Origin of the sequence: Burkholderia sp. WSM2230 (assembly GCF_000472445.1) — a bacterium.
Lineage (GTDB): Bacteria > Pseudomonadota > Gammaproteobacteria > Burkholderiales > Burkholderiaceae > Paraburkholderia.
Genome location: NZ_AXAJ01000001.1, coordinates 57,672 through 173,014 on the forward strand (window position 1 = coordinate 57,672; position 115,343 = coordinate 173,014).

Genomic DNA, 115,343 nt, shown 5'->3' on the forward strand with positions numbered 1-115,343 from the left:
CAAGATCAATACGTTGGTCGTCACACGCGCCTCATTGAACTGCATGCCGGACTCAGCAGCATGGCGATTTGACCGGACCACCGATAAAAGCGCTTCATGACTGCTTCTCTGTGGAGGAAGAACAGGCCTGGGCCGCCGAACACGGGTTGCCGCCACAGCAGTTCTCGGTGAGATAAGCCAGCAGGCCGTTCATCGTTGAAAAATTCGCGCAGTAGAAGACAAACCGGCCTTCCTGACGGCTCGTGACGAGTTGCGCGTGCGACAGTTCCTTCAAATGGAATGAAAGGGACGACGGCGCGACGTCCAGCCGCGTGGCGATCTGGCCGGCGGGCATGCCTTCGGGGCCTGCCTCTACCAGCGCGCGAAACACTGCGAGCCGCGACTCATGTGCGAGTGCCGCCAAAGCGGCGACGGTGTGGTTCGTTTCCATTGTTCGATAATAGTCGAAATGTCGAGCGAATGGCAAGGGCTACTCCCGCGAAGCGCTTTCGCGCCTGGTGTCTAAATGGGAAATTCCAGCTGGCTTCCGCGGGCTATTCAGATCGTCCGTGGCGCGCCGTAAACCTTGAGGGTAAACGCTAAACACTAAACGGCAGACCGCGATGGTGTTTAACAACCTGCCACGGCACCGTATCCACCCCTTTTTTTCAGCCTTGAATGAAACTCGCATTGAAGCTTCCCCTCGGCTTTGCCGCGGCACTCTTCCTCATGTTTGCCGGCGCCATGTACGGCCTGTATTCGATGCAGCGCTCGCTTGGGGAGTACGACGAACTTGTGCGGGTCCACGTCGCCAATGAGCGGATGGCCGCGAACATTCTCGTCAACTTCAAACTGCAGGTTCAGGAATGGAAAGACGTGCTGTTGCGCGGCAAGGACCCGGTGAAACTCGAGAAGGGCTGGGCCGCCTTCGAGAAACAGGAGCGTCTCGTCGACGAGCAGACGAAAGCGTTGCTCTCCACGCTCGACGACGCCCGCACACGTGCGCTCGTCGAGCAGTTCGCCAACGCACACGCGAGTATGGGCAACGGCTATCGCAAGGGTCTGGAAGCATTCAAGGCCACGGATTTCGAGCCGACAGCGGGCGACCGGGCCGTGGCCGGCGTCGACCGTCAACCGGCGCGCTTGCTGGGTGACGTGGTCGAACAGATCGCGACGAAAACCGCGGCGATGTCCGCGCAAGCCGATAGCGACGCGCGTCGCGCGGGGGCAATCAGTCTGGCGCTGATGATGGGTGCTTTCGCAGCCGGACTGGGCGGCGCAATCCTGTTTAGCCGCTCCATCACCCGACCGCTCACAACTGCAGTAGACATAGCGCGCAGCGTTGCGCAGGGCGACCTGACCTCCGAGATACATGCGGATCGCGCGGACGAGCTCGGCTCTTTGCTGAGAGCTCTTGCCGACATGCAGTCCAGTCTGTTGCGCGTCGTGAGCACCGTGCGCCGCAACGCGGATGGCGTGGCAATGGCGAGCTCGGAAATTGCGGCAGGCAATCTGAGCCTGTCCGCGCGCACGGAGGAGCAGGCCGCCTCTCTGGAGCAAACCGCCGCCAGCATGGAAGAATTGACGGGTACCGTACGTCAGAATGCCGGTAACGCGGGGCTTGCATCGTCGCTTGCTGAAAAGGCGTCCGACACTGCGACCTCTGGCGGCGCCGTGATGCAGAGCGTCGTCCAGACCATGGAAGGTATCAGCGAGAGTTCGTCCGAGGTTGGCGAGATCATCGCCGTGATCGAGGGCATCGCTTTTCAAACCAACATCCTGGCATTGAACGCTGCGGTCGAGGCTGCGCGCGCCGGCGAGCAGGGGCGAGGATTTGCGGTCGTCGCCGGCGAAGTGCGTGCGCTCGCGCAGCGAAGCGCGACGGCCGCGAAGGAAGTAAAAGCGCTGATCAGCCAGTCATCGGAGCGCGTGGCGGCGGGCTCTGATCTCGTGCGAAATGCTGGTGGAATCATCGACGACATCGTCAGGTCGGTGCATCAGGTGAAGACTGTCATTGCTGATATCTCGGCGGCATCCAACGAGCAGAGTACGGGCATCGAGCAGGTCAATCACGCCGTAGTGCAGATGGACCATGTGACGCAGCAAAACGCTGCACTGGTCGAACAGGCCTCGGCGGCGGCCCAGGCGATGGCGGAACAGGCAAGGTCTTTGCGCGACGCCGTCGCTGTATTCCGCACCGATCACGCGACGCAGCGGGTCGCGCTCAGATAGCTCGGGAGGAAGCCACCTCGGTGTCAAGCCATCGCTGCTATCGGGAATGAGTATTGCAACCACGTGATGGGCGTCGCGCTAGCCTTTTCGCGCATTCGCAATTGTCACAATGGTCTTCTACCGCGGAGGGCAATCATGGCCGGTCCAGACGACTTCTTCAAAGGCAGCGTGCTTGCGGGCCTCGCTGTCGGCGTCGGCGCGATTTTGCTGGCGCCGGTGGTGTTACCCGTAGTTGCAGCGCTGTCCCGACCTATCGCGAAGTCAGCGATGAAGACGGGGGTGATTCTCTTCGACAGAGGACGCGAGGCGGCGGCCGAGATGACGGAGGTCTTCGAAGATCTTGTCGCGGAGGCGCGAGCCGAGCTCGATCAGTCTCGCCCCGCGGCATCGTCAGCTGACAGCGCGGTTCCCGCCGCCGCGGTAATGGCCCAAACCGTGCAAAGCGAGAGCGAAGGGTCGCCTCCATGAACACCACAGAAGCGTACATATCGCATGTTCTGCCGGGCCGCGTACGTTTGAAAATACCTTCGCGGCGCGGCGACGCTGCGTTCTTCGCGGACGTTGCACAGCGGCTGGAGCAATGCGAGGGCGTGAACCGCGTGCGTGCAACTCCGATAACCGCGAGCCTTCTCATCATTCATACGACGAGTCTCGATGCGATTGGGGCTTGGGCCTCGCAACAGCAACTATTTTCGTTGCCCGCCGACGCTGCCGAATCTTTGCCGCGTCCGCGCAATCTCCAGATCCCGCGTAATCGGCCCCGGGCGGCGCTTCCTCCTGCGCGTGACCCGGACGAGCGCCGCGCGCGGCTCATCAGCACGTCCCTGGCCGGCTTGGGTGCATTGCAGACCATACGAGGGCAGATCTTCGGGCCGGCGATCACGTTGTTCTGGTACGCATATGACGCCCGTCGCGGCCGGCAGTCGCCAGCAGCCGGGACGACATCCTCAAACGACAAACCTTCATAACACCGACACATCACGGCAGTCTAATTACGCACGGAGCCGGAATTCCGGCGTAAACGCGCTAATAGCGCCCGTGAAATGCCTGCAAATGTCCCGCAGCAATACCACTTGGTACCCGGTCGTCTTCGACTGAAAATCGCACGCCTCAAAGGTGACGAGGCGCGTGCGCGACTTGCTGAAACGCAACTGTGTCAGGTTGACGGCGTGCGCAATGCAAGCGCCAACAGACTCACGGGCAGCCTGATCGTGCGGTTCGATCCGGCTATCGTGACGGTCGCGCAGTTATTCGATGTGCTATCTACCCACGGGCTGCTCGACGCACGCGTAGTCCCCACGAAGGTAGCGCCTGCGCAGCCCGCCGTCGCCAGCGGATCATTCGCCGATGCGCTCGCCAGCAAGGCAGTCGAGGCGATTCTGGAGCGTTGCGCAGTGGCCCTGATTGCGGCGGTCCTCTAGGGGGCGGTCGCCTGTACTACATTGGGGCCGCGCACGCTGTCGTCGCCCGACAGCGGAGGTGGTTTCATTGCCTCATTAAAAACGAACGGCGCGCTTGCGCCGATCGCGACCGTTACCGCGTCGAGCAAATCGATGCGCGCGATGCTCAGCAAGTTAACAAGGCCTGGCACGGCTCCCGCCACCACCTGCAAGGCCATTGACCCGCCAATCGCAAGATCGAGATAACGATTGCGCGGCTGCCTTAGAACGCTAAACGGCCCGCGCGTGTCCGAGCGACATCCGTAGGCGTGCAGCAGTTGACCCAACGTCAGCGTCATGAAAGAGACTGTTGCGGCGCCCGGGCCTGCGCCGTGGCGGGCCGCAGCGAACGCATGGCTGGCGAGCGCTCCGGCGCTGATTGCGAGCGCTTCGCGACCATACCTGAACATATCGGCGCGGCCGATGATAGGTTGCCCGGTCGGTCTGGGCGGCGTGCGCAGCACGTCGGGTTCCTGCGGTTCGACCGCGAGCGCGAGCGCTGGAAACACGTCGCTCAGCAAGTTGATCCACAGCAGTTGCATCGGCGTCAACGGTTGTCCGATTCCGGCGCCCACGGCGGCGAGGGTGACAATGATTTCGCTGACGTTCGTCGATACGAGGAAATGGACCGACTTGCGAATATTGTTGTATATCGTGCGTCCCTGGCTGATGGCGACCGTGAGCGTTTGAATGTTGTCGTCCTCGAGTACGACGTCGGCGATCTCGCGTGCGAGATCTGTCGTATGGCGGCCCATCGCGACGCTGATGTTCGCCGCCTTCAGGGCAGGGCCGTCGTTGATGCCGTCGCCCACCATAGCCACCACTTCGCCGTTGCGTTGCAGGCCGCGTACGATCCTCAGTTTGTCAGGGGCGCTGACACGCGCGAATATATCGGTCTCTCCCGCCAGCGGAGCGAATGCCGGCGACCCGGTCATGCTCGCCGCCGTCAGCTCGACCACCCGCGGAGCGGCTGCGGCGCCAATATCGAGCGACCTGCCGATCGCGCTCGCCGTTTCTCTCTGGTCGCCGGTGATCATCACCGTCTTTATTCCGGCGGCGCGCAGTAGTGCGATTAACTCTCGTGCCCCCTCTCGCACAGGGTCCGCGAGTCCGAGCATGCCGAGCCAGCAAAGATTGCGCGCTTCCAGATCCAGCGATTGGTCACCGTTAGCATAAGCAAAACCGAGCACGCGCAGCGCGTCGCGGCCCATTGCGGCGTTGCGCTCGACTATGGCTTGTCGCTCGGCTTCTGACATCGGAACAGGGCCGCCACCCGACCAGCGTTCGCTGCAAAGCGTCATGACTTCGACAGGATTGCCCTTCACGGCAATCAGGCGGCCGTCCGCTTGCGCGTCGCGGTGCAACGTGCACATATAGTTGCGGGCGTCCGCGCGGTGCGCGATGCCGATCAACGGATGACGCGCGCGAAGCGCCCCGGCATCGACACCCGAGGACAGCACGAACTCCATGAGCGCGGTCTCTGTCGACGAGCCATCGAGTTGATACTGCTGTCCATGGCCATTGATTTCCACCTCATTGCAAAGCGCGGCGACGTGCAGCAGGCGCAGCAATCCGTCGTGCCCGAACGGGTTGACGCGTTGCTTGCTCGAATAGACAAGTCCATCAGTGACCGACCAGCGTTCGTCGTCGAGATGGGCGCCGAGGACCCGCATGCGGTTGAAAGTGAGCGTGCCCGTCTTGTCGAAACAGACTGTGTGAACCGCGCCGAGCGTCTCTACGGCATCCAGGCGCCGAACCAGCACCTTATGACTGCGCATGCGACGGATGCCGAGCGCGAGCGTGGTCATGGCGACGGTCGGCAATCCCTCGGGGACGGCTGCGACGGCGAGTGACACCGACGCCCGGAACATCGCCATCAAGCCCAGTCCGCGCAAGAGGCCCAGCACGAAGACCAGCGCGCAGACTGCGCCGCCCAGCCGCACGGTCTGGTTTCCAAGGCGTTCGAGTTGCTGTTGCATTGGCGTGGCCGGTGGTCTCGTGGACCCGACCAGCGACTGGATCAGGCCGAATTCAGTTGCCGCGCCAATGGACACGACCACGGCGAGACCGCTGCCGCCGACCACCGTGGTGCCCATATGAACCATGCACGCACGGTCGGCGAGCGCGACATCGGGAGAGTGCATGCGCTCGGCAGACTTCGACACGGGCATGCTTTCGCCCGTCAAGGCGGATTCGTCGGTGCGCAGGTCGCGAGCATGGATCACGCGGGCATCGGCACCGACATACGCGCCGTTCGACAACACGAGAATATCGCCTATCACCAGCTCTGCCGCGTAGATTCGCCGCAATGCACCGCTTCGCAAGACGAGTGCCATGCGGGGCACCGAGTCGTTGAGCGCCTGGATAGCACGCTCCGTCCGCGACTCGGTCACATACCCGATCACACCGTTGATCAGCACGACGCCCAGAATCACGACCGCATCGGCGAGGCCGCCGCTCACAATCGAAGTGACGGCAGAACCGGCCAGCAGCAGCACCGGAAGGCTCCTGAACTGACTCGCGAACATGGCAAGTGCGGAACGACGCTGCGGCGGTTCCAACCGGTTAGGCCCATGGATAAGGCTTCTACGTTTCGCTGCCTGCTCCGACAGGCCGCGTTGCCTGGATGATCCCACGGCGAGCAGCACCTGTTGCGAACTTAGCGCATGCCACGCTCGAGCGGTGGTGAAGAACGTGTGGGCCGTTTCCGGCGATTCCGGACGAAGCGCGCGTGTCCTCACACTGCGTCCATGTTTTGAATAGTCTGGATGAAGCACAGGCGCTTTGGCTCGCGGCGCAGCGGCTCTGCTGAACGCATTGTCCCCGGCGCCGCTTGCGTCGATGCACGAGATGATTTGCTCGAGCGAGAAATCTTCGCTGAAGACAACTACAACGTTGCCGGTCCATGGACTCGCGTCGACGTTCAACATGCCGTCCTCTGCGCCGAGTCGCTTCACGAACGCGGCGCAAGCTTCTGGCTCGCGATAGATCCACGGCACATGCACTCGCACGCGGCCAGGAACCAGAGCATGTAACACAGTCACGGACCATTGCGCCGAGGGAGCGGCTGTCGCCGCATCCGTCGATGGGAGACTGAGCGCAAGAGCCGTCTGCAAGCGTTTATTCATGTCGCTGCTCCGCGATGAAGCGCTATCGATAGACATGAAGCCATCGGAAAACCGGGTCTGCCGGACAGTAGACCATCGCTCGTACCACTACAATGAAGCAGATCATGCATGGCGGCGCGGATGTCAACAATGGAAATGGATGGAAGGAGGCGCGAACTCCGGCACATGCAAATGGCCGCAACCGGGCTCCTCGTTGCGATGGTGGCGCTCTTCGGCGGCATGTCCATGCTGGCGCATCTGCATCCGGCATTCGGCTACGCGCGGGCTTTTGCCGAGGCGGGCATGGCCGGCGGCGTGGCCGACTGGTTCGCTGTCACGGCGCTTTTCCGCCGTCCGCTCGGATTGCCGTTGCCACATACGGCGATCATTCCGCGCAAGAAACATCGGATTGCAGAGAATCTCGGGCGCTTCTTCGAATTGAATTTCCTCTCGGACGACGTCGTCGCGGCAAAGCTTGCCGGCATAGACCTCGCGGGTCCGCTGTCGAGATGGGTCAGTGAGCCGCAACAGATCGAGCAGATCGCGGACTACCTCACGGCTCTTGTGCCGGGCAAAGTAGATGCGCTGGATGCGCAAGCGCTGGATCGGCTGGTTCGCGATGCGATTTCTGCACGCGTGCGAGAAATCGACGTGGCTTCCATAGCGGCGGACGTGCTTCCGCAACTGACGCAAAGCATCGATTACGACACCATCATCGTCGCGGCGCTCGACGAACTCAACCTGCTTATCGAGGACAACAAGGATGTCATCCGGGGGCGCGTGCGCAGCGAAACCGGGTGGATACTGCAGCGCATGTCGGTAGACGCAAAGGTCGCCGACGCGATCGTCAAGGTGCTTGGCGACGCGTTGGATGAAATACGGGCCACGCCGGATCATCCGTGGCGCCGCCGTCTGAGTATGCTGGCACACGAGCAACTCCTTGCCCTGAGCGAATCGCCCACGTACCTTGCAAAGTGGGTTGCGTTGCGCGACGGGATGCTTCAGTCGGATGCGTTCAGCGAGCGCATCGGCGGCATGCGGCGCGATCTCGTCGAAAGCCTCCGTGCGGACGCGCGCTCGCCCGACTCGCTCGTCAGAACCACGCTGCGCGCCACGATCGAGCAACTGGCCGGCGACGCGTCGAAAGATGAACTCTTGCGCGCGCGCCTGAATGCGTGCGCGCGGGAGGCGATTCTCGACATGATGCCCGCACTGCGGCACGAACTGGGCGAACTCATCGCGGACACGGTGTCTCGCTGGGATGCCGCGACGGCTACGGCCAAGATCGAACTGGAAATCGGCCGCGATCTCCAGTTTGTGCGCATCAACGGTACGCTGATTGGCGGGCTCGTCGGGCTGCTATTGCATGCCGTCGGTGCGCTGCGCTGAGTGGTGCGCGTCTGATGGTTCGTCCTTATGGGTTCGTCCTTATGGGTTCGTCATATTCCGCGCATGGAGCGGTTCGCGCTCCATGGATGCCGCCCGGTTGGGCGCGGCGGACCCCAGCACCTGTCTGATGCCGCCCACGCCCCCCATGAGTATGTCTCGCGCGGTGGCGACAATGCCGGTGCCCAGCGTGCCGACGAGGCCCAGCGTTTCAGTGCCTACTTCCTCTGTTGCGTGAACTGCGCCTGTCAGTACGTCGCGCACAGTTTCAACGGCGTCCGTGGCGACCGCGCCCGTTGCGACGAGCGTGCCACTGACCGTATCACGGACGAATCCGATCACGGGACCGGTGTATTGCTCCGATGCCACTCGCGCCGGCTCACGCAATCCGTTGCGGCCCCCGGTAGTGCCCGCGTCCATGCCCGTGTCAGGCTGAGCCATGCCTTCAGTCGTCGCCTGTTCCGCGTTGGCCTCGGCTGATTTTTCCTCTTCGGTATCTCGGCGTGCCATTTTTACCTCCATCACTGAGTAACGCGTCTCGTGATTTGACGAGGCGTGTGCACGACGCCTACTGCGAACAACCGCAAGTATCCCGCGTCGCGCTGTCATTAAAAGGTAGCAGATAGAGAGTATGTGCAACAACCATTCCGTGCAGTTCTCGAAGATGGACTGCCATTTGCTCGCGACGTGGACAGAACGTCGAATCGCGGAAAACGTATCGTCATGAAAGCGGCCGCCCCGTTAAGAATGCTAGGGATATGGGGCACCGGCATGCTGGTCATGCTCGCGGACACGGATGCCGGCAACGTGGTGGCCGCAGCGCAGGCAGGCACGGCATGGGGATACCGGTTGTTGCCGCTTCTGCTCATCCTTATTCCTCCACTGTACGCCGTGCAGGAATTGACTGTAAGGCTTGGAATTTTTTCCCGTCGTGGTTATGGCGAACTGGTGCGCGAACGACTGGGAATAACCTGGGCCTGCGTATCGGCCACCGCGCTCGTGATTGCAACCATTAGTTCCCTCGTCACGCAGTTCACGGCAATTGCGGGCATTGGAGAGCTGTACGGAATGCCCCGCTCAGTGAGTCTGCTTCTTGCTGCCAGCGCGCTGGTTGCGATAGCGCGGACAGGCTCGTACCGGCGCACGCAAAATGCCGCGTTGATCGTCTGTGCGTTGGAGCTGGCCTTTTTCGTTCTGGCCTGGGCGGCGCGTCCGGATCCGGCGACCATGTGGCGGCATGCGCTCGATATGCCTTTGCGCAGCACGTCTTTTATGTATCTGGCTGCGGCGATGGCAGGTGCGGTGTTCAGTCCGTGGATGATTTTTTACCAGCAATCCGCCGTCGTCGAAAAGGGTCTGTCCGCGATGGATTATGTCGCAGAGCGAAGGGATACCGCAGTCGGTGCAGTATTGACACAGTTGACCACGGCGGCCGTGCTGATAACGATGGCCGCTATCGTTGCGGAGGGCGGCAGTTCCGCGCCGTTGAACAGCGTGAGCCAGATCGCAGAGGCAGTGAGCCCTTTGCTTGGAGGCGTGTTCGGACGTCTGGTCTTCAGCGTTGGAGTACTCGGCGGCGCAATGGTCGCCGCGATCGTTTCGTCGCTCGCGCTCGCCTGGGGAGTAGGAGAAGTTGCGGGCTTGCGCCGCTCCCTGGAATGCCGTCCGATGCAGGCGCCTGGTTTCTACGCTCTCTATGTTTGTGCCGTGGTCGGCTGTGCACTGCTGGTGTGGTACGTGCCGGATCTGATTGCGCTGAATCTTGCTGCCCAGGTAGTCAGCGCGTTGTTGTCCTCGCTCGTGGTCGGCTTGTTGATCGTGCTTGCCGGGAGAGTCCTTCCACAGGAGTATCGTCCGCAGGGGTGGTATTGGCTGATGCTGCTGTGTGGCGCCTGCGGGTTGGCTGCGATGGGACTCGTTGGCGTGTTTGGATCTCTTCTCTAGTCAAACGTCGTATTTCACGCCAGGCGTCCACGGATCGGCGCGCCGCTGCCTTGATTGATACGCATAGGTCGTTCAATCGAACGCCGAAGCCGGTGTGCTCAGGCAACCAGGCTGCGCAAATAGGCGGATCCGCGTTCGGCACACGCAACTAGCGCAAAGGTGACGATGAGCAGAAACGCGACCGTCTGATACTGGAACAGGTTCATCGCGGTCAACAACTGGAAACCGATTCCGCCTGCGCCGACAAAGCCCAGCACAAGCGACGAGCGCAGGTTTTCGTCGAAGCGGAACAGGCCAATGCCCAGCAGCGAAGGCAGGACGCCCGGCACCACGGCATGCGTGAACACTTGCAATCGGCTCGCGCCGGTCAGCGTGAGTGCCTGCACTGGTCCCATGTCCATATCTTCCATGACTTCGGCGAAAAGGCGCCCTAGCATGCCGACCGAATGGACCGCCAGAGCCAACGCACCGGGAAACGGTCCCAGTCCGACCGCCGTAACGAAAAGCAGTGCCCAGACGAGGTCGGGAACCGCGCGCGTAATGCCGATGATCGCGCGGGCCGCGTAATAGAGCGGCTTTGAAGGCGTCAGGTTGCGTGCGGCGAGGAGGGCGAGCGGAAAAGCGAGCAGCACCCCGAATACCGTGCCGAAAATCGCCAGGTCGATGGTCTCGAGCACGGGCTTGAGGCTTGGCTCGAACTGAGAGAAATCCGGAGGCAGCGCGCGCGAGATGATATCCGCCATGCCATGCGCACCGGTCAACAGATCCTGCGGCCGGGCTTGCACGACAATCCAGGCCTGCACGAAGAGCGCAATGGCAACGATCACAATGCCCGCGCTCATGATGCGACGGTGGATCGGCGTGCTGCCCGTCAAACTCGCTTTATGGATAGTGCTCATCATGCGTCCGTGACATAGAGATCGGCGATTTCACGACTCGAGACGGCCGACGCGGGACGGTCAAAGACCACCCGTCCGCGGCGCAGGCCGACGAGGCGGTCCGCGTAGCGCGTCGCCAGCTCGGGCTGATGCAGCACGACGACGACGGCGAGCTGCTCGTGCGTAGCGAGGCGCCGCAAGAGACGCATCACTTCGTGGGCGGCCTCGGGGTCGAGACTGGCAACTGGCTCGTCGGCAAGCAGCACTTGCGGAATCTGTGCAAGCGCCCGTGCGACAGCCACGCGTTGCGCTTGCCCGCCCGAAAGCGTCCCGGCGCGCTGCAAGGCCAGGTCGGCGAGACCGACTTCGTCGAGGTATTTCAATGCCGGCTCGATTTCCTCACGCGGCATGCGCCCGAGCGCGGCCGCCAGCGTGCGATGCCGAGCCAGCGCACCGCAGCAGACATTGGCCAGCACGCTGCGACGCCGCACCAGATTGGCGTGCTGCGAGATCAGCGCAAGCGGCAGCCGCGCCTCACGCAGCGCCTTGCCGGAGAGCGCCGTCAGATCGCGGCCGGCCACTTCCACGGTGCCGGTGGTCGGCCGGTTCAGTCCGACCACCGACTTCATGAAAGTCGACTTGCCGCTGCCGTTGCTGCCCAGCACCACGACCATTTCGCCGGCCGCGACCGACAGGTTCATGCCGTGCAGCGCGGTATGGCCGTTCGGGTAACGCATCGTCAGATTGCGCACTGTGAGCTTCACGCCGGACGTGTGTGTGGCGCGGTGGGCAGCCGTCGCTGTCGCTGTCGCCGTCTGCGTCTCCGCGTGAATGGTCCGCGCTTCGTGCGAGTCCAGCGCGTGGACGCCCGAGGTTCCGAAATCCATCTTCACAGTTTCGCCAGATCGATGTGCAGGGTCGAGACCAGATCGCGAATCTGGTTGTATGCCGAATCGCTCTGCGGCACCGTCTTCAGCGCGGGAGTCTGTACGGCCGCGAGGAACTTCTGATCGGCTTCCGGCAGCTCGCGGAAGTCAAGCGAGCCCAGGATCTGCGCGAGGCGTGCCTTGAAGGCAGCCGGTAGGTTGCCGCGCACGGCGATCGGGTCGAGCGGAATTGGTTCGGACTGCCAAAGCGTGACGTAGGCATTCTGATCGTAGAGGTTGTGCTGTTTCGCGCTGGCGATTTCCTCGCTATTGAGTTCGCCCGCCTCGACCTTGTGATTACGCAACGCCTCGAACGACGCCGTATGGCTACCCGCATAGATCGCCTTTACGCCGTTGTCCGGATCAATGTTGTTCTTGCGCAGGCCGAAGGCGGGGAAGAGGTGGCCGGAGGTCGAGCTCGGGTCCGAGTACGCGAACGAGTGGCCTTTGATGTCGGCGATCGACTTGATGCCCGAGCCAGGCCACGTGACGATGGACGCATAGTAGGTGGCCGATTTCCCGTTTTCGCCGGCGAACGTCGCCACGGCTTCCGCATGCGCCACCTGATGCGCGAGCACGTAACCGAGCGGGCCGAACTGGCCGAACTCGAGCTTGTCGTTGCGCATCGCCTCGATCTCGGCGTTGTAGCTCGTTGCCACATAAAGCTCCACTTTGCAGCCGAGCTTGTCGCCGATCAGCTTCGCGAGGTCGGTATACACCGGCATGAGACGTTGCGACGACTCGTAGGGCTCGACACCGAAACGGACAGGACCGTCGATCTCGCAAGTTCCGGCAGCATGGGCCGCGCTGGCGCCGAAGCCGGCGACGAGCACTGCGGCGGCAAAAAACTTTGACACGTTCATATCTGTCCCCAAGTGGTGGCGCATCGGTCGATGCGTGGAGCCGGCGGGAATGCCGAATCAAGCTTGAGGCATTGTGAAGCGCGTAGATGATGAATTTGTGAAAAGCGCGACCGGTTTATCTATACGTATAGACGTCTCGACGTCGAGGCATGTGAGTGGCGAAAAAACTGCAGGCCGACGACAGCCCGCTTCAGGCTGTGGTGAGCACGTCGAGCAGTGCGTTGCGGGCCACTTCCAGCGCGCCGGAATTGTCGATGGTCACGAGCGCCACGTGCGGTGCGACCGCGAACGGCACGCGGCGCGCGAGTCTCGCGCGCACTTCGTCGAGCGACTCGCGTCCGCGCGCTGCGAGCCGGGCGGCAAGAACCTCCGGCCGCGCGTCGATATGAACAGCCGTGACGGACGGATAACGTGAAATGGCGTGCGGCAGATATTCGCGCGAGCCGTTGACCACGACAGTAGCGCCGCGCGCGAGCCACGCTTCCATCTCTATGCCGATGCCGTAGCGCAACCCATGGCTCGACCATTGCATCGCGAAGAATCCCAGTTCCGCGCGGGCCTGGAACTCTTCATCGCTTAGAAAGATGTGATTTTCGCCACTGGCCTCGGCTGGCCGCGTGATATAGCGGTGCGCGAACAGCACGCGCGAGCCGCTCACCCGAGGTCGCACGGAACCGAGCAAGGTGTCCTTGCCGGCGCCGGACGGTCCCATTACGTAGAAGAGGCGGCCGCTCATCGCGTGTCTCCAAACGGCAGGCGGGCGACGAGCGTGAACGGCTTGCCCGGCATGGGTTCAACAAAGAGCGCTGCGCCGTCGATGCGGAGCGGACCCAGCGTGGGGATTTGCGTGCGCCACCATTCGGTCAACGCCTGCCGGTCGTCCGCTTCCTCGAGCGAATCGGAGAGCGTCATGTGAAAGCGGAATTCGTCCAGCACATACGGATAGCCCCAACGGTCGAGCAATTCCCGTTGCCGTGCGCTCAGATCGGCAGCGAGCCGGCGGCGGCGATCCTCTTCGCCTGGCATGGCGCGCAAGGGCGCGAATTCGTGAAGCGCATCCGCGGCGAGCCCGCGCATTGCGGCGGCTGCCTCGGCGGTGGCGGGCCGCAGTGCCACGAACCGATGCAGAGTCACCACCTCGATTGGCAGATCGAACGAACGCTGCCGCGCTGCCCACGCGAGCGCGCGACGCAGGACATCGTCCGGCGTAATTTGCTCGGCGCAATGCGCGGGCGCCACCAGCGTTCCGTGCCATCCGTAGCGCCGCGGGGAACGCGTGAGGTCGGATACGTCACGTGGACGCGCGGCGAGCGCAGGGACCACCGGCGCCGCGAGCGTTTCCCCGGATTCGGGGTCGCGCCCGAGCCAACGGCAACCAGCGCTCCACCAGGGCGACATGCGCGACGGTGCGTAATAAATGGCGAACCGGCTCGCGGCCGTCCATGCGGTGCCCGCACCGTGCAGGCTGTTCAACTGCGTATCGTTGGTCTCATTCATCAGGTCTGTTCCACATAAAGCTGGACGCGGTCGGCGGCGAAATGGGTGACGCCGTACTTGATGGGTACGCCTTGCGCGTCGACATCCACGTTCTCGACCCACAGCACCGGTTGCTGCCGGTTGATGTTGAGCTGGCGCGCGATTTCGGCCTCCGGCAACATGCTTCCGATGCGGCTCCAGCGGCGCGAATAATCGGCGACGCCATATTCGGCGAGTGCCGCGGAAAAGCCGCCGCCGCTTCGTTCGAGAGCCTGCGGCAAGCCCGCAAAGCGCGCGGCGGGGTACCAGGCGCGCGCGTAGGTGAGCGGCACGTCGTCCGCCGTGTGCAGCGACTCTATGCGGTAGACGAGCGTGCCCGAGCGCAGGCCCAGTGCCTTGGCGACGACGGGTTCCGCTTTCACCGACGCTGCGGACAACACCGAACCGTGCCCCGAATGCCCTTGCTCACGCAGGTTTTCAGTGAAGCGCGTACGGCGCCCGATTGTGTAGTCGATTGCGCCCGGCTGCACGAACGTGCCGCGTCCCTGTTCGACGCTCACGAGGCCCTGTGCCGCCAGTCCGAGCATGGCCCGGCGAACCGTGTGCCGGTTCACGCCGAAGCGCTTGGCCAATTCGCTTTCGCTCGGCAGACGGCCGCTCTCGCCAAACCCGCTGCCGGCGATTTCTGAGGCGAGCACCTGTTCGATCTGCCGCCATACGGCGATGCCCGCACCGCGTTCGAGCGCGCGCGCGGTAAGCGGCGGCGTTTCGAGCGCGCCGCTCGAACGGGTGTTGTTGCGTTTCATCATGTTGTCATTCCAATCCATTTGAATGTTTGGTTCCTGCGCAGATTGTAGTGGCGCGGCGGCGGCCAGAATGTGAGGCGTCGCTGAAAAACATCGCGACCGGTCGTTGGTAAAGATGATAACATGCGAAGCAATTGGTCTAGACGACTAGATGTCCAGAGTGCCATGGAATATCAGCACTTGCACAGGCGCGGGATAACTTTTCAGCCCGCATAACGAAACGTGGTTGAGGTTCATGGAAGGAAGGGGCACATGAAGGAGTCATCCTCCGACATCATGCTGGAGCGGCAAGGCTGGCTGGCGCAACTGGCACGGGCGCCGCGCGCGCTGCTCGAAGCGGGGCTGGAGGCCGCCTGTGAAGGCGCGCCGCTGCCGGCGTTCGACTGGCTGCGCGCGCCGCAAACCGGTCTTGCGACGGTGCGCGGGCGTATCGGCGGAACGGGCGATCCGTTCAATGTGGGCGAGGCGACGGTGACGCGCGCCGTGCTGCGCCTGAAGTCGAGCGATGGCGTGGGCGCCGTCGGCATCGCCTACCAGTTGGGGCGCGACAGGCGGCGCGCGGAATTGGCCGCGCTTGCTGATGCGATGCTGCAATCGCCGCAGTGGCGCGATGCGGTGCGCGAGCGGCTGGTCGCCCCTCTTGCGAAGACCCTGGACGAAGAGAGGTGCGAGCGCGTAACTGAAACAGCGTCGTCGCGGGTCGACTTTTACACGATGGGTCGGGGCGAATCATGACCGACAAGTTTTCTTCTCTCGATACGCTCGTGCGCGGCTTTGCCGATCCGGTGCATGACGCGCAGGCCTGCTTTCGCGTGCTGCTCGATGCGCTTGCGCGGCCCGGCACGGTACGTTCAGTGGATGTCGCACTCGCTGAGCACCTGCCGGACCATTGGTCGGCGGCGGCCTTTGCCGCGATGCTCACGCTCGCCGACTTCTCCACACCGGTCTGGCTGCAGCACGACGACGATGCGCTCGCGCAGGCGATCCGTTTTCACACTGGGGCGCCGATCGTGCAGGAAGCGGGGGTGGCTGCGTTTGCATACATTGCACACGCTCCGGAACTGCCTGCACCCGACGAATTCGCGCTCGGAACGCCGGAAGAGCCGCAAGGGGCGACCACGCTATTCATCCGCGTCGATGCGTTGGAGGGTGGGCGGCCACTGACGTTGTCCGGGCCCGGAATCGAATCCAGCATCTCTGCCGCGCCGCTCGGCATCGACGATACGTTCTGGCGCGCACGTGCAGCGCTTGCTGCAATCGCGCCTTGCGGCATCGACTGTTATCTCGTGTGCGGGCGGTCCGTGATCGGCATCCCGCGCACGACTCATGTGGAGCTCAACTGATGTACGTCGCAGTCAAAGGAGGGGAGCGCGCGATCGAAGCCTCGTGGCGCTTGCTCGAAGCGGCTCGGCGAGGCGACACTGCCGAGCCGGCCCTGACCATCGCACAGATTCGCGAGCAGATGCGCCTCGCCGTTGCGCGCGTGATGACCGAGGGCTCCGTGTATGACGAGGAGCTTGCTGCGCTCGCCATCAAGCAGGCCGCGGGCGATCTGGTCGAAGCGATCTTTCTGTTGCGGGCCTACCGGACCACGTTGCCGCGTTTCGGCTATACGTTGCCGGTCGACACCGAGCGCATGGAGATTCACCGCCGCATCTCCGCCACGTTCAAGGACGTGCCGGGTGGCCAGCTGCTCGGACCGACGTACGACTACACCCAGCGGCTGCTCGACTTTTCGCTTCTCGCTGAAGGCACCGAGTCCATGAACGATGCCGGTTCCTCTCAACCTGTATCCAGTTCCACCAGCGCAGCGCGGACCGGCGAGCAGACGCTTGCAGATGCCACACCGCCTGCTCCGATGCCACGCGTCGTGACCCTGCTCGACGCCGAAGGGCTGATCGAACAGGAGCGCGTGTCGGAAAGCGCTCCTGAACCCGTGGACCTGGCGCTCGAGCCGCTGCTGATGCCCGCCGACCGCGCGGTGCGCCTGCAAAATCTCGCACGTGCCGACGAAGGTTTCTTGCTGTCGATGGGTTACTCGACCCAACGCGGATACGCGCGCAATCATCCGTTTGCCGGCGAAATCCGTTTCGGCCTCGTCGCCGTCGAGATGGAAGTTCCGGAACTCGACTTTCCGATCGAGCTGGGCGAAATCGAAGTGACCGAATGTCAGATGATCAACCAGTTCTCCGGCAGCCGGAAGGCGCCGCCGAGTTTCACGCAAGGCTACGGGCTCGCGTTCGGGCACTCCGAACGCAAGGCGATGGCCATGTCGCTCGTGGATCGCGCGCTGCGTGCAGAAGAACTCGGCGAAGCAGTCAGCGCGCCTGCGCAAGACGCGGAATTCGTCCTTTATCACAGCGATAACGTCGAGGCCTCCGGGTTCGTCCAGCACCTGAAACTGCCTCATTACGTGGACTTTCAGTCCGAGCTGGAACTGGTCCGCCGCCTGCGTGCCGAGCACGCGGCATTGCGCACCGCACAGCACGAGGAGGACGCGGCATGAATGCACGCGACATGCACGAAGCGTCCGCATCCGACGCAAGCACCGAAGGCTACAACTTCGCCTATCTCGACGAGCAGACCAAGCGCATGATCCGCCGCGCGCTGCTGAAGGCCGTCGCCATACCGGGCCATCAGATTCCGTTCGGCTCGCGCGAGATGCCGCTGCCTTACGGTTGGGGCACGGGCGGCATTCAGGTGAGCGCGGCGATCATCGGACGCGACGACACCTTGAAAGTGATCGACCAGGGTTCGGACGAAACCACCAATGCCGTCAACATCCGGCGTTTCTTTGCACGCACCGCGGGCGTGCGGACCACGACGCGCACGGTCGAGGCAAGCATCGTGCAGACGCGGCACCGCATTCCGGAAACGCCGCTGACGGACAAGCAGATTCTTGTCTATCAGGTGCCCATGCCCGAGCCGCTTTACCGCCTCGAGCCGAGACTTGCCGAGTGCCGCAAGCTGCACGCGCTGTCCGAATACGGGCTCGTCAACGTGAAGCTGTACGAGGACATCGTTCGGCACGGCAGCATCGCCACGACCTATGACTACCCGGTGATCGTCAACGACCGCTATTTGACCTCGCCTTCGCCGATCCCCAAGTTCGACAACCCGAAAATGCACATGAACCCGGCACTGCAATTGTTCGGTGCGGGGCGCGAAAGACGCCTCTATGCGATACCGCCCTACACGAGCGTGCGCAGCCTCGACTTCGAGGACCATCCGTTCGAGGTTCAGCAGTGGGAACATGCGTGCGCGATATGCGGTTCGCGCGAGAGTTTCCTCGACGAAATGATCGTCGACGATAAGGGCACGCGTACCTTTGTCTGTTCGGATAGCGACTATTGCCAGGAACAGGTTGCGAAGCGCGAGGGCGACGACATTCAGCCGACGGATGCAGGCACGTCGCCTGCCGCGTCGGGGATTCAGGGAGCGCGCGCATGATGCCCTTGTTGAGTGCACGCGCACTGACCACGCGCTACGGCGAGCGGATCGGCTGCGAAGACGTGAGCTTCGATCTTTATCCCGGAGAGGTGCTTGCCGTCGTGGGCGAATCAGGCTCGGGCAAGTCGACCTTGCTGAACACCGTCGCGTTGCGTGTACGCGCCGCAGCGGGCGCTCTGACCTACTCGACGTCTGACGGCGAAGTGCTGGACCTGCTGACCTTGTCCGAACCGCGCCGCCGTTTGTTGATGCGCACCGAGTGGGGCTTTGTCGAACAGAATCCGCGCGACGGGCTGCGCATGGGCGTATCGGCGGGCGCGAATATCGGCGAGCCGCTGATGGCTGTGGGCGCCCGTCATTACGGCAAGATCCGCGAGACCGCGGCGAGCTGGATGCAGCGCGTAGAACTCGACGCACAGCGCATGGATGATATGCCCCGGTCGTTTTCGGGCGGCATGCAGCAGCGACTGCAGATAGCGCGCAATCTCGTCACGGGTCCGCGGCTCGTGTTGATGGATGAGCCGACTGCCGGGCTCGACGTCTCGGTGCAGGCGCGCCTGCTCGATCTGCTGCGAACACTCTGCGCGCAGTTGCACCTTGCATGCGTGATCGTCACGCATGACATCGGCGTGGCACGTCTGCTTGCGCATCGTCTGATGGTGATGCAAGGCGGGCGCGTCGTGGAGTCCGGCCTGACCGATCAGGTGCTCGACGATCCGCAGCATCCTTACACACAACTGCTCGTGTCGTCCGTGCTGCCGGCATGACGGCTGGCATCCGTAAAAAGGAATCCGAATGATTGATGAATCGATCGACACGAGCTTTCTGCACAACGAGCAGTTGATGCTGCGGGCACGCGGCGTCGAAAAGACCTTCGTGCTTCACACACAAGGCGGCGAGCCGATTCCGGCCCTGTATGGTGTAGATCTCGATGTGTCGCGCGGCGAATGCGTGGCGCTCGTCGGGCCGTCCGGAGCCGGCAAGAGTACGCTCTTGCGTTGCCTGTACGGGAACTACCGGGTAAGCGCCGGTTCAATCCGCTTGCGCGACGAGGCGAGCGAGCACGGTTATCTGCTACTGAGCGGTGCGAGCCCGCATGACGTGATGCGCGTGCGTCGCGATGTGGTCGGCTACGTCAGCCAGTTTCTGCGCGTGATTCCGCGCGTGCCCACGCTCGATCTCGTGGCCGAGCCGCTTCTCGCACGCGGCGTTCATGCCGACGAAGCACGCCGGCGCGCGAGTGACATGCTTGCCCGCCTGAACATTCCGTCGCGGCTTTGGCAACTGGCGCCGGCGACTTTTTCGGGCGGTGAGCAGCAGCGCGTGAATATCGCGCGGGGGCTCATTGCAGAGCATCCGGTATTGCTGCTCGACGAGCCGACTGCGTCGCTCGACGCGCCGAACCGCCGGATCGTGGCCGAGGTCATCGGGCAAGCGCGAGAGCGCGGCGCAACGATCGTTGGCATTTTTCATGATGAAGCGACTCGGGAGTCGGTCGCCACGCGCCGGCTCGAACTGGAGCCGGTGACAAGCCTCTGCGCTGCATGAGCAGGCGGCAGCGCTCACGGACACACACCATTCACAGTGAACACGGAGTAGCACGATGTTGATCAAGAATGCGCGTATCGTCACGCGCGACGAGGAATTTCTCGGCGCGGTGCGCATCGAGGACGGCCTGATCGCCGACGTGCAGCGCGGCGCGACCAGCGCGCCCGATGCCGAGGACTGGCAAGGTGACTACCTGCTTCCCGGTTTCGTCGAAGTGCACACGGACAACCTCGAAAAGCATCTGGCGCCGCGTCCTGGCGTGATGTGGAACGTTGACGCAGCGTTCGTGATCCACGACGCCCAGGTGGCCGCGGCCGGCATTACCACGGTGTTCGATTCGCTCGCGATCGGCACGCGCGCGGACGCTGGCTTGCGCGGCAGCGAGATTCATCGCAACGCGGTGTCGGCCCTCGACCGCTTGTCCGCACATGAATTTTTGCGAGCGGATCACTATCTTCATCTGCGCTGCGAAGTGGGAACCGAGGACGTCGTCGATCTGTTCGACGAGTTGAGCAGTCACCATTTGCTGCGTCTCGCGTCGGTGATGGACCACACTCCGGGGCAGCGTCAATGGCACGATCCCGCGAAGTGGCGTCAATACCAGGAGCGCAACGGCAAGTGGAGCGACGAGAAGTTGGAGGCGGCATTGGTCGAGCTCTCCGACCTGCAGGCGCGCTACGCTGCGGTGCATCGGCGCAGTATCGTCGAACGCTGCAAGGCACTGGGTGTAGCGGTCGCGAGCCATGACGACACGCTCGTCGAGCATGTCAAGGAAGCAGCGCAGGACGGCATGGCGATCTGCGAGTTTCCGACCACGACGGCAGCGGCGAGCGCGGCGCGCGAGCACGGTCTCGCAACCGTGATGGGCGCGCCTAACATCGTGCGCGGTGGCTCGCATTCGGGCAACGTGTCCGCGCTGGCGTTGGCGAAAGAGGGCCTGCTCGACATCCTCTCATCGGACTATGTGCCTTCCAGTCTGATGATGGGTGCGTTTCAGCTTGTGCGGGACGCGCAGTGGACGTTACCGCAGGCCGTTTCGACGGTTTCGGCGGCGCCCGCGCAATCGGTCGGGCTCGACGATCGGGGCGCGATCGAAGTAGGCTTGCGGGGCGATATGGTGCGTGTCGGGCTCGCAGGCGGAATGCCGGTACCGCGCGCGACTTATGTGCAAGGAAAGCGCGTGGCGTGACGCGCTAATCACGCTGGGGGACGCGTCTGGCTGCCGCGTTCGGGCATCACAGTGAGCGCCCCCCGCACCCAGCCTTGAAACGCCGCTCGCCTCTCGCGAGCTTCGGCGCGCCGCTGCCTCAGCAACGTGGCGGCGCCAGGGTGCCCTGAACTACAGGGCTCACTCCATCCTCAGATACGTTTAGCTCCTCCACCTGGTCGGACGCGCTGCCGCCCACGTTTAACCATTCCCTCAAGCGCGACGCTTTTTTTCTCAATAGACCTGCCGCGGCGTACAGGCAAAATTTCACTGCGTTACAAACAAACGAAAAGACAAGGTCCACACCGGAACGGCGGCAGTTAGAGTCCGCTATCCCGCACATTCGTCGTGGATCACACCCAGGAGACGGTGACGATCATGAAATTCAGGACCGCAAAAGTCGCTTGCGCGGCGTTGGTGTGCCTTGTGCCGATATTGGCGCAGGCTGGAGACGAAACCGCAGCAGAGAGTAAACCCGCAGGTGGCAGCATGGTCACCATGTATGGCCTGATCGATCAGGGCGTGGAGTACGTCAACAACGTGGCGAAGGGCAAAAACACCACCAACGCTTATCGCATGGGGGACGGGACCGCCACTTCCTATTTTGGCATTCGCGGCAGCGAGGATATCGGCGGAGGCACGAAGGCCATTTTTGATCTGCAAGGCGGCTTTATGCCGGGCAACGGCACTTCAAGACAAGGCGGGCGTCTCTTCGGGCGGCAATCCTACGTCGGTCTCGACGGAAAATTCGGGCGTCTGACATTTGGCCGCCAATACACGATGCGGTTTTTCGCTATTTCGTTTATCAATCCGTTCGGAACGGGCGCGCAAGGTCTCACCACACTCGACAACGGCATCGCCAACGCGCGAGCGGACAACTCGGTCAGCTACCGCTATTTCCTCGGTTCGTTCGAAGGAGGCGTGAACTACAGCTTCGGTCGCGATGCCGTCGCCGGTAACAGCGCCGCCGCTTCGAATTGTCCGGGCCAGACGACGCCCTCGAACCAATGCCGGGAATATTCGGCAATGCTCAAGTACGACCGGCAGACGTGGGGCGTGGCCACCTCCTACGAGCGCAATTACGGCGGCACCTCCGCGACATTTGGCGGCCTCACGTCGCCGAAGCTGACGGACAGCAGGTTCACGCTGGGCGGCTACGTCAAGATCAGCAAGGCGAAGTTCGGCGTGGGCTGGATCAGGCGCGACGACGAAGGCCTCTCGACGCCAAAGAGCAATCTGTTCTGGGTGACTGGCGTCGTGCCCGTGACGCCTTTCATCTATGTCGACGGCATGGTGGCGCATCTCAAGTACGATCACTCGCACAACAAGGCGCTGGTGCTCGTGTTGCGCGGCGAGTACATCCTCTCAAAGCGTACGTTTCTTTACCTGACGGGTGAACATATCCACAACTACGGCAATCTCGCGCTTGCAGCGACTACGATCACGCCCGTTCCCACGCCTCCGGCTGGCGGCTCGCAGATTTCCATCATCGCGGGTATCCGGCATACGTTTTGACCTTGGCGGGAGAGGCTGAGAGCGGCAAGGGGAAACGCACCCCGAAGGTTGGACATCGATCCGCCTTCGGGGTGTTCTGTTATGGCAGGAGCACCCAAGCGCGACACGCTTCGCCGGGATTGCGGGTTTCCCCTGCTCGGACCGATTCAGCCCACCGATTCAGCCCACAAGCTTCGCCGCAGCTTTCGCTGCCGACATGTCGGCGACTTCCTCGAAGGCCTGCTTGCGCTTCAGACTTCCGACGCTTATGTACATGTCCTGCAGATAACCGATATCGTCGCTCGTCAGCGACAGGTCTTTCGAGTAGGGCCTTTGCGTCTCGTTGAAATCCCAGATAGCCTGCGCTGATGCGTTGTCGAAATTCTTCTGCGCGTGCCTGCGTGCTTCGAAGAAGGCATCGTGCGATGCCGGCGACATCAGAAACTCATAGAGCGCGCCATAGGCGGCCATGACCGCGACTATTCCGTCGTGCTTGTCACGCAGCGCGGTATCGGCGGCATAGGCGGTCTGGAAAGTGCATCGGGGCAGCGCTTGCCACAGGTTGGCGCCGTTGATCGGCACGAGCCCGTCGTGATCGCGCAGATGCGAGATGCTCGAACAGCAGGCGTGCGCCTCGCCCCTTACGACCGCCTCATAGCATTGGTCGTTGCTGCCCTTGTCGACGAAATTGACTTGCGAGGCGTCGAGTCCTTTTTCTTTCATCAACTGGAGCATGAGCGTATGAAGCAGGCCGAGGGACGGACCCACCGCAACCGTCTTGCCCTCCAGGTCGGCAAGCGTTTTCACCACATCGGGTTTGGCAAAGACCGTCAGCGCGCATTTTTTCATCCCCGCGCCGACGATCTTCACTTTCGCGCCTTGCGCAATCCGCGCTAACACCATGTTGTAGCCCGACACCATGCAAAGGTCCGCGGCGCCCGTGGCGATTGCATCGAATGGGCCGGTTGCGCCAGGAATCTGCGCGATGGACGCGTTGACGCCGTACTGCCTGAAATAGCCCATCTCGTCCATCAGGGCATTGAGCGTCGCATTTTCGAGCCCCGGGTTGCTGACAATGCGAATCGGGCTGGACGCGCCGCGCGCGACATAAGGCGCGGCAAGCGCACCCGCGGCGACGCTCAGGCCGAAAAGGCCGGCGCTGCGCAGGAAGCGGCGACGGGTGAGGGTCTGGGTCATCAACTGTCTCCGTACGCCGGTTCGACCGGCATGTTGTAATCAAACGATGCGGCTGCGGCGTTTCTGACGTGCGGCCAGGCGCGGCCAGGCGCATCGCGATCGTGCCAGCGAACAGCGTCGCCGGGCAATTGAGTAAAATGGCCTCAGGCTTAACGAGTTGGTAAAAGGGAGCGCGCGACGTGTCAGAGCTTGACTGGTACCTTCAGATCAACCTGAAGGCGCGGCACATGCATCTCGTCGTGGCGATCGACACATACCGCAATCTGACCCAGGTGGCGGACGTTACGCATGTGACCGTGCCTGCGGTTTCCAAGTCGCTTGCCGAGCTCGAACGGGGCCTAGGACTCACGCTTTTCTCGCGCACGGCACAAGGCCTCGTCCCCACACAGTACGGCGAGTGTCTGATCCGCCACGCGCGGGCCATGCTCGCCATCCTCCATCAGGCACGCGACGAGCTGAAGGCGCTCAGTTCGGGGACCGAGGGCAAGGTTCACATCGGCATGTTGCCCGCTTCGGCTTCCGTGCTGGTGCCACGGGCCCTGAGCCTTCTGAAGCAGCGCTCGCCCGGCACCAACGTAGTCGTGGTCGAAGGGACGACGGCCTCGTTATTGCCGGAACTCTGGCAAGGCCGCCTCGACCTGGTCGTGGGCCGCCTGCCGCCGCCGGACACGCTCGGCAGTTTCGAAGAAAGAGAGCTTATCGAGGACCCGGTGACGCTCGTCGTGGGCCGTCATCATCCGCTGGCGCGCAGGAAAACCCTTAAATGGTCGGACCTGCATCCTTACCCATGGATACTGCCGCCGCCCGGCTCGATACTGCGCGATCCGCTTGAGCGCGCACTCGAAGCGCACGACGTGCCCCTGACCAACAACTACATCGAAACGCTCTCCATTCACGTGGTGCGGGCCCATCTGCAGGTTTCGGATTCCATCGCCGTGATGGCCGACACGCCGGCCAACGACCCCGCGCAGCCGCTTCATACGCTTCCTCTAGGCCTTCCCCGGTTGCTGCGCCCCGCGGGCGTGCTATGGAACCGCAACCGCGGCCTTACGCCCAGCGCGCAGCTGATGGTGGTGTGCCTGGAAGAAGCGGCTCAAGACCTCGCGGGAAAGAGCCAGGCTGCGCGCAAGACACTCGCACCGTGAAGCGCCTGACTTATCCCGCCGGCTCAAAGTAGTCCGCGTCCGTTCACCGGGGCGGGTTTAACCGTTTACTCAAACCCGAAGCCGTTTTTCTCAATTGACCCCTGCTCGCGCGCTGGCAGAATCTGGGTGCGTTCACTCAATAAACGAACGGAGACAACGCGATTCGCGCGAATGATTCGAACCGTCCTTCCTGGCGGGCGAAGGCGAATCGCGGACTATTATCGGAGACAGGACGACCATGAAGTACAGGACCGCAATTCGCGCTTGCGCGGCGCTCTTGAGTATTGCCGCGATGGCGATTACGGGACCGGCCCATGGTCAGTCGGTCGAGCAGTTCTATCACGGCAAGACAGTCACGCTTGTCGTCAGTGCAGACGCAGGCACACCGACCGACATCATCGCGCGCCAGTTCGCACGCTTTTTCGTCAATTACATTCCTGGAAAACCGCATGCGGTGGTGATGAACGTGGTCGGGGCAGGAGGCATGGTCGCCGCCGCCTCGCTGCAGTCCAGACAATCCAGCGACGGGACCGTTATCGGTTTCCTGCAGCGAAACAACCTCTACATTCCGTTGCTCGATCCACGGCAAAGCAGATTCGATCCGCGCAAGGTGCGGTGGCTCGGCAGTCTCAACAAGGTCGAGTATTGCCTCGTTTCAATGACGCGTTCCGGCGTGACCACCGCTGACGATCTCACGAAGAAAAAGATGTACATCGGCGCCACGGGCTTCGCCAACGAGGACCGCACGCTGCCGGCGCTGCTCGACGAGTACCTGGGCGCGAAGATGAGCATCGTGCCTGGCTATACGGGCCGCGGAGAAGTCTATCTCGCGATGCAGCGCGGCGAAGTGGACGGTTGGGCCTCCACCATCGACGGATTGCAGCAAGGCGAACCTGTGCGCATGCTCGCCAACGGCAAGATGAAAGTGTTGCTGCACCTGGGCTGGAACAGTCCGGCTCCGTTCGCCGATATCCCGAATCTGAGCGCGTATATCACCGATCCCGACGTCAAGGCGCTTTTCAATCTGTTCCTGCTGCCGTTCCAGGCAGGACGACCAATCGCCGTACCGAAGGACGTGCCCGCGGATCGTCTTGATGCGCTGCGTGAGGCGTTCGCGAAGACGATCGCGGACCCGGAGTTCATCGCAGCGATGAAAAGTTCAGGCTACCCGATCGATCCAATCGACGGAAACGCGGTGGAACAGATAGTCGGCAAGCTGTACGCGACGCCCGAGCCGCAGCTCGAGAGCGCACGCAAGCTCATCTTCAGTTCTCACTGAACGCAAAATCACCACGAGGTCTGTTCACATGACACCCGAAATAATCGACATTCACCCGCATATCATCTCCGCGGACACCGAGCGTTACCCGATCGCTCCGCAACATGGACACCGCTCCAAGTGGTCGGCCACGCGCCCGGTCACGTTCGAGCAGATGATCGCCGAGATGGACGAAGCGGGCGTAGCGAAGGCTGCAATCGTGCATTCGTCGACCACCTACGGTCACAACAACTCGTACGTGGCCGACAGCGTGGCGCGCTATCCGAAGCGCTTTACAGGCGTCTATTCGTTCGATCTGCTCGCACCCGACGCGTTGCAGACTTTCGACTACTGGCTCGCTCGCGGCATGGGCGGCATTCGCCTCTTCACGGGCGGCGCGACACATCAGAGCGATGCAAGCTGGCTCATCGATCCCGCCACTTTCCCGATCTGGCAGCGCTGCGCCGAAATCGGCATGACGATGGCGGTGCAGACGACGCCGGACGGCTTGTCCATGGTCGCCGAGCTTGCGCAACGTTTTCCCACCGTGAAGATTGCGCTGGATCACTGCGCGCGGCCCGATCTCGAAGACGGCCCGCCGTACGCGCGTTGCGCGGCGCTCTTCGAACTGGCGAAGTACGAGAACGTGTATATGAAGATCACGCCGCGCACCTTCGATCTCGCGCAGGCGGCGCCAGGCGGGGCAGAGGCGTTCTTTGCACAGCTCGTCAAAGTGTTCGGCGCGGATCACCTCGCGTTCGGCTCGAACTATCCGGCTTCCGCGGGACCGCTGAAAAAGCTGATCGATCAGGGTCACGCGTGTTTCGCGAGTCTTACCGAGGAAGAGCGCGCGTGGGTCTGGGGCCGCACCGCCAAGGCGCTTTACCCGTCGCTGGCCGATTAACCCGCAACGTCGGGCAACGAGTCCAGCCAATCGGGCGATACCACTCGGTGAGCCAACTGAGCGACTTGCACTGCGTGAGCCAACCGAGTGAGCCTGGCAGGCTTGCCATTTCATCAGGATGACGTATGGAATTTTTCAACGACGCAACGCTATTGGCAGCAGGCCATGCGTTGTCGACGCTCCTGCAATTCAACCGTCTGATCTTCCTCGTCTTCGGCGTGGTGGTCGGGCTGTCGATCGGGCTGCTGCCAGGCATTGGAGGCTTGACGGGTTTTGCGTTACTGGTGCCGTTCACCTACACGATGGACCCATATGCGGCTTTTGCGATGCTGCTCGGCATGGCGTCCGTCATTACGACGTCCGACGTGATTCCGGCCGTGCTGTTCGGCGTGCCCGGCCACGCGGCTTCACAGGCGACCGTGCTCGACGGCCTGCCCATGACGAAGCGCGGTGAGGCGTCGCGTGCGTTGAGCGCGTGCTACATGTCGTCGTTGTTCGGCGGTCTCATTGGCGCGATCGTTCTTGCGTTTTCGCTGCCGTTGGTGCGGCCTTTCGTGCTCTCCATCGGCACGCCCGAAATGCTCGCGCTCACTATATTCGGCGTTTCGATGGTCTCGGCGCTATCGGGCAACGCGCCGCTGCGCGGCGTGGTCGCGGCCTGTTTCGGCATCCTGGTGGGCATGATCGGTACCAACGTAGCAACCGGCCAGATGCGCTGGACCGGCGACATCCTTTATCTGCAGGACGGCATTCCGCTCGTGCCGATCATCCTTGGGATTTTTGCGCTGCCGGAGTTGTGCGAGCTGGCGATCCGGCGCACGGCGATCGCCGAGAACGTGCAGTTCAGTTCGCGCGAGGGGATGCAACAGGGCGTCGTCGACAGTTTTCGCAACTGGTTTCTGATTCTTCGCTGCGGCGGCCTGGGCGCGATACTCGGTGCGGTGCCGGGCATCACCGGCGCGGTGACGGACTGGATCGCATACGGTCATGCGCTGCAGACCGCGAAGGGCGCGAAGCAATCTTTCACCACCGGCGATGTGCGCGGCGTGATTGCGCCCGAAGCGGCCAATAACGCGCGCGAAGGCGGCAGCCTCGTGCCGATGCTGTCGTTCGGCGTGCCGGGCGGCGCGGCGCAGGCCATCCTGCTCGGCGCGATGATGGTGCACGGCTTCATCCCCGGCCCGGACATGCTGACCAAACATCTGGACTTCACGTATTCGATGGTCTGGTCAATCGCGCTCGCCAATATCTTCGGCGCGGGCCTGTGTTTTTTGCTGAGCGGACAGTTCGCGAGGATTTCGACGCTGCGCTATACGCTCATCCTGCCGGTCATCATGCCGATCATCTATGTCGGCGCTTTCCAGGGCTCGCGCAGCTGGGGCGACCTGTTCGTACTGCTCATCGCCGCCGTGATCGGCTGGACCATGAAGCGCCTCAGATGGGCGCGCCCGCCGCTGATTCTCGGCCTCGTGCTCGGCGTGCTGATGGAGCGCTACATGTCGATTTCCTTCGTGCGCTACGGCACGGAGTGGGTCACGCGCCCGGTCGTCATGGTTCTTCTCACGCTTGCGGCGCTGGTCTTTTTCAAGCCGCTGTTCACAGCGTTGCGCAGCGGCGGCCTCGCGCGGATGCGGCCGAGCGGCAAGATCGTCGTCAAGCCGGAAGATCTCGTTTATGTGTTCTTCATCGGCGTCGGCGTCTATATGCTGGTGACCGCGCAGAGCTGGCTGCTCATGGCGCGAATCGGGCCGACCGTGATTGCGAGCATTCTCGTGATCGCCGGAACCTGCAGCCTGCTCTACAAGGTCTTCGTGATTCCTGCCCATGCGGCAGCGGCGCCTGCGGGCGGCGGCATCCACATGGACGTATCGAGCGACCATGGCGAAAAGCTGCCGAACCGCGTGACTCTGATGCGCGCCGCGAAGTTCTTCGGCTGGTTCATCGCGTTTCTCGTGTGCATGTCGCTGATCGGCATGATCCCGACCGTGCCGCTCATTATCGTTGCGTACATGCGCATCGAGGGGCGCGAGTCGTGGCGGCTCAGCCTGATTCTCGCGGCCTGCGTGACCGCGCTGATCTATGGCGTCTTCGATCAGATCATCCATATACCGTGGCCGAGCAGCCTCATCTAAACAAACATCGTCACAGGAAGGAAACAGGCATGACGGACAACCGGCTCCAACGTATCGACCCGGACCAGGCCACCGGCGAGCAGAAGAAAGTCATTGCGCGGCTGGGCGAAGGGCGCGGGCGAATTCCCACGCCGTTCAACATCTGGCTGCATAACCCGAACCTCGCTGACGGAATGGAAATTATCGGCACACACGTCGATCACTCGCCCGTGCTCAGTGAGGCGGAGAGCGAAGTTGCCATTCTTTCGACGGCGGTCTTCTGGAATGCGCCCTACGTGATCGCCAACCACCGCCGGCATGCATTGAAGGCGGGGGTGCCGCAGGCGGTGGTCGAGGCAATTCTGGAAAAGCGCCGGCCTGAAGCGGGCGATGACCGCCTGGGCCTTGTCTGCGAGGCGGTCTGCGACATTCTCGCGGGCGGCGTAGTCGACGACGCGCGCTTTGCGCGTTACGACGCCGAGCTCGGCCGCGCGGTGATTGCCGAGTTGCTGATCACGGTGGGCTACTTCACGTCGATTTCGCTGGGCATGACCTTGCACGCGCTGCAACCCAAGGACTGATATCCGCTCATGTTCGTTGACGAGATGGTGAAACCGCGGAGGCACACGACGTGTCAGCTCTCGACTGGTATCTGCAGATCAACCTGAAGGCGCGGCACCTGCGCCTGCTCGTCACGATCGACACATATCGCAATCTGACCCAGGTCGCCGACGTCACGCACGTGACGGTGCCTGCCGTCTCCAAGTCGCTGGCCGAACTGGAGCGGGGGCTCGGGCTCACGCTGTTTTCACGCACCGCGCAGGGCCTTGTGCCGACGCCGTATGGCGACTGCCTGATCCGCCATGCGCGCGACATGCTGACCATCCTGCATCAGGCGCGCGACGAACTGAAGGCATTGAGTTCGGGGACCGAGGGCAAGGTTCACATCGGCATGTTGCCCGCGTCGGCTTCAGTGCTGCTGCCGCAGGCGCTGAGCCTGCTGAAGCAGCGCTCGCCCGGCACCAACGTGATGGTCACGGAAGGCACAACGGCGTTGCTGCTGCCCGAACTGTGGCAAGGCCGTCTCGACCTTGTGGTGGGCCGCTTGCCGGCGCCTGACACGCTCGGCAGCTTCGAGGAGCGGGAGCTTCTCGAAGAGCCGGTCACGCTGATGACGGGCCGCCACCATCCCCTGGCCCGCAGGAAGTCGGTGACATGGTCGGACTTGCGGCCTTATCCGTGGATACTGCCGCCGCCGGGCTCGATACTGCGCGACCCGCTGGAGCGGGCGCTCGAAGCACACGACCTGCCGCTGACCAGCAACTACATCGAAACGCTTTCGATTCACGTCGCGCGCGCGCATCTGCAGATCTCGGATTTCATCGCCGTCATGGCCGGCACGCCCGGCGGCGACACCGCGCAGCCGCTGCATACGCTTCCGTTAAGCCTGCCGCGATTGCTGCGGCCGGCGGGCGTGCTGTGGAACCGGAACCGCGGCCTCACGCCGAGTGCGCAGCTGATGGTGCAGTGTCTCGAAGAAGCCGCCGGACGCCTGCAGACGGACGCCGACGCTGCGGCACGCGCGGCGGCGTCGGCCAGGGCAAACCGGCTGCGCGCGCCCACGGAGGCGCGTTGACGGCGATTGCCGTTTGTCAGGCCGCGAGGCGCCCGCCGGCGTAGGTGGCGCAATTGTCAGCGCGCCGCCAGCTATTCGACAGTTGCGTCACGCTACACTTTCATCATGGTGTTCCAGGTTTTCCCGAAAGCGGAGACCATGATGAAGATCACTCTTGCGTGCCTGACGCTTCCTGTGTTGCTGATGGCTTGCACCGCTCCTTCCGCCGACCATCTGTCGAGCGCCGCTAACCCGTCCCGTCACATCACGCCGCATGAGTGCCATGATCTTGCCGCGCTCAGACAGGGCGCCGAGCCGACGCACGAACGTTTGACGTCCGAGGCGGCGGCGCTGTTCACGGCCGGATACAACCCGGCGACCGACGCCGACATCTATCCTGGTGCGCTGCATCATGCGCAGCGGCGCGTCGACCACTGGTACGCGAAAGACTGCAGGATGTGAGACTGAGCGACTTGCCGAAGTCCGCGCTGCATCTATACCCTCCCAATCTTCAGCCGAACTGCGCCGGGCAAGGCCTCGCGCTCGCCCTGCGCATGCTCGCGTGGTTGCATATCGCCCGCGCCTTTACCAAACGGTTAACGCTCGCGCTGCTTAATTCAATAGACGGAAAACCGGCGCGCAAACATCATTCAGTCAACGAGATCGCCTGGTGAGCCGCGCAACGCGCCCACGGCCGGCAGCAGCTGGGAGGCAGGCCGATCCGATTATTCAGGTCAAAGGAGACTACGTTGAGCAAGAAAGTACACCTCACGCTCGCAATCGCCGAGCATCCGCATACCGCTGCCATCCGCGACGGCTCCATCCCCATCGAAGGCGTCGATGCAGAATTCATCACCGTCCAGCCGCAGATCGGCGCGTTTCGGCGGATGGTCCGCGACGTCGAATTCGACGTCTGCGAACTTGCGCCGACGACCTACATCATCGCCCGCGCTTACGGCGCGCCGTTCGTCGCGCTGCCGATTTTCGTCGTGCGGCGCTTCCACCATTCGGGGCTGCTCGTGCGCCCGGACGCAGGCATCAAAACGCCCAAGGACCTGGAGGGCAAGAAGGTCGGCGTGCGCGCCTATTCGGTGACGACGGGTGCATGGACGCGTCAGGTGCTGATGGACGAATTCGGACTGGACGCGTCGAAAGTGACATGGGTCGTAGACGATGAAGAGCACGTCACGCAACTCAAGCTGCCGCCGAATGTGATTCACGCGCCGGCCGGCAGCTCGCTCGCGGAAATGATGGAGAAGGGCGAGCTCGTCGCCGGTTTTCACGGCAACGCCGGCATTGGCCGCACGGGCGCACCGACGGGCGGCTGGAAGGAAGTCGAGGCGGACTATCCGGATCTCTTCCCGAATGCTGAAGAACTCGAGGCCGAGTACTACGCGCGCACTGGCGTCTATCCGATGCATGGCACGATCGTCGTGAAGGACTCCGTGCTCGCCGAGCATCCATGGGTCGCGAAGTCGATCTACGACGCTTTCGACAAAGCGAAAAAGGACTGGCTCGCAAAGCTCGATGCGGGCGAGCTCACCGACAAGAAGAACAAGAAGTACCTGGAGTTGCGCAAGATCGTGGGGCACGACCCGCTGCCATACGGTATCGAGGAAAACCGCAAGACCATCGAGGCGCTCGAAGCCACCGCGTTCAAGCAGGGCCTGACGCCGCGGCGCATGTCGATGAGCGAGCTGTTCGTCGATCCTCGCGCCTGAGCCGCGCGCACATGTTGAACCTCGTGCATTGATCTACGCATCCAACTCCAGACGGAAGAAAAAATGATCATCGATTGCCACGGCCACTTCACGACCGTCCCCGCATCTTTCCGCGACTGGCGCGCGAGGCAGATCGACTCCGCCAATGACCCGGCCAATGCGCCGCCGCTCTCTGGCGCCCACGTATCCGACGACGAAATCCGCCAAGGCGTCGGCAACGGCCAGTTGCGTCTGCAACAGGAGCGCGGCGGCGACCTCACGCTGTTCTCGCCGATCGCAGGCCTGATGAGCCACCATCTCGGCAACGAGCGTACGAGCCTCGAATGGGCCGAGGTGTCGAACAATCTCGTGCGCCGCGTCTGCGACCTGTATCCGGACAACTTCGTGCCGGTCTGCCAGTTGCCGCAGTCGCCGCTCGCGCCGCCGAAGAACTCGATTGCCGAACTGCGCCGCTGCGTCGAGGAAATGGGTTTTGTCGGCTGCAATCTGAATCCCGACCCGAGCGGCGGCTACTGGACCGGCAAGCCGATGACGGACCGTGAGTGGTATCCGCTCTACGAGGCGCTGTGCGACCTCGACGTGCCCGCCATGATCCACGTCGCAGCTTCCTGCAACCCGTGCCACCACGGCACGGGCGCGCACTATCTGAACGCGGACACGTCCGTCTTCATGCAGTTGCTGCAGGGCGATCTGTTCAAGGACTTCCCGACGCTGCGTCTCGTGATTCCGCACGGCGGCGGCGCGGTGCCTTACCACTGGGGCCGCTATCGCGGCATGTCGCTGGAAATGGCGAAGCGTCCCTTGGAAGGGCTGCTCAGCAATGTCTTCTTCGACACCTGCGTCTATCACCACCCGGGCGTGGAGTTGCTGACCAAGGTCGTGCCGACGACCAACGTGCTGTTCGGATCGGAAATGATCGGCGCCGTGCGCGGCCGCGATCCGAACACCGGCGAGTATTTCGACGACACGAAGCGCTACATCGACGCTTGCGCGGCTTTGAGCGACGCCGACCGCCACGCGATTTTCGAAGGCAATGCACGCCGCGTCTATCCGCGTCTGGACGCGCAGCTCAAATCCAGGGGACTGTAACGCAGCGATTGCTGGACGGACATCATGAACATCATCGACATTCATCCTCATATCATCTCGGACGACGAGAAGCGCTACCCGCCCGCGCCGCTCTTCGGCAAGCGCTCGGACTGGTCGCAGGAGCGGCCCAACACCGTCGAAGCGCTGATCAAGGCCATGGACGAGGCCGGCGTTGCGAAGGCGGCCGTCGTGCATTCGTCGACCACTTACGGCTTTGACAACAGCTATGTCGTGGACGGCTGCAACCAGTACAAGGACCGGCTCGCGGCCGTGGGCTCCGTGGATATGCTGGCCGACGACGTGCAGGCGGTGATCAGAAGCTGGGCGGACAAAGGACTCGCCGGGCTGCGCATCTTCACCGGCGGTTCCACCAAAGACTTCGATCCGAGCGAGCTCGACAACCCGAAGTCCTTCAAGGCGTGGGAGATGCTCGCAGAACTGAAGCTGCCGATGTGCATTCAGACCGGGCCGATCGGCTTGCCTCAGGTGCGCATGCTGGCCGAAAAATTCGCAGACGTGAACATCATCCTCGATCATCTGGGCCGCCCCGACGTGCTCGACGGTCCGCCGTATGCGAAAGCTGCCAGTCTGTTCGCGCTTGCGGATCTGCCGAACATTTATCTGAAGCTCACGCCGCGCATTTTCGGCGACGTGAAGAAGGAGAAGGCGAGTGCGGAGACTTTCTTTCCGCGCGTCGTCGAAGTGTTCGGCGCAGAGCGGCTGGCCTGGGGCTCGAACTTCCCGACCTCGCCCGGCACGCTCAAGGAAATTCTCGCGACGGCCCAGCATGGACTCGCTTGCCTCAGCGACGAAGACCGCGAGTGGATTTTCAGCAAAACCGCGCAGAAGCTGTATCCGGCCCTGAGCTAAGCCGACTGTCGCCAAGCGCACCGAACATCGCCAACGCGCATGCAGCCGCCTCATGCGGCGCCGCGCAGCGAAAAGAGAGATCAACATGTCCAACATTCGCCTGAACAGCATCATTCGCGCGTTCGAGTCGGGCAAGGCCGCGCATGCGGCCTTCTCCAAGCTCGACAAGCAGACCGCCATTGAAATGAGCGATTCGCCGTATGACGGCATCGTCTTCGAGATGGAACACAACCCCTATGACGTGAGCGCGCTCGGCGACGCATTGCAGTACATGCTGAGCCGCAAGCAGATCGCCGAGTCCGCATCGGTGGCGACGAAAGTGACGCCGATTGCGCGTATTCCGGCCAACGGCGTCGAGATGAACCAGAGCTTCGCAAAGCAGGTGCTCGATCGCGGCGCATACGGCGTGATCTGGCCGCACGTGGCAACCGTGGAGCAGGCCTATAACGCCGTCGCGTCGTGTCGTTATGCGCGCCCGAAAAGCGCGCCGCTCTACGAACCGAAAGGTGTGCGCGGCGACGGCCCGGCCAATGCGGCACGTTACTGGGGCCTCTCGATGCAGGAGTACTACGAGAAGGCTGACGTGTGGCCGCTCGCGCCGCAAGGCGAGATCCTCGTCGGCCTGATGTGCGAGAGCACGCAGGCAATCGGGAACCTCAACGACATTCTCGCGAACGTGCCGGGCATCGGCTTCATTCTGATCGGCGAGGGCGACCTGAGCCAGGAGCTGGGATTCCCCCGCCAATATGAGCATCCCGAGGTGATCGATGCGATGCGCCAGATCGTCGACACCTGCAAGAAGCACAACGTCGTGGTGGGCCATCCGCACGTGACGGCCAAAAATCACCGCCGTCTGAGCGAAGAGGGCTACCGCTTCCTGATGTCGGCACCGCAGCGGACCTACGGCGTAGTCGGTCTGGCACGCGACATGGCGGGCTACTGATGAACGGCGCCGAAAGTCTCGTCGCGACTCTGGTCGAGCAGGACGTCGATATCTGCTTTGCCAACCCGGGCACCTCGGAGATGCATTTCCTCGCTGCGCTCGGCAACAACCCGAAGATGCGCAGCGTGTTGTGCCTGTTCGAGGGCGTGGCCACCGGTGCAGCAGACGGCTGGTACCGGATGAAGGACAAGCCGGCCTCGACGCTACTGCATCTCGGGCCAGGGCTCGCGAACGGCCTCGCGAACATCCATAACGCGAAGCGTGCGTCGTCGGGTATGGTGAACGTGGTCGGCGAACATTCGGTGTCGCATCTCAAGTACGATCCGCCGCTCACCTCGGACATCGAGGGCCTTGCGCGACCGCTGAGCCACTGGGTTCGCCGCGCCGAATCGGCGGACAGCATCGCCTGGGATACGGCTCAGGCCGTGGCGAAAGCGAGCGCGCATCCTGGGCAGATCGCCACGTTGATCCTGCCCGGCGATACATCGTGGCAACAGACGGGCGCGGCGCCCGTGCTGCCGCCGCCTGTGGATGTCCGCCGCAGGACGCCCAGCACCGCGCGCATCGAACACGTCGCGCGGGTGCTGCGCTCCGGTGAGCCGACGCTGATCATTCTGGCCAATAAGGCGACGCGCGGCGCGGCGCTCGAAAAGGCAGGCCGCGTATCTGCCGCAACCGGCGCGCGGCTCGGCTCACAGTTCTTCACTGCACGCATGGAGCGCGGCGCGGGACGCGTGCCGATCGCTCGTATTCCCTACGCTGTGGCGCAGGCCAATGCGTTTCTGAAGGACTACAGGCACATCGTCACCGTGGAAACCACGGAGCCCGTAGCCTTTTTCGCGTACCCGGACAAGCCCAGTCTGCTGAAGGCCGAAGGCACACTGGTTCATGCGCTCGTCGAGGCTGACGAGGACAGCGAACTTGCCTTCGACATGCTGCTGCAGGCGCTCGGCGCGGCCAACACCGCGGCGCTCGTGCAGGAGCGCATCGAAACGCCGGTGCCGAGCGGCGCGCTGAATCCAACGAGCGTCGCGCACGCGCTGGCAGCGGCGTTGCCGGAGAACTGCATCGTCGTCGACGAATCGCTGACCACGGGCCGCGAGTCCATGGGCCTGACCATGGGCGCGCTGCCGCACGATCTCATCAACAACATGGGCGGCTCGATCGGCTATGCGACGCCGGTCGCGACCGGTGCCGCGTTGGCGTGTCCGGACCGGCGCGTCATCTGCATGGTCGGCGACGGCAGCGCCATGTACACGATCCAGTCGCTATGGACTCAGGCGCGCGAGAACCTGAACGTCACGACGATCATCTTCGCCAACAACAGCTACGCGATCCTCAAGGCGGAGTACGCCAACATGGGCGCGGGCACGCCGGGCGAACGCGCGCTTTCGATGATCGACATAGACAGGCCGCGCATCGACTGGCTCGCGATGGCGAAGAGCATGGGCGTACCCGGCGTGGCCGTCGAAACGGCGGAGAGCTTCCATAAAGCAATGGTCGATTCGATTCGCGAGCCGGGCCCGTGCCTCATCGAGGTCCGGCTCTAATCGATAGGAACAATAAGGCAAAGGAGAGACATTCATGACAACCACGCTGACAGGTGTGCCGACGCTGCGCACCAATCTGGCCGAATACGCGGTGACAAAGGCGATGCGCGACGGGCGAGTGAGCTCCGATCTCGTGACGCTGGACTTCTGCGGCCCGACTCCCGCGCACAACGGCTTCAAGGCGATGGTCCGCGAGAATAAATTCGATGCGGGCGAACTCGCGATCGTCACGTTCTTGCAGGCCAAAGCCTACGGCAAGCCCTATGTGCTGCTGCCGACACCAATCTCCGGGCGCTTCCAGCACCACTGCGCCGGTTACAACATCGACTTTGGGCACCTCGATCCGAAGGACATCGAAGGCAAGAAAGTCGGCGTGCGCACCTACACGCAAACCACCGCGCTGTGGATTCGCGGCATCCTGCGCCACGAATATGGCGTCGACCTCGACAAGGTCACGTGGATGACGCTCGGCGACGGACACCTGGCCGAGTACAGCGATCCGCAGAACTGCGAGCGTCTGCCGGCAGGTTCGTCGATTCCGGAGATGATGCTCAAAGGTGAGCTGGCCGCTGCATTGCTCGGCGAAGACATGCCGAAGGACGAGCGCGTACGCACGCTGGTTCCAGATGCGCATGCCGCTGCGAAAGACTGGTTCGCGCGCACCGGAGTGGTTCCGATCAATCACATGTTCGTCGTGCATCAGAACGTTTCGAAGGAGCGGCCCGACGTAGTGCGCGAGCTGTACCGTATGATCGTGGAAAGCCGCTCGCTCGCCGAGGGCGTGCCAGCCATCTTTCCGCCAATCGGATTGGAGGCCAACCGCAAGGGGCTGCAACTGGCGGTCGACTGGGCGCTCGATCAGAAGATCATTCCGCGCCGGCTTTCCGTAGATGAGTTGTTCGACGATGTGACGGGAAGCCTTGGCTGAGCGATGAAAGTCCGCGTTGTATAAAACGAGTAGAAGATCGGAGACGAACAGGTGGAGACCACTCGGCAGAAAGCGCTGCGGCCCGAAAATCGCTGGGGCATTCTTGTGCTGCTCGCGCTCGGCCTGATGATCTCTTTCGTGGACCGAACGAGTATGTCGGCTGCACTTGCGGATCGCCACTTCGTGCAGGAATTCGCGCTGACGCACGTCGAGCGCGGCTGGCTCGGCTCCGCAATGTTCTGGTCTTACGGCCTCCTGCAGATGCCGATGGGCTGGCTCGTCGACCGCTATGGCGTGAAATGGCCTTACTCGATCTGCTTCCTGCTGTGGTGTCTCGCGGCAGCGGCGACTGGTCTCGTGACCACGTTGTCCGCGCTGATACTGGTGCGGCTTCTGATCGGCGTCGCTGAAGCCGTGGTGGTGCCTGCCACCTACCGGTATCTCGCCGACAACTTCGATGAAACCCGCAAGGGCACTGCGCTCGGCATTTACTCGATCGGCGGCAAGATGGGACCGGCGCTGGGTGCGCCGATCGCTGCGTGGCTGATCGCCGTGGGCTCGTGGAAAACGATGTTCATCATCACGGGCCTCGCAGGACTGGTCTGGTTGATGCCCTGGCAACTGATGCTCAACAACGACTTTCCCTCGCGTGCCGAGCTTGCGTTGGCGAAGCGCCGGGCCGCTTCCGTGCCGCTCGGCAACCTGCTGGCAAGTCCTGTCGTATGGGGCGGTTTGATCACCAACTTCTGCTACAGCTATTTTGCGTTCTACTGCATGACGTGGATGCCGGCATATCTGGTCGAACAGCGGGGGCTTTCGCTGCAAGAGTCGGGGCTCTACACCTTCTTCAGCTTCGCCGGTATCGCCATCGTGGCCGCCTTCGCGGGGTGGGCGGCGGACCGGCTGATCGCGCATGGCCGTGATGCTGTCGTCGTGCGCAAGTCGTTCATCGTGGCCGGGTTTATCGGCGGCACCACGGTTCTGCTAGGCGCTTATACGCCGTCGCCCGAGATGGCGTTGTTCTGGAACATCGTATCGCTGTCGCTTCTTGGCCTCGTCACTGCGAACAATCTCGCTTTGGTGAAGCTCACGCTGATTCCCAGGCAGGCGGTGGGTCTGAATACCGGCTTGCAGCAAGTTGCCACGAGTCTTGCCGGTGGTGTATCGGCGAGTCTCTCGGGCTGGCTGCTTCATGTAGGGCACAGCTACACGCTGCCGATGGCGGCCATTTTCGGGTTCCTCGTGCTTGGCGCGACAAGCACGGTGGTGCTGCTGCAGCGCAAGTGGGCGCCGAAAGTCAACGGGAGCGGATACGAAGAACAACACAACGACGATGCGGCGGCGCGAACCTATGCCAACAAGAATTTCCCCTGAGCGCCCGCACAGTCGCAACGCGCAACGCGGGCAGCGGTCATGACGCGCCTGAACGATACGTCGCCACCGGCGGCGGAGGCGCCCTTGCGAAAACATTCGTCGCTGACGCGTTTTCTGATAGCCCGCGCCGGTTCGATCACCGCGCAGCAGATGCTCATGCTCGCGATCAGCTGGCACATGTACGATCTGACATCGAGCGCGTGGTCCCTCGGGCTCGTGGGACTGTTCCAGTTCATTCCCGGACTCGCGACGACTTTCGTCGCCGGTCATTGCGCCGATCGCATGCATCGCGGCCAGATCGTCGCGGTCTGTCTCGCCGCGCAGGCCGTGACGGCCGCGCTGCTGGTTGCGTCCACAGTAACGCATGTCGTGACACGCGACCTGTTGCTGGGCCTCTCGCTCGCTCTTGGCGCGGTCCGGCCGTTTCAGATGTCGGCGCAGCAGGCGCTCTTGCCGATGCTCGTTCCGCATAGTCTGCTCGCACGATCTATGGCGCTTAGCACCGTGGTTCAGCAGGTCTGCGTGATAGCCGGACCGGCGTTGGGCGGCTTGCTGTTCGCGATGGGCGTCAACGCGCTATATCTGACGTGCGCCGCGGTGTTCTGCGTGAGCGCCGTGATGTACGCGATCATTCGCTACGACTACGTCGCGCCGCCGCGCGAGCCCGTCACGGCGCAGACGGTGCTCGCCGGCTTGCGCTTCGTGTGGAGCAACCCGTTGCTGCTCGGCGGTATCTCGCTCGATCTCTTTGCCGTGCTGTTCGGCGGCGCGACCGCGCTGCTGCCGGTCTACGCGAAAGAGATTCTGCATGTCGGGCCCCAAGGGCTCGGCTTGCTGCGCTGTGCGCCTGCTGCCGGGGCACTATGTGTCGGCCTTGTGTTGTCGCGCCATGCGATCGGCAGCGGCGTCGGCAAGAAGCTGCTGGTCGCCGTGGCCATCTACGGAATGTCTATTGCGGCCTTTGGGCTCTCGCGTTCGTTTTTTCTATCGCTGTTGCTGCTTGCGATCTCGGGCGGCGCGGACACCATCAGTGTGATCGTGCGTCAGACGCTGATCCAGCTGGAAACGCCGGATCGCATGCGCGGACGAGTCGCTGCTGTCAACACGCTGTTCATCGGCGCGAGCAATCAGTTGGGCGAGTTCGAGTCCGGGGTGACCGCTACGGCGTTCGGCGTCATCGGCTCAGTCGTACTGGGCGGATGCGCGACGGTCGTCGTCAGCCTTGCATGGAATCGGCTGTTCAAGCCGCTTGCCCAACGCGAGACGTTGCACTCGCAGACAGCGCGTTGACCACGACTGCTCATGGTGTGTCTGTCCACCTCCCATCGTTCAGCTCACAATGAATCGGCTCGCAAACCAGCCGGCAATACACAACCCGTTTCAGGAGTCTGGTATGACAATCAATGGCGAAATGCTAATCGGATTTAGCGAGGTGCGCGGTAACGAGGGCGAGCAGCGCGCGTTCAATCCCGCGACCAACTCGGAAATCGCGGAGCCGGTGTTCGGAATGGGCGGTGCCGCGGAAGTCGAGCGCGCGGCTTCGCTCGCGTCCGCGGCTTTCGACAGCTATCGTAAGGTGCCGCTTGAAAATCGCGCAGCATTTCTCGAGGCAATCGCAGACAATATTCTGGACCTCGGAGACGAACTCCTCGAGCGCGCGCATGCGGAGACGGGTTTGCCGGTGCAACGCCTGCAAGGAGAACGTGCGCGCACGGTTGGGCAGTTGCGTCTCTTTGCGGAAGTCGTGCGGGACGGGCATTTCCTCGGCTCTACTATCGATCATGCGCAGCCCGGGCGCCAACCTTTGCCGCGCGCGGACCTGCGTCTCGCGAAAGTGCCGGTGGGTCCGGTCGCCGTATTCGGTGCGAGTAACTTTCCGCTTGCATTCTCGGTCGCGGGTGGCGACACGGCATCGGCGCTTGCCGCGGGCGCGCCTGTCATCGTGAAGGCGCACAGTGCGCATCTGGGTACTTCGAGGCTCGTCGGCGGTGCAATTCAGAAGGCCGTGAAGGAGCAGGGCTTGCCGGAGGGCACGTTCTCGCTGCTGTTCGGCGCGGGTCGGACGCTCGGCGAAGCGCTCGTCTCGCACAAGGCCATCAAGGCGGTCGGTTTCACAGGATCCCGGCAGGGCGGGATTGCGCTGATGCGAATTGCCAATGCGCGCCCCGAACCGATTCCGGTGTATGCGGAGATGAGCAGCATCAACCCGGTCTTCCTCTTTCCGGGCGCGCTTGCGACGAGGGCCGAAGAGATCGGTAGCGCGTTTGCCGATTCCCTGACGATGGGCGCCGGTCAGTTCTGCACGAACCCGGGTCTCGTCGTTGCCATCGACGGCCCGGATCTCGACCGGTTCGTTAGAGCAGCCGCGGATGCACTTGCTTTGAAGCGGGCGCAGACGATGCTGACGCCAGGTATCTTCGACGCCTACTGCAGCGCGACGAGAAACGTCAGCGCGGTTCAGGGCGTGACGAAGGTGGCAGAGGGCGAGTCGGCAGGCGAGCGCCCCAATGCCGCGCAAGCGGTGCTTTATGTGACCGATCCAGCGCGCCTCCTCGCTGCGCGTGAGCTCGAGGCGGAGATGTTCGGTCCTGCCTCTGTCATCATTCGAGCCCGTGATTTCGATGAGCTGCTGCAGATTGCGGAACACATCGAGGGGCAGCTTACCGTCACGCTGCAGATCGATGCGGTGGACCACGCCGACGCGCAACGCCTCATGCCTGTGCTCGAACGCAAGGCTGGCCGGATCCTCGCGAACGGCTTCCCGACGGGTGTTGAAGTATGCAGAGCGATGGTTCACGGCGGGCCATTCCCGTCGACTTCAAATCCGATGTTCACGTCGGTGGGCGCGACGGCGATCGACCGTTTCCTGCGCCCGGTCTGCTATCAGGATCTGCCTGATGCGTTGCTCCCGGATGCGCTGAAGGAAGCGAACCCGCTGGGCGCGTGGCGTCTTGTCGACGGCGCGGTGGTTGAGCCTGCGCAGGCGGCGACGTAAAGCGCCGCCTGCGCATCAGAACTTGTGCGTCATTCCGACGATGACGCCGCGCGCATACGCACCCGGCTCGACCGCGATGCCGGAATATTGCGTGCCGTCCAGCGTGTATTGCGCCTGATTGCGGTTTTGAATGAGCCCGGCGGCGGTGTACAGGATCGTCGATTTCGACAGATAGTATTCGTAGATCAGCCCGACCTGCTGCGCGTTGTTGCCGTGGCCCGTCCGGTCGTGCGCATAACCGTACATCACCGAGAGCCGGTTGAACGGATTGAACAGATAGGTGCCCGATGCTTCGTAGATGTCGCGCTTTTCGCTGTTATCACTCTGCCGTTCCGTCTGGTACGCGGCATAGAGCCGCGCGGCGCCCAGCCGGTAAGACGCGGCTGCTCTGAAGATTTTCTGCACCGACGTGCCGGCTGTGTTCGCCGACGATTCGTAGCCGGCCCCGACATGAAACGGTCCGTGAACATAGCGCGCCACGACGTTGTAGAAGCGCAGGCCGTTCGACGGCTTCGTCGTCTGATCGCGCAGCGAGACCATGCCCTGCACAGTCAGACCACGGAAATCCGGCAGGAAGTAGGCAATGGCGTTGCTCGCGCGCACGGACGCGTCAGTAAAGTTGTTGATCGGTGACGCGAAGCTCTTGACTGCGGTCGGATCCACTTCGCCGTTCAGAAACAGGTATTCCGGCTTCTTCTGACGCCCGAAGCGCACTTCACCGAAACGTCCGGACACGCCGATCCATGCGAGACGATTGAACGAGGCCGTCGGGTCGGTCGCCGCACCGGTCACGCCCGAGAATCCCTGCTCCAGCTGAAAATCGACGCTGACGCCGCCGCCGATATCTTCATGACCCGTCAGGCCGTATACGGTTGCGAAAAGGCCGCTCGATACCGCGCGGACCGCGCCGCCCGCACCGCCGTTCTGATATTCGATGCCGTTATCGACAACGCCATAAAGCGTGATCGAGGATTGCGCATAAGCGGTATTCAATAGACATGCCAATGCAATGGCCGATACCGGATAGACCAGCTTCTTCATTCTGTCTCCGAGTCTGTTTCTTTTATTTGAGGGCTTTGCGCCCGAAACGGGCGCGCGCTTTTGGGCGCCGCGAAAAGCGAGAAAGCAGAATATTGGATCGCCGTGCTCGCGTCCCTGCACAAAACCGAGAATCGCCGGGACTTTTCAAAAGGCCGATCAACGCTGGCAGACCGAAACAAAAGTGCCATTGAAAGTGACTTTTGTGTAGGGACGCGGCCGTCATCGTCAAATATGCTGGATCCGTCGAAACGATGCGTCCGGCCGCCGGTGTTATTCGCAGTCCAACCCAATCAAAGAGAAAACAGCAGATGGAGACAAACAAACCTGAACGACAAGGAAGCGTGAGCCGCTGGGCCGTGCTCGCGCTCCTTGCGCTCGGCGTGTTGATTTCGTTCGTCGACCGCACCAGTATTTCGTCGACGCTGGCGGATGCAAATTTCATCCGGCATTTCGCGCTCACTAACGTGGATCGCGGCTGGATCAACGCGGCATTCTTCTGGTCGTACGGCGCGTTCCAGATTCCGATGGGCTGGGTTGCCGACCGCTATGGCGTCAAGTGGCCATACGCGATCAGCTTTGGCTTGTGGTGCATCGCTACTGCGCTGATGGGAGCGGTTACGGCGCTCGCGAGCCTCGTCGTCATGCGTCTGATCATCGGGATGGCCGAGGCAATTGTGATTCCCGCGAGCTATCGCTGGATTCGCAACAACTTCGACGAGAGCCAGAACGGCCTCGCCGTCGGCCTGCTGGCGATGGGCAACAAGTTCGGCCCGGCATTGGGTGCGCCGGTGGGTGCATGGTTCATCGTCCACTATTCGTGGCAGGTGATGTTTGTCGCCACAGGTCTCATCGGTCTCATCTGGCTCGCGCCCTGGCTGCTGCTGGCCCGCAACGATCTGCCGACGAAGGAGCAACTTGCAGCGGCGAACCGGCGCGCACGCACCGTGAGCCTTGGCAGCATCGTGTCGAGCCCGGTGGTGTGGGGCGGTCTCATCACCAACTTCTGCTACGGCTATTTCACGTTCTATTGCATGACGTGGATGCCTTCGTATCTGGTCGAGCAACGTCACCTTTCGCTTTCGAGGTCCGGGCTTTTCACGTTCTTCAGCTTTGCCGGCATCGCAATTGTCGCGGCGCTGGCCGGTTGGGCAGCCGACCGGATCATTGCGAGAGGGTACAACGCCATTCTCGTGCGCAAGCTGTTCACAATCACGGGCTTTGTCGGCGGATGCACGGTGCTGCTCGGCGCGTATGCGTCGACGCTGGAAATGGCGCTGTTCTGGAATGTGCTGTCGCTTTCGCTGCTTGGCCTCGTTACCGCAAACAATCTCGTGCTTTCGCGCCTGAGCCTGATTCCCAGGCAGGCGATCGGACTCGTCACGGGCGTGCAGCAGGTGGCGACGAGCCTCGCCGGCGGCGTGACGGCGAGCCTCTCAGGGTGGCTGCTCCATGTGAGCGGAAGCTATGACCTGCCGATGATGGTGATCCTCGTCTTCCTCGCGCTCGGAGCGCTTGCAACGGCGATTTTGTATCGCCCCGAATGGGCGCCGAAGGTCACGGAAATGCAGGCTTCGTTGCGGCAGGCGTAGAGAGCGCCGCATAGCCGGCCCGTGTGACGCTCAATGCGCTCGGGCCGCGTTGCAGAACACTTTAATTCACTGAGAAACCATACATGGCGAAGATTGTATTCGGGATGGCAGTGCCGCACAGCGGCATGCTGGGTCAGGCACCGGAAGACTGGCTAAAGAACGGTGAGCGCGATCGTAGCAATCCGGAACTGTGGTATCGCAATCGGACCTGGACTTATCCGGAGCTGGAAGCGCATCGCGAAGCGGCGTTCGAAAAATTTCTGACGCTCGAGGAACGCACCGCGCGCGCCGCGCGCTGCCGCGCCGCGCTCGACGCCATGGCCGCCGCGTATCGCGATGCGAAGATCGATGTGGCGATCATTCTCGGCAAGGATCAGAAAGAAATTTTCACGCACTGCTCGCCGTCAATCGCGATCTACAGCGGCGAGGAAGTGCATAACGGGCCGCCGCAGCGCTCGGTGTATGCACCGGATCACCACGTCACTCACAAATGTCATCCGAAGCTGGCCACTTATCTGATTGAGCACTTCCAACGTGAGGGCTTCGATCTGACCGATCTGTTCGCGTGGCCCGACAACGTATGGATGAAGCCGTTGCCGGAGTATCCCGTCGTGCCGCATGCATACAGCTTTGTTTATCACCAGATCATGGGCGACGCACCGCCGCCGCATGTGCCCGTCATCATGAACTGCTTTTATCCGCCGACGCAGCCGTCCATGTCGCGTTGCATCGAATTCGGAGCCGTGTTGCGCGATGCGATCAACGCGTGGCCCGACGATGTGCGAGTCGGCATCTTCGCGTCGGGCGGGCTGTCGCACTTCGTCAACGACGAGGAATTCGACCGCCGCATCATGAAGATGCTCGCCGACTATGACTACGACGGTCTCGCCGCGGTGGACAACCGCTCGTATCAGTCGGGCACCTCGGAAATCAAGCTCTATGTCAGCGTGATGAAGGCGGTGCAGGAAACGCGCGCCAGCATGACGCTGGTGGACTACGTGCCGTGTTGGCGCACGCCCGCAGGCACCGGCGAGGGCATGGGCTTCATGTACTGGAAAGCCGAAGAGTGATCCGCGCGACCTCGCGCATTCACGCGTGCCCCTGAATATCCGGGAGAAGCACCACGAGCTGCTCGCTCGAACATAAAACTAATGGAGGCATTGCCGTGCATCTCACTTCGTCTTTGAAAAAGCTCTTCGGCTGCATAGCCATTGGGTGCGCTTCGGTCTGCGTCGCCGGCGCGGCAAGCGCGGCGTCGAATGGAACCTTGTACCTTAACCGGGTCGGCCCTGTCACTTCAGAGTTGTACATTTCGAACGCCGACGGTACCGGCGAACACAAGCTGATTCCCACCGCCGGTTTCGATTATCACGCGTCGTTTTCCAAAGATGGCCAGTGGATCGTGTTCACCTCCGAGCGCGATGGTCTCGGTCAATCGAACCTTTATCGTGTGAAAGTGGATGGCACGGGTCTCGAGCGGCTAACCGACCATATTGCCGTCGACGATGCGGCCGCCGTCTCGCCGACGGACCCGAACCTGATCGCATTCGTCTCGTCGCGCCGGGGCAAGGACGGCTTCGGCACCACCAACATCTGGACCCTCAACGTATCGACCGGCGCATTGAATAACGTGACGGGCTCGCTCGGTTTCGATCCGACACGGCCGCATAGTTACTTCAGGCCGTCATGGTCGCCGGACGGCAAGTGGCTCGCGCTATCTTCCGATACCGGCTCCGATTGGCGCGGCCACAATCTGCCCACAGGCTGGGAGCGCACGCAGGAAAGCAGCATCTACATCATCAGGCCGGACGGCTCCGGCTGGAAGAAAGTGGCCGGCGTATCGGGCTACGACGAAGGATCGCCCTCGTGGTCGCCGGACGGCAAGCGGGTCGTGTTTTACGAAACGCCGGTGGAATCGACATGGGGCGCACACCGTCCCGAGTCGATCGACTCGGTCAGTTCTCAGCTCGTGTCAGTCGATGTTTCGAGCCTCGCCCGAACGACGCTGACGTCCACTGCGGGCTTCAAGGTATTCCCGCAATATCTGAATGCGACCAGTGTCGCGTATCACGTGAAAGGCGGCTCAACAGAGGGGCTCTATACGACGGCGGGTACCTTCCGCTCAACGGCCAATACGGGTATCCGCTCGCCGCGCTACTCGCCAGACGGCACGAAGCTGGTCTACGAAAAAGTCGCGTTCGCTCCCGCGCGCGCCAACGGAACGCCGCTATTCAGTTTCGACCCGGCCTGGAAGTACACCTATCTCGACGTATTCCCGCAACTGTCCAGAGACCGTGCAAAACTGGTGTACACGGAAAAGGCAATGGGTTCTTCGATTGCCGTCACCAATCCCAATCTGTCCGGCTATACGCGTGTTTACGATCCGGCCACGAGCGGTCTGGACCCGGCTGCAATCGCGCAGGGGCTCGCCGGCGCATTTCAGCCGACATGGTCGCCGGATCGTCAGTGGGTGGCCTTCGGTGTGGGCAACTGGTTCTTCACACGCAGTACCGGTGCGGGCCAGATCATGCGTATCAGGACCGACGGCAGCATGAACGGCCAGGCCGAGGCGCTGACGGACGGTTCCATCAATGCGGGTTTCCCGAGCTATTCGCCGGACGGCAAGAAACTCGTCTACCGCGTGTGGAGCGCCACGGTACAAGGGCTGCGCATTCTCGATCTGACTACCCGCAGCTCGACAGTTTTGACGACCGGTGCGGACAATCTGCCGGGCTGGTCGCCGGACGGCAGCAAGATCGTGTTTACGCGTAAGCAGATCGATGCCGCCGATCCGAACAGGTTCAACTACGACGTGTTCACCATCAGACCGGATGGCACTGGCCTCACACGCCTGACTACGGACGGCTCGAACCAGGGGCATGCTGTATGGACGTGGGACGGCCGCATTGCGTACAGCTCCGGCACCTATGGCTTTCGTGACGAACTCGCGCTATACGACAACAGCTTCCAGCCGGACGGCCAGAACTGGGTGATGAATGCGGATGGCACCAATCAGCGGCCCATTACGGACACGCTGTGGGAAGAAGCCATGCCTTTGTACATTCCCGCGCTGTGAGCCTGCGGCTGCATTGAATGTTCAGCAAAGGTGCGCGAAGACGCGGGCGATGACTCCGTCACGCCCGCGCATTCGTTGAGCGTGCATGGGCGGGAAAAACCATGTTTGCGTCAGCCATGCATATGCGTAGCTGGGCAAGCGCTCGCGCATTCAAAATATAAACAGGAGACAAAATGAAAAAGACGGTATTGGCTTTATCCGGTATTGCATCGGCCTGCGCTTTCAGTGCCGCATACGCGCAGTCGTCGGTCACGCTTTACGGTGTGATTGATAACGGCATCGAATACCGGAACTCCGCTTCGGGCGCGGTGGTTCGTGCGGTATCCGGGGGGCTTTTCGCAAGCCGGTATGGTTTGAAGGGCAGTGAGGATATCGGCGGCGGTCTGCATATCAACTTCCAGTTGGAGCAAGGCTTCTCCGGTGTGACCGGAGCGGCTTCGAATTCGGCGGCCGCCTTCAACCGGCAAGCCTGGGTCGGTGTGTCGGGCGCGTTTGGCGAGACGCGGTTTGGACTGCAAAACACGCCTCAATACATTTTTATCAATCCCGAACTCGATCCGACGGCGGTGATGAGCATCGGCTCGCCGATGAACAACTTCAACAGCCTGACCATACGCGTCAATAATGCAATTTCATATTTCACGCCGACGGTGTACGGGCTCAGTGCGCAGTTCATGGTGGCGATGCGCGATTCGACCACCAAGCCGACAAACGGATTCCAGTTCTATAACGCCGCGCTGCGCTATGAAAACGGGCCATTTCGCATCGCGGCCGGCTACGAGCAGGCGGCGAATGCCGCAGGAACCTCGACCCTCAAACTGTTCAACGCGGGTGCGTCTGTCGGCGTAGGGGCCGCGCGGTTCTATCTGGCGTACCACAACGAACATCAGACCGACGACAGCATCAAGCGCGACGTGTATGAAGCATCCGGTTCGTATTCGTTCAGTCCCGCTGCTCAGCTTTCGGTCATGTATGGTTACGCGCATGACCGGACAGGCCAGGGCAATAATGCGCAACAGATCGGTCTGACTTACGCCTATTCGCTTTCTAAGCGCACTACGTTATACGGCTCCGCAGGCTTTATTCAGAACCGCAATCAGGCCCGCTTCACGCTAAACGGAACAGGCTACACGGGGCTTGCCGTCGCGCCGGGCGCCGACACGCGCGGCGCGATTATCGGCATGGTGCATAAGTTCTGATTGCGGCCGTGGCGTTGCCGCGGAGCGGCTGATTCGGGTTAATAGCAGGGCGCGTCTTGCTGGAGGATATGCAAAAATGCACTGTGCTTTCGCGGGCTTGTTTTACTGGGGCCGCGCGAGAATTTCGGCTATCGACGCGACATGGGTCGAGCAATTGGTCGAGTCAATTCCGGATGTCTAACCGTGGTTACGCGTGGAAACCGCTGTTGCCGCCGCCGCTGTCTCGCGCCAGCGCACTGCAACTTGTGCCGCTCCGGGGATTCCTCGCACTCCGCGGTTCCGGCGCCATACCGCCACGAGTAGCGTGCGCGCCTGTGCATCGCTGTCCGATCCATTGCGCACGAAGCCGGAATTCTAACGGTGGCCGTTAAGAACCCGCATCGGCCAAGGAGACTTTATGCCACACGGTGCCTCGGCAAAGTATCAAACCCGGTCTTTTGCCAGTGCGAACATGACAACTGTTCCGAAGGTTCGCCTATACGTTGAGCGGCCTGAAGAGAAGAACTGGTTCGTACATGTCGGCCATGTCACGGAGCGAGGCCGCTGGCGAACCGAACCTCATGCGCATCCGGCTTATGGCCAGGTGATATTCGTGCGCAATGGGCGCGGCATGATGAATCTGGAAGGCAGCAGTGTGCCGTTCGAGGGACCCTGTGCGCTGTTGTTGCCGACCGAGTGCGTGCATGGTCTCGACTACGAGCTGGACGCCGACCGCTGGGTCGTGACAATCGAGGTCGCATATCTCACGCAAGTCAACGCCAAGCTTCATGAGTTCATTGCACTGTGGGCGTCGCCGCGAGTGATTCCGCTTGCATATTGTGCCGACGCCGGCATGGAGTTTTACAGCCTGATTCACAATCTTAAGGAAGAGGCGGAATCGGACGCGACTGGTCACGTGGTCGGCACGGAAGCACTGCTCACTACGCTGCTGCTCAAGCTCGTTCGTGAGGCGCGTCTCGCCGACACGGGCCACGAGAGCCCCACGCGCAACGATATTCGCGTTGTTGAACGCTTTCGCAAGCTGATCGACGAACACTTCCGCGAGAACCTGCCGCTGCAGGACTATGCTTCGATGATGGCTGTCTCGCTCGTGCAACTGCGTGCGGCGTGTGCGTCAGCAGCCGAGCAAAGCCCGACAAAAATGATCCACGCCCGCATCATTACAGAGGCGAAGCGCAATCTTATCTTTGGCGATATGTCGGTCGAGCAGATTGCGTTTGCACTCGGCTTTGCCGATGCCGCGTACTTCACGCGCTTCTTCCGCAGAGAAGTCGGGCAAACGCCGAGCCAGTTTCGCGCTGCCGCGCGACAGCAATCTCAGCGCAAGGCTTCATCGCAGTGAGGGTTTCAGGTCCAGCATCGCGCCACAAAAAGTGCCGGTGAATAGAACTTTTATGCAGGGACGTTTCGGGGCTAATCGAATAATCTGAGGTGAACTTACTTATTGTGTTTGCCTTCAGGTTCGCCGCCTATGACACAGCCCTCAACGAGAACTACGCTCACTCGGTACATGGTGACCGGCGCGTTTGCTGCGGTCATGTCGCTAGCGGCGACATTGAGTGCATGCAGCACTACAGTGAAATCGCCTGAAGAGCCGAAGGCCGAACTGGTCTACGTCGGCACGCAGAACCGTCAGATCCACGCGCTGCGCTTCGCTCCGTCGACGGGCAAGCTTGCGGTAATCGGCAAGGTTGCAGAAGGGCCGCGCTCGACATGGGTAGCCGCGCATCCAGTTTTGCCGGTGCTCTACGCGGTCGACGACGACAACACTAAAGAAGGAAGCGTGACCGCTTATGCGGTGAATCGTGCGACCGGCGTCCTCGAGCGAATTAACGAGGTGGGCACCAGGGGCAGCGGCACCACGAATCTGTACCTGGACATTCCTTCGATGACCTTGCTTGCCGCGAACTATGGCGGCGGTTCAGTATCGAGCATCACAGTCAATCGCGATGGCAGCCTGGGTTCACTCGTGTCCACGGTCAAGGACATCGGCTCGGGGCCGAACCGCCGCCAGGCCGGCGCGCATGCGCACAGCGCTGTGGTCGATCCTTCCGGGCGATATGTGCTCGTTCCCGATCTCGGCGCCGATCGCGTGTTCATTTATGGATTCGACCGTGCGGCTCACTCACTGTCGGCGGACGACGCAGTTCGTTCGCGATCATTCGTTGCGCCGGCGGGAAGCGGTCCGCGCCATATTGCTTTCGGCGCGAACGGACAATATGTCTATGTGATCAGCGAACTGTCCGCGGAAATAATGGTGTTTCGCTGGGACGCATCGCAAGTGCGCTTGACGCTTCTGCAGTCATTGCCGCTCAGCAGCGAGACATTCCAGGGCACACGAAGCGGGGCGGAAATCGCCGTCAGCGGCGACGGGCGCTTTGTGTATGCGCAGAATCGCGCAGAAGATTCGCTCGCCGTCTATCGGGTCGATGCGGACTCCGGCGAACTGTCGCTGGTCCAACGCGTGGCCTCGGGCGGTGAAAAGCCTTGGAGTTTCGCGATCGATTCGTCCGGCAGGTGGATGCTGGTCGCCAACCAGCGCAGCGGCAATGTCAAAGTGTTCGCCGTCGACACCGCATCCGGCAAGCTTTCTGACACCGGCCAAACGGTCGACGTCCCATCTCCGGTCAGCATCGCCTTCGTGCGATAGTGGATTTGTCGGCAAGCGCGCGCAAGATAAAACTGCCGTTAGAACAGATGGTCGATGCCGATGGTGAACGCAGTCTGACTATTGACGCCGGCCGGATTGAGCGTACTCACCACTGCGTGCCGGTACGACGTGTAGTCGAATTCGCTGTAGAGCGTTGTGCGCTTCGATAGCAGGTAGCCAAGCGACAGCACGGAGAGTCCCCGTCGGCCGGATTTATCGTTGGATACAGTGGTTTGATAGTAGCTGCCGCGGAAAACGACAGTTGGCGTGATAGTCCATGACAGGCCGCCGAAGCCGTTGTTCGTGACCTGATGAGGCGCTGCGGGATTCCGCAGATCCTCCGACATGAAGCCTCCTGACAGGCGCACGGGACCGATCTTGTAGCTGGCGCCGACCATGTAGTAGCTGTCGCCGATATATGTGGAACCGGTCAGCACGCTGCGGTGCCCGTATACGCCGCCAATTCCGATGGGGCCGGTCGCATAGCTCACGCCTACTGCGCGCGCGGCGCCGCTGCCAAAGTTGCCTGCCACGCCGCCGAAAGAATTGTCCACTTCGAAGAGCAGCGGTCCAAAGGTATTCTTGTACTTCATGTCGTTATTGTTGCGCGTGCCGTCCGAGGCGACCGTCAGCGGAATGATCGGCGTGAAGTGAAAGCCGAACGGATCGTAGACGCTGATAATGTCGTGCGCAATGGTGTACTGGCGGCCGAGATCGAGCGAACCGTACTTCGAATTCCCGATACCCACGAACGCCTGGCGGTTGAATTCGGTTCCCGTGGTGTTGTCGAACTGGCCGTTGCCCAGGTTAAAGCCGCTTTCCAGCAGGAAATGCGCATTCCAGCCATCGCCGAGATCTTCCTTCGCGCGGAAGTCGAGCTTGTTCGAACTGTAGTAGCCGTTGGAGTTCATGGTGGTCACGGAGCCGCCGCCTTTTGCGGCGTTGGTCTGATGGCGTATGCCGCCATCCACGGTGCCGTATAGCTGCACGCTGCTTTGCGCGTGTGCGGGCATCATGCCCAGCATGCCGGCAGTGGCAGAAACGACGAGCCCAATCTTTCTCCAGATATTCATCACCGCTTGTCTCCTGTTTTGATTGTGATTTTGATTTGCAAGCCTAACTAAAATGACAATGGATGTTTCAGCAATCATCCTGTCATGCGTGGCGGCACGATGCACAGTGCCGCCGTTGCTTCATCAATGGCCGGCTGAACTACTGCCTGGCTGTTCGAGTGTGGCGTGCGCGATCCCGGCCGGCCTGAAGCCCGTTCTCAATTCATGGCGCAACGCGGCGCGGTCAAGCGCTTTTTCCCAGTTCGCGACCACGATGGTGGCTACGCTGTTACCGACGATATTGGTGAACACGAATGCGCTCGACATGGCCTTGTGAACGCCGAGAATCAGCGCGATAGATTCGACGGGAATAGTGTTGGATGCAGCCAATGTGGCGGCCAGCACGGCAATCGCGGCGCCCGAGACACCCGCAGCGCCTTTTGACGTCAACAGCAGTACGGCAAGCAGCACGAGCTGATCGTGCCAGTTCATCGGCGTATTGGTGGCCTGTGCGAGAAACACCGCGGCTGCCGCGAAATACAGGCAAGTGCCGTCGTGATTGAACGTATAGGCGGTGGGCAGCACGAGGCCGACAACGGACTTCTCGCAGCCGAGCCGCTCCAGTTTGTCGACCAGTTGCGGAAACACCGTTTCGGATGAACTCGTGCCGATGACCAGCAGTAGCTCCGCGCCGATGTAACGCATCAGACGCAGCAGGCTGAAGCCGTTCACCTTCGCGATGGGCCACAGAATCAGGACGAAAAAGAGTGCACAGGTCAGATAAAACTCCAACACGAGCTTGCCGAGCGAGAGCAGGGTGCCGAAGCCGAACTTGCTGACCGTGAAGGCAATCGCGCCGAAGGCGGCGAGGGGTGCAATCTTCATGGTCAGACCGATGACCCAGAACAGCGCGCCCGACACCGAGTCGATGAAATTCAGCGCGGGCTGCGCACGTTCGCCGATTGCGGCGAGTCCGAAAGCGAATAGCACCGAGAAGAACAGCACTTGCAGGACGTCGCCGCCCGCAAACGCGCTGATCGCCGTGTGCGGAATGACGTTGAGCAGGAACTCGCTCGTCGTGACCACGTGATGTGCTTTGGCAACGTACGCGTCGACGGCAGTCGAATGCACGCTATGCATGTCGACGTTCATGCCGACGCCGGGCTTGAGCACATTGATCACCACGAGGCCCAGCACCAGCGCGAGAGAAGTCACCACTTCAAAGTAGAACAGCGCCTTGATAGCGACGCGGCCTACCTTCCTGAAGTCTCTGACGCCCGCAATGCCGCTGCATACAGTGCAGAAGATGATCGGTCCAATCAGCATCTGAATGATGCGGATAAACGCGTCGCCCACAGGCTGCAGATTGATGCCGAACTTCGGAAAGAAGTATCCCGTGGCGATGCCGAGCGCCATGCCGGCTAGTACCTGGAAGGACAGGTCGCGATAGAACGGCTGGCGCGGCTTCGGTTTCATGGCGCCTGGGTGAGGCAAGCTCATGGTGTCTCCTTGCTTTGGCCCATGCACGATGGGCGGCGGTGAAGCATTGGCGAACTCGGGTTCGCTCGAAAGTGGGAAAAGTGGCCGTACGGTTAGCGTGCAATGTTGCCGAGAATGTCGATGCTGTCGGCGAAGATCTCGTCGACGCTCAGCTTGCGCGGCAGCAGCCGCTGTTGCTCGCAAAACGCAAGCGTTTCCGCGAGCGGCGCGCGCAACGCTTCGTAGCCGAACAGCAGTTTGTCGGGCTTGCCGGCGTTCTCTGCGGCCACGCATGCCTTGCCGCGACGGAGCAGGTCGTACACCGCTCGCAGCGCGTACGGATGCGTGTCGGCGAGCGCCTGCGTCACTACCACGACGTGATTCACCGGTACGTATCGATGATCTGCGTACCAGGCGAGATCGGCGGCGGCTGCATCGCGAATCACCGGTTCGAGGCCCGCTTCGTCGGGCAGGTCGTTGCCGAGAATGGCGGCGTCGATTTCGCCCGCGCGCAGCATGGGCAGCAGTTGGCTGCCCTGTTCAGCGCGACGCACGAAGGGCGGATCGCGATAATCCTCGAGATGCGCGCCTTCGATCGTGACCCAGTCGATTTTCTCGAGCGGAACGCCATATGTATTGGCGAGGATTGCACGCACCCACATTGCGGTGGTTTGCGAATATGAGCGCACTCCGATCTTCTTGCCCACGAGGTTGCCCACGTCGAGCTTGCCGCGTTGCGCATTATAAATAATGCAGCCCTGCTGAAAGCGCGCGGCCACCACGGCGGGCAGCAGCACGACCGGCTTGCCATAAGCCTTCGCCTGCAAATACGTGACGATTGCCATTTCGCTGACGTCGTAGGCCTGACGGCGTGCCATGGGGGCGAAGGCGCGGTGAATCGGCTCGACATCCTCAAAGGCCAGTTGCACTGCGGGATCGGTCAGCTCGCCGTCTTTGAGCGGTCGGGTGTGCGGGTACGTTTTCAGCGCGGTTTTCAGTTGCAGCGGTTGCATGTCGGTGCTCGGGTTGTTGTGTTGGTGAGCCATTGAAGCCGCCGCCTTATCCGGCCAGTACGGGATAGACCGTGCACGCGGTGCCCCCGAATATTGCGTCGCGCGCTTCGGCCGGGAGGATGGAAAGGCTTTCGCGCGCATCGGCGAGCAGTTGCGAAAGCGACCCTTCTGCCGCGGGGAAATTCGACCCCCACGCGATGCGATGCGCACCGAACGCGTCGAGCACACGAGCGAAAAACGCGCCGGGCGTCGACGCGCCGCGCGATGCTTCGGCAATCGTGCGATTCGTGAGTTTCAGATAGACCGCTTGCTGCGACGCGAGACTGAAGAGCGGCGCGGCCGCGTCATACGGCGGCCCGTCCGCGAGGTCGGGGCGAGCGAGGTGATCGAGCAGCACGCGGATGCGCGGAAAATGGGCCAGCATATTGAGGAGTGCGGGAATGCCCTGCGCTGTCATCTGTAGACATATCGACACGTTATGGCGCTGCGCATAGTCCCACACAGGAAACGAGCGCTCGTCGTCGAGCCAGCCCGCCTGGCCGGGCATCGTGCTGCCGGTCGTGAAAAGACGCAGACCCGACAGGCCTGCGTCGAGCCAGCGCTGCATCTGAGTGAGCGCGTCGCTAGCGAGCACGTCGATCGAGAACACGCCGGCGAAACGATCCGGGTGACTGCGCACCGCTTCGACCACATAACTATTGTCGTTGCCGTAGACCGTCGATGCCTGCACGACGACCGCACGCTCGATGCCGGCTTCGTCAAGCGACGCAAGCAGTCCTTCAAAGCTGACGGGGCGCTTTGCGGACCATTCCGACTGATGACCACCAACCGGTGCGAGCGGATAGCGCTGTTTATCTGGGGAAATGGCATGCGTGTGAGTGTCAATAACTACGGACATGACCGGGCTCCTTGCTGAAATCGTCTTGATCGAATGGGCTTAACTGTAAGCCGGATGCGGTCAAGTCCCGCAATATGAAGTTCGGCACTGGGCATAAGTTTTGGTTAAGCTAAGGGTTTTCACATGGCGTGCAAAGAGAGATGGCAGAGCGCAAAGACGATTCCTCTGACGACGATTTGACGCGCTTAAGGCGCTTATTTCTATTCGACGCGGTGTGCGAGGCGGGCGGCATCGGCCAGGCTGCGGCGCGGGCGGGCCGCACGCAGCCGGCTGTGAGCCTCGCGATCAGCAAACTGGAAGCGAGCTTTGGCGGTCAGCTTTTCGAGCGCGGCTTCGGCGGCAGCGAATTGACCGCGGAAGGCGCGTTGCTGCAACGGCGCGTCCGGCGCATGCTGGATCAGATCGAACGTGCGGTCGCGGACTTGACCGGTCAGGCGGCGTCCGCAATGAATGCGCGCAACGTCTGCCGGCATCTGACTGACGCGCAGGTGCGCTGCCATATCGCAATTGCGCGCGCGGGGTCGGCGTCAGAAGCGGCGCGGCAACTCGGTATCTCGCAGCCCGCCGTACATCGAGGGGCGCGCCAGATAGAGCAGACGGTTGGCGTGCCGTTGTATCGGCGGCGCGTGCATAGCGTGGAGGCGAATCCCGCGGGGCTCGAATTTGCACGCTGCCTGAGCCTCGCACTCCATGAGATCGCACAGGCCCGTGAAGATCTGGCCTACGCGCGCGGGCAACTGAGCGGCAAGTTGGCGATTGGCGTGTTGCCGCTGCTGCCGCCGCGTCTTGTCGCGCGCGTGATCCAGCGGCTGCGCGAGCGCTATCCGGCGGCCCACGTCACGGTGGATGAAGGCTCACACGCGACGCTGCTGCGCGACCTGCGCATGGGTGCGATCGACATCATCGTCGGCGGCTTGCGCGAGCCGCGGCTTCGCGGGGCGGTGCAGGAAACGGAACTGTTCTCTGATCCCTATGTGGTAGCGGTTCGCAAAGGACACCGCCTTGCGGGAAAGAGATCGCTGGCGCCACGAGATCTCGCCGATTACGACTGGGTTGTTCCGCAGCACAATGTTCCGCGCCGCGCAGTGATCGATTCGATTTTCGCGCGCCTGCGCGTCAAGCCGCCGATCGTCGTCGAGACGAGCTCGCTTGCGATGATGATGGCGATGCTCGTCGAAAGCGATTGCATCACGCTGCTGTCGCGCTCCCAGATTCGTGAAGCGTATCCAGGCAGCGAGATGGTTGCGCTCGAACTAAAGACGCCGGAGGCCGATCGCTCGGTCGGCTATACGTTGCGCGCGGATTGGCTCGGCACGGCGATGCAGTTGCGCTTTATCGAATACCTACGGCAGGAGTGCGCCGTCGATAAGGCGCGTATGTTGCGGTGAATACGCGCCGGGCATGCCTTCCTGGGTGCGATAACCAGCGAGCCGCAACCGCAGGTAGTCCACGAGTCTTTCCTTTATGTGGGCGCCGTTCGATGGTCCGGCCGGATCGAGCCGGTCGGGATCGTCCGCAGGCGCGACCGGCGGTCAGTGTCTCAGCTAATGCGTCAACTGATGCTTCAATGCCAATTCAAGTTCATCTTCGGTTGATTCTGCATTGAAGCGGTCCAGTTCAGCGTGCGCAATCTCTTCGCTCCTCACCAGTGTCCGGCTTGCCACAAGCAGTGAGCCAATCGAAACAGGCAGAACGGCGAGCGCGCACAGGATCGCGAGACGCAGGTCACCTGAAGCATCGCTGATCAAGCCGACGCAATAAGGTCCGAGGCCCAGTCCGAAGATGTTCGCCCCAAGCGAAAACGCCGCGAACGCCGTGCCACGCAGGCGCGGAATCACCAGATCCTGGGTAGTAGCCTGTAGTGGCCCGAACCACATAGGCACGAAGAAGGTCGCAACTGCATAGGCACAATAGAAAACGGTCAGGTCTCGGGTCACATATTGAAGCGCGCTGGCAGCGGTGAACATCGTCGCCGTGAAGCACACGAAGTAGAGTCTTCCGAGAGGATGCTTGCGCCGCGCGCGATCGGACAGGTAGCCGCTGACGCTGATGCCCGCACCGCCAGCGATGATGGCGATAATCCCGAGATGCAACCCGGCTTGCGCCGTCAACCCCAATTGGCGGCTGGCATAAACGAAAACAAACCCGTTCACTGCGTTCATCGCGAACGCGAGGAACGCGCCTGCAACGGTCAGCGAGAAAAACGTCTTCGATCCGGTGATGAGCCGGTGAGCGGCGGCGTCGCCCAAGCGAGTCGCCTGATACCAGTTCGAACACACGTAGACGGCTATAGCGATTGCAAGCCACTGGACGAGATTACTCGTCACGGGCAATCCGAACACAGTCCCGATCCGTGCGTTGCGACTCGCCGACAGCACCTGATTGGTCGCCGACGTGGCGAACACAACGACGCAAATCGCGATCAGGAGATACGCGGCGTTGCGCAGATATTCGCGGCGCGGTGCACCGAGCGTGCGCAAGGTCATCCAACTCCACGGCGGCACCATCGCGCCGAGGTCGCGAATAGCGTGCGCAAACGGGTGAGGGTCTTTCCTGGGTGCAACCGCATCGAGGCGGCCGCGAGCCGGCTCGCGAATCGTCAGCAGCACGATCAGCGCGAAGAGCAGTCCCGGTACGCCTACGCAAATGAACGACGCCTGCCAGCCCGAGAGCCCGAGTGGTGCGGACGCACCGCCCTTGCCGTAAGCGTGCTCCCATGCGGCCACGATCGAACCGCCGATCGCGAGCGACGCTCCGGCGCCGACATACACGCCCACCGAATAAAGCGCCAGCACGGTGCCGCGCTTTGCACGCTCGAAGTAGTCGCCGAGTAGCGAGACGGCAGCCGGCGTCGCGCTGGCTTCGCCCACGCCGACCCCGATGCGCGCCGCGCCGAGTTGCGCGAAATTGCGCGACAGGCCGGACATTGCCGTCATGGCGGACCAGAACGACAGTCCCAGCGCAAGCGTACGAACCCGGCTCCAGCCGTCGGCGAGACGTGCGAGCGGAATGCCGAACACGCAGTAGAACAGCGCGAACGACGTGCCGTACAGCAAGCCCAGTTGCGCATCGGAGATGCCCATGTCTTTCTTCAGATAGGGCGCGAGGATGGTGACGATCTGACGGTCGACGTAACTGAACGCATAGATCACGGTCAGGATAAACAGCACGTACCAGCGGTACCAGGGCCTTTCATGATTCGTATGCATATTGACGTCTCCTGAAGTTTGTCCTTTTCGGGCAACGGCTTGCGATGAGCCGAGGCTGGTCCACAGGATAGTCATGCGCGCGCTTTCCACACCAATACGATTTTCCGATCCTCTCAGACGAAGAACATTGGGAACCACGATAAGGAAATCCTCTTAATCCCTTCGCAAACAGTATTGGCCTTACCAAACACCCGCCTTGTACATTGATTCCACATTGCAGCACCAAGAGTTCACTTCCAAAGGGCGCGACGCACAGTCAAGCCGACACGCAAAAAGATGATGGAGCTTTCGACTATGGCGCAGAAGAGCGAGGTGGGGCAAACCCCTGTGGTAATCGTGGGAGCAGGGCCGGTTGGACTGGCGCTTGCCGGCGATCTCGGCTGGCGGGGCGTGCCGTGCGTACTGATCGAGCGCGGCGACGGCCAGGTGTTCCAGCCAAAGATGGATATGGTCGGAATCCGCACGATGGAGTTTTGCCGCCGCTGGGGCATTGTCGACGACGTCGAGAACGCCGGCTACAACCGCGACTATTCGCAGGACTATGCATGGGTGTCGCAACTGCACGGCGGCTACGAATTCGGGCGTGAGTCGTTCCCGACTGTGCGCGACGAGCCGAAGCCGGAACAGAGCCCGCAAAAGCGCGAGCGTTGCCCGCAGAACTTCTTCGATCCGGTGCTTACGCGTTTTGCCGCAAAGACCGGCAATGTGCAGATCCGCTATTGCACCGAATATGTCTCTCATAACGAGCACAGTGATGGTGTCACGGTAACCGTCCGCGACCTGACAACCGGTGAAGAGCAAACCATCGACTGTCAGTACCTGGTCGGATGCGATGGCGGTGCGAGCCGCGTGAAGGAAGCGCTCGGCATCAAGATGAGCGGCACGCCGGCGCTGACCTACACGACGAACGCGATCATCGAGTGCGAAGGTCTTGAGAAGCTGCACGACAAGAAGCCTGGCTATCGCTACATCTTCATCGGACCGGAAGGTACCTGGAGCACGGTCGTCGCAATCAACGGGCGCAACTGGTGGCGCTTTTCGATCGTCGGTGACGGCACCATGCGAACCCTGACGGAAGACGATGTCGCGGCGGCGTTCCGCCGCGCGGTCGGACGCGACGATTTCGATTTCAGGATCATCTCGGTGATGCCGTGGATCCGGCGTCAACTGGTCGCCGACAACTACGGTACGCAGCGCGTAAAAATCGCTGGCGATGCCGCGCATCTCACTTCGCCGACCGGCGGCTTCGGCATGAACATGGGCGTCCAGGATGCAGTCGATCTCGGCTGGAAGTTGCAGGCGATGGTCGAGGGCTGGGGCGGCGCGCATCTGCTCGACACGTATGAATTCGAGCGCCGCCCGGTCGCGATTCGCAACGTCAATGAAGCGACCAACAACCTGAAGCTGATGCTGACGCCGCGTCAGACTCTGACTCCGGCCGTATTCGAGGCAGGGCCTGAAGGCGATCACGCGCGCAAGGTTTTCGGCGATGCATACACGCAGATGATGAAACGCGAGTGGTACACGATCGGCATTCATCTCGGCTTCCGTTACGAGGGTTCGTCGATTGTCGTACCCGACGGTACGCCCGAGCCGGAAGACACCGTCAGCACCTACGTACAGACGGCACGGCCCGGGCATCGTGCGCCGCATGTCTGGTTGTCGCCGGGACAATCGACCCTCGATCTGTTTGGCCGTGAATTCGTTCTGCTGCGTTTCAACAATTCGCTATCCGTCGATGCGCTAAGCGCAGCTGCAAAGCAGGCTGGCGTGCCGTTGCGTGTCGTCGATATCGACAATGAGCAGGCGCGTGCGTTGTACGAATGTGCGCTGGTGCTGGTGCGCCCCGACGGTCATGTGGCATGGCGCGCAAACAGCTTGCCCGACGACGCGCAAGCACTGATCGACATTGTTCGCGGCGTACAGCCGTTGAATGTTACGAGCGCTGAAGTCGAAGAGGTAGCTGCGCGATGAGACTCGTATCTTTCGATAACGGCCATATTGGCGTCCTGCATGAAGGGCATGTCGTCGATGTCAGCGACATCGCCGGCATCGTGCCGGGCGCGTGGCCGCCGGTCGGCATGGTGCGCTTCATTGCGCAGTTCGACGCATTGCGTCCCGCGTTGCTGGATGCCGTTCATTCGCGGGCTGGCCTCGCACTGAGCGAGGTGCGTCTTGAAGCGCCGGTGCAATGGCCCAACAAGGTGATCGCTTTTCCCGCGAACTATCACGCGCACATCGACGAAATGAAGGATGGCGTGGGAACGGGGGTGATCTCGTCGTTCAAGGCAAGCGGACAGGGCTTCTTCCTCAAGGCGAATTCGAGTTTGAGCGGTCCAGCCGACGCGATCATGTTGCCGCCGCTCGCGGGGCGCGAAATTCATCACGAGTGCGAGCTCGGCATCATCATCGGCAAGCGCGGTCGCGGCGTTTCGCATGCGGATAGCCGGTCGTACGTTTTCGGCTTTACATGTCTGCTCGATATGGTCGTGCGCGGCAAGGAAGAGCGCGTGATGCGCAAATCGTACGACACGTTCTGCCCAACCGGTCCGTGGATTACCACCGCCGATGAAGTCGCGGATTTCGACAACATCGAAATGCGCCTGCGAGTGAACGGTGAGGAACGGCAAGCCGCCTCCACGCGCAATCTGATCGTGAATATCCCGGACATGATCGCGATGTCGTCCGCGGTGATGACGCTCGAACCTGGCGACATCATCGCAAGCGGGACGCCGGCGGGCGTTGGGCCAGTCGAAGACGGTGACGTCATCGAGATCGAGATCGACGGCGTTGGGTCGATGCGCTTGCCGGTCCGGCGCGGAACTGTCGGCGATCACCCCGTCTGGGACACAGAGAAGACCGGACTGGCTGTTTGACGCTGCACCCGTTGAATCAGTCGTATCGCAAGCCGCCGACTCACGACGGCACCTTAATAGAGGATTGTGATGTCTGAAATCGCTACACCGAATCAGGGGGCACCGGAAGGTTTCTTCGACTCGCTCGAGGCCCGTTCGCTGTCGCCGGGTTGGGCGAAGAAGGTGCCGCAAATGTGGCCCGTGCCCCGCCCGCGTTTCGTTCCCGCTGTATGGCGTTACGCCGACGCGCGGGCTGCACTCGACGCTGCCTGCTCCTTCGTTTCGCCGGAGCAGGCCGAGCGCCGGAACCTGATCATGGTGAATCCGATTGCCGACAACATCTATCCGACCTGCCGCAACCTGGTTGCCGCGTATCAGTTGGTGCTTCCCGGAGAAACAGCGCGTTCGCACCGGCATTCGCCGAACGCACTGCGGCTGATTCTCGATGCAGGCGCAGACACGTTCACGATCGTCAACGGCGTGCAAGTGGATGTCGCGCCAGGAGACGTGGTGTTGACGCCTTCGTGGCATTGGCATGGTCACAGCAATTTCGGCAGCGAACCGGCTTTCTGGATTGACTTTCTCGATGTGCCGCTCGTGCAGAACCTCGAATGCATGTATTTCGAGGACCACCCGCAACGCAACGAGCCGGTGACTGCTCACGAACCGGACTCACCGTTGCGGCACAAGGGCGTCGATCTCGATCGTGCCGCGCGAGAAAAAGGCATTGTGGACATCGCACCGGGCGGACTCAAGACGATCGGTCTGCAGGCAGTCGGCATTGAACGCGGGCAGTCGCAGCCGCATGGCAAGCGGATCGACAACAACCTTTATACGGTCACGCGCGGCAACGTGCGGATGAACGTGGAGCAACTCGGCGCAGTCGAGCTCGTACGTGGCGATGTGATCGCGATTCCGTGCTGGCATGAGTTCACGATCGAAGGGCTCGACGACTGGTCGCAACTGATACGCGTCAGCGACGAACCGGTGATGAGCGCGCTCGGCTTTCGCGAGCTGAAGTCGGCGTGAATCCGCAGAACTACTTTGGAAACGTTTGAAAACACGCGACGCAAGGAGGCCGTAGTGAAATTCAGCGAAGAGCAGGAGATGCTGCGCGACATGGTCCGCAGGGTCGCGGAAGAACAGGTTCGACCGCTCGTCGCGGGGATGGAAGAGACCAAGCGCTTTCCGGAAGAACTGGTCGAAGTGTTTGGCGATCTTGGCTTGCTACAGATGTGGGTGCCCGATGCATACGGTGGTCCTGGTGGCGATCTGACTTCGGTCTGCATCGCGAAGGAAGAGATCGGCAAAGTGTCGCTTGCCGCTTCGACGTTGTGCGCGAACAACTCCATCGGCTTGATCCTGCCGCTGCTGCATTTCGGCAGCGAAGCGCAAAAGGAGCGCTATTTGCCGGAGGCGGCGAAAGGGCGAACGATTTCAGCGGTGGCGATTACGGAGCCGGAAGCCGGCTCCGACGTGTCTGCGATTCGCACCACGGCTCGGCGCGATGGCGATTCGTATGTCGTCAACGGACAGAAAAGCTGGATCACGTGGGCGGCGCAGGCGAATTACATGCTGCTGTTCGCACGTACCGCAGAAGGTCGCGGTCACGAAGGTATCAGCGTGTTCCTGGTCGACACGAAAACGCCCGGGCTGAAGATTGGCCGCAAGGAAGTGAAGATGGGGCGGCATGGCTCGCCGACCTATCAGGTGTTCTTCGAAGAGATGCGCATCGACGCAGATTGTCTGCTCGGCGAAGAAGGCAATGGCTTCAAGGCGTGCATGAAGATTCTCGATCTGAACCGGCCGTCGGTAGCGGCGTCTTCTCTGGGACTCGCGCAGGCCGCGATGGAAGAGTCGATCAACTACGCGAAGGATCGCCGTCAGTTCGGCAAACGGATCGGCGACTTCCAGGCCATCCAGTTCAAGCTCGCCGACATGGCGATGAAGATCGAAGCCGCGCGCACGTTGCTGTACTCGAGCACTCAGGAAATAGACAGCGGCGACAGCAGCCGCCTGACGATGCTGTCGTCGATCGTGAAGTGCTATGTGACCGATGTCGCGATGGAAGTCGCACTCGAAGCCGTTCAGGTACACGGCTCATATGGCTACTCCACCGAGTATCCAGTTGAACGCTTCATGCGCGACGCCAAGCTCAATCAGATTCTCGAAGGCACGAACGAGATCCACCGCGTGATTATCGCGAGACAGTTGCTCGGCAAATGAATAACGCCATCAATCCAATGACAAAGGACATTGACATGACTTCGACGTTACATCCCGGACTCGGCGACGCGGCGCGCAGTTTTCTGTCGCGTACGCATCAATTGCTGATCGACGGCCGCATGGAAGAGTCTGATTCCGGCCGCCGCACCGATATTGTCGATCCCGGCACCGGTCAAGTCATTACCACTGCTGCCGAAGCATCGGCAACGGATGTCGATCGTGCCGTACTCGCCGCGCGCCGCGCTTTCGAAGGCCCGTGGAGCAAGGTCACGCCTGCTGAACGCACAAGGATGATGCTGCGTTTCGCCACTCTGATCGAAGATCACGCCGACGAACTCGCAGAGCTCGAGTGCATCAACAGCGGCAAGCCGTTGCCGTTCTGCCGCAATGGCGATGTTGTCGGCATCGCGGAAATGCTGCGCTACATGGCGGGCTGGACCACCAAAATGAGCGGCGAAACGCCGAACGTTTCCCTGCCGGGCGAGTGGCATGCGTACACGCTGCGCGAGCCGGTTGGCGTAGTCGGGCAGATCATCCCCTGGAATTTCCCGCTCAATATGGCGATGTGGAAGATCGCGCCCGCGCTCGCCACCGGTTGCACCATCGTCATGAAGCCGTCCGAACAGACGCCGCTGACTGCATTGCGTCTCGGCGAACTCGCGCTCGAAGCTGGAATTCCAGCGGGCGTGCTGAACATCGTGACGGGCTTCGGTAATCCAGTGGGTGCCGCCATTGCCGCGCACTCGGGTATCGACAAAGTCGCATTCACCGGCTCTGGCGAAACCGGGCGGCGCATCGTGCAGGCGGCGAGCGGCAATCTGAAACGCGTGTCGCTGGAGTTGGGCGGCAAGTCGCCGGTCATCGTGTTTCCGGATGCGAATATCGAGGCAGCCGCGGCGGGCGTGTGTTCGTCGATCTTCTTTCACGCTGGACAGATCTGCGCTGCCGGCTCGCGGCTCTATGTGCATGAACGGGCGTTTGACGAAGTGCTCGATGGCATCGCCAAACGCGCGAATGCGATGAAGATGGGTCACGGTATGGATGCCGGCACGCAAATGGGCCCGGTTATTTCGCGGCGTCAACTAGATCGGGTAGCCGGCTATATCGACCAGGGGCAACAGGAAGGCGCGACGTTGTTCGCAGGCGGCGGCTCGAGCGGCGAACACGGCTACTTCGTGCAGCCAACCATTCTCACGGGCGTGAAGCCCGGAATGCGCGTGCATGACGAAGAAATCTTCGGCCCTGTGCTCTGTGCAATGTCCTTCAACGACGACGACCTCGACGGCATCGCAGCGGCCGCCAACGCGACGACATACGGACTCGCCGCCAGCATCTGGACCAAAGACATCGGCCGCGCACACAAGATGGCGCGCCGGATGCAGGCTGGAATTGTCAACGTGAACGCATTGTCGTCGCCGGACGCGACCCTTCCTTATGGTGGTTACAAGCAATCCGGCTGGGGCCGCGAGCGCGGCTACGACGCGATCAAGCTGTACACCGAGGTCAAGGCGGTAGCGATCAACCTCAACAACTGAAAACGGCGCCCGATTTACGCCGGGCGCGGAGGAGAACAGCATGACTGGCAGCATCGACTATGTGGCGAAGGACGGGCGCGCGTACATCACGATCAATCGTCCCGAGAAGAAGAACGCGATGACGAGCGCAATGCTCGATCAGTTGATGACGGGCTACGACCGCGCAGAAGCCGACGACGACGTTCGCGTGGTCGTGCTGCAAGGCGCAGGCGACGACTTCACGACCGGGCACGATCTGGCTGAAGTCGGCACGGAGTACGGCGCTACCACCTATGACGACAAAGGCCGTGCGCGCAAGCCGAGCCAGCGCGCACGGCTGCTGCACGACAAGCGGTACATCGAACGTTTCGAGCGCATCTTCAAGTTCCTGAAGCCGACGCTCTCGCTGGTCAAGGGCTATTGCCTCGGCGGCGGGCTTTATCTGGCAGAAGCCTCGGACCTCGTGATCGCAGCGGATACCGCGAAGATGGGCCACCCGGAACAGAAGCTCGGACTGTCCGGCGCCGCCTATTTTGCGGCATGGGAAATGATGACGCTCGGTCCGCGCAAGGCCCGCGAGTTGTTGCTCATGGCAGACGTGTGGGACGCACAGACCTGTCTCGCGAACGGCCTCGTCAATAAGGTCGTGCCGCTCGCGTCGCTCGCTGAGGCAGGCGAGGAGTGGGCGGAGCGGATCGTGCGTCTGCCGCGCGACGGCATTGTAATGGGCAAGGCCGCGACGAATCTGGCAATGAACGCGCTCGGCATCGACGCGCAGTTCTCGTATGGCCACGTGCTGCATGCATTGGCCACGAATGTCCGTTACGAGGCCGACGAGTACAACTTCATGAAGCAGCGCCGTGACAAAGGTGTGCGCGCATCGAATCACGAGCGTGAAGAGTTTTACGTTGCGAAGGAAAAGGCATGAACACCGCGCTCAAAGGATTGAAGGTCCTCGACTTCACGCAAATGATGACGGGACCGTTCGCCACCATGATGCTCGGCGATTCGGGTGCGGACGTGATCAAGGTCGAACAGCCGGACGGCGATCCGTTCCGACGCTCGGGCGAAACCACGCTCAACGGCGACGGCGCCTTCTTTCTCGGCGTGAATCGCAACAAGCGCGGTATTGTGCTTGATCTGAAGAGCGAAGAAGGGCGCTCTGCGGCACTCGCACTTGCTGCGGAAGCGGACGTGCTGGTCGAAAACTTTCGCCCCGGTCTGACGGACAAGGCGGGGCTCGGATACGACGCTCTGCACAAACTGAATCCGCGTCTGATTTATTGCTCGATCTCGGGGTTCGGTCGCAACGGGCCGGACAAGAACCGGCCGGCGCTGGACATGGTGATTCAGGCCGTATCCGGTGTGATGCAGGTGACCGGCACGGAGGAGTCGGGGCCGCTGAAAACAGGCTTTCCGTTCTCCGATCTGATAACCGCCTTGCTCGCGAACATCGGCATTCTGACCGCATTGCAGGCGCGGGAGCGAACCGGCGAAGGCCAGCGCGTGGACCTGTCGATGCTCGATGCGAGCATCTTTAGCCAGGTACCCCGCGACGTGTACTTCGACCTCACGGGCAAGACGCCTGGCCGGATGGGCAACCAGCATTGGGACATCGTGCCGAACAACACGTACGCGACCGCCGACGGCCGCGACATCATGATCATCACGATCAACGACAAGTTCTGGCACGTGCTCTGCGACGCGATCGGCGCGAGCGAACTGAAGACCGACCCGCGGTTCGCGACCAAGGCTGCGCGTCTTGAGAATCGCGCTGCGGTAGACGCAAAACTCGCGGAGATATTCGCCACTCGTAATCTCGCGGAATGGGAAAGCGTGCTGTCTGCTGCCGGCGCTATCTATGGTTCTGTCCGTACATGGCCGGAAGTATTCAGCGACCCGCATGTGGTCGATACGCTGCTGAAGACAGTGCAGCATCCCAAAGGCGGCGAGTTCAAGGTCATCAACAATCCGCTGCAATTCTCGGGTACGCCGACGCAGATCCGCAGCGCGCCGCCGTTGCTCGGTCAACACAACGAAGAAGTGCTCGGACGTGGCGTGCGCGGATGGCCGTCGCTCGACGGCTAGCAACAGCTGGCAAGAGCAAACGCAACACTACAAGTGCGGGCAAGGAGACAAGCGTGATTGAACGGACCTGCATCATCGTCGGCGCGAGCCATGCGGCGGCACAGCTTGCGCCAAGCCTTCGGCAGGAAGGCTGGGAAGGGCGCATTGTCGTGATCGGCGACGAGTCGAGTTTGCCGTATCACCGGCCGCCGCTCTCGAAGGCGTATCTGCTGGGCGACAAACAGCCGGACGAACTGCTGATTCGCGCCGCCGACGTGTACGCACGCTTCAATATCGAGTTCCGTCTCGGCGAACGGGTCAATTCGATCAATCGTGGCGAGAGAACGATCACGCTGCGAAGCGGCGACAAGATTGCATACGACAAGCTCGCGTTATGCACGGGCACTCGCGTGCGAACCGTGACGCTACCGGGTTCGACGTTGCCGGGCGTTCACTACCTGCGCAACATCGACGATATCGACCGCATCCGGGCGGATGTGCGCGCTGGCGGTCGCGCGGTAATCGTCGGCGGCGGCTATATCGGGCTCGAAACGGCGGCCGTGTTGACGAAGCTCGGCATGCATACGACTGTCCTCGAAATGGCGCCGCGCGTACTGGCTCGCGTCACGGCGCCGCAGGTGTCCGGCTTTTTCGAACGGGTGCATCGCGAAGAAGGCGTGGACATTCAGACCGGCATCGCAGTGCGCGGTTTCGAGGGTACTTCGCGCGTCGGGAAGGTCACCTGTGCGGACGGTACTCGCTTCGATGCGGACCTCGTGATCATCGGTGTCGGTGTGATGCCGAACGTCGAACTCGCCGCGCAGGCAGATCTCGCCACGGACAACGGCATTCTCGTCGATGCATGCGCGCGGACCGCGGACCCCGACATTGTCGCGGCCGGCGACTGCACGATGCATCCGTCGCCGTACTACGGCTATATCCGGCTCGAATCCGTGCCCAACGCTACGGAACAGGCAAAGAGCGCGGCGGCCGCGGTGTGCGGCAAAGAGAAGCCGTATTCCGCGTTGCCATGGTTCTGGTCGGATCAATACGACATCAAATTGCAGATCGCCGGCCTTAATCAAGGCTATGACCAGGTGGTGACACGCGGCGATCTGGACAGCGGCCGCAGCTTTTGTGCGTTCTATCTGAAGAGCGGCCAGCTCATCGCGGCGGATTGCGTGAACCGTCCGCAGGAATTCATGTTCAGCAAGAAGCTGATTGCCGAACGGATCGAAGTCAGCGCAGCGCAACTGGCCGATGAGGCGTTGCCGCTCAAGTCGCTGATTGAAGTTGTGAAGCTTGCGAATTAGTTGACTCTAGCTTTGAGAGAGGTGTGAGATGCCAGTCATTAAATATGTGCAGTCGAATGGCCAGATTATTGAAGCCGACGTGCCGCTCGGCAGCTCCGTGATGCAGGGCGCGGTCGATCACATGGTCGAAGGCCTCGCTGCCGAATGCGGCGGAGCTTGCAGTTGCGCCACCTGCGAGGTTCATGTGGATCAGGCATGGATGGAGGTTGTCGGCGAAGCGTGCGACATAGAGAAGGACATGCTGGCTGCGTCGAGCGCATTGTGCAGCAACAGCCGTCTGAGTTGCCAGATCGAGATCACGCCCGAACTGGACGGACTCGTCGTCGCTATTCCGGCTTGAGCGGACGCCCCATGACGCTGACGGTCAGCGGTCTGCTCGAATTGTTGCAACTCAGGCGCGAGTCCAGTACTTGCTTCACCGGATGGTCGCCGCTCGATGGCGCGCGCCGGATCTATGGCGGCCAGATGCTGGCCCAGTCGATCATGGCGATGGGGCGAACCGTGCGCGAACCGCATCGATTGCATTCGATGCACGGTTATTTCCTGCAACCGGGCGATGTGACGAAACCGATCACGTTCGACGTGCGACTCGTCCGCGAGGGCCGAAACTTCAGCACACGGCTATTGCTGGCCTTGCAGGACGATCAGCCGATCTTCAGTGGTGCGGCATCGTTTCAGGCGCCCGAGGGCGAGTATCAGCGGTTCGATGCGATGCCGGAGGTCGCGCCGCCCGAGCGGATGCAATCCGAAGACGCGTTCTATGCGGAGCAGCTTCATCTGCTCGAAAACTGCCGTTCGCATGTGCCGTTGATCATGCGGCTTTTCGAGCGACGCAGTGAACGCTGGCGCGCGTGGCTCGACCCGGGACCATTGCCGCCCGTCAACGGCATCTGGTGCCGGCTCAGAGAGCCGTGCGGCGATGACCCGCTGCTATGTCAGGCCTTGCTTGCGTACGTTTGCGATCTCGATCTGATGAACACCGCCATGCGGCCGCGCGGCCGCGGCTCGCTGGACAGAAACATGCAGGCGGCAAGCCTCGATCATGCGATGTGGTTTCATGCGCCGATCCGGCCGGATCGCTGGTTCTACTACGACCTCGAAGGTCCATGCGCTACCAGCAATCGCGGCCTGGGACGCGGGGCGCTCTATCAGGACGGCTATCTGGTCAGCACGGCCATGCAGGAAGGGCTGTTGCGCGAGCGTCACGAGCGGGCGGCCGAATCATCAAAGGAATGAGGCGTATGGGCCAATGGGACGATAAATTCGAGCGTGCCGAACGCAAGTGGGCGAGTTGGAAAATGCAGGAATACTCGCAGGCTGACCGCGTGATCGGCAAGATCATCGAGGACAAGGCGCGCCGGCAACCGTATCGCGAGGTGCTCCAGTTTCGCGATCGGGTGATCACGTACGAACAGCTACACCTGCTGGTAAATCGTGTAGCGAATGGCTTTATCGCGCTCGACATCCGTCCTGAAGACAAGGTCGCGCTAATGCTATCGAACCGCGCGGAGTTTCTGCTCGCGTGGTTTGCGCTGAACAGGATCGGCGCGGTTTGCGTGCCGATTAATGTTGCACTCAAAGGTGCGGGCCTCGCGTATCAGATCGATCAGGCCGATTGCATTGCGCTCGTTGCCGAGGACACCTTTTTCGCGGCGCTCGCCGCGGTTGCGGACCAGTTGCCGAAGCTGCGTCATTCGATTGTCGTCGCAGATAGTCACGCGGTGCGGCTCGATGCATGGCCGGGCGCGGAGAACATGCGTTTCGACGATCTGCTTACCCGCTCAGAAACCACGCCGGACATCGTCGTCGACTTCAGAAGCCTCGCCACGATTTCGTACACGTCTGGAACAACGGGCCTGTCCAAAGGCGTGATGATGAGCCATCACTACTGGTACGAAATATGGTCCGAGGCGGTGCGCTACGCCCGTTATACGGAAGACGACGTGCTGTACACCGGCTTGCCGTTTTTTCACACGAGCGCACATGGCACGACGGGCCCTGCGATTCTGACCGGCGCGAAAGCGGTGCTGGTGGAGCGCTTTTCGGCGAGCCGCATGCTTGACGATTGCCGGCGTTGGGAATGCACGTCGGCGAAATATATCGGCGGAATGATCTCGATTCTGATGAAACAGCAGGCCTCCATTGAAGATGCGGACAATCCGCTACGGCTGATGGTTGGTGCCGCCGCGCCAAAGCACCTGTGGCATTCATTCGAGAAGCGGTTCAATACGCGGCTGCTCGAACTGTACGGCATGACCGAATGCAGCAGTTGCATGGTCAATCCGTTCGACGCACGCAAGCCAGGTTCGTGCGGTAAGGCAATTACCGGCTATGACGTGCAACTCGTCGACGATCACGACAATGCGGTGAGTCGTGGAGAAGTGGGCGAGCTCGTCGTGCGTCCACAGCGCCCGCATCTGGGCACCACGGGGTACTACAGGAATCCGGATGCAACGCTGGAGCTGTTTCGCAACTTATGGATCCATACTGGCGATCTGGCGACGCAAGATGACGAAGGCTATTTCTTCTTCGTCGATCGCAAGAAGCAGGCGCTCAGGCGACGCGGCGAGAACATTTCGTCGTTCGAGGTGGAGGCCGTGATCAGTGCGCATCCCGCGGTCGTTGAATCGTGCGTGGTGGGCGTGCCCTCCGAACTGGGCGAAGACGATGTGAAGGCCGTGATCGTGCTCAAGCCAGGACATGCCGTAACGGAAGCCGAGCTTATCGACTGGTGCGAGACGCGACTCGCTTACTTTGCGATACCGCGCTACATCGCCTTCCGTGCGACGTTGCCAAAAACGCCGAGCGAACGCGTCGAAAAATACCGGCTTCGCAACGAAGGTGTAACAGCGGATTGCTGGGATCGCGAGCAATGCGGACGCGTGCTCAAGCGTTGATCCGTCGTCTTTTCCGTATCTGCTTCAACGATAAGAAATCGGTCTCACGATCTCGCAAAACAGTATTGGACCTGACTGTGCTTTGAGTCGAATCTTGAGTCTGAGGCTTTGCAGAACAATGCGCAGAGTACAGACACAGAATCGTTCCAAAACTATATCGTGAGATGAGGTGACGCATGACGAGCAAGGTTGCAGTTGTCACGGGTTCAAACGGGCTGACCGGGCAGGCGATTTGCAAGGACCTGACGGCGCGGGGCTATACCGTTGTGGGTATGGACATTGCCGATTCGGGCAAAGGCGATTACGCGTATCGCAAATGCGACGTGACCGATTACGAGCAGATCACGGCTTCGATCGAGGCAATTGACGCAGAGTACGGCACGATTCGCGTGCTGGTGAATAACGCGGGTGTGTGGCACGGTAAGACGTTCTTCGACATCGCTCCTTCCGATTACGACTTCACTTACGGCGTCAATACGCGCGCGCCGTTTTTCCTGAGCCAGGAAGTAGCGAAACGCCTCATCAAGGCGGGCGGCGGCGGTGTCATCGTCAATCTGGCATCCATTGTCGCGACGCTTGGCAGCGGCGTGACCGACTATGGCGGCTCGAAAGCCGCGGTGGTCAATCTTACGAAGAGTCTCGCGAAGCCGCTGGGCCCGCACGGTATTCGTGTTGCAGCAGTATCGCCGGGCACGATCAACACTGCGATGGGCGAGAAGGTGCCGAAGGAAGTGCGCGACAAACTCATCGCCAGCTCGGGCCTGCAGCGCGCGGCTGAGCCGGAAGAGATCGCGTCGGCGGTAGGCTTTCTCGTCAGCGACGATGCCCGTTATGTGACGGGCGCCACGCTCGACGTCAACGGCGGACTGTGATTTTCCTCTGGAAAAAACGTTCTCACTGATCAATGTGACCGGAGGAAACCATGTCTGGATGTCCTTTTAGCAAGCCGGCATTTCCGATGCCGCGACAATGTCCGTTTCTTCCGCCGCAGGAGTACCGGGACTTTCAGCAGCAGCCGGGCCCGACCAGGGTGCAGATGTGGGACGGCACAGATGCGTGGCTCTTCACGCGCTACGATGACGTGCGGGCCGTGCTGGGCGACAACCGCTTCAGCGGGGACCCGCATGTGACCGGTTTTCCGAGCCTGTCTCCCGCGCGCAATGCGGTGCTCGATCTGGAGCCGGCCTTCATCCGCATGGACCCGCCCGAGCATGGCCGCTTCCGGCGCATGCTCACAAAGGAGTTCATGATCAAGCGCGTGAGCGCGCTGCGCCCGCGTATCGAATCGATCTTCAACCGGCTACTCGACGAGCTTCTCGCGAAAGGGCCCCCCGCGAATCTGGTGGAGGATCTGTTCCTGCCGTTGACGTCGGAAGTCATCGCGGGACTGCTGGACGTACCGAGCAAGGATCACGGGTTCTTCCAGGAGCAAAGCCGCCTGAAAGTGCTGCTCGATGTCGACCCGGCCATTCCGAAGGAGGCGTCGGACCGTATTCTCACTTATCTCGACAAGCTCATTACCGAGCGCGCGAAAGATGCCGACAGCCGCGAAGATCTGTTGAGCCGGTTGATCGTCGAACAGGTGCGGCCGGGACATTTGACGCATCGCGAACTCGTGATCATGGCTGAACTGTTGTTGATGGCGGGCCACGAAACGACGGCAAACCAGATGGCATTGGGCGTGTATAGCTTTTTGACGAACCCCGATCAGCTGGAGCTGCTGCGCAACGATCCCTCGTTGTTGCGCGGCGCCGTCGAAGAAATGCTGCGATTTCATACGATCGTCCACTACAACGCGTTTCGCGTTGCGCTGGAGGATGTCGAAGTCGCGGGCCAACTGATCCGCAAGGGCGAAGGCGTGATCGCGCTCATTTCAGGCGCCAATCACGATGCGAGCGCGTTCGAGAATCCGGAGAAATTCGACATCACGCGCAAGGCCGATCATCACGTGGCGTTCAGTTACGGCATTCACCAGTGCCTCGGACAACCGCTTGCGCGCGTCGAACTGCAAGTGGTGTTCGCCACGTTGTTCCAGCGGATTCCTACGCTGCGGTTTGCCGTTCCGCGGGAACAGATCAAAGGCAAGGGCGATCACTTCGTGCAGGGGCTCGAATCTCTCCCCGTGACCTGGTGAATATCAATTGATCCGGTGTGTCCGGACGAAAGGAGTGAGACATGTCGAACAGCGGCTTCAAATTGCGGGTGTCGGTGGATCAGGACGTGTGCGTCGGCGCGGGATTGTGTGTGCTGTCCTCGAGCGAGGTATTCGACCAGCGCGACGAAGATGGTGTCGTCAAATTGCTGCAGACGTTCCCGGACGAGGCGCTCTACGAAAAAGTACTCGGCGCGTCGCGCAAATGTCCGTCGAAAGCAATCAAGGTCGAGAAGATTGCGGACGACGGTACTTCGCCGGAGACGGGCCTGTGAGTACGATCCCGCGTTCGATTGTGATCGTCGGTGCAGGCCAGGCCGGTGTGCAGGCAGCGAGCGCGTTGCGCACCGAGGGTTATGACGGCGCGATCTATCTGCTTGGCGATGAGCCGGGCTTGCCGTACCAGAGGCCGCCGCTTTCCAAATCATATCTGTCCGGCAATGTCGCCGACGATGAGCTGCATCTGGAAACATCAGAGTGGTTCGATGAACAACGCATCGAGAGGCTGCCCGATGCGCACGTCGAAGCAATCGAGCGGCGCCTGAAGCGCGTAAAACTGTCCTCCGGGAAAATGCTGGACTACGACCACCTGATTCTCGCAACAGGTGCCCGTAACCGGCCGCTTCCTGCACTCAGCGAGCCGATGCACGGTGTGATCTCGCTGCGCACTGTGGCCGATGCTGCGGCGCTCACGTCGAAGTTGCGCGATTCGCGTCGTGTTGTCGTGATAGGTGCGGGCTTTCTCGGGCTCGAGGTGGCCAGCGTCGCGATCGCGCAAGGTTGCGACGTGCATGTTGTCGAGTCGGTCGATCGGGTCATGCAGCGCGCGATATCGGCCGAGATGTCCGAAGCATGCTTGCGGCATTATCGCGCGTCTGGTTTGAAGTTTTCGTTCAGTGCGCGCGTCGACGGCTTCTGTTCCGAAAACGGTCATGTCAGCGCGGTAAAGCTGGCCGACGGCAGCCTGCTTGAGGCCGATCTGGTGCTGGTCGCCATTGGCGTCGTGCCGAACAGCGAGCTCGGACTCGCATGTGGCCTGGAAATATTCAACGGCTTCATCGTCGACGGACAACTGCGTACCGCCGACTCCGCAATCTCCGCAATAGGCGACTGCGCGGCGTTCCCGTACGCATTCGACGGCGGCGACCGGCTGCGACTCGAATCGGTTCAGAACGCGCTCGATCAGGCCAGCTATGTCGCACGGCGCATCGTGCGTGCGGCCGACGGCTCACGCTATGACCAGGTGCCAGTGTTCTGGAGCGATCAGGGCGGCATGCGGCTGCAGATTGCCGGTGTCGCGCGCAGGCTCGATGCGAATGTGTTGCGTGGCGATCCCGCAACGGGAGCATTCTCCGTATTCCGTTACCGGCAGGATCGGCTCACTGCGGTCGAATCGTTCAACCGCCCCGCTGACCACATGGCGGCGCGGCGCATGCTGCAACGGCGGATCAGTCCGTCGCGGACGCAGGCAGCGGATATCACGTTCGATTTCAAGTCGTTGCATACTGTTGCAGTGACGACGTGACGTCCTACGAAAAAGGCACACGGCAAATACCATGACGAAGGCTTCCCCGATCCTCGACGGCATCCGCATACTCGATATGACGTCGGTGATCTTCGGTCCATATTGCACGGCTACGCTCGCCGAAATGGGCGCCGACGTGATCAAGATCGAGCCGTCTTCCGGCGATGAAATCCGTCGCGTGGGACGTCCTGCGGCGACACGCGGTATGGGGCCGGCGCATATGACGTTGAACCGCGGGAAACGCTCGGTGGTGTGGGATCTGAAATCAGCTCGTGGAAAAGCTGCACTGCACCGTCTGCTGAAGCGAAGCGATGTGTTCATTCACAATCTGCGCGGCGATGCGATCGACCGGTTGGGATTGAACTACGAAGCAGCCAGGGCGATCCGCCCCGATCTCGTCTATGTGCACTGCTCGGGGTTCGGTGAAGGCGGGCCGCTCGCGGGCAAGCCGGCGTACGACGACATCATCCAGGCGGCCTCTGGCGCGGCCAGCCTTTTGCCGCATACCGACGGCAATCCCGTGCCGCGTTTTCTGCCGATGGCGATGGCCGACAAGGTTGCGGGCTTGCATGCGACTTACGCGGTGCTCGGCGCATTGTTGCATCGCGAGAGGAGCGGATTGGGGCAAGAAGTAGAAGTGCCGATGTTCGAGAGCTTCACGCATTTCCTGCTGCAGGATCATCTATACGGGCGCGCTTTTGTGCCGCCCAATGATCCGGCGGGTTATCCGCGGCAGCTCGATCCGTTGCGTCAGCCTGTGAAATGCGCGGACGGCTACCTGTCGATCGCGCCGTATACGGACGCACGCTGGGTGCGCTTCTTCGAGATCACCGACCACGCTGGGTTCTTGCAACGCGAGGGGCTTACGACCGCTCGCGAGCGCTTCAATGCGCTGGACCGCATGCAGGTGGAGCTGGCCAGGATCGTCGCCGGCAAGCCGCTACGTTACTGGCTCGAATTGCTTGCGCAACACGACATTCCTGCTGCCGAAGTGAAGGACCTGAACGATGTGTTCGACGACCCGCACCTGCAGGCCGTCGGTTTCTTCAGGCGCCGAACACATGCGACGGAGGGCGATTATCTGGAGATGCGCGCGCCGGTGCGCTTTCATGGCGCGGCCTCGAAAGAGGTGCACCCTGCACCGCTGCTCGGCGAACACAGCGAGGCGCTTGCGCGTTGGCTCGATGAGGACCACTGACTTAGGCGGCCTGCTCGATCAGATCGGGACGCGACGTATCGAGGAAATACTGCGGATGACGGGCGGTTAGCTCGGCAGCGTTGGCACGCGCTGCCTCGCGCCATGCGCCGAGCAAAGGCGGCACGCGATCCTTGTGCCACGCGAGCGACAACGACACGCCCGGCGTATCGGCGTTGAGCGGCCGATAAGCGACACCGAGCGGCTGCATCAACTGCATGACGGCCGGCACGACCGCGACGCCGACACCTGCTGCCACGAGACAGGCGGACGTGTGCATGTCGTGGGCTTCCTTGGCGATCGTCGGCTTCAGGTTTTCGTCTTCGAAAATATCGAGGATGCGGTCGCCATAGCCGCGTTCTGTTGCCGTGCCGCGTGCTACGGCAATCAACGGCCAGCTGGCGAGCTCGCGCAGATTGACGGGACCCGGGACGTCGTATTCGCTGCCGGCCGGGACGGCGACTACCAGCAATTCCCGATAAAGCAGCTCGGTCACGATGTTGTGATCGTAGACATGGCCGCGTACCAGACCGACTTCGATAGCCCCTTCCTTGAGTGCTGCAATCTGCTGTGAAATGGTCATCTCCTGCAGACTTACATCGGAGTCCGGAGCAAGCGATTTGAACAGGCGTAGCGTGTTCGGCAGAAAGCAGTAGATCGCGGTATAGATGGACCCGACAATGAGGTGCGCCCGGGCGCCTCGCCCTGAGGCGCGCACTGCGGCAATGGCGGCGGACGCCGTGTTGAGCACGCGTTGAGCGTGTTCGACCAGAATTTCGCCGGCCGGTGTCAGCAGCACTTTGCGTTTTTCGCGCGTGAAGAGCGCGGTGCCGAGTTCGTCTTCGAGGGAAATGATTTGTGCGCTCAACGCGGGCTGTGCAATGTTCACGCGCTCGGACGCACGGGTGAAGTTCAGTTCAGCAGCTACCGCCAGGAAGTATTGAAGCTGGCGCATGTTCATATCCGCACTCCTGATTTGAGGTCTTGTCGCTAACGGATGGAGCGAGCGCCTGCCGCGGTGCGGCCCGCATATTCGCTCACGAGCGCGGGATCGAATTCCACGCGGCCTGAATCCGTCATGTAAAGCGCCAGGCTGACCAATCGCAGCCAGTGGGCGATGTTCATCGTGATTGGCGCCCGAGTCTCGTTAGTGAACGCCGCGCCACGCGAGCGTGCCGGCGTCCACTCCGAACGTGCTGCCGGTCGAGAACGAGGCTTCGTCCGAGGCGAGGAAACATACGAGGCGGGCAACCTCTTCCGGCTGACCCAGGCGCTTGATCAGATGCGTGCCCCACAGGCGCGCACGTGCCTTCTCGGCATCCGGCGCGTGGGCGAGGCTTCGGCTGAGCATCGGCGTGTCGATCGCACCAGGCACGTAGGCGTTGCAGCGAATGCCCGCGTCGGCGAGATCGAGCGCGATGGCTTTCGTCAGCATTACGACACCGCCTTTGCTGGCCGCATACGCCGGCAAGCCCGGATACGCGACTGTACTCGCGACCGACGCGCCGTTGATGATCGCCGGACTCTGTGTGGACTTGCGCAGATATGGCGCGGCGAATTTCGAAGCCAGCCACATCGCTTTGAGATTGACGTTCATCACCGTGTCCCAGACTTCTTCCGGCAGATCTTCGATCGTGGGAGCGCGGCCGGTGAGACCGTCGTCGGTGACGCCCGCGTTATTCACCAGCACGTCGATGCTGCCTGCCTGAGCGGCTGTTTCTTCGACCATGTGACGGATCGAATCGCTCTTCGACAAGTCGGTTTTGATGAACAGGGATTTGGCGCCGGCGTCCTTGACCGCTTCGGCTGCCGCCACGCCTTTGTCTTCCTGCAGATCGGCCAGAGTGACCCATGCGGCGCCCTGGCGGGCCGCTTCGATCGCGATCGCCCGGCCCATGCCTTGCGCCGCGCCAGTAACGATCACCACTCTGTTCGTGAGTTTGCTCATGCATGTCTCCGATTTTTTAACGCCTGTGACCCAGGCATTTTTTGTCCGGTGCGCCGCTCGATCCACATGCGTTGCCGGTTCATGTTCTACACGTTATCGAAAGAGTTCGAGATGCTCCATAAGCAATCATCTCTTTTACTTTACGAATCGTCTCGATTGACGTGTCGATTGCTATCGTCAGACGGATGTGTGCAACTCCAGAACGTTGCTCTCATCGGCGTCAGTCCTGCGCCGGACTCGCACTAGCTATAGGCCGATACGCTCGAACCATCGTTTTTTAGTATTTCCCCAATCACTCGGCGGCACCGTATCTTTTGCTCATCGTTCGGCGTTATGCGCGTGCTGGAGTTGAAGGCGTTGACGCGACAGCCGTATCACATGAGTTGCCAGAGAGAGACCTATGCTGAAGGTGTGTGTTTTCGGAGGCGGTGCGATAGGCGGATATATCGCTGGACATCTCGCTCGCGCCGGACAGTGCGAGGTCAGCGTGGTGGCGCGCGGCAAGACACTCGACGCAATTCGCAGGGACGGACTGCGAGTAATCACCGCATCCGAAGACTTCACGGTGCGCGTGAATGCCGTTGAGGATACGCGCGAGCTTGGCGTGCAGGACTATGTGTTTGTCACGTTGAAAACACATCAGGTCGATCACGCACTCGATCAGATCCGTTCACTGATGGATTCGCATACGGTAGTGCTGCCACCGACCACCGGTATTCCCTATTACTTTTTCCCTGACCGTCAGTTGCCCGCGCTCGATCCAGGTGCGCGGCAATGGCATGCCATCCCGCCTGCACAGGTACTGGGTTGCGTTTACTGGATCGGCGCGCACGTGGTTGCCCCCGGTGTCGTGTCGCAGGACGGCGCGAAGGCCGGGTGCCCGATAGGCGAGTTGGACGGCCGTCCTTCAGAGCGGGTCAACCGCCTGAGCGAATTGCTGAGCGCGAGTGGCATTCCAGCGAAGGTCAACGACAACATCCGTGCGGCTATCTGGGTCAAGTTCGTGAATAGCCTGTGCTGGAATCCGGTGGCGATGCTCACGCAGGGAACGCTCGGCGAAATGCGCGATGCCGCAGGCGTGGTGTCCATTGTCAGAACGATGATGCGCGAGGCCGATGCGCTCGCCGCGGCAATGGGACTCGATGTCGGTCCCGATCCCGACAAACGCATCGCGCTCACGCTCAGTGCGCCGCATCACAAGATGTCCATGCTGCAGGATCTGGAAGCGGGACGCCCACTCGAACTGGAACCGCTGCAACGTTCGCTGGACGCCGTGCGCGAACTCACAGATCTTCGCACACCAACACTCGACGCCGTTCTCGCGTTAGCCCGTCTGCGCGAGAACACTGCGTCAAACATTCTCCGTATAAAGGAAAGGGAGCTGCATTCATGACATCTGCGTCCACCTCCAACACGACCGGCGCGGGTCGTGATTTTCGTCGTCCGCTCGAGGGCGTAAAAGTGGTCGAAGCGTGCAGTTATATCTCTGGCCCATTTTGCGCACAGATGCTGTCCGACCTCGGCGCGGACGTGATCAAGGTCGAGCCGCCCTCAGGCGACCCGTACCGCAATTTCGGTCACAGCTGGGAAGGCGTCGGTACGGTGTGGACCAATTCCAACCGCGGCAAGGACAGCGTGGTACTGGATCTGAAGTCACCGGACGACCTCGCGAAGTTCAAGTCACTGCTGCGTGATGCGGACATCTACATCGAAAACTGGCGGCCGCATGTGTCGGCTTCGTTGGGTTTGAGTTTCGATCAGGTGAGCGCGCTGAATCCGCGCATTGTGCAGCTCTCCATTACCGGCTATGGACCGGACGGCGTATTGGCGAAAGAGCCTGCATTCGATGCGCTGATTCAGGGCCGCGCCGGGCTGTTGAGCTACGAGGCCGCCGGTGGGGAACCGCGCGCGACCAATACATTCCTCGCCGACAAGGTTGCGGCCGTGTTCGCCGCGCAGATGGCGTTGTCCGGTCTGATTTCGCGCGACCGGTCGCAGCAGGCGGTGCATCTGGAAACGTCGATGCTCGACATCATCGCGTATTACAACTTTCCCGACATGTTCCACAACCAGACCTTCCTCGACGACACGGCTGCCGCAACACTTGCGCCGCAGCCTGTGATGGCGACACGCGACGGCTACATGGTGCTGTCGCCGGTATCTGGCAAACAGCTCAGCCGCACGCTCGATGCGATCGGCCATCCGGAATGGAAGGACGAACTGAAGCAGATCAAGGACCGGAAAGAAATGACCCACACGTTTTTCGAACGCGTGGCCGGTCCGCTGCGACTGAAGACCACCGCAGAATGGCTCGAGCGGTTTCGTGAACTGGATGTGCCCGCTGGGCCCGTCAACGAACCTCAAGCACATTTCGACGACCCACAGGTCATTCATAACGAACTGTATTCGGAGTTGCAGACGCCGGCCGGCACTGTTCGTGCGATCCGTTATCCGGCCCGTTTCAATGGTCATCTGTTGAGGCCCGGCAAGCCGGCGCCGCGCCTTGGCGAGGGCAATGGCGAGCGGCTCGCCGCCTTCCAGTCCGGCGAATGAAGCGGCGCATTCACACCGGCTACCACGGGAGAGTAACGTGCCGATACTGCTAAGAGGTATCGAAGGGATCAAGGCTTACTCGGGCTTCCATCTCGGCAAGAGCAGCTGGGTTGAAGTGAGTCAGGACATGATCAATGCCTTCGCGTCCGCCACCGACGACTGGCATTGGATATCCGTCGATGAAGCACGCGCCAGACGTGGGCCCTTTGGCAAGCCCGTCGCGCAGAACACGCTGATATTGAGCCTCATCGTGCCATTGCTGAATGACGTGTGTGTACTCGAAGACATCGGCGTGAACATCGTTCACGGCATTGACCGTCTGCGCTTTCTTGGTCCGGTTCCGGTCGATTCGAGCGTGCGTCTCGATGTGGCGGTGAAAACCGCTGGCATGACGGGAGAACGCGGCCACTGGGTACTTGCCTGCAAGATGGAGTGCGACATAAGCGACACACCGGTGCTCGAAGCGGAGGTTGTGTATTGCATCGGGCCAGGCATTCACGAACCGGTCAAAATCGCGGCGGTTGGATGAGACAACGATGGACCGAACCGCTCTACCAGGAACATGCCATGAAGAATCGCTATCGCGCTGCGTTCATCCGCGGTGGTACCAGTAAGGCGATTGTCTTCCATTCCAAAGATCTTCCGCCGGATCGCGCCGCGTGGGACGATATTTTTCTTGCAGCCATGGGCACGCCTGACTCTTACGGTCGACAGCTCAACGGCATGGGCGGCGGTGTTTCGTCACTGTCGAAAGTGTGTGTGGTTGGACCGCCTGGCGTTGCAGATGCAGACGTCGATTACACTTTTGCGCAGGTCCAGATTCACGAAGCGGTAGTCGATTACAACGGCAATTGCGGGAATATGTCGGCGGCCATAGGTCCGTTTGCGGTTGATGAAAACCTGGTCGACGCTCCTCGCAACGGCGAGGCGTGCGTGAGAATTCACAATACGAATACCGGCAAGATCATTCGCTCGACATTTCCCGTGGCCAACGGACAGAGTGTCGTGAACGGCGACTTATCCATTCCCGGCGTGTCCGGAACAGGGGCGCCAATCCGTCTTGACTTTCTGGAACCTGGTGGAGCATCCACGGGGAGCTTATTGCCCACCGGCAACGTTGTCGACAGCCTGTTCCTGTCGGGCGAGGGCGAGTTCAAGGTCTCCATGATCGACGCGGCGAACGCGTGCGTCTTTGTGGAAGCCTCGGCTGTGGGCCTGTCGGGCAGCGAGTCCGCAGAGGACCTCGCTGCGCGTAGCGACGTGATGACGCTGCTGGGTGAGCTGAGAAGGCATGCGTCGGTCGCCATGGGTATTGCTCCTGACGTGAAAGCTGCGGACCTGATCCGGACTATTCCGTTCATCGCGGTCGTCGCCGCGCCGAGGGAAACAATCGCAAGCGATGGAAGCACCATCGCCGCAAGCGCTGCGGACCTCGTTGTACGGATGCTTTCGAGCGGCCAACCGCACAAGGCGCTGCCGCTGACCGCGTCCTTGTGCACCGCTGTGGCGATGCAGATTGCGGGGAGTGTGCCGAGCCGCCTTGCCGATCCGCGGCGCAAGGCCAGCGCATTGCGCCTCGCCATGCCATCGGGCGTACTGACAGTGGCGGCTGATGTGAGCCGTGGAGAAGGTGGCTGGCGTGCTGAGTCCGGCGCGTTCTATCGAACGTCACGCCGACTGTTTGATGGTTACGTGTATGCGTAAAACCTGGTGAAATGACGGGCCGCATCTCTGCGTGAGGTTTAAGGAGCATGCAGGGAACATCGCCGCAGCGTCACGCTCCTTCGGCGCAGTCCGAATCTAGCGCGCCGGATCAGGCATCGAGCGAGCCAGAGTCGTCAAGCTGTCCGCAAGCCGTCCGGTCTGACTGTCATCGAGCGTCATGACGACTTCGATAACTTCTCTAGCTGCATTCGCCAGTGCCGGCGCCGCTTCGCCGCGTTCGTCAAGGCCGATCATCACGTTGAACTTGCCGTAGATCTGTTCGTCGGAGAAGAGCGTAGCGTGCGTCCACGGATCGCCGAGCGAGTGATCTGCCGTAGCGCTGAAAATCTGTCCTCGCGCATGGATGTCCACGCCACCGGGCACGCCGCGCCATTGACCACCTGTCATCCATTCCGCGATATTCGACGACGTGGGCTCGGGCACTACCTCAACCCGGTTACGGAAGGCGGCTATGCGCTCGTCGCGCATCGTCTGTTGTTCGTACCATCTGGGGCCGGCCGGTACGTCGTATGCAACTGCAGCAAAGGCGTGAGCATGGCTGAATTCCGCGCTAAGAGGATCGCCAGGCTGCTGTTCACGGAAGATGGAAGTCAGAGCAAAAGGATTAGCCCGTACTGTAACCCGCTCGATTTCTTCTGGCCGCAACTCGTGCTGGGCTCGCAATTGAGTGAAGGCGGTGAGTGGGTGATGAATCCAGCGGCAGCATGGCCATGGTTTGTAGGTGGTGTTGAGGATCTGCCAGTCACTCCCGAGGCCGGCCATTAGCGCTTCGTCGTCGTGAGTAGGAGAGCCGTAGAATTTCCAGAATGCGTTTTGTCCATCGAGAATGTCCTTGAAGCCAGTACTGCCCAAGCGTGCAAGCAACGCCGCGGACACGCCGGTCTCGGCGCACCAGCCAGCGTCCGCATACTTGTACATGGGCTGCTCGACGGATTCCGCCCACTTTCGTAGCGTCGGCTGTGGCGAGTTGCTTCCGCCAATGCCAAATGCGTGATTCGCCTGCTTTGCGTCGAGGCCAGCAATGTTCGTCGACGCGCCGATGGCGGCCCACGTGATGGTCGCCGCCGGTCCGCCCAGTTCGTTCCAGCCAATCACCTTGCCGTTCTCGATCTGCATGGGTGCACCCATCCAGCTGCCGATCCGCGCGCCGACGTCGAAGCCGACCGCTATAGCCGTCAGCAAGTCGCGCCCACTGCGTCGATAGAGCTCAGCAAGCGCCAACGCTGAAAAGACCGTCGCGTTGCCGAAATGCGTCGAGGTTGGAAAGGTGTCGTCTGCATCCAGCACATTGGCGAGCCGTGCATTCGCGTATGCGGCGGCGGTGACCGAACTGCGTTGCGTCTTGCCGAGAATGGTCGCGTCTGGATTGCCGCCGAGAGTACTCACATATTCGAGAGCAATGCGGCCGCTGTCCGTACCGACCGCTCCCAGCGCACAGCCGAGCGTGTCAAGAAGAAGTCGCTTGCTCTCGGCCACAACGGGTGATGGAAGATCGTCAAACCGTGTCTTCGCTACGAAGTCGGCAAGTCTTTGTGTGAGGCTCGTCATGTCGCGCTCCCTCCTGTACACAGTGTTTATGTGCTGGTTTGCCGGCTTTGGTTAAAGCGAGTTTTCCAGCTCAGGCAAGACTTCGAACAGGTCCGCCACGAGCCCATAGTCCGCCACCTGAAAGATGGGCGCATCGGCGTCCTTATTGATTGCGACAATGATTCTGGAATCCTTCATGCCCGCCAGATGCTGGATTGCCCCGGAAATGCCGAGTGCAATGTAGAGCTGCGGCGCGACGATTTTTCCGGTCTGGCCGACTTGCATGTCGTTTGGTGCAAAACCCGCGTCGACCGCTGCCCGCGAGGCGCCGACTGCCGCGCCGAGTTTGTCGGCGAGAGGGTAGAGCAAACCGAAGTTCTCGCTGCTTTGCATTCCTCGGCCGCCGGACACAACAACCTTCGCGGCTGTCAAATCAGGACGATCGCTCACAGCAAGCTGCTGGTCGACAAGGACGGACAGGCCAGAGTCGCCTGAACCCGCGACATGTTCGACGGGAGCAGCGTCTTGTCCGATGGTCGCTGCATCAAAAGCGGTGCCACGCACGGTAATCAGTTTTATTGCAGCCGAGGACTGGACCGTTGCGATAGCGTTGCCCGCGTAGATCGGGCGCTTGAAAGTGTCTGCACTGATCACCTCGATGATCTCGGAGATCTGATCGGTACCCAGAAGTGCCGCAACGCGAGGCAGGAAGTTCTTTCCGTGAGTGGTGGCGGCCGCGAGGACATGGCTATACGAAGGTGCGATTCCCGCAATCAACGGCGCAATGTTTTCCGGCAATTGATGAGCGTAAGCCGTGTCGTCGACGCTCAGAACCCTGGACACACCTTCGATTTTCGCTGCAGCCTCGGCCACTCCACTGACGTTCTGACCCGCGACCAGCAGCACAACTTCCCCGCCGATCTTTCGCGCGGCAGAAACTGTGTTCAGTGTGACAGCGCCTAGAGCGCCGTGCTCGTGATCGGCAATGACAAGGATAGCCATTAGATGACCCTCGCTTCGTTCTTGAGCTTTTCCGTCAGTTCTGCGACCGAAGCGACCTTGACGCCGGCGCTGCGAATCGCCGGTGCCTCGACTTTCAAGGTCTTCACGGTCGAAGACATCGACACGCCGAGCGAGTTTGCGCTAACCACTTCGAGCGGCTTCTTTTTCGCCTTCATGATGCTCGGCAAAGTCGTGTAACGCGGTTCATTCAGGCGCAGGTCCGCGGTGACGATCGCGGGCAGATTGAGCGCAACCGTCTGCAGGCCGCCGTCGATCTCACGAGTGACATTGATCCTTTCGCCGGCGACCTCGACTCTGGAGGCGAATGTACCTTGAGCGTAGCCAGTCAGTGCGGCCAGCATCTGACCTGTCTGGTTGTTATCGCTGTCGATAGCCTGTTTTCCAAGAATCGTAATGAGCGGTTGTTCTCTATCGACAATGGCCTTGAGCAGTCGAGCCACCGCCAGCGAGCCCAATGTTTCGCCGCTTTCGATCAGAATTGCGCGATCAGCGCCGAGTGCGAGCGCCGTGCGTAGCTGTTCCTGAGCCTGACTGGGGCCCACGGAGACCACGACAACTTCATTTGCGATTCCTTTTTCCTTGAGTCGCACGGCCTCTTCCACCGCGATCTCGCAGAAAGGATTCATCGACATCTTGACGTTCGCGAGGTCCACACCGCTGTTGTCCGCGCTGACACGAACCTTGACGTTGTAGTCGACCACCCGCTTGATAGCGACCAGAACTTTCATGCCATCTGCCTCATCTTTACAACTCCGTTTTCAACTCAGGACATAGTCCAAGTTGACCACTTATTTTCGAGGCGCGCCAATAGCTTTATATTTTCAGATGATCGAATAAACGTATGGAAGACATGCGTGCTGTGCGGCGAGTGCGCGGCTTATTGAGGCGCTGTACTGATGGCTTTCCACACGACTCTCGTCGCTGTACGGAAGGCCGCAACGTCGAAGCCAGTGGAACTCGAGCGCCGCAGGAAAACGATCAGGCCCTCCCAGTGCGAGTAAAGCAGTGCACCGCGCAGACGGCATTCGTCGACAGACAACGAGCCATTGATCTGTGCCACCAGACCGCTAAACAACGCCTGGAAGTCCTTGCTCACCCTGGTCATCAAATCGCGTACGGCGGGTTGATGCTCTGCGAGGCACCAGCATTCGAATGCAAATGGGCTGACAACGTTGTTGGCGTCCGTCAATGCGTCGAAGACGTCATCCAGAACCGCCTCCAGTCGTGCCCCAGGGGATAGTGCGGGATCGTGGGACAGCAAGCGGTATTGCTCCAGATATCTCCGGGCGACTTCTTCAATGGTGGCTAGCAGCAACGCGTCACGACTCCCGAAGTAATGCTGCAAGGTGCCAAGACGAATCTGCGCTTCCGCTGCGACGCGCCGCTGCGTGAATCCCGCGTTTCCCTCAGATGCAAACACACGGATCGACGCCTCGAGAATTTCAGGTACGCGCGTCGACCTGTTGCCACGTTGCCGCAGAGGCGACTGCGGATCGTGTCCGCCGAGTTCCGCAGAGCTTAGAGAGATGTTTTTCATCTATGACATTCGATGGGTTGAGTTCGGCGGCTGCGAGCCGCGTGATGCCGCTAATTGCACGCGCCGATGCATCGCAGAAAGCGTGAAGCTGTTCATATCTGTTCCCGGTCAAGTGTATAGCACGCTCCGGCAGTGCGAGCATATAGCCCATGAAAACCCCTTGAGTTTAGGGGTAAACGCGTAGGTTCTCTTCCTTGATTATGGGTCAAGCGACCATTACCATTGGTCAATGGACCAAATAAGTGGCGTTGTTGATCGGCACGAATCGGGTTCTCATCGTCGCTATTGAGCAGTGGAGTTCGCTATGGACAGCGGCAGTACATCATTACGTTGGTTAGTCGAAAAGTGGCTACAACCCAATGCGGCAACGCCCGCTCGAGTGGTCCGCGTGAAGCACGGCCGGGCGCGATCCACACGCTGCGTCCGTGTTGAGATCAGTCGTTCATCAGACGTATTCTCGGTTTTCTTTTTCCGGCATGACGACGGCTCGTGGTGCGTGTTTCCGCCCCATACCCATGGTCCTACAATGGCCGCACACCGGTTTGCTAATTGAGGAATAAAAAACCTGGGATGGTCTCAAGTGGACTTGCTGACTGATATCGTCAGATTGATGCGTCCGCAGTCGGTTTTGTGGCGCACTCTTGAAGAACAGGGACGCTGGGGAATGAGCGTTCCTCGCCGCGACGAGCCGGTCTTTTGCCTGGTCGTCGCGGGCCATTGCTGTTTCGTGCCGCCAAAAGGGTCGCCGTTGCTCTTGCGGCAAGGTGACTTCGTGATGTTGAACGCAACCTCGCGCTATTCGTTGGGAAGCGGGTTGGACGTCATGCCGGCACTGGCCGCACTCTCTGTCGACGCCCAGCAGGCGGACTATGTCCGCTGGAACGACGGTAAAGGCGGGGATGAAGTGCGTCTCGTCGGCGGGTATTTCCAGGTCGAACCTGAGCACTCCGAGCTTCTCACGAGTTTGCTGCCGGATCTTCTCTATCTCCGGTCTTCCGATGAGGAAGCCGGACGTCTGACCCGCATCGTCGAATTGATCGGTGAAGAATCGCTGTGTCAATTGGCCGGACGGGAACTGGTAATGGGCCGCCTGGTGGAGATCATGCTGGTCGAAGTGTTGCGCCGTCCGATGCTGAAAATCGAGGGGCAACGGACCGGCTGGCTTAGCGGCATGGCCGATCCACAGATTGCGATGTCGCTGCAAAAGATGCACGCCGACGTTGCGCATCATTGGACGGTGGAAACCCTCGCAAAGCAAGTCGGCATGTCACGGGCCGTGTTCGCGCGCCGCTTTGCCGAGTGCGTCGGGCTGGCTCCTGCCACTTACCTTTCGAACTGGCGCATCGCGCTTGCCAAAGATGCGCTGCTAAACACCGACCGCTCGGTAAACGACATCGGTCTCTCGATCGGCTATCTGTCCGATAGCGCGTTCAGCACTGCGTTCAGCCGCATCGTCGGATCGTCTCCCGCGTCCTTCCGGCGCGAGGGGAGGACGGCGTCCTGAGCGAGCTATCGGGGGATCTGCTCGTTTCATCGTTTTTTAGTATTGTCCCTTCTTTTAGACACGCCGTATCGTTTGCACATCATCACCGCCTTGCTGTCACTGTTGACCTGCAGTCGGGAAGCGGGGCTGAGGCGCGGCTCAATGATTGCCGATGGCGTTAGTAGTAGTTCTAAGTATTAGTGGGTGAAATTGATCGTGCGATCACTGTCCGCATCGTTCCATGCGTGTGCGGCAGGGGCCGACAAGAAAATTATGCATCTTCGGGGTTGGCGATAAAAAGAAAAAATCTTGGGAAGCCCCGAAAGATTTGCAGATCCATTAAATCAGAGAAGGAGACAGGAATGAACCACCCGAGGTTGATGTTGGCGTCCGCTGCCTTATTCGTTTCCCAGGTTGCGTCGGCTCAAAGCAGCGTAACGCTCTATGGCGTGATCGATTTCGGCTTGAACTTCGTCAACAATGCGCAGACTGTTGCTAACGGCAGTCGAACGGGCCGCCATCAATATGGAATGAGCAGCAGCATCATGCAGGGCAATCGTTGGGGGTTGCGAGGGACGGAGGATCTTGGCGGTGGCTATAAGGCCATCTTTGTACTGGAGAGCGGCTTCGACGTTGGCACTGGCAGTTTCCAGCAAGGAGGCGACCTCTTTGGCCGGCAGGCGTATGTCGGAATTTCCACGCCTTATGGAACCGTAACGCTTGGACGTCAATACGATTCGGTCGTGGACTTTATCGGGCCACTCACCGGCGCGGTAGGAAACGGAACCTATTCGTTGCACGGCAACGACATCAATAACTTTGGCAACACCTACCGTGTCAACAACGCTATCAAATTCACCTCGAATACCTACGGCGGTTTCAGAGTCGGCGGGCTGTATAGCTTTGGTGGAGTAGCGGGGTCGTTTGGAACCAATAGCGTCTTTTCATTGGGAGGTTCATACGGCTTCGGAGGATTGACGGTCGCCGCAGCTTTTCTCAGAGCACGTGATCCGAATCGGTCATTCTGGGGAAACAATGTCAATAGTTCAGCAACTGCCAGCAACCTCGGTTCGATATCCGGTGTGCAGGTCAATCCGGTGTACGGTGGATTCGCCTCGGCATCCGCTTACCAGGTAGCGGGAGCGGCTGTGCAATACGCTTTCTCCAGCGTCATTGTCGGCGCGACTTACTCTCATATCAGCTTTCGCGACCTGAACAACCCCGCATCTGGAAACCTGGCGCTCACGAATCCTCGCGGCTATACGGGTAGCGCGTCTTTTAACAGTTATTCTGCTTTTGTACGCTACAGCCTCACACCGTTCCTGTGGCTGAATGGTTCTTACGACTACTTGACCGGCGGTGCAATCGACGGAAAAGAAGGCGCGAAATACCACCTGATCAACGCGACCGTCGACTACTTCCTGTCAAAGCGGACAGATGTGTATTTCATGGCGAACTATCAGATCGCGTCGGGAGTCGATTCGACCGGTCAGCCCGCAGTGGCGTCATACCTGACGATCACACCTTCAAATAACTCCCGGCAAGTTGTTCTGCGTGTCGGTATGAGACATCTGTTCTAGAACGCGTCGCCCTTTCTGTTCACCTGTTTCATGCGGCAGGCGAACCGTCTCTTGCAAATCTCAAGTAACACCGCGCTTTGCTAATTTCGCAACTTAAAAGGAGAGTGCTGAACATGTCCACTCAAGATGCAGAAATCAGGTGCCCATTTGCTCAGCAAACATTCCCTTGGCCGCGCGATGTCGAGGCGCCACTGCAGCCTCCATCACAATACGCCGCGGTGCGCGAAAAGGGGCCGATGGCGAAGGTCCAGCTCTGGGACGGCAGTAGCGCCTGGATCGTGACGGACATGGAACATTTCAGGGAGGTGCTGACAAACCCAAACTTCAGCGCTTCGCCACTAGTCGCAGGTTTTCCGTTTGTTACGCCAGCGCGTGCCGCGCAGTCGAAGTCGTATCAGACATTCATTACCATGGATCCCCCCGAGCATGGGCACTATCGCCGCATGCTGACCAAGGAATTCATGGCGAAGCGTATGCAGGATCTGCGGCCGTTGGTTCAGCGCTCTTTGGACACGCTTCTTGATGAAATGGAAAAAAACGGCGCGCCCGCAGACTTTATTAAAGACGTCGCGTTGCCGCTGCCCTCGCTGGTGATTTCTATCATGCTGGGGGTGCCGTATGAGGATCACGCAAAACTCCAGAAGTGGAGCGCGGATCGTATGAACCTGTCTATTGCTCCAGAAGCCCTGACGCGCTCGGCGAAGGAGATGACGGACTATATCGATCAACTGTTGCGCAAGAAAGAGCAGGACCCCGGGGATGGCAGCGATCTGCTGAGCAGATTGGCGGTCGAGTGGGTGAATCCCGGCAAGCTGCCGCACGCAGAAGCAGTTCAGATGGCGACGCTGTTGTATCTCGCCGGGCATGAGACGACGGCTAACCAGATCGGTCTCGGACTACTCAGCTTGTTTCAGCATCCTGAGCAGAAGGCGGACATGATGTCGGATCCCTCTTTGGTTCGTGGGGCTGTCGAAGAAATGCTCCGTTTCCATTCGATCACGCACATGAATTCCAACCGGGTCGCAACCGCCGATGTCACGATTGGCGGACAACTGATCCGCAAAGGAGAGGGTGTGCTTGCGCTGCTGCATGCGGCGAACCACGATCCGGTCGCGTTCCCGAATCCGGAAAGATTTGATATCCATCGCGAGAACAATGGATCCTCTCACGTAGCTTTCTCATTCGGAATTCACCAGTGCCTGGGGCAACCGTTGGCGCGGCTCGAACTTCAGGTTGTATTCGAGACCTTATTCAAACGATTTCCGAATTTGCGGTTGGCAGTTGAATTCGACGCGCTGCCTTTCAAGAGTCAATCGTTTGTTTATGGTCTCAGGGAGCTGCCGGTGAGTTGGTAAAGGAGTACTTTCCGAACGTCAGAGAGATGGACCGGCTAATTGTTGGCGGAGTCGTTATGAACTGGAAATTTGTTGCTGCAATCAATTTGCGAGAAGGCGTCGGGATCTTTTTGTCGTTCCTCGCAGATCTGGCTAGCGTGGCATAGCGGCCCTCTCCCAATTCTACGAAGGACGGGATGAATGAGCAGGTTATTCGATAACAAGGTAGCACTGGTGACCGGCGGAGCATCAGGCATAGGAAGGGCTACCGCCATTGCCTTTGCCAGACTCGGAGCGGCGGTGGTCGTCGCGGACGCCGATAGGCAGCGCGGCCAGGACGTTGTGCACTACATCAACGAGAGTCTCGGCGAACAGGCGCTCTTCATAGTCGTAGACGTAACCGATCCTGACTCCGTCCAGAATATGATCCGAACTACCGTTGACCGGTTTGGCGCGCTGGATTGCGCGTTCAACAATGCGGGCGTCCCGGACAACGCGAGCAGCTTGCGGGTTTCTACTCAAGCTAACTGGGACCGTGTCATGTCGGTCAACCTCGAGGGCGTTTGGCATTGTATGAAGGCAGAGCTTGACCACATGTTGATCGCGGGGAAAGGTGCGATCGTGAACAACGCATCGCGCTCAGGGTTGGTCGGCGTTCCCAGCGACGCCATCTACGGAGCGGCAAAGCATGGTGTGATCGGACTAACCAGGGCTGCTGCGGTCGAGTTTGCGCCCAGGCAAATAAGGGTCAACGCGGTTTGTCCCGGGCTCGTCGAGACAGCATTGACTCAAGCGAGGTTTGGCGACGATCTCATACCGCGTTCCAGACTAGCGAATCCGCTCGGACGAATGGCACAACCGGAGGAGATCGCGGAATGTGTCGTCTGGTTATGTTCCGATGCAGCATCGTTCGTGGTGGGCGTGGCGCTGCCTGTAGATGGCGGGGCGACAGCTCGCTGAGGTTCCTCGATCGTTTCCGACCGTCCAACTATACAAACAGAGAACCGGGCGATAGAAACAACTCCCGCCTTTTCGAATTTCTCCATTCGCTTGCGGCTACACCGCCTGAAACGCGCGCAGGCCTGCGCGCGACCATTCGAACCATAGCGAGTACGTGCTGAAGCGTTCTTCCTCCGTGCAGATCTGCGCTGATCGTCGCGGGAATTGTTGCAACGCCCGTAATAGATAATCTGTAAACGTCTGCTTAATCAGCCGTCGCCCTGTCGTTAGACTTCCTTCAAAGGTAGGTCCATTGAAGCGCATTCACGAAGGAGTCTTGCTATGAAGTCCACGTTCCACGCGGCGGTCGCAACTGTCGTTTTGCTTGTCCCGTTGCTGGCGACCGCCCAGCAACAGGGCAGCGGACTGCAGCGCGCTCAGGTACGCGATGAGTTGACGTCGCTTGAGAGAGCGGGCTACACCCCTGGCTATCCAGCTAGTTTGCAAGCCGCGCAGAGCCGCCTCGCATCGGGCGCAGATGCGGACACGGCACAAGGCAGCGGTTACGGGCCGTCAGCGCAGGGCTCGTCACAGGCGGGCCGGGCCGCTAATCTGAGTACCTCGCAGTCGGTCTATTTTGGTCTTTAAAGGAGGCGAGAGTGGAGCGGCGCAGCAAGGGTGACGAGGAGGCGCGTAGTCGGAATGCGAGTTGGCGACAACATGGACGCGTGACCGATCAGGAATTCGCACCGAACACGCCGATCCTCGTCTCTACGGCAGCCCACTCTGATTCTTCAAACCCGTTGACCATGCAACAGTCAGCCGAGTCGGAAAGTACTCACCATAACTCTTCTGCGCCGGCGCAGTCTCTTCGTGTCGGCGACAGGATTCTGGAACAGATTCGTCTCAAGCTGAGCACGGGTGAACTGGTTCCGGGAGACAAATTGCCGAGCGAACGCGATCTTGCCGAGCAATTAGGTGTCGGCAGAAACGCAGTTCGTGAGTCGTTACGTGTACTGGAAGCGAATGGCGTATTGACGATCAGGAAAGGTCATACGGGTGGCGCATTCATCAGCAACGGCGATCTAAGCGTAACCGTCTCGGGCTTAGGCGATGTTCTCCGGTTACGCGGCGGCCAGGTGAGTGAAATATCCGAGGTTCGACTTTGGATGGGGGAAGTAGTCGCGCGCGCCGCATGCGAACGCCGCACTCCGCGTGATATCCAGAAGTTGCACGAAAGCCTGGAGCACGTGGAGCAAAGGCAGGCGGCCGGCGATCTGAAGGGCAGCCTCGCTGCAGCGGCCGAATTTCACGTGATATTGGCAGAGTGCAGTCATAACTCGCTGCTTGTTTTGATGATGGAGACGATCATGGGAATTACGTCGCAATTCGCCTCCGACTTTGGAATCAACGCGAGTGAATTTGCATTGAACGAACGGCGGGAAATCGTCGATGCAATAGAGGCACGCCAGATTTCAAAGGCGACTGCTGCGATGAAAGCTCACCTCGACAACGTCCACTCCCGATACCAGAACGCAGTCGGCGGGCCGTAGCTACTTACACAGCCATGTTACGGCAAGCGGCCTCGCGCTGAGGACCGCATTCAGGCATAGCACCGCAAAGACGCTATCATGATGATCTGACCTCTACGAACAGCGGAAAGCGGCAGTCAAGATGGCAAAAGAAGAGCAGACAGGAGCGGGACGCAAACAGGCAAGGCCACGCGCTGCAACAGCGCCGGGCTCGCACGACGACGCCATTTCGCCGGCGCAACCAGGCGGCGCGGATTGGACTGCTTCCCCGGCTGTCATGAGCGCCGAAGAAGACAGCGCCGGCGGCTCGACCTATCTCGTGCCGGGTCTCGAACGCGGGTTGCGCATCCTTGCCGAATTCAGCGCGCGCGAGCCGGTGCTCGGCGCGCCGGAACTGTCCAAACGCATCGGCATTCCGCGGACCACCACATTCCGTTTGTTGCAGACGCTGGAGGCGCTCGGCTTTCTCGAGCGTGTGAACGGCGACCGCTATTTCCGCCTGAGCGTCGCGGTGCTGCGGCTCGGTTTCGAATATCTCAATTCGCTGGAACTGACCGACGTCGGCACGCCGATTCTCGAACGCCTGCGCGATGCCACGGGCTTGAGTTCGCATCTGCTGATTCGCGACCAGCGCGACGTGGTGTTCGTCGGCAAAGCACAGACGCACGAGCCCATGTTCAGTTCCGTCAAAGTGCATGTCGGGACACGCTTGCCGGCACATGCAACGGTGCACGGCCAGGTGCTGATGGGCGACCTGACTTTCGACGAAATGCGTCAGTTGTATCCCGAGCCGCAACTCGAACGTTTCACCGAACGCACGCCGGCCACCGTCGAAGAACTGTATGGAAGAGTGCGCGAAAGCGCGGCGCTCGGCTATGCGCTGAGCGAGGCGTCGTTCGAGCGGGGCATCTCCGTGGTGAGCGCGCCGGTGCGTGATCAGAGCGGCAAGATCGCCGCCGCGTTGACGGTCACCATTCCGCGCTCCGACCTTGGCGAGGCTGACGAGCGCGAGCCGCTCATCGCCGCTGTCTGCCAGGCGGCGCTTGAGTTGTCCGAGCGGCTTGGTCATCGGCCGCGGCCGGACGATCCCACAGCACTGCGGGCTCGCCGCAAACCGGTCGCGGCGAGCTAGCCCATCCTCGAGATCAGAACGAGTGGTGGATGCCGGTCAGAACGATCGTCTGGTTCCGACCGCTCGATACACCTGCCGTAAAGAAGGCGGCGTTGGTGTTGGAACCCGCGCGCTCATAGAGCGCGTTCACGTACAACTGCGTCGATTTCGACAGTGCATACACATCGCCGATCTCGAACTGAGTCCAGCGGCGTCCTGCCAGCGTGGTAGTCGCGGCGCCGCCGGATACGCTGTTAAACGGCGTGAACTGATAATTCGCGCCCACGTCGTAGCTCTGATACGTGTCCGAATGCCCCGCCGACTGCAGTTTGACTCGCGTGTACAGGCCGTGCACGAGCAACTTGCCGAACTGGTATGACACGCCCGCGCCCATGTTCTGCACCTTGTCTGCGCTGTAGTTGGCCGCTGCCACGCCCTGAAAATTCGCGATGCCCGTGGTCACGATAGACGGCGTGCGATTGTGTTCGTTCGCATAGGTCGCGCCGGCCTTGAACGGACCGTTAGCATAGCTAAGCGCAAAGCTCAGAGTCTTGCCGGTCGAGAAGTTGGTGGTGTTGCCAAGGCCCATCATCGCGCCAAATGAGAAGCCGCTGAAACTCGCGGAGCGGAACTTCACCGAGTTGTCGAACGGCACGACACCGGTATCGGCGAGTTCGTCGATATTGCCCGGATGGAACGCATACCAGCTCGCGGCCAGATAGGCCGTGCTCAGCGGACCCAGCACGTCGAAGCTGAACGGCGTCTGATGGCCGAACGTCAACGTGCCGATCTTGTCGGAACTCAAACCCACGAACGCCTGGCGGTTGAACAGCGTGCCCGATTTCGCGAATGCGCCTGTGTTCGTATAGAAGCCGTTCTCCAACTGAAAGATCGTCTTCAGGCCGCCGCCGAGATCTTCCACACCCTTCAGGCCCCAGCGGTCCGGTTGCATGTTGCCTTGTTCCTCGATCCACTTCGAGTGGCCGCCCGCATTGCTGATGTACGCAATGCCGGCATCCAGGCTGCCGTATAGCGTGACGCTGCTCTGCGCCCATGCACCTGTCGTGGCGCAGATTGCCGTCAAGCCGGCCGCAATGATGTGCTTCACCGTTGGTTCTCCTGGTTGGACGACGGATGGCTCGCGCCCTCTCCGACGTCCTCATCTTTTACTTGGGTTAATGCAGTTCTGAACGAGCGCCAAAACTGCCACGCTTTGTGTTCCACCTATGGGCGTTTGTATCGCCTATGGAAAAGTATAGAGACTCCGAAAGTGGTCAAAATAAATTTTCGGGGTCCGTATAAACCCGAGGCCGCGCGGCGACACCTGCCGCTGTTCTCCCCCGAGAACGCGGTGTGGTAAGGCCTCCGGCCTTGGCTCCATGCCCCTCAGACGACGCAATGATGTGTTGCGAAAGCCACAGTCAGTGTTTTCCCCTAACGCCTCAGATTTTTATTTTTTCTCGCGAGACCCACTCCTATAATTATCCATACACGAACTGATGTTCCGTATATGGAACATAAGGCCTCAGGAGAAGGCGAGACATGACTGAACAATGGCGCTGTGCCGGCCATGCCGGCGATCTGTCCGAAGATGCGCCGATCGAGTTCAAGCTCGACGGCACGGAAATCGGCATCTACAAGGTGGGCGACGAGCTGTACGCGCTCGAAAACGTCTGCCCCCATGCATATGCGCTGCTGACGCAAGGCTTTATCGACGGCGACACCGTCGAATGCCCGCTGCACGAGGCCGTATTTCACATTCCGACGGGCAAGTGCCTGAAAGAGCCCGGCGGCCGCGACCTGAAGATGTACTCAGTACGTCTCGCCGGTGAAGAAATCCAGATCAAGGTGGAATGACATGCGAGAGGTAGCCGTGAACTTCAATCCCTTCCTGAAACCGTGGCTCGCGCCGCAGCCGAACAATGTCGCCGGCAAGGGCGTGATCGAGAAGCCGGGCGAGACGGAGAACTTCGTCTGGCAAACGCGCAAGGCGGAGCCGACGCAATACGAAAACGACTTCGGCGACGCGCTCGAAAAAGTTTTTGAAGCCGGTGCGGTCGAGTTGCAGGAAGTCGTCGACGGTTTGAACGGCATGGGTTTCCGCACACCGGAAGGCAATGCATGGAACGCCGAGCGCCTTGCCGCCGAATTCCGTCTGCTCGCCGAATAAGCGCCTTTTCCGAACACGTTTTCTCGCATCCGCATCCGGAGTCTCTTCATGACGTCCCCCACTACAAGTCAACATGCTGCCGATCCGATCCAGTCATATCTGGATCGCGGACTGCGCAACTACTGGTATCCCGTCGCGCCGAGCTGGCAAGTCGGCGACGCGCCCATCGGCATTACGCGCCTCGGCGATCAGATCGTGCTGTGGCGCGACAAGGAAGGCAAAGTCCACGCGCTTGAAGATCGCTGCCCGCACCGCGGCGCGCGTCTGTCGCTCGGATGGAATCTTGGTGGCAGCGTCGCATGCTGGTATCACGGCATCGAAGTGAATGGCAGCGGCACCGTCACTAAAGTGCCGGCCGTGTCGGCGTGTCCGCTGGAAGGCCAGAAGTGCGTGAAGTCGTATCCGGCCGAAGAGCATGCGGGCGCGATCTTCCTGTGGTTCGGCGACGACGCGCACAAGGAGCCGCAGCCGCTGAAGCTGCCGGAAGAGCTCGTCGGCGAGGAATACGCGAGCTTCCTCTGCATGTCGAACTGGAAGTGCAATTACCAGTACGCGATCGACAACGTCATGGACCCGATGCACGGCGCCTATCTGCACGCGACCTCGCACTCCATGGCCGAAGGCGACAAGCAGGCGGACATGCGCGTGCGCAAGACCGAAACCGGTCTGATGTTCGAAAAGGTCGGCCAGCGCGACGTCAACTTCGATTGGGTCGAGCTCGGCGAAACAGGTTGTCTGTGGATGCGCCTCGCGATTCCGTACAAGAAGAAGTTCGGCCCGGGTGGCAACTTCGGGATCATCGGCTTCGCCGTTCCCGTCGACGAAAACAACTGCCAGGTCTATTTCTGGCGTACCCGAAAGGTGCAAGGCTGGCAGCGCGACGCGTGGCGGTTCATGTATCGCAATCGTCTGGAAGGTTTGCATTGGGCGGTGCTGGAACAAGACCGCTATGTGCTCGAAAGCATGGCGCCCAATGCGCGCGAGCACGAATTCCTCTATCAGCACGACGTCGGCATGACGCGCGTGCGCCGCATGCTGCGTCAGCGCGCGCAACAGGACTTCGCCGCACTCGAAGCACATCGCGCGCAAGCCGCTCAAGCTGGCGCAGCGCAGACCGAAGTCGCGGGCCACGGCCATGCATAACCACACGCCCATCGCGCTCGATGGCCGGCGCGTCCTCGTGACGGGCGGCGCGCGCGGTCTCGGCGCGGCGTTCGTGCGCGCGCTGGTGCAAGCGGGAGCGCAAGTCGTATTCGGCGACGTGCTGCATGACGACGGCGCGGCGCTCGCGGCATCGCTGCGCGAGCAAGGCCACGCTGCGACCTATCTGCCGCTTGACCTGGCGAATCCCGAAAGCATCACGCAATTCGCCGCGCAGGGCGCCGCGCAACTTGGCGGCATCGACGCGCTGATCAACAACGCGGCCATCACCAACTCAGGCGGCAAGTTTGCCGACGAGTTGTCCGTCGATACCTGGGACGCCGTAATGAATGTCAACGTGCGCGGCACGTGGTTGATGAGCACTGCCGCGCTGCCCTATCTGCGCGAGTCGGGCCGCGGCGCGATCGTGAATATTGCGTCGGACACGGCAATGTGGGGCGCGCCGAAGCTGCTCGCCTATGTAGCCAGCAAGGGCGCTGTGATCTCGATGACGCGCTCGCTCGCACGCGAATTCGGCGCGCATCAGGTGACAGTCAATGCGATCGCGCCTGGCCTGACGGAAGTCGAAGCGACCGCTTACGTGCCCGCCGAGCGTCATCAGTATTACCTGCAAGGCCGCGCGCTCGCGCGCGCGCAAGTGCCCGACGACGTCACCGGGCCGGCGCTGTTCCTGTTATCCGATGCCGCGCGCTTCGTGACTGGCCAACTGCTGCCGGTGAACGGCGGCTTCGTGATGAATTGATCTTGTCGAATCGAAAGGAGAAAGAAATGGCGGACGCCGATATCGAACGCAAGTCGTGGGAGCAACCCGCGGACGCGAGCTTTGCACAGTGGCTGGACAGCCGCGTCGCGCGGCTGGAAACGCGTCGCTACGACTGGGATGCGCTCAAGTTCCAGGCCGACTACGACCCGAAGTATCGCCGCGCGCAAATGCGCTATGTCGGCACCGGCGGCACGGGCGTCGCGAAGGACATGAACACGGTGCCCGCAGGCGGCTTCACGTTTTCGACGATGGTGATCCCGGCCGGCAATATCGGCCCGAGCCATATTCATATGGATGTCGAAGAAATTTTCTTCGTGCTGCGCGGCAAGATGAAAGTGATCTGCGAGAAAGACGGCGAGACCTGGGAAGCCGTGCTTGGAGAGCGTGATCTGATCTCGGTGCCGCCGGGCGTGTATCGCACGGAAATCAACATTGGTGAAGAAGACGCGCTGATGTGCGTGATGCTCGGCTCGCCGAAACCGGTCACGCCGACGTATCCGCCTGATTCGCCGCTTGCGAAGCTCAAGCGCTAAGCCAACGCCTTTGTGAAAACCGCTGGGAAAGAAGCCATGTCCGCAGTCCCCTCCGTCGCCGCCGAATCGCATGCCACGCTCGAAGCGCGTCTTGCGCGCTTTCCTGCGCGGAGAATTGCTTTGGCATCGCAACGCGTGGTCGGCTATCGCGAGGCCAACGATGCGGACATCTCCGCGCACGACGCATTGCCGCTGGTGCTGCTCCACGGCATCGGTTCGGGGGCGGCTTCGTGGGTGCAGCAGTTCGGGGCACCAGGCGTGAATCGCCGCGTGCTGGCATGGGATGCGCCGGGTTACGGCGAGTCCACGCCGGTTGCTGCGACGTCGCCCATAGCAAGCGACTACGCGAGCGTGCTGGGCGAGTGGCTCGACGCGCTTGGCGTCGAACGTTGCGTGCTGGTCGGCCATTCGCTTGGCGCAATCATCGCTGGCTCGTTTGCTGCGAATCACCCGCAGCGCGTCGCGGGTCTGCTGTTGATGTCGCCAGCAGGCGGTTACGGCGCGGCGTCCGCTGAAGTGCGCGACACGAAGCGCGATCAACGTCTTGCGATGCTGAACGAACTCGGCCCGCAAGGGCTCGCGGAAAAACGCAGCACCAACATGTTGTCGGTTCACGCGAGCGACGAAGCACGTGCATGGGTGCGCTGGAACATGTCGCGTGTGATTCCGCACGGCTACGCGCAGGCCACGCATCTGCTCGCCAACGCCGATCTCGCCGCCGACCTCGCGCGCTTCAAGGGCCGCGTCAGCGTGGCGGTCGGTGCGGACGACAGCATCACAACCCCCGCCGCGTCCGAGCGTCTCGCGCTCGCCGCCGGCACTCAATTGCAAGTCGTGCCACGCGCGGGACACGCCGGCTATATCGAGGCAAGTGCCGCATACAACACGATCATCGACACATTCTGCCGCGCAAGCGCCGGAGAACGGAGCCAGAACGGAGCCAATGAATGACGCCCGACGCCATCAACGAACGCGACGCCGACGACGAGCGCAACGACGGCAACAGCGACTCGAGCTATCGCGTGCCGGGTCTGGAGCGCGGTCTGAAGATACTGACCGAGTTCTCGCCGCGCGAGCCGGTTCTCGGTGCCCCGGAATTGTCGAAGCGCCTCGGGATTCCTCGCACGACTGTTTTCCGTCTGCTGCAAACGCTCGAGTCGCTCGGTTTTCTCGAACGCGCCGACAAAGACCGCCACTATCGGCTCGGCGTCGCGGTGCTGCGGCTCGGCTTCGAGTATTTGAGTTCGCTCGAATTGACTGACCTGGGCCTGCCGATCATCGAAGCATTGCGCGATGAGACGGGCCTCACCACGCACATCGTGATTCGCGACGGACGTGACGTCGTTTTCGTCGCAAAAGCGCAAAGCCACGCGCCGATTTTCAGTTCGGTGAAGGTGAACGTCGGCACACGCTTGCCCGCGTATGCCACCACGCACGGTCAGGTGCTGATGGGCGACATGACGCTAGACGAACTGAAGAAGCTCTACCCCGAGCCCGAACTGGAGCGCTTCACGAGACAAACGCCCGCGACGGTGGACGATCTGTACGAACGGATTCGCGACGACGCACGGCGTGGTTTCGCGATCAGCGAATCGTCGTTTGAACGCGGCATTTCCGTTGTTAGCGCGCCGGTGCGCAACGACACCGGGCGCATCGTGGCCGTGATCACGACCACGATTCCGCGGCAGGAAATCGACGCGTCGCTGCTGGACAGCGGCCTCGTCGACAAGGTGCGCCGCGCGGCCGACGAACTTTCGCAGCGGCTCAACTACCGGCCGGGCAACGGTTCGAACTCGGGCAGCAAATACATGAAGGCACTGGGACTCAAATGATTCAATTCGATCTGAGCGGGCAGGTGGCGGTGGTGACGGGCGGTTCGTCCGGCATCGGTCTCGCGTGCGCGGAACTGTTCCTGCGGGCCGGTGCATCGGTTGCAATTTGCGGCCGCGATACAGAGCGGCTCGTGGAAGCAGAAAAAGCGCTCACCGGGCAGTTTCCACAGGCGCAGTTGCTCGCACGCCGTTGCGACGTGCTCGATGCCGAAGACGTCAGCGCTTTTGCGCAAGCGGTGCAGGCACGCTTTGGCCGCACGGACATGCTGATCAACAACGCAGGCCAGGGCCGCGTGTCGACGTTCGCCGATACCACCGACGAAGCCTGGCGCGAAGAACTCGATCTCAAGTACTTCAGCGTAATTCGCCCGACCCGCGCGTTTCTGCCGATGCTGCGCGATGCTGCGGGCGCCGGCAATGCGGCGATTGTTTGCGTGAACTCATTGCTTGCACTGCAACCGGAGCCGCATATGGTGGCGACCTCGTCGGCGCGTGCGGGCGTGCAGAACCTGATCAAGTCGCTCGCGGTGGAACTCGCGCCGCAGCGCATCCGCGTCAATTCGATTCTGATCGGCATTGTCGAATCGGGGCAATGGCGCCGCCGTTACGCGAAAGAAGCGCAGCCGGACCAGACCTGGGAAGACTGGACCGCCGAGTTGGCGCGCAAGAAAAACATTCCGCTAGGCCGCTTCGGCAAACCCGAAGAAGCCGCTCAAGCGCTCTTTTATCTGGCTACGACGCTGTCGTCCTACACGACGGGCAGTCACATCGATGTTTCTGGAGGCGTTGCACGACATGTCTAACAAAACCACCGTTGGCGAGCTGATCGCCGCCTTTCTCGAGCAATGCGGCGTGAAAACCGCATTCGGCGTGATCTCGATTCACAACATGCCGATCCTCGACGCGATCCATCAACGCGGCAAGATTCGCTATGTCGGCGCGCGCGGCGAAGCGGGCGCAGTGAATATGGCCGACGGTCTCGCGCGTGTGTCCGGCGGTCTCGGCGTGGCTTTCACCAGCACGGGCACCGCAGCGGGCAACGCAGCCGGCGCGATGGTCGAAGCGCTGACCGCGGGCACGGCGCTCTTGCACGTGACCGGTCAGATCGAAACCGAATATCTCGACAAAGACCTCGCGTACATCCACGAAGCACCGGATCAGTTGTCGATGCTTCAGTCCGTCTCCAAGGCCGCCTATCGTGTGCGTTCTGTCGAAACCGCGCTGCCGACCATCCGCGAAGCCGTGCGTGTTGCACAAACCGCGCCGAGCGGCCCGGTGAGCGTCGAGATTCCAATCGACATTCAAGCGGCCGAAATCGAATGGCCCGCCGATCTGGCCGCGCCGCACATCGGCACGCTCACGCATTGCACGCAGCGCGTCGCCCAACTCGCCGAGCAGCTCACGAAGGCCAAACGCCCGCTGTTGTGGCTCGGCGGCGGCGCGCGTCATGCGACGCATGCGGTCGAGCGTCTGGTCGCGCTCGGCTTTGGCGTCGTGACGAGCGTGCAGGGCCGCGGCGTGTTGCCGGAAGATCACCCGGCAACGCTCGGCGCCTTCAATGTACATGCCGCAGTGGAAAGCTTCTATAAGACCTGCGATGCGTTGGTGGTCGTCGGTTCGCGTTTGCGCGGCAATGAGACGCTCAAATATAAGCTCGCGCTGCCGCAGCCGCTCTATCGCATCGACGCCGATGCGCTCGCCGATAACCGCGGCTATCGCAACGAAATGTTCGTTCACGGCGATTCCAAGGCGGTGCTGGAAGAACTCGCGACGCTGCTGGAACGCCGCATTAAGGTAGATCCCACATTCGGGCAGGATCTCGCCGCAGCGCGCGAAAGCGCCGTCGCGGATGTGGGCAAGGGTCTCGGCCCCTACAAGCGTCTGGTGGACGCGCTGCAGGCGGCGGTGGGCCGCGACTACAACTGGGTGCGCGATGTGACGATTTCGAACAGCACGTGGGGCAACCGCATGCTGAACATTTTCTCGCCGCGCGCAGGCGTACATGCGTTGGGCGGCGGCATCGGCCAGGGCATGCAGATGGGCATCGGCGCGGCGCTCGCGGGCAGCGCGGCGAAAACCGTGTGCCTTGTCGGCGACGGCGGCCTGATGGTGAACGTCGGCGAACTCGCTACGGCCGTGCAGGAAAACGCCAACGTGATGATCGTGCTGATGAACGATCAATGCTACGGCGTAATCCGCAACATTCAGGACGCGCAATACGGCGGGCGCCGCTGCTACGTCGATCTGCATCAGCCGGATTTTGCGCAGTTCTGCGAGAGCCTGAAGCTCACGCATTACCGCATCAAGTCGCTCGATCAGGCCGACGCGATCATCCGCGAAGGTATGGAGAAGACCGGTCCGGTGCTGGTGGAAGTAGACATGCTGTCGGTCGGCTCCTTCGCCACTGCGTTCGCGGGGCCGCCCGTCAAGGAACAGGAGCCGGAACATGCGTGAAGCGGGCTACGCGGGGCATCACGCACCCGTCGACGTCGCGATGATCGGCTTCGGCGCGATCGGCCAGGCGGTGTATCGCTCGGTTGCCGCCGATCCGACCGTACGCGTGTCGCACGTGATCGTGCCGGAACGTCATATGGCGTCGGTGCGTGAAGTGGTCGGCGGTTCGGTGGATGTCGTCGCCTCCGTGTCCGCGCTCTCCAGCCAGCCGCACTTCGCGCTGGAATGCGCGGGACACAGCGCGCTTGTCGATCACGTCGTGCCATTGTTGAAGGCCGGCACTGATTGCGCGGTCGCGTCTATCGGCGCTTTGTCGGACATGACGTTGCTCGACGCGTTGTCGGCCGCAGCCGATGAAGGCGACGCGACCTTGACGCTGCTCTCGGGCGCGATAGGCGGCGTGGATGCATTGGCCGCGGCCAAGCTCGGCGGTCTGGACGAAGTGCTGTACACGGGCCGCAAGCCGCCTACGGGTTGGCTCGGCACGCCCGCCGAACAGGTCTGCGACCTGAATGCGTTGAAGGAAGAGCAGGTGATCTTTGAAGGCAGCGCGCGCGAAGCGGCGCGTCTTTATCCGAAGAACGCCAACGTGGCCGCGACGATCGCACTGGCCGGCCTCGGCCTCGACCACACGACGGTACGGCTGATCGCCGATCCCAACGTGACGCGCAATGTGCACCGCATTCTCGCGCGCGGCGCATTCGGCGAAATGTCGCTAGAGATGTGCGGCAAGCCGCTCCCAGACAACCCGAAGACGTCCGCATTGACCGCGTACAGCGCGATTCGTGCGCTACGCAATCGCGCGGCGCGCTGCGTGATCTGAGCCAACTCCAGCCGATTCAGCCAACAGCTCAAGCAAACCGGAATGACCGACATGACTCACTTCGATACCAGCCTCGTGCCGACCGGCGATATTTTTCTCGGCGGAGAATGGCGGCAAGGGCGCGGCAACCCGTACAAAAGCCTGTATCCGGCGGATCAGTCGGTCAACATGGAAATCTCGACGGCCAATGCCGACGATGCCCGCGAAGCCGTGGAGGCCGCGGACCTCGCCTGGCGCCGTGCGAACTGGTCCGGTTTGAAGCCGCATCAACGCGCGCTGATTCTGTATCGCATCGCGGATCTCATCATGGCACGCCATGAAGCGCTCGCGCAATTGCAGAGCCGCGACAACGGCAAGCCGATTGGCGAAACGCGCGTGCTGGTGGCGAGCGCCGCGAATACGTTCCGCTATTTCGCGGCATGCCTCGAAACGCTCGAAGAAGAAGTCACCCCTTCGCGCGGCGACTATCTGACGATGAGCGTGTATGAGCCGATCGGCGTGATCGCTGCCATTACGCCGTGGAATTCGCCGATTGCGTCGGATGCGCAGAAGCTCGCGCCGGCACTGGCAGGTGGCAACGCGGTGGTGCTCAAGCCTGCCGAAGTGACGCCGTTGATCTCGTTGGCCCTCGCGCGCATTTGCGAAGAAGCCGGCGTACCGAAGGGTGTGATCAGCGTGTTGCCGGGCAAGGGCTCGGTGATCGGCGACGTGCTTGTGCGTCATCCGCTCGTCAGGAAAGTGTCGTTTACCGGCGGCACGGAAGTGGGCCGTGGCATCGCACGCATTGCGGCGGACAAGCTGATGCCGGTGTCTTTGGAACTCGGCGGCAAGTCGCCGACCATCGTGTTCGACGACGCGGATCTCGATCACGCAGTGAACGGCGTGCTGTACGGCATTTTCAGTTCGTCGGGCGAGGCGTGTATCGCCGGTTCACGGTTATTCGTGCAGCGCTCGATCTACGACGCCTTCATGAAGCGTCTTGTTGAAGGCGCACGCAAATTACGCGTCGGCGATCCGTCGCGCGCTGAAACGCAAATGGGTCCGCTCATCACGCAGGCGCATCGCGAGACCGTCGAACGTTACGTCGCGTTGGGTCTTGAAGAAGGCGGACGCCTGCTATGCGGCGGCGAGCGTCCAGTCGGCGACGGCCGTGAACAGGGCACCTACTACCAGCCGACGATCCTCGAAGGCCTCACCAACAGCGCACGCATCTGCCAGGAAGAAATCTTCGGCCCGGTGCTGGTTGCAATGCCGTTCGACGACGAAGCGTCGCTCCTGAAGGAGGCGAACAACAGCGTGTTCGGTCTCGCGGCCGGCATCTGGACGCGCGACTACAAGCGCGCTTACCGGATTGCCCGCGCGCTGGAAGCCGGCACCATCTGGATCAACACCTACAAGCTGTTCTCGATCTCGACGCCGTTCAGCGGCTGGAAAGAGAGCGGCATGGGACGCGAGAAAGGCCGGCTCGGCATCCGCGAGTACATGCAACAGAAGAGCCTCTACTGGGGCTTGAACGACGCGCCGCTGGCGTGGGCCAACTGATACGCAAGAGGCACGGTATGACGATTCTCGGCATTGAACAGATTATCTACGGCGTGACGGATCTCACCACCTGTCGCCGCTTTTTCGCGGACTGGGGCTTGAAAGAAGTCGCTCACGACGAAACGCACGCGCGCTTTGAGACGCTCAATGGCTGCACGATTCTGGCCGTCGATGCAAACGACGCGTCGCTGCCGCCCGCGTTCGAAGAAGGTCCGACGCTGCGTGAAGTGACCTGGGGCGTCGCGACCAAAGCGGAGCTCGACGAACTGCGTGGCCGCTTCGCCGGTCAGCCGGGCCATTTCGAAACCGACGACGCCGTCGGCTGCATCGACCCGAACGGCATGGCGATTCGCGTGGAAGTGACTCGCAAGCGCGCACTCGACATTCACGGTTCGCCCTCGAACGTATGGGGCCAAACATTGCGCGTCGATCAGCCCTCGCCGATCTATGAACGCGCCGAGCCGGTCGAAGTGGGCCACGTGGTGTTCTTCACGAACAGACTCGCTGCACAGGAAAAGTTCTATCACGAACTGCTCGGCTTCGAGATGTCAGACCGCTATCCGGGCCGCGGCGCGTTCATGCGTTGCGCGCCGCACGGCGGCCACCACGACATTTTTCTGCTGGCCTTGCCGAACGGGAAACGCGGATTGAACCACGTCGCGTTCACCGTGCGTGACATCCACGAAGTATTTGGCGGCGGCATGCATATCAGCCGCTGCGGCTGGGACACGCAGCTTGGGCCGGGACGTCATCCGGTTTCGTCGGCGTACTTCTGGTACTTCCAGAATCCCGCAGGTGGCCTGATCGAGTATTACGCCGATGAAGACCAGCTCACGCCCGACTGGCAGCCGCGCGATTTCGAACCGGGCCCGACCGTGTTCGCTGAATGGGCGATAGACGGCGGCATCGACGGCAATACGCGTCGCCAGAAAAACGCGAAGGCGCCGGAAGGCAAGTTCATGACGGAGCGCAAAGATGACTGACGCTGCTACTGCAAAGGCTCAGGCCGCGCACGCTGCACTCGAAGCGCCGCGCACGATCGTCGTGATCGGCGGCGGCCAGGCGGCCGGTTGGGTCGTGAAGACGCTGCGCAAGGAAGGCTTCGACGGCCGCCTTGTGATGATCGCCGACGAAGTGCATCTGCCGTATGAACGGCCGCCTCTTTCAAAAGCGGTGCTTGCCGGCGAGGCCAATATCGACACTGTGCGTCTCGTGAAGCCGGACGATTTCGACGCGTTGAATATCGAAGCGTGGCAGCCTGACTGCGCAACGTCGATTGATCGCGCAGCGCGCATCGTTCGCACGCAAGCGGGCCGCGAAGTGCAATACGACCGCCTCGTGATCGCCACCGGCGGCGCGGCGCGACGCTTGCCCGAATCGCTCGTGAAGACCGCGCACATCGCGTATCTGCGAACGCTCGACGAAGCGGTCGCATTAGGCGAACGGCTGCGCGCAAGCAAGCGCGTGCTGGTCGTGGGCGGCGGCTGGATCGGTCTGGAAGTCGCGGCGACGGCACGCAAGCTCGGCGTCGATGCAACGGTGGTTGAAGGCGCCCCGCGTCTATGTGCGCGCTCGTTGCCGCCGATGGTGTCGGACTTTCTTCTCGGGCTGCATCGCGCGAATGGCGTCGATGTACGGCTTAACGCCTCGCTCACGAAGCTGGAAGATCATCCGAACGACGCGAACCGCATTCGCGCGACGTTTGCCGATGGTTCGACACTCGACGCCGATTTCGCGGTGGCCGGCATCGGCCTCACGCCTCATACGGCGTTGGCGGAAGCGGCGGGCGTGAAGGTGGAAGACGGCATCGTGGTCGATCATTTCGGCGCGACCGACGACCCGCGCATTTTCGCGTGCGGCGACGTGGCGAATCATCCGAGCGCGTGGCTCAAGCGTCGCGTGCGGCTGGAATCGTGGGCCAATGCGCAAAATCAGGCGATTGCCGCAGCGAAAGCGCTGCTCGGCACCTTCGAACCGTATGCCGACATTCCGTGGTTCTGGTCGGATCAATACGACGTGAACCTGCAGATTCTCGGCGACATTCCAGCCGATGCGCAGCTCGCGGTGCGCGGCGACCTGCCAGGTAAGCGCGCGACGCTGTTTCATCTCGAAGACGGCGCAATTCGCGGCGTGATCGCCATTAACACTCCACGCGAGCTGAAGCTCTCGCGCAAGTGGATGAATCAAGGCCGGACCATCGACCTTGCCACACTGACCGACGCCTCGACGGCGCTTGCCTAACCACACATACGGACGGCACAACGGCATGAGAACCATCGACAATACACTTGGGGACCGCAGCGGCGCGGGTGTTTCAGGTCCTGTAACGAGAGGCTCGATCATCGCGCGACTCGAGCGGCTGCCGAAGAATGCAATGCAGGTGCGCGCGCGTATCCTGATCGGTCTCGCAACTTTCTTCGACGGCTTCGACGTGATCGCCATCGCGGCCACGCTGCCCGTGCTGATCGCGAAGTGGCACCTTACGCCGTGGGAAATCGGTTTTCTGATCGGCTCCGGTTCGGTTGGACAACTGATCGGTGCATTCGTGTTTCCGTGGTATGCCGAGCGTCATGGGCGCGTGCGCGCGATTGCGCTGAGCTCGGGGATCATCGGCATAACCAGTATTGCGTGCGGATTTGCGCCGACGTTCGCGGCGTTCGTCGTGTTGCGCGTGATTCAGGGACTCGGGCTCGGCGGCGAACTACCCGTTGCGGCGACGTACATCAACGAGATCAGCCGTGCGCATGGCCGCGGCCGCTTCGTGCTGCTGTATGAAATCGTTTTTCCGGTCGGCTTGCTTGCTTCGAATGCACTGGGTGCGTGGATCGTGCCGCGTTTCGGCTGGCAGGCCATGTACTTCATCGGCGGCATGCCGCTGATTCTGTTTTTTGTGCTGCGCAAGCTCGTGCCGGAGTCACCGCGCTGGCTCGCCGAACGCGAACGCATGGCCGATGCCGATGCCGCGGTGCACGCATTCGAGCGTGCAACGAAAGGTCCGCTGCCGCCGGTTGCGCATTCGGCCGAATTTGAAGCGATGGCGAATCGTCATCCAAAGCGCCGAATGAGCGATCTGTTCGGTCCGGCTTACCTCAAACGCACGTTGGCCGTCGCAATGCTGTGGATCACGTGCGGGTTCATTCAGTACGGTCTTTCGACCTGGCTGCCCACGATTTACCGCACTGTCTATCATGCGCCGCTGCAACTCGCGTTGAATCTGGCCGTGGCCGCCTCGGTGCTAGGTGTGCTGGGATCGTTGACTTGCGCGTTGCTGGTGGACAAGGTGGGGCGCAAGCCGATTATCAATCTGTCCTTTGTGGCGTGCGCGATTTCGCTGCTGCTGGCAGGCGTGCTGCATGATTCGTCGGTGTATGTGGTGGCGACCTGCTGTGCGCTTTCGCTTGGCTTTCTCGCTTGCGGTTTTATCACGGCTTATGTGTACACGCCGGAGCTGTACCCCACGAGCATCCGTGCGATGGGCTGCGGCGTAGGCGGCGCGTGGCTCAAGGTGGCAGCGATCTTTGCGCCGGCCATCGTGTCGAAGACGATGATCGGCGGCAATCTGCAGTTTGCGTTCTATATTCTCGCGGCTGTGCCGTTTCTTGCGGCGGTGGCGGTGCACTTTCTCGGCATCGAGACCAAGGGTAAGGTGCTTGAGCAATTGGAGGCTTGACCCTGCGTTTCGGCAAAAAGCGCTAACGGTGCCCGCAGATTACGCCAATGTAAGAGTCGACCAAAGCCGCGAGGCATACCACGTGCAAGCGGTTTGAAGACACGTGAATCAACCCGGTTTGCCTGACCGCATGGCAACGAGGCAGCGGCGTGCCGCTGCTGGTCTCAGGCGGCCGGAAGCTGCCCTCCATTTCTGGAATACGGATTGCTCCTCCCTCCGAAATCGAAGCGAGGGGTCGCGAGAACGACGCTGATACGGCGTACCCGTTACCGCAATCCAGGCAGCATTGCCGGAGAACCCAGGATGCCGGCAAACTGGTCGGCCGCCATACCGGCGGGGTGAACTACTGGCTCATCCGGCATGGCATCTAGGAGAAAATGTGAGCTTCACATGTCGGCGTCCGAAGTGGCCGTACCGATATGGCATGGCATTCGTAATCGCCTTTTGCCAACTTGACGCGTGCGCCGATACGGGTGGTCCAGGTGAGCCAGGGTCGCTGACCGGCGGGCACACGCCGCTCGCGTATTTCCTTCGCAGCGAGGGGCCGGCCGCGCAGCCAGTGTTGCATCTGGGCTGGGTGCTGGCAGCCATCTGCAGTTCCGTATGCCTGCTCATCGCCATCATGCTTCTGGTCGCGATGTTCAGGCGCCGTAAAGACGAGGACGCGAAGGCGCTGAAAGCGGAAGGGGGCTTGAGCTTTATTTACGTCGGTACGACGATCTCGACGCTCGTGCTGCTCGGCATTACGGTGTACATGCTCGTTGTCCTGGCGCAGGTTGCCGATCCCCCGCGCGAGCCTGCACTTACTGTTACCGTGACCGCTTACGACTGGTGGTGGAAGGTCGACTATGGCGAAGGCTCGAGTCACTTCGCGACGGCGAACGAACTCCACATTCCGGTTGGCGTGCCGGTGCTTCTATTACTCAGGAGCGCCGACGTTATCCATGCTTTCTGGGTCCCCGAGCTATCGGGCAAGACGCAGGCCATACCCGGGGTCACTAATCGCCAATGGCTTCAGGCGGACCGGCCCGGCACCTTTCGAGGTCAATGCACGCAATATTGCGGGGTGCAGCATGCGCATATGGCCTTTGAAGTCTACGCGCAGCCGCAAGCTGACTTCGACCGATGGCTTGCCGCGCAACAGTCGCCGGCTCCTGTAGCAACGACCGACTCCGCAAAACGCGGGGCGAAGCTGTTCGAGGAGCGCTGCGCGGGCTGTCACACGATTCGCGGCAGCAACTCTACGGGTGTGCAGGCGCCTGATCTCACCCATGTCATGTCGCGCCGGCTGATAGCGGCGGGCACGGTCGTCAATACTCCAAAAAACCTCATGAACTGGGTTCAGCATGTGCAGGACATCAAACCTGGCACGCTCATGCCCGACATGAAGCTTTCGCCCGAGGAGGCGAGCGGCCTGTCGGCGTACCTCGCAACTCTCAGGTAAGGAATTCGCGATGTCCGCAACGAGTGATTACAGCGATTACAGCGGCGGGCAGCCCGGGCAGGTCGCTTTCCGGCGCGAGCCGGAATTTGGTAGCGCGCCGCAAGGTTCCGAAGCCGAGCAACGCCTGCGCGAGACATGGGAAGGCGAAGGAGGTTGGCGCGGTTTCATTACTACCGTGGATCACAAGAAAATCGGCTTGCGTTACATCGTCACGGCGTTTGTCTTTCTCCTGATTGGCGGTGCCGAAGCGCTGCTCATGCGCCTGCAACTGGCGCGACCCAACGAGACGCTGCTGACCCCGGAGCAGTATGCGCAGCTTTTCACGATGCACGGCGTAACGATGATCTTCCTTTACGCGTTGCCGGTGCTGAGCGGCTTTGCAAACTTTCTCTGGCCGCTCATGCTCGGCTCTCGCGACATGGCGTTTCCGCGCCTCAATGCGCTGTCATACTGGATCTTCCTGTTTGCCGGCGTATTTCTCTATTGCAGTTTCCCATTGGGCCAGGCACCCAATGCGGGCTGGTTCAACTATGTACCGTTCTCGTCGATCGAATACAACCGTGGTCCGAACATCGACGTGTATTCGCTTGGAATGGTGCTGCTCGGCATATCTACCACCGTCGGCGCGGTCAACTTCGTCGTGACACTGTTTCGTATGCGAGCGGTCGGCATGTCGGTGGATCGGCTGCCTGTCATCGTGTGGGGAACGCTCACCGCTTCATTCGCCAATCTCTTTGCAGTGCCGGCCGTGAGCCTGGCGTTCTTCCTTCTGTGGATGGACCGCAACATCGGCACGCACTTTTTCGATGTGGCCGCCGATGGCCGCCCGCTGTTGTGGCAGCACCTGTTCTGGATGTTTGCGCATCCGTGGGTGTATGTGGTGGTTTTGCCCGCAATGGGCATTGTGTCCGACGCGTTACCTACCTTCTGCAGGCGCCCGCTCGTTGCTTACGCGGCCGTCGCCATGTCGACGGTGGCGACCATGATCATCGGCTTTGAAGTGTGGATTCACCACATGTTCGCGACTGGCATTGCGCCGCTTGCGCTGGCGTTTTTCGGCGCGGCAAGCGTGCTGATTTCGATCCCGAGCGCCGTCGCGGTTTTCGCATGGATCGCGACAATATGGACTGGACGGCCTGTGTTCACTGTGCCGTTTCTTTACTTCGCGAGCTTCGTGCTGATGTTCGTGGTGGGCGGAGTGTCAGGCGTCATGACAGCCGCCGTGCCGCTCGACTGGCAGCTCAACGAGACGTACTTCATCGTTGCACACTTGCACTACGTACTGTTGGGGATCAACGTCTTCCCGGTGCTCGGCGGTATTACGTACTGGTTCCCCAAGTTCACCGGGCGTCTCATGAACGAGCGGCTTGGAAAGGTCGCGTTCTGGACCGTCTTTGCAGGTTTCAACGTTGGCTTCTTTCCGATGCACATATCGGGCCTTCTTGGAATGCCGCGCCGCATTTACACGTACCCCGAGGGAATGGGATGGGATACCTCCAATCTGATTACGACCGCCGGGTCCTTCGCGTTGGGCATCGGCGTGCTGCTCTTCGCCATTAATGCACTGATATCCGCACGGCGCGGAAGGAAAGCGCCGCCCAATCCCTGGGATGCGCCGGGCCTGGAGTGGTCCGTGGCGTCGCCGCCGCCGGCGTACAACTTCGCGGTTCTGCCCGTTGTCGAGTCCCGTCATCCCATGTGGGAAGAGCGTCTGCAACCGTCCGGACGGCAATCAAGCCTGGAGGAAGGGTATCTGCTGCATAGAGGCAGGGAGGCACTCGGCGTTCACCCTTTCAGCGGCAAGCCAGACGTCATCCTCAAGATGCCGGAAGACGCGTGGTCGCCGTTCTTTCTCGGGCTGTTTGCAGCGCTTGTGTTTCTTGGGATGCTGCTTCGCTCGCCGGTGTTTACCATCGCTGCCTTCGCCGCTTGCGGTGCGGCGATGATCGCCTGGATGTGGCCGCGTCGCTCGCTGGCGCAACGTGAGCCACCCACGCCGAAGCAGGCGGTTTCTGCCCGAACGGCGCGCGAGCAGGACGCACTTCCCGTTGGCAGTGCCGGTGAACACTCCGGTGGCTGGTGGGGTGTGCTTGCTCTTGTCGTCACGGAGGCAAGCCTCTTCGGCTATCTGCTCTTCAGTTACTTCTACTCGCAATCGCAAACGCGACTGGCGTGGCCACCCGAAGGCATGCCGAAGATCGGCGTCGGTGGTATGAGCACGAGCGTCCTCATACTGAGCAGCGTCTTTGCGTGGCTGTCCGAGCGCGCAGTCAGGAAGAGCAGGCGATGGCTCGCGCTAACCTGGATGATCGTCGCCATTGTGCTCGGCTGCCTTTTCGTCGGTATTCAGTTGAAGGAATGGCATGACCATCCTTACGGAGTCACCGCGCATCTCTATGGGTCGCTGTATTTCACGATCACCGGTTTCCATCTGGCGCACGTTCTGGTTGGGCTGGTGATCCTGGTGCTGCTCGCGCTCTGGATTGCGCTTGGCTATTTCGACAAGGAGCGCAACGCGCCGATGCGGATCGGCGGGCTCTACTGGCACTTCGTCGATGTTATCTGGCTGTTCATCTTTACCGCGCTGTATGTGACGCCGTTCTGGCTCAGGGGCCAGTGATGCAAACATCCGTTCCCAGCGATGAGCGGTTGACCGAGGCGGAGAGACGGCGCCTTGCGTGGTGCGCGGGCGCAGGATTCTTTCTTTCTCCGGGTGCGTGGCTGCTGCAGGTCATTATCTCCGAGACGATTTCTGCCCAGACCTGCGACGCAATCACGACGCCGCTCGACGCTCCTGGCGTCTGGTACTTGCACGCGTGGCTCTATGGCGCGTCCATCGCGGCGCTTGTGATCTCGATCGTTTGCGCGGGGCTGGCGACCTACGGCTTCCTCCTGTTGCAACGACGCCAAAAGCGCATCAACGAACGGCGCAAGTATCAGGTGTCGGGAGAAAAGTCTTCCCGGGAAGAAGAGGAAGTTGGCCGCAAGCGTTTCATCGCCCTCTGTAGCGCTTTGATCGGCTGTGGATTCGTTGTCGGCCTCGTGTTCACGATGCTCGCAGAAGTATTCCTCGTCTCCTGCAGTCAATGGCATTGATATGAACACGCCGACGAATGCAAAACGCCTCACCGTTATGCTGATGCTCGCACTGGCTTTCGCTCTTGGCGGCTGCAGCGGGGGCGAAGAGGATCATCTTCCCTCTAACGTTACCGCGCAGTCGCCGGTGACCAGCGATCCGAAACTCGTTGCTCGTGGCGAATACCTGGCGAAAGCG

Annotated in this window: 106 protein-coding genes (2 of these 106 cut by a window edge); 82 read left to right on the forward strand and 24 right to left on the reverse strand. The window is 61.3% G+C overall.

What is annotated here, in order from left to right; all coding sequences use genetic code 11:
• Positions 1–45, reverse strand: partial view of an arsenate reductase ArsC gene (locus A3AC_RS0100240; protein WP_035474391.1) — the 5' end (the start) only. It extends 471 nt beyond the left edge of the window; 45 of the gene's 516 nt are visible here — the first part of the coding sequence; it begins with the start codon at positions 43–45; the stop codon falls past the left edge of the window.
• Between the two features lie 49 nt (positions 46–94).
• Positions 95–430, reverse strand: coding sequence for an ArsR/SmtB family transcription factor (locus A3AC_RS0100245; RefSeq protein WP_025596461.1), 336 nt, complete (start codon positions 428–430; stop codon positions 95–97).
• Positions 431–657: 227 nt separating this feature from the next.
• On the opposite strand from A3AC_RS0100245, the gene A3AC_RS0100250 reads away from it, so the two are divergent.
• From A3AC_RS0100250 to A3AC_RS0100265, 3 genes are all read left to right on the forward strand, one after another.
• Entirely contained in the window at positions 658–2,211 is a 1,554-nt protein-coding gene (locus tag A3AC_RS0100250; protein ID WP_025596462.1) for a methyl-accepting chemotaxis protein, read from the forward strand.
• A gap of 135 nt (positions 2,212–2,346) precedes the next feature.
• Positions 2,347–2,679: a DUF5132 domain-containing protein gene (locus tag A3AC_RS28905; protein ID WP_025596463.1), complete on the forward strand. Its 333-nt coding sequence runs from the start codon at positions 2,347–2,349 to the stop codon at positions 2,677–2,679.
• 575 nt (positions 2,680–3,254) lie between these two features.
• A complete protein-coding gene (locus A3AC_RS0100265; RefSeq protein ID WP_025596465.1) occupies positions 3,255–3,632 on the forward strand; it encodes an HMA2 domain-containing protein in 378 nt (125 codons plus the stop codon).
• Here the strand turns inward: A3AC_RS0100265 and A3AC_RS0100270 are convergent.
• Positions 3,629–6,778, reverse strand: a complete 3,150-nt coding sequence (locus A3AC_RS0100270; protein WP_051361547.1) for a cation-translocating P-type ATPase — start codon at positions 6,776–6,778, stop codon at positions 3,629–3,631. The genes A3AC_RS0100265 and A3AC_RS0100270 overlap by 4 nt on opposite strands.
• Positions 6,779–6,943: 165 nt before the next feature.
• Between A3AC_RS0100270 and A3AC_RS0100275 the strand changes: the two genes are divergently transcribed.
• Entirely contained in the window at positions 6,944–8,146 is a 1,203-nt protein-coding gene (locus A3AC_RS0100275; protein ID WP_198017955.1) for a DUF445 domain-containing protein, read from the forward strand.
• A 39-nt stretch (positions 8,147–8,185) separates the two neighbouring features.
• Here A3AC_RS0100275 and A3AC_RS0100280 read toward each other — a convergent pair whose 3' ends face one another.
• Positions 8,186–8,653: a hypothetical protein gene (locus A3AC_RS0100280; protein WP_084515374.1), complete on the reverse strand. Its 468-nt coding sequence runs from the start codon at positions 8,651–8,653 to the stop codon at positions 8,186–8,188.
• A gap of 261 nt (positions 8,654–8,914) precedes the next feature.
• On the opposite strand from A3AC_RS0100280, the gene A3AC_RS0100285 reads away from it, so the two are divergent.
• Positions 8,915–10,087, forward strand: coding sequence for an NRAMP family divalent metal transporter (locus A3AC_RS0100285; RefSeq protein ID WP_232231868.1), 1,173 nt, complete (start codon positions 8,915–8,917; stop codon positions 10,085–10,087).
• A gap of 98 nt (positions 10,088–10,185) precedes the next feature.
• Here A3AC_RS0100285 and phnE read toward each other — a convergent pair whose 3' ends face one another.
• From phnE to phnF, 6 genes are all read right to left on the reverse strand, one after another.
• Positions 10,186–10,986 (reverse strand): phosphonate ABC transporter, permease protein PhnE, encoded by an 801-nt coding sequence (gene phnE, locus A3AC_RS0100290; protein WP_156924550.1) that lies wholly within the window; start codon positions 10,984–10,986, stop codon positions 10,186–10,188.
• On the reverse strand, positions 10,986–11,852 hold the full coding sequence (gene phnC, locus A3AC_RS0100295; protein ID WP_084515323.1) for a phosphonate ABC transporter ATP-binding protein: 867 nt from the start codon (positions 11,850–11,852) through the stop codon (positions 10,986–10,988). The genes phnE and phnC overlap by 1 nt, the downstream gene beginning before the upstream one ends.
• Before the next feature lie 2 nt (positions 11,853–11,854).
• Positions 11,855–12,754, reverse strand: a complete 900-nt coding sequence (locus tag A3AC_RS0100300) for a phosphate/phosphite/phosphonate ABC transporter substrate-binding protein (RefSeq protein ID WP_025596472.1) — start codon at positions 12,752–12,754, stop codon at positions 11,855–11,857.
• Positions 12,755–12,944: 190 nt separating this feature from the next.
• Positions 12,945–13,490, reverse strand: coding sequence for a phosphonate metabolism protein/1,5-bisphosphokinase (PRPP-forming) PhnN (phnN, locus tag A3AC_RS0100305; RefSeq protein ID WP_025596473.1), 546 nt, complete (start codon positions 13,488–13,490; stop codon positions 12,945–12,947).
• On the reverse strand, positions 13,487–14,251 hold the full coding sequence (locus tag A3AC_RS0100310; protein WP_051361549.1) for a DUF1045 domain-containing protein: 765 nt from the start codon (positions 14,249–14,251) through the stop codon (positions 13,487–13,489). The genes phnN and A3AC_RS0100310 overlap by 4 nt, the downstream gene beginning before the upstream one ends.
• Positions 14,251–15,036, reverse strand: a complete 786-nt coding sequence (phnF, locus tag A3AC_RS0100315) for a phosphonate metabolism transcriptional regulator PhnF (RefSeq protein WP_084515376.1) — start codon at positions 15,034–15,036, stop codon at positions 14,251–14,253. The genes A3AC_RS0100310 and phnF overlap by 1 nt, the downstream gene beginning before the upstream one ends.
• A 252-nt stretch (positions 15,037–15,288) precedes the next feature.
• Here phnF and phnG point away from each other — a divergent pair, with 252 nt between their 5' ends.
• The 8 genes from phnG (at position 15,289) to A3AC_RS0100355 (ending at position 22,756) form a co-directional block, all read left to right on the forward strand.
• Positions 15,289–15,771 (forward strand): phosphonate C-P lyase system protein PhnG, encoded by a 483-nt coding sequence (phnG, locus tag A3AC_RS0100320; RefSeq protein ID WP_025596476.1) that lies wholly within the window; start codon positions 15,289–15,291, stop codon positions 15,769–15,771.
• Entirely contained in the window at positions 15,768–16,379 is a 612-nt protein-coding gene (phnH, locus tag A3AC_RS0100325) for a phosphonate C-P lyase system protein PhnH (RefSeq protein WP_025596477.1), read from the forward strand. Before phnG ends, phnH begins: the two co-directional genes overlap by 4 nt.
• The gene (locus A3AC_RS0100330; protein ID WP_025596478.1) at positions 16,379–17,542 is read left to right on the forward strand and encodes a carbon-phosphorus lyase complex subunit PhnI; all 1,164 of its coding nucleotides are present in this window, start codon (positions 16,379–16,381) and stop codon (positions 17,540–17,542) included. Before phnH ends, A3AC_RS0100330 begins: the two co-directional genes overlap by 1 nt.
• Positions 17,539–18,486 carry an alpha-D-ribose 1-methylphosphonate 5-phosphate C-P-lyase PhnJ gene (locus tag A3AC_RS0100335; protein ID WP_025596479.1) on the forward strand — a complete coding sequence of 316 codons (948 nt, stop codon included), beginning with the start codon at positions 17,539–17,541 and terminating at the stop codon, positions 18,484–18,486. The genes A3AC_RS0100330 and A3AC_RS0100335 overlap by 4 nt, the downstream gene beginning before the upstream one ends.
• Positions 18,483–19,253, forward strand: a complete 771-nt coding sequence (gene phnK, locus A3AC_RS0100340) for a phosphonate C-P lyase system protein PhnK (protein WP_025596480.1) — start codon at positions 18,483–18,485, stop codon at positions 19,251–19,253. The genes A3AC_RS0100335 and phnK overlap by 4 nt, the downstream gene beginning before the upstream one ends.
• Before the next feature lie 28 nt (positions 19,254–19,281).
• Complete coding sequence (gene phnL, locus A3AC_RS0100345) at positions 19,282–20,034, forward strand: phosphonate C-P lyase system protein PhnL (protein WP_035474396.1); 753 nt, start codon at positions 19,282–19,284, stop codon at positions 20,032–20,034.
• Positions 20,035–20,089: 55 nt separating this feature from the next.
• Positions 20,090–21,223, forward strand: a complete 1,134-nt coding sequence (locus tag A3AC_RS0100350; protein WP_025596482.1) for an alpha-D-ribose 1-methylphosphonate 5-triphosphate diphosphatase — start codon at positions 20,090–20,092, stop codon at positions 21,221–21,223.
• Between the two features lie 396 nt (positions 21,224–21,619).
• Entirely contained in the window at positions 21,620–22,756 is a 1,137-nt protein-coding gene (locus A3AC_RS0100355; protein WP_025596483.1) for a porin, read from the forward strand.
• Positions 22,757–22,915: 159 nt separating this feature from the next.
• Here A3AC_RS0100355 and A3AC_RS0100360 read toward each other — a convergent pair whose 3' ends face one another.
• Positions 22,916–23,932 carry an ABC transporter substrate-binding protein gene (locus A3AC_RS0100360; RefSeq protein WP_025596484.1) on the reverse strand — a complete coding sequence of 339 codons (1,017 nt, stop codon included), beginning with the start codon at positions 23,930–23,932 and terminating at the stop codon, positions 22,916–22,918.
• A 179-nt stretch (positions 23,933–24,111) separates the two neighbouring features.
• Here A3AC_RS0100360 and A3AC_RS28915 point away from each other — a divergent pair, with 179 nt between their 5' ends.
• The 17 genes from A3AC_RS28915 (at position 24,112) to A3AC_RS0100440 (ending at position 42,435) form a co-directional block, all read left to right on the forward strand.
• A complete protein-coding gene (locus tag A3AC_RS28915) occupies positions 24,112–25,077 on the forward strand; it encodes a LysR substrate-binding domain-containing protein (RefSeq protein ID WP_035474399.1) in 966 nt (321 codons plus the stop codon).
• Between the two features lie 238 nt (positions 25,078–25,315).
• Entirely contained in the window at positions 25,316–26,356 is a 1,041-nt protein-coding gene (locus A3AC_RS0100370) for a Bug family tripartite tricarboxylate transporter substrate binding protein (protein ID WP_025596485.1), read from the forward strand.
• Positions 26,357–26,384: 28 nt separating this feature from the next.
• Positions 26,385–27,239 carry an amidohydrolase family protein gene (locus tag A3AC_RS0100375; protein ID WP_025596486.1) on the forward strand — a complete coding sequence of 285 codons (855 nt, stop codon included), beginning with the start codon at positions 26,385–26,387 and terminating at the stop codon, positions 27,237–27,239.
• 125 nt (positions 27,240–27,364) lie between these two features.
• Positions 27,365–29,371, forward strand: coding sequence for a tripartite tricarboxylate transporter permease (locus A3AC_RS0100380; protein ID WP_025596487.1), 2,007 nt, complete (start codon positions 27,365–27,367; stop codon positions 29,369–29,371).
• Between the two features lie 29 nt (positions 29,372–29,400).
• Complete coding sequence (locus tag A3AC_RS0100385) at positions 29,401–29,931, forward strand: hypothetical protein (protein ID WP_025596488.1); 531 nt, start codon at positions 29,401–29,403, stop codon at positions 29,929–29,931.
• Between the two features lie 50 nt (positions 29,932–29,981).
• Complete coding sequence (locus A3AC_RS0100390) at positions 29,982–30,986, forward strand: LysR substrate-binding domain-containing protein (RefSeq protein ID WP_025596489.1); 1,005 nt, start codon at positions 29,982–29,984, stop codon at positions 30,984–30,986.
• Positions 30,987–31,124: 138 nt separating this feature from the next.
• Positions 31,125–31,427 (forward strand): DUF4148 domain-containing protein, encoded by a 303-nt coding sequence (locus tag A3AC_RS28920; RefSeq protein ID WP_232231869.1) that lies wholly within the window; start codon positions 31,125–31,127, stop codon positions 31,425–31,427.
• Positions 31,428–31,438: 11 nt separating this feature from the next.
• Positions 31,439–31,639 (forward strand): hypothetical protein, encoded by a 201-nt coding sequence (locus tag A3AC_RS30295; protein WP_156924552.1) that lies wholly within the window; start codon positions 31,439–31,441, stop codon positions 31,637–31,639.
• Positions 31,640–31,714: 75 nt separating this feature from the next.
• A complete protein-coding gene (locus A3AC_RS0100400; RefSeq protein WP_025596491.1) occupies positions 31,715–32,686 on the forward strand; it encodes an ABC transporter substrate-binding protein in 972 nt (323 codons plus the stop codon).
• Positions 32,687–32,749: 63 nt separating this feature from the next.
• On the forward strand, positions 32,750–33,775 hold the full coding sequence (locus A3AC_RS0100405) for an amidohydrolase family protein (protein ID WP_025596492.1): 1,026 nt from the start codon (positions 32,750–32,752) through the stop codon (positions 33,773–33,775).
• Positions 33,776–33,796: 21 nt separating this feature from the next.
• Positions 33,797–34,645 carry an amidohydrolase family protein gene (locus tag A3AC_RS0100410; RefSeq protein ID WP_025596493.1) on the forward strand — a complete coding sequence of 283 codons (849 nt, stop codon included), beginning with the start codon at positions 33,797–33,799 and terminating at the stop codon, positions 34,643–34,645.
• 85 nt (positions 34,646–34,730) lie between these two features.
• Positions 34,731–35,588 (forward strand): HpcH/HpaI aldolase family protein, encoded by an 858-nt coding sequence (locus A3AC_RS0100415; RefSeq protein WP_025596494.1) that lies wholly within the window; start codon positions 34,731–34,733, stop codon positions 35,586–35,588.
• Positions 35,588–37,138: an acetolactate synthase large subunit gene (locus tag A3AC_RS0100420; protein ID WP_025596495.1), complete on the forward strand. Its 1,551-nt coding sequence runs from the start codon at positions 35,588–35,590 to the stop codon at positions 37,136–37,138. The genes A3AC_RS0100415 and A3AC_RS0100420 overlap by 1 nt, the downstream gene beginning before the upstream one ends.
• Before the next feature lie 34 nt (positions 37,139–37,172).
• Positions 37,173–38,066, forward strand: a complete 894-nt coding sequence (locus tag A3AC_RS0100425; protein WP_025596496.1) for a phosphate ABC transporter substrate-binding protein — start codon at positions 37,173–37,175, stop codon at positions 38,064–38,066.
• 51 nt (positions 38,067–38,117) lie between these two features.
• Complete coding sequence (locus A3AC_RS0100430; RefSeq protein WP_025596497.1) at positions 38,118–39,440, forward strand: MFS transporter; 1,323 nt, start codon at positions 38,118–38,120, stop codon at positions 39,438–39,440.
• An 84-nt stretch (positions 39,441–39,524) separates the two neighbouring features.
• The gene (locus A3AC_RS0100435) at positions 39,525–40,730 is read left to right on the forward strand and encodes an MFS transporter (protein WP_025596498.1); all 1,206 of its coding nucleotides are present in this window, start codon (positions 39,525–39,527) and stop codon (positions 40,728–40,730) included.
• 103 nt (positions 40,731–40,833) lie between these two features.
• The gene (locus A3AC_RS0100440) at positions 40,834–42,435 is read left to right on the forward strand and encodes an aldehyde dehydrogenase (NADP(+)) (protein WP_025596499.1); all 1,602 of its coding nucleotides are present in this window, start codon (positions 40,834–40,836) and stop codon (positions 42,433–42,435) included.
• A 15-nt stretch (positions 42,436–42,450) separates the two neighbouring features.
• On the opposite strand, the gene A3AC_RS0100445 is transcribed toward A3AC_RS0100440, so the two are convergent.
• Positions 42,451–43,476 (reverse strand): porin, encoded by a 1,026-nt coding sequence (locus tag A3AC_RS0100445; RefSeq protein WP_025596500.1) that lies wholly within the window; start codon positions 43,474–43,476, stop codon positions 42,451–42,453.
• Between the two features lie 308 nt (positions 43,477–43,784).
• On the opposite strand from A3AC_RS0100445, the gene A3AC_RS0100450 reads away from it, so the two are divergent.
• From A3AC_RS0100450 to A3AC_RS0100475, 6 genes are all read left to right on the forward strand, one after another.
• On the forward strand, positions 43,785–45,065 hold the full coding sequence (locus tag A3AC_RS0100450) for an MFS transporter (RefSeq protein ID WP_025596501.1): 1,281 nt from the start codon (positions 43,785–43,787) through the stop codon (positions 45,063–45,065).
• 83 nt (positions 45,066–45,148) lie between these two features.
• Entirely contained in the window at positions 45,149–46,135 is a 987-nt protein-coding gene (locus A3AC_RS0100455) for a protocatechuate 3,4-dioxygenase (protein WP_025596502.1), read from the forward strand.
• A 95-nt stretch (positions 46,136–46,230) separates the two neighbouring features.
• On the forward strand, positions 46,231–48,141 hold the full coding sequence (locus A3AC_RS0100460) for a PD40 domain-containing protein (RefSeq protein ID WP_025596503.1): 1,911 nt from the start codon (positions 46,231–46,233) through the stop codon (positions 48,139–48,141).
• Positions 48,142–48,314: 173 nt separating this feature from the next.
• Positions 48,315–49,340 (forward strand): porin, encoded by a 1,026-nt coding sequence (locus A3AC_RS0100465; RefSeq protein ID WP_025596504.1) that lies wholly within the window; start codon positions 48,315–48,317, stop codon positions 49,338–49,340.
• Between the two features lie 451 nt (positions 49,341–49,791).
• Positions 49,792–50,682, forward strand: a complete 891-nt coding sequence (locus A3AC_RS0100470) for a helix-turn-helix domain-containing protein (protein WP_025596505.1) — start codon at positions 49,792–49,794, stop codon at positions 50,680–50,682.
• Between the two features lie 234 nt (positions 50,683–50,916).
• Positions 50,917–51,990, forward strand: a complete 1,074-nt coding sequence (locus tag A3AC_RS0100475; RefSeq protein ID WP_232231871.1) for a lactonase family protein — start codon at positions 50,917–50,919, stop codon at positions 51,988–51,990.
• 38 nt (positions 51,991–52,028) lie between these two features.
• Here the strand turns inward: A3AC_RS0100475 and A3AC_RS0100480 are convergent, their stop codons facing one another.
• From A3AC_RS0100480 to A3AC_RS0100495, 4 genes are all read right to left on the reverse strand, one after another.
• Positions 52,029–53,063, reverse strand: coding sequence for a porin (locus tag A3AC_RS0100480; protein ID WP_025596507.1), 1,035 nt, complete (start codon positions 53,061–53,063; stop codon positions 52,029–52,031).
• A 123-nt stretch (positions 53,064–53,186) separates the two neighbouring features.
• Positions 53,187–54,542: a C4-dicarboxylate transporter DctA gene (gene dctA, locus A3AC_RS0100485; RefSeq protein WP_025596508.1), complete on the reverse strand. Its 1,356-nt coding sequence runs from the start codon at positions 54,540–54,542 to the stop codon at positions 53,187–53,189.
• A gap of 92 nt (positions 54,543–54,634) precedes the next feature.
• Positions 54,635–55,567 (reverse strand): hypothetical protein, encoded by a 933-nt coding sequence (locus A3AC_RS0100490; protein WP_198017956.1) that lies wholly within the window; start codon positions 55,565–55,567, stop codon positions 54,635–54,637.
• Between the two features lie 13 nt (positions 55,568–55,580).
• Positions 55,581–56,432 carry an amidohydrolase family protein gene (locus tag A3AC_RS0100495; protein WP_025596510.1) on the reverse strand — a complete coding sequence of 284 codons (852 nt, stop codon included), beginning with the start codon at positions 56,430–56,432 and terminating at the stop codon, positions 55,581–55,583.
• A 140-nt stretch (positions 56,433–56,572) separates the two neighbouring features.
• On the opposite strand from A3AC_RS0100495, the gene A3AC_RS0100500 reads away from it, so the two are divergent.
• Complete coding sequence (locus A3AC_RS0100500; protein WP_025596511.1) at positions 56,573–57,820, forward strand: LysR substrate-binding domain-containing protein; 1,248 nt, start codon at positions 56,573–56,575, stop codon at positions 57,818–57,820.
• 156 nt (positions 57,821–57,976) lie between these two features.
• Here the strand turns inward: A3AC_RS0100500 and A3AC_RS0100505 are convergent, their stop codons facing one another.
• Positions 57,977–59,641, reverse strand: coding sequence for a spinster family MFS transporter (locus A3AC_RS0100505; RefSeq protein WP_025596512.1), 1,665 nt, complete (start codon positions 59,639–59,641; stop codon positions 57,977–57,979).
• 294 nt (positions 59,642–59,935) lie between these two features.
• Between A3AC_RS0100505 and A3AC_RS0100510 the strand changes: the two genes are divergently transcribed.
• The 16 genes from A3AC_RS0100510 (at position 59,936) to A3AC_RS0100585 (ending at position 77,388) form a co-directional block, all read left to right on the forward strand.
• Positions 59,936–61,615: an FAD-dependent oxidoreductase gene (locus A3AC_RS0100510; protein ID WP_025596513.1), complete on the forward strand. Its 1,680-nt coding sequence runs from the start codon at positions 59,936–59,938 to the stop codon at positions 61,613–61,615.
• Positions 61,612–62,517 carry a fumarylacetoacetate hydrolase family protein gene (locus tag A3AC_RS0100515; RefSeq protein WP_025596514.1) on the forward strand — a complete coding sequence of 302 codons (906 nt, stop codon included), beginning with the start codon at positions 61,612–61,614 and terminating at the stop codon, positions 62,515–62,517. Before A3AC_RS0100510 ends, A3AC_RS0100515 begins: the two co-directional genes overlap by 4 nt.
• Positions 62,518–62,586: 69 nt before the next feature.
• On the forward strand, positions 62,587–63,525 hold the full coding sequence (locus A3AC_RS0100520) for a cupin domain-containing protein (protein ID WP_025596515.1): 939 nt from the start codon (positions 62,587–62,589) through the stop codon (positions 63,523–63,525).
• A gap of 54 nt (positions 63,526–63,579) precedes the next feature.
• Positions 63,580–64,722, forward strand: a complete 1,143-nt coding sequence (locus A3AC_RS0100525; protein ID WP_025596516.1) for an acyl-CoA dehydrogenase family protein — start codon at positions 63,580–63,582, stop codon at positions 64,720–64,722.
• A 35-nt stretch (positions 64,723–64,757) separates the two neighbouring features.
• Positions 64,758–66,257: an aldehyde dehydrogenase family protein gene (locus A3AC_RS0100530; RefSeq protein WP_025596517.1), complete on the forward strand. Its 1,500-nt coding sequence runs from the start codon at positions 64,758–64,760 to the stop codon at positions 66,255–66,257.
• 40 nt (positions 66,258–66,297) lie between these two features.
• On the forward strand, positions 66,298–67,164 hold the full coding sequence (locus A3AC_RS0100535) for an enoyl-CoA hydratase-related protein (protein WP_025596518.1): 867 nt from the start codon (positions 66,298–66,300) through the stop codon (positions 67,162–67,164).
• Positions 67,161–68,324: a CaiB/BaiF CoA transferase family protein gene (locus A3AC_RS0100540; RefSeq protein ID WP_025596519.1), complete on the forward strand. Its 1,164-nt coding sequence runs from the start codon at positions 67,161–67,163 to the stop codon at positions 68,322–68,324. Before A3AC_RS0100535 ends, A3AC_RS0100540 begins: the two co-directional genes overlap by 4 nt.
• Positions 68,325–68,377: 53 nt before the next feature.
• On the forward strand, positions 68,378–69,616 hold the full coding sequence (locus A3AC_RS0100545) for an NAD(P)/FAD-dependent oxidoreductase (RefSeq protein ID WP_035474629.1): 1,239 nt from the start codon (positions 68,378–68,380) through the stop codon (positions 69,614–69,616).
• Between the two features lie 28 nt (positions 69,617–69,644).
• Entirely contained in the window at positions 69,645–69,956 is a 312-nt protein-coding gene (locus tag A3AC_RS0100550) for a 2Fe-2S iron-sulfur cluster-binding protein (RefSeq protein WP_025596521.1), read from the forward strand.
• A gap of 11 nt (positions 69,957–69,967) precedes the next feature.
• On the forward strand, positions 69,968–70,852 hold the full coding sequence (locus tag A3AC_RS0100555) for an acyl-CoA thioesterase (RefSeq protein ID WP_025596522.1): 885 nt from the start codon (positions 69,968–69,970) through the stop codon (positions 70,850–70,852).
• 5 nt (positions 70,853–70,857) lie between these two features.
• Positions 70,858–72,513 (forward strand): AMP-binding protein, encoded by a 1,656-nt coding sequence (locus A3AC_RS0100560; protein ID WP_025596523.1) that lies wholly within the window; start codon positions 70,858–70,860, stop codon positions 72,511–72,513.
• 176 nt (positions 72,514–72,689) lie between these two features.
• On the forward strand, positions 72,690–73,385 hold the full coding sequence (locus A3AC_RS0100565; protein ID WP_025596524.1) for an SDR family NAD(P)-dependent oxidoreductase: 696 nt from the start codon (positions 72,690–72,692) through the stop codon (positions 73,383–73,385).
• Between the two features lie 86 nt (positions 73,386–73,471).
• A complete protein-coding gene (locus A3AC_RS0100570) occupies positions 73,472–74,647 on the forward strand; it encodes a cytochrome P450 (protein ID WP_232231872.1) in 1,176 nt (391 codons plus the stop codon).
• Between the two features lie 41 nt (positions 74,648–74,688).
• Positions 74,689–74,940, forward strand: coding sequence for a ferredoxin (locus tag A3AC_RS0100575; RefSeq protein WP_035474409.1), 252 nt, complete (start codon positions 74,689–74,691; stop codon positions 74,938–74,940).
• On the forward strand, positions 74,937–76,190 hold the full coding sequence (locus A3AC_RS0100580) for an NAD(P)/FAD-dependent oxidoreductase (RefSeq protein ID WP_025596527.1): 1,254 nt from the start codon (positions 74,937–74,939) through the stop codon (positions 76,188–76,190). Before A3AC_RS0100575 ends, A3AC_RS0100580 begins: the two co-directional genes overlap by 4 nt.
• 31 nt (positions 76,191–76,221) lie before the next feature.
• Positions 76,222–77,388 carry a CaiB/BaiF CoA transferase family protein gene (locus tag A3AC_RS0100585; RefSeq protein ID WP_025596528.1) on the forward strand — a complete coding sequence of 389 codons (1,167 nt, stop codon included), beginning with the start codon at positions 76,222–76,224 and terminating at the stop codon, positions 77,386–77,388.
• 1 nt (position 77,389) lies between these two features.
• Here A3AC_RS0100585 and A3AC_RS0100590 read toward each other — a convergent pair whose 3' ends face one another.
• Both A3AC_RS0100590 and A3AC_RS0100600 read right to left on the reverse strand, forming a co-directional pair.
• Positions 77,390–78,346, reverse strand: coding sequence for a LysR substrate-binding domain-containing protein (locus A3AC_RS0100590; protein ID WP_025596529.1), 957 nt, complete (start codon positions 78,344–78,346; stop codon positions 77,390–77,392).
• Positions 78,347–78,532: 186 nt separating this feature from the next.
• The gene (locus A3AC_RS0100600) at positions 78,533–79,333 is read right to left on the reverse strand and encodes an SDR family NAD(P)-dependent oxidoreductase (protein WP_035474412.1); all 801 of its coding nucleotides are present in this window, start codon (positions 79,331–79,333) and stop codon (positions 78,533–78,535) included.
• Between the two features lie 400 nt (positions 79,334–79,733).
• On the opposite strand from A3AC_RS0100600, the gene A3AC_RS0100605 reads away from it, so the two are divergent.
• From A3AC_RS0100605 to A3AC_RS0100620, 4 genes are read left to right on the forward strand one after another with little or no spacing between them, the layout of a single operon-like run.
• Positions 79,734–80,726: a ketopantoate reductase family protein gene (locus A3AC_RS0100605; protein WP_051361550.1), complete on the forward strand. Its 993-nt coding sequence runs from the start codon at positions 79,734–79,736 to the stop codon at positions 80,724–80,726.
• A complete protein-coding gene (locus tag A3AC_RS0100610) occupies positions 80,723–81,886 on the forward strand; it encodes a CaiB/BaiF CoA transferase family protein (protein ID WP_025596532.1) in 1,164 nt (387 codons plus the stop codon). Before A3AC_RS0100605 ends, A3AC_RS0100610 begins: the two co-directional genes overlap by 4 nt.
• Before the next feature lie 37 nt (positions 81,887–81,923).
• Positions 81,924–82,415, forward strand: coding sequence for a MaoC/PaaZ C-terminal domain-containing protein (locus tag A3AC_RS28925; protein ID WP_025596533.1), 492 nt, complete (start codon positions 81,924–81,926; stop codon positions 82,413–82,415).
• Positions 82,416–82,453: 38 nt separating this feature from the next.
• On the forward strand, positions 82,454–83,590 hold the full coding sequence (locus A3AC_RS0100620) for a 2-methylaconitate cis-trans isomerase PrpF family protein (RefSeq protein WP_025596534.1): 1,137 nt from the start codon (positions 82,454–82,456) through the stop codon (positions 83,588–83,590).
• Positions 83,591–83,686: 96 nt separating this feature from the next.
• Here A3AC_RS0100620 and A3AC_RS0100625 read toward each other — a convergent pair whose 3' ends face one another.
• The 4 genes from A3AC_RS0100625 to A3AC_RS0100640 all read right to left on the reverse strand — a co-directional run bounded on the left by A3AC_RS0100625 (position 83,687) and on the right by A3AC_RS0100640 (position 87,698).
• Entirely contained in the window at positions 83,687–85,159 is a 1,473-nt protein-coding gene (locus A3AC_RS0100625; RefSeq protein WP_025596535.1) for an MmgE/PrpD family protein, read from the reverse strand.
• Between the two features lie 51 nt (positions 85,160–85,210).
• The gene (locus tag A3AC_RS0100630) at positions 85,211–86,140 is read right to left on the reverse strand and encodes an electron transfer flavoprotein subunit alpha/FixB family protein (protein ID WP_025596536.1); all 930 of its coding nucleotides are present in this window, start codon (positions 86,138–86,140) and stop codon (positions 85,211–85,213) included.
• On the reverse strand, positions 86,140–86,889 hold the full coding sequence (locus A3AC_RS0100635) for an electron transfer flavoprotein subunit beta/FixA family protein (protein WP_025596537.1): 750 nt from the start codon (positions 86,887–86,889) through the stop codon (positions 86,140–86,142). The genes A3AC_RS0100630 and A3AC_RS0100635 overlap by 1 nt, the downstream gene beginning before the upstream one ends.
• 149 nt (positions 86,890–87,038) lie before the next feature.
• Positions 87,039–87,698: a TetR/AcrR family transcriptional regulator gene (locus A3AC_RS0100640; RefSeq protein WP_025596538.1), complete on the reverse strand. Its 660-nt coding sequence runs from the start codon at positions 87,696–87,698 to the stop codon at positions 87,039–87,041.
• Between the two features lie 580 nt (positions 87,699–88,278).
• On the opposite strand from A3AC_RS0100640, the gene A3AC_RS0100645 reads away from it, so the two are divergent.
• From A3AC_RS0100645 to A3AC_RS0100675, 7 genes are all read left to right on the forward strand, one after another.
• Entirely contained in the window at positions 88,279–89,202 is a 924-nt protein-coding gene (locus A3AC_RS0100645) for an AraC family transcriptional regulator (RefSeq protein WP_025596539.1), read from the forward strand.
• A 341-nt stretch (positions 89,203–89,543) separates the two neighbouring features.
• Positions 89,544–90,761: a porin gene (locus A3AC_RS0100650; RefSeq protein ID WP_025596540.1), complete on the forward strand. Its 1,218-nt coding sequence runs from the start codon at positions 89,544–89,546 to the stop codon at positions 90,759–90,761.
• Positions 90,762–90,874: 113 nt separating this feature from the next.
• Entirely contained in the window at positions 90,875–92,116 is a 1,242-nt protein-coding gene (locus tag A3AC_RS0100655; protein ID WP_025596541.1) for a cytochrome P450, read from the forward strand.
• A gap of 180 nt (positions 92,117–92,296) precedes the next feature.
• Positions 92,297–93,055 carry a glucose 1-dehydrogenase gene (locus tag A3AC_RS0100660; RefSeq protein WP_025596542.1) on the forward strand — a complete coding sequence of 253 codons (759 nt, stop codon included), beginning with the start codon at positions 92,297–92,299 and terminating at the stop codon, positions 93,053–93,055.
• Positions 93,056–93,376: 321 nt separating this feature from the next.
• Positions 93,377–93,682, forward strand: a complete 306-nt coding sequence (locus A3AC_RS0100665) for a DUF4148 domain-containing protein (RefSeq protein WP_025596543.1) — start codon at positions 93,377–93,379, stop codon at positions 93,680–93,682.
• Positions 93,683–93,762: 80 nt separating this feature from the next.
• Positions 93,763–94,587 carry a FadR/GntR family transcriptional regulator gene (locus A3AC_RS0100670; protein WP_156924555.1) on the forward strand — a complete coding sequence of 275 codons (825 nt, stop codon included), beginning with the start codon at positions 93,763–93,765 and terminating at the stop codon, positions 94,585–94,587.
• 121 nt (positions 94,588–94,708) lie between these two features.
• Complete coding sequence (locus tag A3AC_RS0100675) at positions 94,709–95,698, forward strand: IclR family transcriptional regulator (protein ID WP_025596545.1); 990 nt, start codon at positions 94,709–94,711, stop codon at positions 95,696–95,698.
• A gap of 13 nt (positions 95,699–95,711) precedes the next feature.
• On the opposite strand, the gene A3AC_RS0100680 is transcribed toward A3AC_RS0100675, so the two are convergent.
• Positions 95,712–96,785: a porin gene (locus A3AC_RS0100680; RefSeq protein WP_025596546.1), complete on the reverse strand. Its 1,074-nt coding sequence runs from the start codon at positions 96,783–96,785 to the stop codon at positions 95,712–95,714.
• A 434-nt stretch (positions 96,786–97,219) separates the two neighbouring features.
• Between A3AC_RS0100680 and A3AC_RS0100685 the strand changes: the two genes are divergently transcribed.
• The 18 genes from A3AC_RS0100685 to A3AC_RS0100770 form a co-directional block, all read left to right on the forward strand.
• Positions 97,220–97,534, forward strand: a complete 315-nt coding sequence (locus A3AC_RS0100685) for a non-heme iron oxygenase ferredoxin subunit (RefSeq protein ID WP_025596547.1) — start codon at positions 97,220–97,222, stop codon at positions 97,532–97,534.
• A 1-nt stretch (position 97,535) separates the two neighbouring features.
• Positions 97,536–97,847: a recombinase-like helix-turn-helix domain-containing protein gene (locus A3AC_RS0100690; protein WP_025596548.1), complete on the forward strand. Its 312-nt coding sequence runs from the start codon at positions 97,536–97,538 to the stop codon at positions 97,845–97,847.
• 48 nt (positions 97,848–97,895) lie between these two features.
• Positions 97,896–98,990, forward strand: a complete 1,095-nt coding sequence (locus tag A3AC_RS0100695) for an aromatic ring-hydroxylating dioxygenase subunit alpha (protein ID WP_025596549.1) — start codon at positions 97,896–97,898, stop codon at positions 98,988–98,990.
• Positions 98,983–99,750 carry an SDR family oxidoreductase gene (locus tag A3AC_RS0100700; RefSeq protein ID WP_025596550.1) on the forward strand — a complete coding sequence of 256 codons (768 nt, stop codon included), beginning with the start codon at positions 98,983–98,985 and terminating at the stop codon, positions 99,748–99,750. Before A3AC_RS0100695 ends, A3AC_RS0100700 begins: the two co-directional genes overlap by 8 nt.
• 26 nt (positions 99,751–99,776) lie before the next feature.
• Entirely contained in the window at positions 99,777–100,304 is a 528-nt protein-coding gene (locus tag A3AC_RS0100705) for a cupin domain-containing protein (RefSeq protein ID WP_025596551.1), read from the forward strand.
• A 36-nt stretch (positions 100,305–100,340) separates the two neighbouring features.
• Positions 100,341–101,255, forward strand: coding sequence for an alpha/beta fold hydrolase (locus tag A3AC_RS0100710; RefSeq protein WP_025596552.1), 915 nt, complete (start codon positions 100,341–100,343; stop codon positions 101,253–101,255).
• Positions 101,252–102,136 carry an IclR family transcriptional regulator gene (locus A3AC_RS0100715; RefSeq protein WP_025596553.1) on the forward strand — a complete coding sequence of 295 codons (885 nt, stop codon included), beginning with the start codon at positions 101,252–101,254 and terminating at the stop codon, positions 102,134–102,136. The genes A3AC_RS0100710 and A3AC_RS0100715 overlap by 4 nt, the downstream gene beginning before the upstream one ends.
• Positions 102,133–102,939 (forward strand): SDR family oxidoreductase, encoded by an 807-nt coding sequence (locus A3AC_RS0100720; RefSeq protein ID WP_025596554.1) that lies wholly within the window; start codon positions 102,133–102,135, stop codon positions 102,937–102,939. Before A3AC_RS0100715 ends, A3AC_RS0100720 begins: the two co-directional genes overlap by 4 nt.
• Positions 102,932–104,590, forward strand: coding sequence for a thiamine pyrophosphate-binding protein (locus tag A3AC_RS0100725; protein WP_025596555.1), 1,659 nt, complete (start codon positions 102,932–102,934; stop codon positions 104,588–104,590). The genes A3AC_RS0100720 and A3AC_RS0100725 overlap by 8 nt, the downstream gene beginning before the upstream one ends.
• Positions 104,583–105,413, forward strand: a complete 831-nt coding sequence (locus A3AC_RS0100730) for an aspartate dehydrogenase (protein WP_025596556.1) — start codon at positions 104,583–104,585, stop codon at positions 105,411–105,413. Before A3AC_RS0100725 ends, A3AC_RS0100730 begins: the two co-directional genes overlap by 8 nt.
• 51 nt (positions 105,414–105,464) lie before the next feature.
• The gene (locus A3AC_RS0100735; RefSeq protein WP_025596557.1) at positions 105,465–106,955 is read left to right on the forward strand and encodes an aldehyde dehydrogenase; all 1,491 of its coding nucleotides are present in this window, start codon (positions 105,465–105,467) and stop codon (positions 106,953–106,955) included.
• Positions 106,956–106,972: 17 nt separating this feature from the next.
• On the forward strand, positions 106,973–107,938 hold the full coding sequence (locus A3AC_RS0100740) for a VOC family protein (RefSeq protein ID WP_025596558.1): 966 nt from the start codon (positions 106,973–106,975) through the stop codon (positions 107,936–107,938).
• Entirely contained in the window at positions 107,931–109,196 is a 1,266-nt protein-coding gene (locus A3AC_RS0100745; RefSeq protein ID WP_025596559.1) for an NAD(P)/FAD-dependent oxidoreductase, read from the forward strand. The genes A3AC_RS0100740 and A3AC_RS0100745 overlap by 8 nt, the downstream gene beginning before the upstream one ends.
• Before the next feature lie 25 nt (positions 109,197–109,221).
• On the forward strand, positions 109,222–110,625 hold the full coding sequence (locus A3AC_RS0100750) for an MFS transporter (protein ID WP_025596560.1): 1,404 nt from the start codon (positions 109,222–109,224) through the stop codon (positions 110,623–110,625).
• Between the two features lie 424 nt (positions 110,626–111,049).
• Positions 111,050–112,069 carry a cytochrome c oxidase subunit II gene (gene coxB, locus A3AC_RS0100755; protein WP_084515331.1) on the forward strand — a complete coding sequence of 340 codons (1,020 nt, stop codon included), beginning with the start codon at positions 111,050–111,052 and terminating at the stop codon, positions 112,067–112,069.
• Between the two features lie 10 nt (positions 112,070–112,079).
• Positions 112,080–114,689, forward strand: coding sequence for a cytochrome c oxidase subunit I (gene ctaD / locus A3AC_RS0100760; RefSeq protein ID WP_025596562.1), 2,610 nt, complete (start codon positions 112,080–112,082; stop codon positions 114,687–114,689).
• Positions 114,689–115,165 carry a hypothetical protein gene (locus A3AC_RS0100765; protein ID WP_025596563.1) on the forward strand — a complete coding sequence of 159 codons (477 nt, stop codon included), beginning with the start codon at positions 114,689–114,691 and terminating at the stop codon, positions 115,163–115,165. Before ctaD ends, A3AC_RS0100765 begins: the two co-directional genes overlap by 1 nt.
• Before the next feature lies 1 nt (position 115,166).
• A protein-coding gene (locus tag A3AC_RS0100770) for a cytochrome c (RefSeq protein WP_025596564.1) crosses the window boundary here: on the forward strand, positions 115,167–115,343 show its start. 1,158 nt of this gene lie beyond the right edge of the window; 177 of the gene's 1,335 nt are visible here — the first part of the coding sequence; it begins with the start codon at positions 115,167–115,169; its stop codon lies beyond the right edge, outside the window.

Bases quoted from the DNA above. Each gene is read 5' to 3' on its own strand.
- A3AC_RS0100245 (WP_025596461.1), bottom strand. From the start codon at position 430: ATGGAAACGAACCACACCGTCGCCGCTTTGGCGGCACTCGCACATGAG.
- A3AC_RS0100250 (WP_025596462.1), top strand. From the start codon at position 658: ATGAAACTCGCATTGAAGCTTCCCCTCGGCTTTGCCGCGGCACTCTTC.
- A3AC_RS28905 (WP_025596463.1), top strand. From the start codon at position 2,347: ATGGCCGGTCCAGACGACTTCTTCAAAGGCAGCGTGCTTGCGGGCCTC.
- A3AC_RS0100265 (WP_025596465.1), top strand. From the start codon at position 3,255: ATGCCTGCAAATGTCCCGCAGCAATACCACTTGGTACCCGGTCGTCTT.
- A3AC_RS0100270 (WP_051361547.1), bottom strand. From the start codon at position 6,778: ATGAATAAACGCTTGCAGACGGCTCTTGCGCTCAGTCTCCCATCGACG.
- A3AC_RS0100275 (WP_198017955.1), top strand. From the start codon at position 6,944: ATGCAAATGGCCGCAACCGGGCTCCTCGTTGCGATGGTGGCGCTCTTC.
- A3AC_RS0100280 (WP_084515374.1), bottom strand. From the start codon at position 8,653: ATGGCACGCCGAGATACCGAAGAGGAAAAATCAGCCGAGGCCAACGCG.
- A3AC_RS0100285 (WP_232231868.1), top strand. From the start codon at position 8,915: ATGCTGGTCATGCTCGCGGACACGGATGCCGGCAACGTGGTGGCCGCA.
- phnE (WP_156924550.1), bottom strand. From the start codon at position 10,986: ATGAGCACTATCCATAAAGCGAGTTTGACGGGCAGCACGCCGATCCAC.
- phnC (WP_084515323.1), bottom strand. From the start codon at position 11,852: ATGGATTTCGGAACCTCGGGCGTCCACGCGCTGGACTCGCACGAAGCG.
- A3AC_RS0100300 (WP_025596472.1), bottom strand. From the start codon at position 12,754: ATGAACGTGTCAAAGTTTTTTGCCGCCGCAGTGCTCGTCGCCGGCTTC.
- phnN (WP_025596473.1), bottom strand. From the start codon at position 13,490: ATGAGCGGCCGCCTCTTCTACGTAATGGGACCGTCCGGCGCCGGCAAG.
- A3AC_RS0100310 (WP_051361549.1), bottom strand. From the start codon at position 14,251: ATGAATGAGACCAACGATACGCAGTTGAACAGCCTGCACGGTGCGGGC.
- phnF (WP_084515376.1), bottom strand. From the start codon at position 15,036: ATGAAACGCAACAACACCCGTTCGAGCGGCGCGCTCGAAACGCCGCCG.
- phnG (WP_025596476.1), top strand. From the start codon at position 15,289: ATGAAGGAGTCATCCTCCGACATCATGCTGGAGCGGCAAGGCTGGCTG.
- phnH (WP_025596477.1), top strand. From the start codon at position 15,768: ATGACCGACAAGTTTTCTTCTCTCGATACGCTCGTGCGCGGCTTTGCC.
- A3AC_RS0100330 (WP_025596478.1), top strand. From the start codon at position 16,379: ATGTACGTCGCAGTCAAAGGAGGGGAGCGCGCGATCGAAGCCTCGTGG.
- A3AC_RS0100335 (WP_025596479.1), top strand. From the start codon at position 17,539: ATGAATGCACGCGACATGCACGAAGCGTCCGCATCCGACGCAAGCACC.
- phnK (WP_025596480.1), top strand. From the start codon at position 18,483: ATGATGCCCTTGTTGAGTGCACGCGCACTGACCACGCGCTACGGCGAG.
- phnL (WP_035474396.1), top strand. From the start codon at position 19,282: ATGATTGATGAATCGATCGACACGAGCTTTCTGCACAACGAGCAGTTG.
- A3AC_RS0100350 (WP_025596482.1), top strand. From the start codon at position 20,090: ATGTTGATCAAGAATGCGCGTATCGTCACGCGCGACGAGGAATTTCTC.
- A3AC_RS0100355 (WP_025596483.1), top strand. From the start codon at position 21,620: ATGAAATTCAGGACCGCAAAAGTCGCTTGCGCGGCGTTGGTGTGCCTT.
- A3AC_RS0100360 (WP_025596484.1), bottom strand. From the start codon at position 23,932: ATGACCCAGACCCTCACCCGTCGCCGCTTCCTGCGCAGCGCCGGCCTT.
- A3AC_RS0100370 (WP_025596485.1), top strand. From the start codon at position 25,316: ATGAAGTACAGGACCGCAATTCGCGCTTGCGCGGCGCTCTTGAGTATT.
- A3AC_RS0100375 (WP_025596486.1), top strand. From the start codon at position 26,385: ATGACACCCGAAATAATCGACATTCACCCGCATATCATCTCCGCGGAC.
- A3AC_RS0100380 (WP_025596487.1), top strand. From the start codon at position 27,365: ATGGAATTTTTCAACGACGCAACGCTATTGGCAGCAGGCCATGCGTTG.
- A3AC_RS0100385 (WP_025596488.1), top strand. From the start codon at position 29,401: ATGACGGACAACCGGCTCCAACGTATCGACCCGGACCAGGCCACCGGC.
- A3AC_RS28920 (WP_232231869.1), top strand. From the start codon at position 31,125: ATGATGAAGATCACTCTTGCGTGCCTGACGCTTCCTGTGTTGCTGATG.
- A3AC_RS0100405 (WP_025596492.1), top strand. From the start codon at position 32,750: ATGATCATCGATTGCCACGGCCACTTCACGACCGTCCCCGCATCTTTC.
- A3AC_RS0100415 (WP_025596494.1), top strand. From the start codon at position 34,731: ATGTCCAACATTCGCCTGAACAGCATCATTCGCGCGTTCGAGTCGGGC.
- A3AC_RS0100420 (WP_025596495.1), top strand. From the start codon at position 35,588: ATGAACGGCGCCGAAAGTCTCGTCGCGACTCTGGTCGAGCAGGACGTC.
- A3AC_RS0100425 (WP_025596496.1), top strand. From the start codon at position 37,173: ATGACAACCACGCTGACAGGTGTGCCGACGCTGCGCACCAATCTGGCC.
- A3AC_RS0100440 (WP_025596499.1), top strand. From the start codon at position 40,834: ATGACAATCAATGGCGAAATGCTAATCGGATTTAGCGAGGTGCGCGGT.
- A3AC_RS0100445 (WP_025596500.1), bottom strand. From the start codon at position 43,476: ATGAAGAAGCTGGTCTATCCGGTATCGGCCATTGCATTGGCATGTCTA.
- A3AC_RS0100450 (WP_025596501.1), top strand. From the start codon at position 43,785: ATGGAGACAAACAAACCTGAACGACAAGGAAGCGTGAGCCGCTGGGCC.
- A3AC_RS0100455 (WP_025596502.1), top strand. From the start codon at position 45,149: ATGGCGAAGATTGTATTCGGGATGGCAGTGCCGCACAGCGGCATGCTG.
- A3AC_RS0100465 (WP_025596504.1), top strand. From the start codon at position 48,315: ATGAAAAAGACGGTATTGGCTTTATCCGGTATTGCATCGGCCTGCGCT.
- A3AC_RS0100470 (WP_025596505.1), top strand. From the start codon at position 49,792: ATGACAACTGTTCCGAAGGTTCGCCTATACGTTGAGCGGCCTGAAGAG.
- A3AC_RS0100480 (WP_025596507.1), bottom strand. From the start codon at position 53,063: ATGAATATCTGGAGAAAGATTGGGCTCGTCGTTTCTGCCACTGCCGGC.
- dctA (WP_025596508.1), bottom strand. From the start codon at position 54,542: ATGAGCTTGCCTCACCCAGGCGCCATGAAACCGAAGCCGCGCCAGCCG.
- A3AC_RS0100490 (WP_198017956.1), bottom strand. From the start codon at position 55,567: ATGGCTCACCAACACAACAACCCGAGCACCGACATGCAACCGCTGCAA.
- A3AC_RS0100495 (WP_025596510.1), bottom strand. From the start codon at position 56,432: ATGTCCGTAGTTATTGACACTCACACGCATGCCATTTCCCCAGATAAA.
- A3AC_RS0100500 (WP_025596511.1), top strand. From the start codon at position 56,573: ATGGCAGAGCGCAAAGACGATTCCTCTGACGACGATTTGACGCGCTTA.
- A3AC_RS0100505 (WP_025596512.1), bottom strand. From the start codon at position 59,641: ATGCATACGAATCATGAAAGGCCCTGGTACCGCTGGTACGTGCTGTTT.
- A3AC_RS0100510 (WP_025596513.1), top strand. From the start codon at position 59,936: ATGGCGCAGAAGAGCGAGGTGGGGCAAACCCCTGTGGTAATCGTGGGA.
- A3AC_RS0100515 (WP_025596514.1), top strand. From the start codon at position 61,612: ATGAGACTCGTATCTTTCGATAACGGCCATATTGGCGTCCTGCATGAA.
- A3AC_RS0100520 (WP_025596515.1), top strand. From the start codon at position 62,587: ATGTCTGAAATCGCTACACCGAATCAGGGGGCACCGGAAGGTTTCTTC.
- A3AC_RS0100530 (WP_025596517.1), top strand. From the start codon at position 64,758: ATGACTTCGACGTTACATCCCGGACTCGGCGACGCGGCGCGCAGTTTT.
- A3AC_RS0100535 (WP_025596518.1), top strand. From the start codon at position 66,298: ATGACTGGCAGCATCGACTATGTGGCGAAGGACGGGCGCGCGTACATC.
- A3AC_RS0100540 (WP_025596519.1), top strand. From the start codon at position 67,161: ATGAACACCGCGCTCAAAGGATTGAAGGTCCTCGACTTCACGCAAATG.
- A3AC_RS0100550 (WP_025596521.1), top strand. From the start codon at position 69,645: ATGCCAGTCATTAAATATGTGCAGTCGAATGGCCAGATTATTGAAGCC.
- A3AC_RS0100555 (WP_025596522.1), top strand. From the start codon at position 69,968: ATGACGCTGACGGTCAGCGGTCTGCTCGAATTGTTGCAACTCAGGCGC.
- A3AC_RS0100560 (WP_025596523.1), top strand. From the start codon at position 70,858: ATGGGCCAATGGGACGATAAATTCGAGCGTGCCGAACGCAAGTGGGCG.
- A3AC_RS0100565 (WP_025596524.1), top strand. From the start codon at position 72,690: ATGACGAGCAAGGTTGCAGTTGTCACGGGTTCAAACGGGCTGACCGGG.
- A3AC_RS0100570 (WP_232231872.1), top strand. From the start codon at position 73,472: ATGCCGCGACAATGTCCGTTTCTTCCGCCGCAGGAGTACCGGGACTTT.
- A3AC_RS0100575 (WP_035474409.1), top strand. From the start codon at position 74,689: ATGTCGAACAGCGGCTTCAAATTGCGGGTGTCGGTGGATCAGGACGTG.
- A3AC_RS0100585 (WP_025596528.1), top strand. From the start codon at position 76,222: ATGACGAAGGCTTCCCCGATCCTCGACGGCATCCGCATACTCGATATG.
- A3AC_RS0100590 (WP_025596529.1), bottom strand. From the start codon at position 78,346: ATGAACATGCGCCAGCTTCAATACTTCCTGGCGGTAGCTGCTGAACTG.
- A3AC_RS0100600 (WP_035474412.1), bottom strand. From the start codon at position 79,333: ATGAGCAAACTCACGAACAGAGTGGTGATCGTTACTGGCGCGGCGCAA.
- A3AC_RS0100605 (WP_051361550.1), top strand. From the start codon at position 79,734: ATGCTGAAGGTGTGTGTTTTCGGAGGCGGTGCGATAGGCGGATATATC.
- A3AC_RS0100610 (WP_025596532.1), top strand. From the start codon at position 80,723: ATGACATCTGCGTCCACCTCCAACACGACCGGCGCGGGTCGTGATTTT.
- A3AC_RS0100620 (WP_025596534.1), top strand. From the start codon at position 82,454: ATGAAGAATCGCTATCGCGCTGCGTTCATCCGCGGTGGTACCAGTAAG.
- A3AC_RS0100625 (WP_025596535.1), bottom strand. From the start codon at position 85,159: ATGACGAGCCTCACACAAAGACTTGCCGACTTCGTAGCGAAGACACGG.
- A3AC_RS0100630 (WP_025596536.1), bottom strand. From the start codon at position 86,140: ATGGCTATCCTTGTCATTGCCGATCACGAGCACGGCGCTCTAGGCGCT.
- A3AC_RS0100635 (WP_025596537.1), bottom strand. From the start codon at position 86,889: ATGAAAGTTCTGGTCGCTATCAAGCGGGTGGTCGACTACAACGTCAAG.
- A3AC_RS0100640 (WP_025596538.1), bottom strand. From the start codon at position 87,698: ATGAAAAACATCTCTCTAAGCTCTGCGGAACTCGGCGGACACGATCCG.
- A3AC_RS0100650 (WP_025596540.1), top strand. From the start codon at position 89,544: ATGAACCACCCGAGGTTGATGTTGGCGTCCGCTGCCTTATTCGTTTCC.
- A3AC_RS0100655 (WP_025596541.1), top strand. From the start codon at position 90,875: ATGTCCACTCAAGATGCAGAAATCAGGTGCCCATTTGCTCAGCAAACA.
- A3AC_RS0100660 (WP_025596542.1), top strand. From the start codon at position 92,297: ATGAGCAGGTTATTCGATAACAAGGTAGCACTGGTGACCGGCGGAGCA.
- A3AC_RS0100665 (WP_025596543.1), top strand. From the start codon at position 93,377: ATGAAGTCCACGTTCCACGCGGCGGTCGCAACTGTCGTTTTGCTTGTC.
- A3AC_RS0100675 (WP_025596545.1), top strand. From the start codon at position 94,709: ATGGCAAAAGAAGAGCAGACAGGAGCGGGACGCAAACAGGCAAGGCCA.
- A3AC_RS0100685 (WP_025596547.1), top strand. From the start codon at position 97,220: ATGACTGAACAATGGCGCTGTGCCGGCCATGCCGGCGATCTGTCCGAA.
- A3AC_RS0100690 (WP_025596548.1), top strand. From the start codon at position 97,536: ATGCGAGAGGTAGCCGTGAACTTCAATCCCTTCCTGAAACCGTGGCTC.
- A3AC_RS0100695 (WP_025596549.1), top strand. From the start codon at position 97,896: ATGACGTCCCCCACTACAAGTCAACATGCTGCCGATCCGATCCAGTCA.
- A3AC_RS0100700 (WP_025596550.1), top strand. From the start codon at position 98,983: ATGCATAACCACACGCCCATCGCGCTCGATGGCCGGCGCGTCCTCGTG.
- A3AC_RS0100705 (WP_025596551.1), top strand. From the start codon at position 99,777: ATGGCGGACGCCGATATCGAACGCAAGTCGTGGGAGCAACCCGCGGAC.
- A3AC_RS0100710 (WP_025596552.1), top strand. From the start codon at position 100,341: ATGTCCGCAGTCCCCTCCGTCGCCGCCGAATCGCATGCCACGCTCGAA.
- A3AC_RS0100715 (WP_025596553.1), top strand. From the start codon at position 101,252: ATGACGCCCGACGCCATCAACGAACGCGACGCCGACGACGAGCGCAAC.
- A3AC_RS0100720 (WP_025596554.1), top strand. From the start codon at position 102,133: ATGATTCAATTCGATCTGAGCGGGCAGGTGGCGGTGGTGACGGGCGGT.
- A3AC_RS0100725 (WP_025596555.1), top strand. From the start codon at position 102,932: ATGTCTAACAAAACCACCGTTGGCGAGCTGATCGCCGCCTTTCTCGAG.
- A3AC_RS0100730 (WP_025596556.1), top strand. From the start codon at position 104,583: ATGCGTGAAGCGGGCTACGCGGGGCATCACGCACCCGTCGACGTCGCG.
- A3AC_RS0100735 (WP_025596557.1), top strand. From the start codon at position 105,465: ATGACTCACTTCGATACCAGCCTCGTGCCGACCGGCGATATTTTTCTC.
- A3AC_RS0100740 (WP_025596558.1), top strand. From the start codon at position 106,973: ATGACGATTCTCGGCATTGAACAGATTATCTACGGCGTGACGGATCTC.
- A3AC_RS0100745 (WP_025596559.1), top strand. From the start codon at position 107,931: ATGACTGACGCTGCTACTGCAAAGGCTCAGGCCGCGCACGCTGCACTC.
- A3AC_RS0100750 (WP_025596560.1), top strand. From the start codon at position 109,222: ATGAGAACCATCGACAATACACTTGGGGACCGCAGCGGCGCGGGTGTT.
- coxB (WP_084515331.1), top strand. From the start codon at position 111,050: ATGGCATTCGTAATCGCCTTTTGCCAACTTGACGCGTGCGCCGATACG.
- ctaD (WP_025596562.1), top strand. From the start codon at position 112,080: ATGTCCGCAACGAGTGATTACAGCGATTACAGCGGCGGGCAGCCCGGG.
- A3AC_RS0100765 (WP_025596563.1), top strand. From the start codon at position 114,689: ATGCAAACATCCGTTCCCAGCGATGAGCGGTTGACCGAGGCGGAGAGA.